General features: G+C 48.2%; 101 protein-coding genes (2 of these 101 cut by a window edge). 55 read left to right on the forward strand and 46 right to left on the reverse strand.

Going from position 1 to position 115,343, the window contains the following annotated elements:
- The 3 genes from gcvPB to gcvH form a co-directional block, all read right to left on the reverse strand.
- On the reverse strand, positions 1-231 hold the 5' end (the start) of the coding sequence (gene gcvPB / locus ACKU35_RS08045) for an aminomethyl-transferring glycine dehydrogenase subunit GcvPB (protein ID WP_319764816.1). It extends 1,215 nt beyond the left edge of the window; 231 of the gene's 1,446 nt are visible here — the first part of the coding sequence; it begins with the start codon at positions 229-231; its stop codon lies beyond the left edge, outside the window.
- The gene (gene gcvPA, locus ACKU35_RS08050) at positions 231-1,562 is read right to left on the reverse strand and encodes an aminomethyl-transferring glycine dehydrogenase subunit GcvPA (RefSeq protein WP_319764818.1); all 1,332 of its coding nucleotides are present in this window, start codon (positions 1,560-1,562) and stop codon (positions 231-233) included. The genes gcvPB and gcvPA overlap by 1 nt, the downstream gene beginning before the upstream one ends.
- A gap of 90 nt (positions 1,563-1,652) precedes the next feature.
- Entirely contained in the window at positions 1,653-2,033 is a 381-nt protein-coding gene (gcvH, locus tag ACKU35_RS08055) for a glycine cleavage system protein GcvH (RefSeq protein ID WP_319764819.1), read from the reverse strand.
- Between the two features lie 342 nt (positions 2,034-2,375).
- Between gcvH and ACKU35_RS08060 the strand changes: the two genes are divergently transcribed.
- The 3 genes from ACKU35_RS08060 to folE2 are packed head-to-tail and all read left to right on the forward strand — an operon-like array spanning position 2,376 to position 4,264.
- Positions 2,376-3,056, forward strand: a complete 681-nt coding sequence (locus ACKU35_RS08060; RefSeq protein WP_319764822.1) for a class I SAM-dependent methyltransferase — start codon at positions 2,376-2,378, stop codon at positions 3,054-3,056.
- 17 nt (positions 3,057-3,073) lie between these two features.
- Positions 3,074-3,493 carry a nickel-responsive transcriptional regulator NikR gene (gene nikR, locus ACKU35_RS08065; protein ID WP_163349724.1) on the forward strand — a complete coding sequence of 140 codons (420 nt, stop codon included), beginning with the start codon at positions 3,074-3,076 and terminating at the stop codon, positions 3,491-3,493.
- On the forward strand, positions 3,494-4,264 hold the full coding sequence (gene folE2 / locus ACKU35_RS08070; protein ID WP_319764826.1) for a GTP cyclohydrolase FolE2: 771 nt from the start codon (positions 3,494-3,496) through the stop codon (positions 4,262-4,264). It abuts the gene before it with no gap.
- A 163-nt stretch (positions 4,265-4,427) separates the two neighbouring features.
- On the opposite strand, the gene ACKU35_RS08075 is transcribed toward folE2, so the two are convergent.
- The 3 genes from ACKU35_RS08075 to ACKU35_RS08085 form a co-directional block, all read right to left on the reverse strand.
- Positions 4,428-4,862 carry a rhodanese-like domain-containing protein gene (locus ACKU35_RS08075; RefSeq protein WP_319764828.1) on the reverse strand — a complete coding sequence of 145 codons (435 nt, stop codon included), beginning with the start codon at positions 4,860-4,862 and terminating at the stop codon, positions 4,428-4,430.
- A 120-nt stretch (positions 4,863-4,982) separates the two neighbouring features.
- Positions 4,983-5,438: a DUF1499 domain-containing protein gene (locus ACKU35_RS08080; RefSeq protein ID WP_319764829.1), complete on the reverse strand. Its 456-nt coding sequence runs from the start codon at positions 5,436-5,438 to the stop codon at positions 4,983-4,985.
- Positions 5,439-5,592: 154 nt separating this feature from the next.
- Positions 5,593-6,024: an Rrf2 family transcriptional regulator gene (locus ACKU35_RS08085; RefSeq protein ID WP_319764831.1), complete on the reverse strand. Its 432-nt coding sequence runs from the start codon at positions 6,022-6,024 to the stop codon at positions 5,593-5,595.
- Between the two features lie 244 nt (positions 6,025-6,268).
- Between ACKU35_RS08085 and ACKU35_RS08090 the strand changes: the two genes are divergently transcribed.
- The 10 genes from ACKU35_RS08090 to bioB all read left to right on the forward strand — a co-directional run bounded on the left by ACKU35_RS08090 (position 6,269) and on the right by bioB (position 20,085).
- Positions 6,269-7,675, forward strand: coding sequence for an FAD-dependent protein (locus ACKU35_RS08090; protein ID WP_319764834.1), 1,407 nt, complete (start codon positions 6,269-6,271; stop codon positions 7,673-7,675).
- 244 nt (positions 7,676-7,919) lie between these two features.
- Complete coding sequence (locus tag ACKU35_RS08095) at positions 7,920-9,332, forward strand: sugar porter family MFS transporter (RefSeq protein ID WP_319764836.1); 1,413 nt, start codon at positions 7,920-7,922, stop codon at positions 9,330-9,332.
- Positions 9,333-9,532: 200 nt separating this feature from the next.
- Positions 9,533-10,549, forward strand: a complete 1,017-nt coding sequence (locus ACKU35_RS08100) for a sigma-54 dependent transcriptional regulator (protein WP_319764838.1) — start codon at positions 9,533-9,535, stop codon at positions 10,547-10,549.
- A 149-nt stretch (positions 10,550-10,698) separates the two neighbouring features.
- Positions 10,699-14,112 carry a tetratricopeptide repeat protein gene (locus tag ACKU35_RS08105; protein ID WP_319764840.1) on the forward strand — a complete coding sequence of 1,138 codons (3,414 nt, stop codon included), beginning with the start codon at positions 10,699-10,701 and terminating at the stop codon, positions 14,110-14,112.
- Positions 14,113-14,130: 18 nt separating this feature from the next.
- Positions 14,131-14,943: an AmmeMemoRadiSam system protein B gene (gene amrB / locus ACKU35_RS08110; RefSeq protein ID WP_319764842.1), complete on the forward strand. Its 813-nt coding sequence runs from the start codon at positions 14,131-14,133 to the stop codon at positions 14,941-14,943.
- A 151-nt stretch (positions 14,944-15,094) separates the two neighbouring features.
- Entirely contained in the window at positions 15,095-16,756 is a 1,662-nt protein-coding gene (locus tag ACKU35_RS08115; protein ID WP_319764843.1) for a hydantoinase/oxoprolinase family protein, read from the forward strand.
- Positions 16,749-17,105 (forward strand): hypothetical protein, encoded by a 357-nt coding sequence (locus ACKU35_RS08120; RefSeq protein WP_319764845.1) that lies wholly within the window; start codon positions 16,749-16,751, stop codon positions 17,103-17,105. Before ACKU35_RS08115 ends, ACKU35_RS08120 begins: the two co-directional genes overlap by 8 nt.
- Position 17,106: 1 nt before the next feature.
- Entirely contained in the window at positions 17,107-17,799 is a 693-nt protein-coding gene (gene bioD / locus ACKU35_RS08125) for a dethiobiotin synthase (RefSeq protein WP_319764847.1), read from the forward strand.
- Between the two features lie 24 nt (positions 17,800-17,823).
- Complete coding sequence (gene bioA / locus ACKU35_RS08130; protein WP_319764849.1) at positions 17,824-19,095, forward strand: adenosylmethionine--8-amino-7-oxononanoate transaminase; 1,272 nt, start codon at positions 17,824-17,826, stop codon at positions 19,093-19,095.
- A gap of 6 nt (positions 19,096-19,101) precedes the next feature.
- Positions 19,102-20,085: a biotin synthase BioB gene (gene bioB, locus ACKU35_RS08135; protein ID WP_319764851.1), complete on the forward strand. Its 984-nt coding sequence runs from the start codon at positions 19,102-19,104 to the stop codon at positions 20,083-20,085.
- Positions 20,086-20,144: 59 nt separating this feature from the next.
- Here bioB and ACKU35_RS08140 read toward each other — a convergent pair whose 3' ends face one another.
- The 7 genes from ACKU35_RS08140 to ACKU35_RS08170 form a co-directional block, all read right to left on the reverse strand.
- Positions 20,145-20,798: a flagellar brake protein gene (locus ACKU35_RS08140; protein ID WP_319764853.1), complete on the reverse strand. Its 654-nt coding sequence runs from the start codon at positions 20,796-20,798 to the stop codon at positions 20,145-20,147.
- Positions 20,795-21,529: a tetratricopeptide repeat protein gene (locus ACKU35_RS08145; RefSeq protein WP_319764855.1), complete on the reverse strand. Its 735-nt coding sequence runs from the start codon at positions 21,527-21,529 to the stop codon at positions 20,795-20,797. The genes ACKU35_RS08140 and ACKU35_RS08145 overlap by 4 nt, the downstream gene beginning before the upstream one ends.
- Positions 21,530-21,862: 333 nt before the next feature.
- The gene (locus tag ACKU35_RS08150) at positions 21,863-22,876 is read right to left on the reverse strand and encodes an oligopeptide/dipeptide ABC transporter ATP-binding protein (RefSeq protein ID WP_319764857.1); all 1,014 of its coding nucleotides are present in this window, start codon (positions 22,874-22,876) and stop codon (positions 21,863-21,865) included.
- Between the two features lie 9 nt (positions 22,877-22,885).
- Positions 22,886-23,854: an ABC transporter ATP-binding protein gene (locus tag ACKU35_RS08155; RefSeq protein ID WP_319764859.1), complete on the reverse strand. Its 969-nt coding sequence runs from the start codon at positions 23,852-23,854 to the stop codon at positions 22,886-22,888.
- A 3-nt stretch (positions 23,855-23,857) separates the two neighbouring features.
- Positions 23,858-24,784 (reverse strand): ABC transporter permease, encoded by a 927-nt coding sequence (locus tag ACKU35_RS08160; RefSeq protein ID WP_319764861.1) that lies wholly within the window; start codon positions 24,782-24,784, stop codon positions 23,858-23,860.
- Entirely contained in the window at positions 24,785-25,759 is a 975-nt protein-coding gene (locus ACKU35_RS08165) for an ABC transporter permease (protein ID WP_319764863.1), read from the reverse strand.
- Positions 25,760-25,941: 182 nt separating this feature from the next.
- The gene (locus ACKU35_RS08170; protein ID WP_319764865.1) at positions 25,942-27,558 is read right to left on the reverse strand and encodes an ABC transporter substrate-binding protein; all 1,617 of its coding nucleotides are present in this window, start codon (positions 27,556-27,558) and stop codon (positions 25,942-25,944) included.
- 305 nt (positions 27,559-27,863) lie between these two features.
- On the opposite strand from ACKU35_RS08170, the gene ACKU35_RS08175 reads away from it, so the two are divergent.
- Positions 27,864-28,265, forward strand: a complete 402-nt coding sequence (locus ACKU35_RS08175; RefSeq protein ID WP_319764867.1) for a hypothetical protein — start codon at positions 27,864-27,866, stop codon at positions 28,263-28,265.
- Between the two features lie 123 nt (positions 28,266-28,388).
- Here the strand turns inward: ACKU35_RS08175 and ACKU35_RS08180 are convergent, their stop codons facing one another.
- The 3 genes from ACKU35_RS08180 to ACKU35_RS08190 form a co-directional block, all read right to left on the reverse strand.
- Positions 28,389-30,902, reverse strand: coding sequence for a TIGR03960 family B12-binding radical SAM protein (locus ACKU35_RS08180; protein WP_319764869.1), 2,514 nt, complete (start codon positions 30,900-30,902; stop codon positions 28,389-28,391).
- A gap of 260 nt (positions 30,903-31,162) precedes the next feature.
- Positions 31,163-31,501, reverse strand: coding sequence for a hypothetical protein (locus ACKU35_RS08185; protein WP_319764871.1), 339 nt, complete (start codon positions 31,499-31,501; stop codon positions 31,163-31,165).
- Between the two features lie 215 nt (positions 31,502-31,716).
- The gene (locus tag ACKU35_RS08190; RefSeq protein ID WP_319764872.1) at positions 31,717-32,292 is read right to left on the reverse strand and encodes a DNA-3-methyladenine glycosylase I; all 576 of its coding nucleotides are present in this window, start codon (positions 32,290-32,292) and stop codon (positions 31,717-31,719) included.
- A gap of 161 nt (positions 32,293-32,453) precedes the next feature.
- Here ACKU35_RS08190 and ACKU35_RS08195 point away from each other — a divergent pair, with 161 nt between their 5' ends.
- Positions 32,454-33,230 carry a helix-turn-helix transcriptional regulator gene (locus ACKU35_RS08195; RefSeq protein WP_319764874.1) on the forward strand — a complete coding sequence of 259 codons (777 nt, stop codon included), beginning with the start codon at positions 32,454-32,456 and terminating at the stop codon, positions 33,228-33,230.
- 124 nt (positions 33,231-33,354) lie between these two features.
- The gene (locus ACKU35_RS08200; RefSeq protein WP_319764876.1) at positions 33,355-34,575 is read left to right on the forward strand and encodes a multidrug effflux MFS transporter; all 1,221 of its coding nucleotides are present in this window, start codon (positions 33,355-33,357) and stop codon (positions 34,573-34,575) included.
- Between the two features lie 92 nt (positions 34,576-34,667).
- Here the strand turns inward: ACKU35_RS08200 and ACKU35_RS08205 are convergent, their stop codons facing one another.
- The 4 genes from ACKU35_RS08205 to acs all read right to left on the reverse strand — a co-directional run bounded on the left by ACKU35_RS08205 (position 34,668) and on the right by acs (position 39,857).
- Positions 34,668-35,945: an OFA family MFS transporter gene (locus tag ACKU35_RS08205; RefSeq protein WP_319764878.1), complete on the reverse strand. Its 1,278-nt coding sequence runs from the start codon at positions 35,943-35,945 to the stop codon at positions 34,668-34,670.
- A 195-nt stretch (positions 35,946-36,140) separates the two neighbouring features.
- The gene (locus ACKU35_RS08210) at positions 36,141-36,767 is read right to left on the reverse strand and encodes a nitroreductase family protein (protein WP_319764879.1); all 627 of its coding nucleotides are present in this window, start codon (positions 36,765-36,767) and stop codon (positions 36,141-36,143) included.
- A 1-nt stretch (position 36,768) separates the two neighbouring features.
- A complete protein-coding gene (locus tag ACKU35_RS08215; RefSeq protein ID WP_319764881.1) occupies positions 36,769-37,626 on the reverse strand; it encodes a pirin family protein in 858 nt (285 codons plus the stop codon).
- Positions 37,627-37,865: 239 nt separating this feature from the next.
- Positions 37,866-39,857 carry an acetate--CoA ligase gene (gene acs / locus ACKU35_RS08220; RefSeq protein WP_319764882.1) on the reverse strand — a complete coding sequence of 664 codons (1,992 nt, stop codon included), beginning with the start codon at positions 39,855-39,857 and terminating at the stop codon, positions 37,866-37,868.
- A gap of 269 nt (positions 39,858-40,126) precedes the next feature.
- Between acs and ACKU35_RS08225 the strand changes: the two genes are divergently transcribed.
- The 3 genes from ACKU35_RS08225 to ACKU35_RS08235 all read left to right on the forward strand — a co-directional run bounded on the left by ACKU35_RS08225 (position 40,127) and on the right by ACKU35_RS08235 (position 42,722).
- Entirely contained in the window at positions 40,127-41,674 is a 1,548-nt protein-coding gene (locus tag ACKU35_RS08225; RefSeq protein WP_319764884.1) for a glycosyltransferase family 9 protein, read from the forward strand.
- An 82-nt stretch (positions 41,675-41,756) separates the two neighbouring features.
- Entirely contained in the window at positions 41,757-42,362 is a 606-nt protein-coding gene (locus ACKU35_RS08230) for a hypothetical protein (protein ID WP_319764886.1), read from the forward strand.
- A 6-nt stretch (positions 42,363-42,368) separates the two neighbouring features.
- On the forward strand, positions 42,369-42,722 hold the full coding sequence (locus ACKU35_RS08235; protein WP_319764888.1) for a hypothetical protein: 354 nt from the start codon (positions 42,369-42,371) through the stop codon (positions 42,720-42,722).
- 122 nt (positions 42,723-42,844) lie between these two features.
- On the opposite strand, the gene ACKU35_RS08240 is transcribed toward ACKU35_RS08235, so the two are convergent.
- Complete coding sequence (locus ACKU35_RS08240; protein WP_319764889.1) at positions 42,845-43,783, reverse strand: PilZ domain-containing protein; 939 nt, start codon at positions 43,781-43,783, stop codon at positions 42,845-42,847.
- Positions 43,784-44,013: 230 nt separating this feature from the next.
- On the opposite strand from ACKU35_RS08240, the gene ACKU35_RS08245 reads away from it, so the two are divergent.
- The 10 genes from ACKU35_RS08245 to recJ all read left to right on the forward strand — a co-directional run bounded on the left by ACKU35_RS08245 (position 44,014) and on the right by recJ (position 54,285).
- The gene (locus tag ACKU35_RS08245) at positions 44,014-44,871 is read left to right on the forward strand and encodes a ribonuclease H-like domain-containing protein (RefSeq protein WP_319764891.1); all 858 of its coding nucleotides are present in this window, start codon (positions 44,014-44,016) and stop codon (positions 44,869-44,871) included.
- Positions 44,872-45,150: 279 nt separating this feature from the next.
- Positions 45,151-46,140, forward strand: coding sequence for a class I SAM-dependent methyltransferase (locus tag ACKU35_RS08250; RefSeq protein ID WP_319764893.1), 990 nt, complete (start codon positions 45,151-45,153; stop codon positions 46,138-46,140).
- Positions 46,141-46,443: 303 nt separating this feature from the next.
- Positions 46,444-47,781: a DEAD/DEAH box helicase gene (locus ACKU35_RS08255; RefSeq protein ID WP_319764895.1), complete on the forward strand. Its 1,338-nt coding sequence runs from the start codon at positions 46,444-46,446 to the stop codon at positions 47,779-47,781.
- Positions 47,782-47,832: 51 nt separating this feature from the next.
- A complete protein-coding gene (gene mtaB / locus ACKU35_RS08260) occupies positions 47,833-49,110 on the forward strand; it encodes a tRNA (N(6)-L-threonylcarbamoyladenosine(37)-C(2))-methylthiotransferase MtaB (protein WP_319764897.1) in 1,278 nt (425 codons plus the stop codon).
- Between the two features lie 111 nt (positions 49,111-49,221).
- Positions 49,222-50,103: a YicC/YloC family endoribonuclease gene (locus ACKU35_RS08265; protein WP_319764899.1), complete on the forward strand. Its 882-nt coding sequence runs from the start codon at positions 49,222-49,224 to the stop codon at positions 50,101-50,103.
- Between the two features lie 9 nt (positions 50,104-50,112).
- Entirely contained in the window at positions 50,113-50,373 is a 261-nt protein-coding gene (locus tag ACKU35_RS08270; RefSeq protein WP_163349682.1) for a DUF370 domain-containing protein, read from the forward strand.
- Positions 50,366-50,998: a guanylate kinase gene (gene gmk, locus ACKU35_RS08275; protein ID WP_319764902.1), complete on the forward strand. Its 633-nt coding sequence runs from the start codon at positions 50,366-50,368 to the stop codon at positions 50,996-50,998. The genes ACKU35_RS08270 and gmk overlap by 8 nt, the downstream gene beginning before the upstream one ends.
- A gap of 1 nt (position 50,999) precedes the next feature.
- Complete coding sequence (gene pyrF, locus ACKU35_RS08280; RefSeq protein ID WP_319764904.1) at positions 51,000-51,692, forward strand: orotidine-5'-phosphate decarboxylase; 693 nt, start codon at positions 51,000-51,002, stop codon at positions 51,690-51,692.
- A gap of 11 nt (positions 51,693-51,703) precedes the next feature.
- Positions 51,704-52,528, forward strand: a complete 825-nt coding sequence (locus ACKU35_RS08285) for a tetratricopeptide repeat protein (protein WP_319764906.1) — start codon at positions 51,704-51,706, stop codon at positions 52,526-52,528.
- 23 nt (positions 52,529-52,551) lie between these two features.
- The gene (recJ, locus tag ACKU35_RS08290; protein ID WP_319764908.1) at positions 52,552-54,285 is read left to right on the forward strand and encodes a single-stranded-DNA-specific exonuclease RecJ; all 1,734 of its coding nucleotides are present in this window, start codon (positions 52,552-52,554) and stop codon (positions 54,283-54,285) included.
- Positions 54,286-54,294: 9 nt separating this feature from the next.
- On the opposite strand, the gene ACKU35_RS08295 is transcribed toward recJ, so the two are convergent.
- The 12 genes from ACKU35_RS08295 to ACKU35_RS08350 all read right to left on the reverse strand — a co-directional run bounded on the left by ACKU35_RS08295 (position 54,295) and on the right by ACKU35_RS08350 (position 66,616).
- A complete protein-coding gene (locus tag ACKU35_RS08295) occupies positions 54,295-55,128 on the reverse strand; it encodes a hypothetical protein (RefSeq protein ID WP_319764910.1) in 834 nt (277 codons plus the stop codon).
- Positions 55,103-56,041, reverse strand: a complete 939-nt coding sequence (locus ACKU35_RS08300; RefSeq protein ID WP_319764912.1) for an alpha-L-glutamate ligase-like protein — start codon at positions 56,039-56,041, stop codon at positions 55,103-55,105. Before ACKU35_RS08300 ends, ACKU35_RS08295 begins: the two co-directional genes overlap by 26 nt.
- A gap of 1 nt (position 56,042) precedes the next feature.
- On the reverse strand, positions 56,043-57,608 hold the full coding sequence (locus ACKU35_RS08305) for an inactive transglutaminase family protein (protein ID WP_319764913.1): 1,566 nt from the start codon (positions 57,606-57,608) through the stop codon (positions 56,043-56,045).
- 38 nt (positions 57,609-57,646) lie between these two features.
- Positions 57,647-58,180, reverse strand: a complete 534-nt coding sequence (locus ACKU35_RS08310) for a RimK/LysX family protein (RefSeq protein ID WP_319764915.1) — start codon at positions 58,178-58,180, stop codon at positions 57,647-57,649.
- Between the two features lie 270 nt (positions 58,181-58,450).
- A complete protein-coding gene (lipA, locus tag ACKU35_RS08315) occupies positions 58,451-59,326 on the reverse strand; it encodes a lipoyl synthase (RefSeq protein ID WP_319764917.1) in 876 nt (291 codons plus the stop codon).
- On the reverse strand, positions 59,268-59,912 hold the full coding sequence (lipB, locus tag ACKU35_RS08320; protein ID WP_319764919.1) for a lipoyl(octanoyl) transferase LipB: 645 nt from the start codon (positions 59,910-59,912) through the stop codon (positions 59,268-59,270). Before lipB ends, lipA begins: the two co-directional genes overlap by 59 nt.
- Before the next feature lie 18 nt (positions 59,913-59,930).
- Entirely contained in the window at positions 59,931-61,115 is a 1,185-nt protein-coding gene (locus ACKU35_RS08325; protein WP_319764921.1) for a small ribosomal subunit Rsm22 family protein, read from the reverse strand.
- Positions 61,105-62,664, reverse strand: a complete 1,560-nt coding sequence (locus tag ACKU35_RS08330) for an ASKHA domain-containing protein (protein WP_319764923.1) — start codon at positions 62,662-62,664, stop codon at positions 61,105-61,107. The genes ACKU35_RS08325 and ACKU35_RS08330 overlap by 11 nt, the downstream gene beginning before the upstream one ends.
- 88 nt (positions 62,665-62,752) lie before the next feature.
- The gene (locus tag ACKU35_RS08335) at positions 62,753-63,550 is read right to left on the reverse strand and encodes a sirohydrochlorin cobaltochelatase (RefSeq protein ID WP_319764925.1); all 798 of its coding nucleotides are present in this window, start codon (positions 63,548-63,550) and stop codon (positions 62,753-62,755) included.
- A gap of 124 nt (positions 63,551-63,674) precedes the next feature.
- Positions 63,675-65,453 (reverse strand): chemotaxis protein CheW, encoded by a 1,779-nt coding sequence (locus ACKU35_RS08340; protein WP_319764926.1) that lies wholly within the window; start codon positions 65,451-65,453, stop codon positions 63,675-63,677.
- Positions 65,454-65,458: 5 nt separating this feature from the next.
- Complete coding sequence (locus ACKU35_RS08345) at positions 65,459-66,196, reverse strand: Hpt domain-containing protein (protein ID WP_319764928.1); 738 nt, start codon at positions 66,194-66,196, stop codon at positions 65,459-65,461.
- 24 nt (positions 66,197-66,220) lie between these two features.
- Complete coding sequence (locus tag ACKU35_RS08350) at positions 66,221-66,616, reverse strand: response regulator (RefSeq protein ID WP_319764931.1); 396 nt, start codon at positions 66,614-66,616, stop codon at positions 66,221-66,223.
- Between the two features lie 155 nt (positions 66,617-66,771).
- On the opposite strand from ACKU35_RS08350, the gene ACKU35_RS08355 reads away from it, so the two are divergent.
- The gene (locus ACKU35_RS08355) at positions 66,772-67,362 is read left to right on the forward strand and encodes an RNA methyltransferase (RefSeq protein ID WP_319764933.1); all 591 of its coding nucleotides are present in this window, start codon (positions 66,772-66,774) and stop codon (positions 67,360-67,362) included.
- Here the strand turns inward: ACKU35_RS08355 and ACKU35_RS08360 are convergent.
- The gene (locus ACKU35_RS08360) at positions 67,355-69,019 is read right to left on the reverse strand and encodes a glycosyltransferase family 2 protein (protein ID WP_319764935.1); all 1,665 of its coding nucleotides are present in this window, start codon (positions 69,017-69,019) and stop codon (positions 67,355-67,357) included. The two genes, ACKU35_RS08355 and ACKU35_RS08360, sit on opposite strands and share 8 nt — an antisense overlap.
- 199 nt (positions 69,020-69,218) lie before the next feature.
- Here ACKU35_RS08360 and ACKU35_RS08365 point away from each other — a divergent pair, with 199 nt between their 5' ends.
- From ACKU35_RS08365 to ACKU35_RS08405, 9 genes are all read left to right on the forward strand, one after another.
- Positions 69,219-69,827 (forward strand): L-threonylcarbamoyladenylate synthase, encoded by a 609-nt coding sequence (locus ACKU35_RS08365; RefSeq protein ID WP_319764938.1) that lies wholly within the window; start codon positions 69,219-69,221, stop codon positions 69,825-69,827.
- A 975-nt stretch (positions 69,828-70,802) separates the two neighbouring features.
- Positions 70,803-71,282, forward strand: coding sequence for an NUDIX hydrolase (locus tag ACKU35_RS08370; RefSeq protein ID WP_319764940.1), 480 nt, complete (start codon positions 70,803-70,805; stop codon positions 71,280-71,282).
- Positions 71,283-71,309: 27 nt separating this feature from the next.
- A complete protein-coding gene (gene glgA, locus ACKU35_RS08375) occupies positions 71,310-72,758 on the forward strand; it encodes a glycogen synthase GlgA (RefSeq protein ID WP_319764942.1) in 1,449 nt (482 codons plus the stop codon).
- An 87-nt stretch (positions 72,759-72,845) separates the two neighbouring features.
- On the forward strand, positions 72,846-74,750 hold the full coding sequence (gene glgB / locus ACKU35_RS08380) for a 1,4-alpha-glucan branching protein GlgB (RefSeq protein ID WP_319764944.1): 1,905 nt from the start codon (positions 72,846-72,848) through the stop codon (positions 74,748-74,750).
- 79 nt (positions 74,751-74,829) lie between these two features.
- Positions 74,830-75,813, forward strand: a complete 984-nt coding sequence (gene pdxA / locus ACKU35_RS08385) for a 4-hydroxythreonine-4-phosphate dehydrogenase PdxA (RefSeq protein WP_319764946.1) — start codon at positions 74,830-74,832, stop codon at positions 75,811-75,813.
- A 210-nt stretch (positions 75,814-76,023) separates the two neighbouring features.
- Positions 76,024-77,895 carry a methyl-accepting chemotaxis protein gene (locus ACKU35_RS08390; RefSeq protein WP_319764948.1) on the forward strand — a complete coding sequence of 624 codons (1,872 nt, stop codon included), beginning with the start codon at positions 76,024-76,026 and terminating at the stop codon, positions 77,893-77,895.
- Between the two features lie 436 nt (positions 77,896-78,331).
- Positions 78,332-79,102 (forward strand): ABC transporter substrate-binding protein, encoded by a 771-nt coding sequence (locus tag ACKU35_RS08395; RefSeq protein WP_319764950.1) that lies wholly within the window; start codon positions 78,332-78,334, stop codon positions 79,100-79,102.
- Between the two features lie 27 nt (positions 79,103-79,129).
- The gene (locus tag ACKU35_RS08400) at positions 79,130-79,753 is read left to right on the forward strand and encodes a hypothetical protein (protein ID WP_319764952.1); all 624 of its coding nucleotides are present in this window, start codon (positions 79,130-79,132) and stop codon (positions 79,751-79,753) included.
- 121 nt (positions 79,754-79,874) lie between these two features.
- The gene (locus ACKU35_RS08405) at positions 79,875-81,029 is read left to right on the forward strand and encodes a GGDEF domain-containing protein (protein ID WP_319764954.1); all 1,155 of its coding nucleotides are present in this window, start codon (positions 79,875-79,877) and stop codon (positions 81,027-81,029) included.
- A 42-nt stretch (positions 81,030-81,071) separates the two neighbouring features.
- Here ACKU35_RS08405 and ettA read toward each other — a convergent pair whose 3' ends face one another.
- Complete coding sequence (gene ettA, locus ACKU35_RS08410) at positions 81,072-82,754, reverse strand: energy-dependent translational throttle protein EttA (protein ID WP_319764956.1); 1,683 nt, start codon at positions 82,752-82,754, stop codon at positions 81,072-81,074.
- Between the two features lie 234 nt (positions 82,755-82,988).
- Here ettA and ACKU35_RS08415 point away from each other — a divergent pair, with 234 nt between their 5' ends.
- From ACKU35_RS08415 to ACKU35_RS08435, 5 genes are all read left to right on the forward strand, one after another.
- A complete protein-coding gene (locus ACKU35_RS08415) occupies positions 82,989-85,310 on the forward strand; it encodes a methyl-accepting chemotaxis protein (RefSeq protein WP_319764958.1) in 2,322 nt (773 codons plus the stop codon).
- 125 nt (positions 85,311-85,435) lie between these two features.
- The gene (locus ACKU35_RS08420) at positions 85,436-85,783 is read left to right on the forward strand and encodes a TraR/DksA C4-type zinc finger protein (protein ID WP_319764960.1); all 348 of its coding nucleotides are present in this window, start codon (positions 85,436-85,438) and stop codon (positions 85,781-85,783) included.
- Between the two features lie 2 nt (positions 85,784-85,785).
- On the forward strand, positions 85,786-87,771 hold the full coding sequence (locus ACKU35_RS08425; RefSeq protein WP_319764961.1) for a cation:proton antiporter: 1,986 nt from the start codon (positions 85,786-85,788) through the stop codon (positions 87,769-87,771).
- A gap of 1 nt (position 87,772) precedes the next feature.
- Positions 87,773-88,570, forward strand: a complete 798-nt coding sequence (locus tag ACKU35_RS08430; protein ID WP_319764962.1) for a hypothetical protein — start codon at positions 87,773-87,775, stop codon at positions 88,568-88,570.
- A 132-nt stretch (positions 88,571-88,702) separates the two neighbouring features.
- Positions 88,703-89,263 carry a flavin reductase family protein gene (locus ACKU35_RS08435; protein WP_319764963.1) on the forward strand — a complete coding sequence of 187 codons (561 nt, stop codon included), beginning with the start codon at positions 88,703-88,705 and terminating at the stop codon, positions 89,261-89,263.
- Between the two features lie 78 nt (positions 89,264-89,341).
- Here the strand turns inward: ACKU35_RS08435 and ACKU35_RS08440 are convergent, their stop codons facing one another.
- Positions 89,342-91,153 carry a hypothetical protein gene (locus tag ACKU35_RS08440; RefSeq protein WP_319764964.1) on the reverse strand — a complete coding sequence of 604 codons (1,812 nt, stop codon included), beginning with the start codon at positions 91,151-91,153 and terminating at the stop codon, positions 89,342-89,344.
- Between the two features lie 238 nt (positions 91,154-91,391).
- Here ACKU35_RS08440 and ACKU35_RS08445 point away from each other — a divergent pair, with 238 nt between their 5' ends.
- The 5 genes from ACKU35_RS08445 (at position 91,392) to polA (ending at position 99,893) form a co-directional block, all read left to right on the forward strand.
- Complete coding sequence (locus ACKU35_RS08445; protein WP_319764965.1) at positions 91,392-94,499, forward strand: UvrD-helicase domain-containing protein; 3,108 nt, start codon at positions 91,392-91,394, stop codon at positions 94,497-94,499.
- Positions 94,500-94,831: 332 nt separating this feature from the next.
- On the forward strand, positions 94,832-95,593 hold the full coding sequence (cbiR, locus tag ACKU35_RS08450) for a cobamide remodeling phosphodiesterase CbiR (protein ID WP_319764966.1): 762 nt from the start codon (positions 94,832-94,834) through the stop codon (positions 95,591-95,593).
- A gap of 82 nt (positions 95,594-95,675) precedes the next feature.
- Positions 95,676-96,200, forward strand: a complete 525-nt coding sequence (locus ACKU35_RS08455) for a bifunctional adenosylcobinamide kinase/adenosylcobinamide-phosphate guanylyltransferase (RefSeq protein ID WP_319764967.1) — start codon at positions 95,676-95,678, stop codon at positions 96,198-96,200.
- A gap of 2 nt (positions 96,201-96,202) precedes the next feature.
- A complete protein-coding gene (locus ACKU35_RS08460; protein ID WP_319764969.1) occupies positions 96,203-97,195 on the forward strand; it encodes a DHH family phosphoesterase in 993 nt (330 codons plus the stop codon).
- A gap of 46 nt (positions 97,196-97,241) precedes the next feature.
- A complete protein-coding gene (gene polA, locus ACKU35_RS08465) occupies positions 97,242-99,893 on the forward strand; it encodes a DNA polymerase I (protein ID WP_319764971.1) in 2,652 nt (883 codons plus the stop codon).
- Between the two features lie 30 nt (positions 99,894-99,923).
- Here the strand turns inward: polA and ACKU35_RS08470 are convergent, their stop codons facing one another.
- A complete protein-coding gene (locus tag ACKU35_RS08470) occupies positions 99,924-100,592 on the reverse strand; it encodes a trimeric intracellular cation channel family protein (RefSeq protein ID WP_319764973.1) in 669 nt (222 codons plus the stop codon).
- 264 nt (positions 100,593-100,856) lie between these two features.
- Between ACKU35_RS08470 and purU the strand changes: the two genes are divergently transcribed.
- Positions 100,857-101,726, forward strand: coding sequence for a formyltetrahydrofolate deformylase (gene purU / locus ACKU35_RS08475; protein WP_319764974.1), 870 nt, complete (start codon positions 100,857-100,859; stop codon positions 101,724-101,726).
- A 126-nt stretch (positions 101,727-101,852) separates the two neighbouring features.
- Here the strand turns inward: purU and ACKU35_RS08480 are convergent, their stop codons facing one another.
- Positions 101,853-103,436: a hypothetical protein gene (locus ACKU35_RS08480; RefSeq protein WP_319764976.1), complete on the reverse strand. Its 1,584-nt coding sequence runs from the start codon at positions 103,434-103,436 to the stop codon at positions 101,853-101,855.
- A 287-nt stretch (positions 103,437-103,723) separates the two neighbouring features.
- On the opposite strand from ACKU35_RS08480, the gene ACKU35_RS08485 reads away from it, so the two are divergent.
- Positions 103,724-104,026 (forward strand): zinc-ribbon domain-containing protein, encoded by a 303-nt coding sequence (locus ACKU35_RS08485; protein WP_319764978.1) that lies wholly within the window; start codon positions 103,724-103,726, stop codon positions 104,024-104,026.
- Here ACKU35_RS08485 and ACKU35_RS08490 read toward each other — a convergent pair.
- On the reverse strand, positions 103,992-104,516 hold the full coding sequence (locus ACKU35_RS08490) for a hypothetical protein (RefSeq protein ID WP_319764981.1): 525 nt from the start codon (positions 104,514-104,516) through the stop codon (positions 103,992-103,994). The two genes, ACKU35_RS08485 and ACKU35_RS08490, sit on opposite strands and share 35 nt — an antisense overlap.
- Before the next feature lie 509 nt (positions 104,517-105,025).
- Here ACKU35_RS08490 and ACKU35_RS08495 point away from each other — a divergent pair.
- From ACKU35_RS08495 to ACKU35_RS08505, 3 genes are all read left to right on the forward strand, one after another.
- Entirely contained in the window at positions 105,026-105,706 is a 681-nt protein-coding gene (locus tag ACKU35_RS08495; protein WP_319764982.1) for an anaerobic ribonucleoside-triphosphate reductase activating protein, read from the forward strand.
- Entirely contained in the window at positions 105,654-107,705 is a 2,052-nt protein-coding gene (locus tag ACKU35_RS08500; RefSeq protein WP_319764984.1) for a ribonucleoside triphosphate reductase, read from the forward strand. The genes ACKU35_RS08495 and ACKU35_RS08500 overlap by 53 nt, the downstream gene beginning before the upstream one ends.
- 204 nt (positions 107,706-107,909) lie before the next feature.
- A complete protein-coding gene (locus ACKU35_RS08505) occupies positions 107,910-108,254 on the forward strand; it encodes a response regulator (RefSeq protein ID WP_319764986.1) in 345 nt (114 codons plus the stop codon).
- A gap of 97 nt (positions 108,255-108,351) precedes the next feature.
- Here the strand turns inward: ACKU35_RS08505 and ACKU35_RS08510 are convergent, their stop codons facing one another.
- From ACKU35_RS08510 to ACKU35_RS08525, 4 genes are all read right to left on the reverse strand, one after another.
- Positions 108,352-109,203, reverse strand: a complete 852-nt coding sequence (locus tag ACKU35_RS08510) for a protein-glutamate O-methyltransferase CheR (RefSeq protein WP_319764988.1) — start codon at positions 109,201-109,203, stop codon at positions 108,352-108,354.
- A gap of 3 nt (positions 109,204-109,206) precedes the next feature.
- Positions 109,207-110,478, reverse strand: a complete 1,272-nt coding sequence (locus ACKU35_RS08515; RefSeq protein ID WP_319764990.1) for an EAL domain-containing protein — start codon at positions 110,476-110,478, stop codon at positions 109,207-109,209.
- Positions 110,479-110,581: 103 nt separating this feature from the next.
- Positions 110,582-111,634 (reverse strand): N-acetyl-gamma-glutamyl-phosphate reductase, encoded by a 1,053-nt coding sequence (gene argC, locus ACKU35_RS08520; RefSeq protein WP_319764991.1) that lies wholly within the window; start codon positions 111,632-111,634, stop codon positions 110,582-110,584.
- Positions 111,635-111,743: 109 nt separating this feature from the next.
- Positions 111,744-112,043, reverse strand: coding sequence for a DUF1844 domain-containing protein (locus ACKU35_RS08525; protein ID WP_319764994.1), 300 nt, complete (start codon positions 112,041-112,043; stop codon positions 111,744-111,746).
- A gap of 127 nt (positions 112,044-112,170) precedes the next feature.
- Between ACKU35_RS08525 and ACKU35_RS08530 the strand changes: the two genes are divergently transcribed.
- On the forward strand, positions 112,171-112,638 hold the full coding sequence (locus ACKU35_RS08530) for a pyridoxamine 5'-phosphate oxidase family protein (RefSeq protein ID WP_319764996.1): 468 nt from the start codon (positions 112,171-112,173) through the stop codon (positions 112,636-112,638).
- A 131-nt stretch (positions 112,639-112,769) separates the two neighbouring features.
- On the opposite strand, the gene ACKU35_RS08535 is transcribed toward ACKU35_RS08530, so the two are convergent.
- The 3 genes in view from ACKU35_RS08535 to ACKU35_RS08545 are tightly spaced (at most 26 nt apart) and all read right to left on the reverse strand, a layout consistent with a single transcriptional unit that may run on beyond the window.
- Positions 112,770-113,504, reverse strand: a complete 735-nt coding sequence (locus tag ACKU35_RS08535; RefSeq protein WP_319764998.1) for an ABC transporter ATP-binding protein — start codon at positions 113,502-113,504, stop codon at positions 112,770-112,772.
- Positions 113,504-114,271: an ABC transporter ATP-binding protein gene (locus ACKU35_RS08540; RefSeq protein ID WP_319765000.1), complete on the reverse strand. Its 768-nt coding sequence runs from the start codon at positions 114,269-114,271 to the stop codon at positions 113,504-113,506. Before ACKU35_RS08540 ends, ACKU35_RS08535 begins: the two co-directional genes overlap by 1 nt.
- 26 nt (positions 114,272-114,297) lie before the next feature.
- Positions 114,298-115,343: the 3' portion of a branched-chain amino acid ABC transporter permease gene (locus tag ACKU35_RS08545; RefSeq protein ID WP_319765002.1), read on the reverse strand. 31 nt of this gene lie beyond the right edge of the window; the window shows 1,046 of its 1,077 coding nt (coding positions 32-1,077); its start codon lies beyond the right edge, outside the window — the gene reads right to left on this strand; its stop codon occupies positions 114,298-114,300.

Below are 115,343 nucleotides of genomic sequence, written 5' to 3' on the forward strand. Positions count from 1 at the left end.
GGGGTTGTATTTCATGGTGCAGGAACCAAGGGGGTAGAAATTGGAATCCACACCGAAGTTTTTCTGGGAAAGCTGGGTGAAGTGGCGGACCACGTCCAGCTCTGAAAGTGAGGGCATTCCAGCCTCTTCGCGGAGCAGTTCGGCGGGGATGAGGTCCTCTATTTTAGCCTTGGGCTCGTCAGGCCAGCAGCCTTCGCGTCCCGGAACGGATTTTTCAAAAACTGTCTTCATTAGATTGCCCCCCGCAGAATTTCGGCGAAGATGCCGATCTGTTCTTCAGTGGTCTTTTCGGTGCAGGCTACCAGCAGCACGTTTTCATACCCTTCGTAGTAACGTCCCACGGGAAAGCCGGGGATGATGCCGCGTTCGGTGAGAGTATCAATTACCTTAAAGGCATTGACCGGCAATGATATTGCGAATTCGTTCCCGTAGGGACCCTTGGTGAACATTTCAACGCCGTTGATGGCGGTGAGTCGTTCAGCCGCGTAGTGGGCGCGTTCCACGGAAAGTGTCGCTGTGCGGCGTAAGCCTTCTTCGCCCAGCAGGCAGAGATGGATAAGGGTCCGCAGTGCGCAGAGAGCCTGATTGGAGCAGATATTCGAGGTCGCTTTCTGGCGGCGGATATGTTGCTCACGAGCCTGAATTGTCAGTACGTAACCGGTCTTGCCGTCTTCATCTTCGGTGCGGCCGGCAATACGTCCGGGCATCTGGCGGACCAGCGCTTTGGAGCAGGTCATTATTCCGAGATAAGGGCCGCCGAAGGAGAGCGGCTGACCGATAGACTGTCCGTCGGCAACTGCGATGTCCGCTCCCATCTGTCCGGGGGTTTTCAGCACGGACTGCATAACCGGGTAGGTTGACATGATAGCCAGTGCCTTGTGCTCGTGCACGGTGGCGAACAGATCGGTGAAATCGTTTACAGAACCGAAAAAGTTGGGGTTCTGAACAATTATAGCTGCTGTGTCTTTATCAACTGCCGCAGCGATGGATTTTACATTGGTACGACCATGGTCGTGAGGCACAGTGACAAGTTCGAGATTCAGGTTGGTGGTGTAGCAATCAAGCATGACCCGGTAGATAGGGTTAAGTGATTCACTTACAATTATTTTTTTACGCCTTGTCTTGCGGACTGCCATGAGGGTTGCTTCGTAAAGAGCGGACCCGCCATCGTAAACAGATGCGTTGGCGTATTTCATGTCCATGAGCCGGGCAATAGCGGTCTGGTATTCAAAAATAGCCTGTAAGGTTCCTTGGGAACATTCCGGCTGGTAGGGGGTATAGGCTGTGTAAAATTCGCTGCGGGAGGAAAGAGCATCCACCGCTGCGGGAATGAAATGGTCGTAGAATCCTGCTCCGAGGAAGCTGGTCAGGTCCGTGGTGTTCTTTGCGGCCATCTTACCCAGCATGTCGAGAACTGCCATTTCGCTTTTGCCTTTGGGCAGGTCAAAGCTTTTAGGGCGCAGTTCAGCCGGGATCTCGGCAAAGAGGTCTTCCACGGAGTTTACGCCGATCACATCAAGCATTTCCCGGATTTCTTCCGGGGAATGGGGTACGTAAGGCATTTTGTCCTCCGGTATAAAAAATTACTTCCCCGCTGACTTAAGCGGTCGGCGGGGAAGTTTGTGTTCATTTATATTAAAGAGCGCTCCGGATTAATGGGCTTCTTCTTCGGTTACTTTTTCATAAGCTGCGGCATCAAGAAGCTGGTCGGTGGGACCGGTAATTTTAACCTTGATAAGCCACCCTTCATTATAAGGATCTTCGTTGACTTTTTCAGGCGCGTCTTCCAGCGCTTCGTTAACAGCGATGACTTCGCAATCAACCGGAACGTACATTTCACTGGCAGCTTTTACGGATTCAATGGAACCGAATTCATCGCCTGCTGCGAAAGTATCTCCTTCCTGCGGCAGTTCAACGAAAGTAAGGTCGCCGAGCTGTTCCTGAGCAAAATGGGTGATACCGATCGTTCCGTTTTCACCTTCAACCTTGAGCCATTCGTGAGATTTGGCATAAAGAAGTTCCTGCGGAATCATGGGGCCTCCTTCTATTCGTACTGAATTTTTATGTTTTACGACTTAGTGTCTACGTGAATAACTCACAACAGATAGCATTCCTGCTTAAGAAATAAAAGACTTCGACAGCCCTAATTTTCAGAAAATTATTCTGAAAAATTATCCATAAATTAAAATTTAATGATTTTATAATTTTGCACTGTAATTATTCGTGTTACGCAGTCTTGTCTTTTGGCGAAAAAAAGCATACGCAGGCGCTTGATCTGACACTAGCCACGGTGTATAAATTAATGCTCGTAAGGCTTAGGGCCCGCAGGATTAATAATATAAGGCTACAGCAGTTTAAGAATTTCTTGTACAGGAGTGCTTTCTTTGAAGGATTACGTTTCCGGTGAGCGGGAATTGATAGAAGTTAAGACCGCAGGAAGGGTCTGGAAGATTGAGCGTACAGCTGATCTTGAAACCCTTTGGGATGAAATAGGCGAAGACGACTTCGGCGATGATGAGCGTTTGCCTTACTGGGCTGAGCTTTGGCCGGCGAGTGTCCTGCTCGGAGAATGGCTTTATCGCAACGCGGATTTAATCAAAGGGCGCAACTGTCTTGATCTCGGCTGCGGTCTTGGGCTTACAGCTGTGATAGGGCAATCCCTGGGCGGAAAGGTTGTCGCTTTTGATTATGAATTGCCGCCGCTTTATTTTGCCCGGGATAACGCTTTATCCAACAGGACATCCCAGCCTCTCTGGTTGCAGATGGACTGGCGGGAACCTTCCCTTGCCGAGAATTCTTTCGATTTTATCTGGGGCGGGGATATCCTTTACGAGAAAAGATTTTTTGATCCGCTGGAAAAGCTTTTTCGGCGGGTGCTTAAACCCGGCGGCATTATCTGGATGGCTGAGCCGGTTCGTGATGTGTCAGTTCCGGTCTGGAAGAAACTTGAAAATCTCGGCTGGAAGACAGCGCTGCCCCTGACTGAGAAGGCAGCCTGTTGCAATGCGGAAATGACAGTTAATATCCGGGAAGTTATGCCCGGTAAATCCATGTGATTTTACGGAGGTTTGAAATGGGTAAGACTATACGTTTCGGGGTTTCTCTTGATTCCGATCTGCTTGAAAAATTTGATCAGCTTTGTGATGAGAAAAGTTACCAGACCCGTTCTGAGGCTATCCGTGACCTGATCCGCAATATGCTGGTCGAGAAAGAATGGGACGAGACTGAAGGACAAATGGCCGGAACTCTTTCACTTGTCTACGATCATCATCATAGCGGTCTTTCACAGCGCCTTACCGAACTGCAGCATGATAGTCATGACCTGATCATGTCTACCCTGCATGTTCATCTTGATCATGATAATTGCCTTGAAGTTATGGTTCTCAAAGGGGATGGCAAGCAGATCAAAGAGCTGGCCCATCGCCTGATCTCCACCAAGGGTGTAAAGCACGGCAAGCTTGGCCTGACTACTACCGGAGAAGAGTTGGTCTAGATGGAAGACGTACAGAACAGTCCCGCTCAAGTTGCCATGTCCATCGACCGGGTAGGTGTGCGGGATTTAACACTACCTCTGGTTGTCCGTGACCGGGAGTCAGGCAGCCAGAGCACCATGGCTAAAGTTGCCTTGTCGGTTGATCTGCCCGCTCATTTCAAGGGCACGCATATGAGTCGCTTTGTGGAAGCGCTTGAAGATTGGTCTGAGGAGCTGGATTATCAGAGCTTCTACAATCTGTTAAGCGACATACTGCGCCGTCTTGAAGCACAGCGCGCGCATGCCGAACTCAGCTTTCCATACTGCCTGCAAAAAATATCCCCCGCCAGCGGGCGTAAAGGGATCATGAGTTATGAATGCACGGTGGAAGGCGAGATGGTCGGTGATAATCTGGAATTCACCCTCGGGGTCAAAGTCCCGGTTATGACGGTCTGTCCCTGCTCCAAGGCTATCAGTGACGAAGGTGCTCACAGCCAGCGGGCGGTGGTGCATATTAAGACTAAATCAAAGGGTTTTGTCTGGATTGAGGATCTGGTGGAAATTGCAGAAAAGTCCGGATCATGCGAAGTCTTCTCTTTGCTTAAGCGCGAGGACGAAAAATACGTGACTGAAAAAAGTTTTTCCAATCCCACATTTGTTGAAGACGTGGTCCGAAATGCCGCTATTGGTCTGGAAAATCATCCAAAAATTTTATGGTACAAAGTGGATGTGGAAAGTTTTGAATCAATTCACAATCATTGTGCCTTCGCAAGTATTGCCAAACCGGAATAAGTACTTACTTTATAGGTAAGGGGACAGGGGGGAAAATTCCCCATCTGGACTCGCCGTCAGCCGCAGTTGCTTACCGCATGGATAGAGCAATTGCGGCGAATCTTTGCACATTAAAAAAGCTCCCGTCGTTTTTCGGCGGGAGCTTTTTATTTTCAGATCAGGTCTATTCTGATTCCACTTCAAAAGGCCAGCCGCCCTGACCGTTGGTGAGTATGAACAGGCGGTAAGGAGCGATTCCTTTTTTAGCCAGATACTGTACAGCTCTTTCAGCTCCACCTTTTCCGCGTGGGCAGATAACTACGATGGGCTGTGCTGTGTCTTTGAGTTTGGAAAATGCCGCATTCAGTTTGTCGGTTTCAGCTGTGCTTTTTACCGGGTAGGCGTTGGTCTCAATAGCTCCCTTAATATGGTGAGCCTTGAATTCGTCTGCCACCTGAATATCAACAATCGCAACATCGGCATTGGTTGCAACTGCGTTGTGTAAAGACGCAGGGCTCATATAGTTATATGTTTCTTTCATTGCGAAAGCGTTACCCGCAAGGCACATGAAAAGTGCAGTTATCCCGATGAGCCTGATAATTTTTTTACTGAAGTTCATTTTTTTCTCCTGATTGTGTTTTGTCTCAATCCTTAAGCGCAGGCAGGAGGGTTCGTCGAATATTTAAAAGTGATGGATCGGCTGAAAAGGCATGAAGTTTTTCTATACTGTTTTAGGAGGTCAAATCTTGTATTCAGCAAAAAGACGGCGCAATTTTTCCACCCGCTTACGGTTGACCCCGAAATCTGAATATCCCAGCCGTGCTGCGGAACGGATATCTATTCTACCCTCCGCTTCGTCGTAAACACATTCCAGATCATCAACAAAACGGAACCATTTACTCCTGAATTCTGCATGCAGGTATGGCCCGTTTACGGTGATAAGATTCCCTCCCATTTTTTTGATGCAGGCTTTCAGATTAGCCATAATCTGCACAGTCGGCCCGTCGGCTTTGAATGGCTGGACCATATGCTTTTCGTCTGATGCCTGTGAAGATACGCAGTTTGGACTATCCGGGCAGGAGGAGAGGTTGCCTCCGTTTATTCCCAGATTTTTGGGGGGAGAAGAAAAGTGGGCTGTGGTGAATAACCCGGCAATACTTACGATAATCAACAGGAAGATTAGTTTGTAAATCATGGTTTGGACACTAATGCATTATTAACTCCGAGAGCAAGGAAAATCGGTGCATTTTGAAACATGGATTATGAACACTTTGTGGAAAAAAATGTTCAAAATAAAGAAAAGAGCTGGTTGGCGGGTGCGTAGCAGATAAAATGGACCTATGAAAAAATTAAAGGGGGTTTGTACGTATGCAGAAGGAGCCTTCCTTGAGCAGGTCGGCTATGGAAATTTCGTCAAGTGCTGCATACATGGCCTTGCTGGCTTTTATCCATACTTCGCGGGTGGGGCAGTTCTCAATTCGCAGGCATAGCTCATCGTTGTCGAGGCATTCCACGAGTCCTGCTTCCCCTTCAAGGCTTCGAACAACATCACCTATGCTTATGTCTTCCGGAGGCATGGCCAGAGTATGACCTCCACCGGGGCCGCGTTTGCTGGAAATAAAACCGGCTTTTTTCAGTTCGCGGATAAGTTTTTCAAGGTATTTGGTTGAAAGTCCCTGACGGCTGGCAATGTCACTGATTCGAACCGGTCCATTTGTGCAATGCATGGCTATATCCAGCATCATTCTGGTTCCATATCTGCTTCGTGTTGTCAGTCTCATGAAATTTCCTTTTTGGTTTAGCTGATTGTTTAGAAAAGTAATTGCATCGGGTCAAGGGCAATGAATCCGATGTTTCGGAATATCTGCTTCGATGTCTGTAACACACTGTTAAAATGTACTTTTTTTATGAATTATGAAAATTAATAAATTCTTGTGCTTTTGATAGTTTGTAGTTAAAAGCGTATATTGGCATGTCTGCGCGGAATGTACAAAGCAGACAAAAAAGACCAATCTGGAGATTATTATGAGCCCGAAAGAAAACGGGAAGAAAGAGTTTGATGTAATTATTGTCGGAGGCGGTCCTGCGGGACTTTTCGCAGCCTACTATCTTGGCGAGAATACCGATCTTGATGTTCTGGTCATTGAAAAGGGAAAAGCGTCCCTCAAAAGACATTGTCCCATTACCGGGGATCAGGAATGCATTAAATGCAAACCCTGCAACATCCTCTCCGGTGTGGGCGGAGCGGGGCTTTTCTCCGACGGCAAGCTCAACTATATCCATAAATTAGGTAAGACAGACCTTACCCAGTTTATGCCGGTTTCCGAGGCCAAGGCCCTCATCAATGAAACCGAAGAAATTTTCAACCGTTTCAATATGGACGGTCAGGTTTATCCTACCAATATGGAGGAAGCCAAAAACATCCGTAAGGATGCCCTGAAACACGGCATCGACCTGTTGCTGATTAAGCAGAAGCATCTCGGCAGTGATAATCTGCCCGGTCACATCGCCGCCATGGCAGACTATTGCATGGAGAAGGGAGTCACCTTCCATACCGGCGAACATGTGGAAGACATTCTTATCGAGAATGGCGAACTGGCCGGCGTAGTCACTAAAAAATGCGAATACAGAGCCAAAAACGTTATCCTCGCTCCGGGCCGTGTCGGTTCTGAATGGATGGGAAATCTTGCCAAGAAGCACGATCTCGCCATTACCCAGCGTGGTATCGAAGTCGGCGTGCGTGTAGAAGTTCACGGAGACATCATGCGTGATCTCTGCTCCGTGATTTATGATCCCACCTTTTTTATCCGCACCAACACCTATGACGATCAGGTGCGTACCTTCTGCACCAATCAGGGTGGATTCGTGGCTCTTGAAAATTATCAGGATTTCGTCTGTGTGAACGGCCACGCATACATGGATAAGAAATCAGAGAACACCAACTTCGCATTCCTTTCCAAGGTTGTGCTTGAAGAACCGGTTACCGATAATCAGGCTTACGGTGAATCCATAGGCAAGCTGGCTACCATAATCGGTGGCGGTAAGCCCATTCTTCAGCGTTTCGGTGATCTCAAACGTGGACGCCGCTCCACATGGAATCGTGTTCGCAACAGCTTTGTAGAGCCGACCATGAAGAACGTAACCTGCGGCGATATCGCCATGGCATTGCCTGAACGTATTGTGCGTAACTTAGTCGAAGGTCTGGAAAAATTAAATGACGTAGTGCCCGGTGTTGCCAATGAGGAAACCCTGCTCTACGCACCGGAAATCAAGTTTTTCTCTACTCAGGTGGAAACCAGCAATCAGCTCGAAACAGCGCTGGAAGGACTTTTTGTGGCCGGTGACGGTCCCGGAGTAGCCGGTAATATTGTTTCCGCGTCTGCTACCGGAATTCTTCCTGCTAAAGAAATTGCCAAGCGGGCTAAGAAATAAATTGCGTTTATTCATATAATGTTCGTCATGGCGGTTGTAATAGGGTTTTAGGCCCAAGCAGCTCCGCCGCAAGATGAATATGTGTATCATGAAGGGAGCTCCCGGCTGTTGTCGGCGGCTCCCTTTTTTTGGACGATATGTTTTCCTTAAGTTGTGATGACATTACGACTGGAAATATGGTAACAGCCTGCATTGTTGCTGCTGTTCTTCCGATTGTAGTGTCTTTAATTTTAAGAAGGTGAGCATGTCCGTAAGTCCCACTTCCAATCCCAGGCATTCTGCCTCAATTATATTTGTTCTTCTTATTTCCGCAGCCGCAGCCCTCGGTGGATTCCTTTTCGGTTTTGATACCGCTGTAATTAATGGCGCGGTCATCGCGCTTGGAGATTATTTCAAGGTAGGGCCGGTGCTGGTGGGAATGTCCGTTTCTCTTGCGCTGATCGGTTCTGCCTTCGGGGCTTTGCTTTCCGGTCCTGTCTCGGACCGTTACGGACGCATTAGGCCGATGCTGCTTGCGGCTTTTTTATTCACTATCAGCGGCGTTGGTTCCGGGCTTCCGGTCACTGTCTGGGATTTTATCTTCTGGCGTTTCTTAGGTGGAGTGGGGATCGGGCTCGCCAGCGCGATAACCCCGGCCTACATCGCCGAGATTTCCCCTGCTAATCTGCGCGGAAGTTTCGGATCATTGCAGCAGCTGGCCATTGTGGTAGGGATTTTCGTAGCCATGCTCAGTAATTACCTGCTGGTCGATCTTGCCGGGGGAACGGCGGATAATGTGCTCTGGTTCGGTTTTGAAACATGGCGTTGGATGTTCTGGGCTGAGGTTCCGCCTGCATTGCTGTATGGCTTTGCTGCGATGATGATTCCTGAGTCGCCGCGTTACCTGATCGGGACAGAGTGCGAGTCAGAGGCCGAGCATGTCCTAGGACGGGTTCTCGGCGAAAACGTGCGGGGAAAGATTGAAGAGATTAAACTTACGCTTCAGACAGAGGGCAAGGCTTCATTTTCAGCGATCAGAGGTAGGTATGGATTAAAGCCGATTGTCTGGATCGGGTTGGGGCTTTCGATTCTGCAGCAGTTTGTAGGAATTAATGTTATTTTTTATTATGGCTCAATGTTGTGGCGCAGTGTCGGGTTTTCCGAAGAAAATTCATTATGGATTACGGTGATTACAGGGGTTGTGAACATCGTGACCACGTTGGTGGCAATCGCCCTGATCGATAGGGTCGGTCGTAAGCCGTTGCTGTTGGCCGGGTCAGCAGGGATGGTGATTACCCTCATAATTCTGGCCTATCTGTTCGGTCAGGCCCCGATCAATGCCGCCGGGCATCCTTCTTTGAGTGGAACAGCCGCAACTGCCGCACTTTATTCAGCTAATATATATGTGTTTTGTTTCGGTTTTTCATGGGGGCCGATAGTCTGGGTACTGCTGGGGGAAATGTTCAATAACCGTATTCGTGCTTCTGCCCTTGCGCTGGGAGCCGGTGCGCAGTGGGTAGCTAACTTTATTGTTTCCGCTTCATTTCCTTCCCTCGTGCAATGGTCCGGGCTGGGATTCACCTATTCAATTTACGCTTTCTTCGCAGCGATATCCTTTTTCTTCGTCATGGTTCTGGTCCGGGAGACAAGGGGGCGCGAGCTGGAGGATATGGAATAATTTTATGGCTGAGTCCAAATTCTGGATAGCAGGTTGTTTTTTAATCGATTTTTGCAAGAAAAAATCACTTGTATATTGACTTTGTGTCATTTCATTGACAGTGAATATGTAGGGTTACCCATTTTTTAAGGTGGAGTAGTCCGTACAAGTCGGAACAGAAAAGAATACAGTTCCCCGACTAGAATAATTCTGGAGGCCGAATGGCTCTAAATTTAAGTGGAATCATTGGAAACAGTCCTGCGCTTAAGGAGGTCTTTGCGATCCTCGCAAAGGTGGCGCCGACTGACAGTACCGTGCTGGTCACCGGGGAGTCCGGCACTGGTAAGGAATTGGTTGTGCGTGCTCTGCACCACAATAGCAAACGCAAAGAAAAACCTTTTGTTCCGGTAAACTGCGGGGCAATTCCCAAGGAATTACTGGAATCGGAACTTTTCGGGCATGAGAAAGGAGCCTTCACCCATGCGGTGCGCTCCCGGCCCGGGCGGTTTGAACTGGCTGACGGCGGAACCATTTTTCTTGACGAAATAGGCGAAATGGATTTGAGCCTTCAGGTCAAGATTCTGAGGGTTTTGCAGGAAAAGGAGATTGAGCGGGTAGGTGGAACCTCCATTAAGAAAGTGGATGTACGCATTGTGGCCGCTACTAACCGTGACCTTGAGACCGAGGTTGCTGCCGGAAGATTTCGGGAGGACCTTTTTTACCGCCTGAATGTGATTCCCATGCATCTTCCTCCCTTACGCGAACGAGGCGGGGATGTTCTACTGCTGGCGAAGCATTTTCTCGGACGTTTTTGCGAAGATAAGGATATGGAGCAGCTTAAGGTTCATCCCGACGCTGCGGATATGCTTGTTTCTTACACATGGCCCGGCAATGTCCGCGAGCTTGAAAACTTCATGGAACGAATGTGTATTCTCTGCGATGAGAATGAGATTGTTCCTGATGACCTGCCGGAAAAAATCTGGAAAGACGTGGGCAAGGAGCCGAAGAAAAAGGTTGCCGAGCTTATGCAGCCGGTCGGTTTTAACTGGCCTACCCTGACTGATATGGAAGAGCAGGGTGCTTCGGGGCTTAAGGATTTTCTTGAAAAAATTGAGGATCGTCTCATGATCGAGGCCCTTGAGAAAGCCGCAGGTGTGAAAAATAAAGCCGCAGAGCTCCTCGGAGTTAAGCGGACTACGTTAATTGAGAAAATTAAGAAGAGGAATCTTGAAGTATAATTTTTTTAAAAAAGTGTGGATTTTGCGAGGGGTAGGCAGGAATATTGCATAAATAGTTGATTGTGACGCTCAGCCGATTTACCGGAGTCTTCCGGACCCTTATTCTGGCAACCTTGTTATGGTTTGCCTGCCCCCATCCAGGTTATGCTTTGGAGTATTTTATTGACACCAAGGCAGACATGGATTCCATTCGTCTTGTCTTTGACCAGAAGAACCTTTCCGGTCAGGTTACCCGAACCGGGCGACAGCAGGTTACTGTTTCCTTCCCCAAAAATTCACTTAAGGGTGAAAAAGCTCCAACCCCGGCCCCCTTATCCTCGCTACGTATTGTCCGTTCTTTAAAAATGGGCCCCAGTTCCATCACCATCGGAACCCGCACCAGCGGATTCGGTTTTATCCGTATGCCGGCGGGTAACGGACAGCTGCAGATTCAATTTTTCCGTGATCCCATCGGGTCCAAATGGCGGTCCCCGAAAGAAAAAGCAAAGCGTGAAGCCGCACGCAAAAAAACGGCCCAAAGAAAAGCTGCTGCTCGTAAAAGAGCTGCCTCTAAAAAACAGGCCGAGCAAAAAGCCAAGGTAGAAGCCGCCCGCAAGGCCGCCGCTGAAAAAGCGAAGCAGGAAGCAGCGCAGCCTCCGGTGATTGACGAGGTCGATCTGCCGCAAGATGAAGAGTCTTCACAGTTGAAGGAGGATCTTGATCAGGCACAGGAAATTGAAAATCCGGTGCAGCAGGTTCCACCTCAACCTACAAAACGTCCTTTTTATTCAGTTCCTTATACTTACCGTGCCCCGGTAGCCGATGTGGGGCCGGGACAGGCCCGCCCTGTTGATACTTCCGTGCCGCCCGCTCGGGCCGGTGGGAGCGCCCTCCGTGTTCCTGTCGGTGAAAGTTCCGCTGGAAATAAGGCAGGAGGAAGAGTCGGTGGAACAGTAGGGGGAACTGCCGGAGGAACAGTAGAAGGAAGTTCCGGTGGACAGGTCGGTGGTCAGGCCGGCGGAGTCATTGAAAAGCCGGCTACAGGGAGTACCGCAGTAGGTGTGGTCGCACCTCCTCCCGTCGACGAAGGTACTGAAGAAGTTTTCGATGAAACAGGCGCGAAATCTTCCGGTACAGACGAAATTGCATATGATAAAGAATTTCCCGAAGGTGAAGCCGCGTCCGGCACAGTTTCTCCGCCGCAGCAATCAGGCGGCAGCGCATCAGGCAGTGTCTCAGGCAGAATTGCTCCCCCGCCCGCTACAGAGAGTCAGGCTTCCGGCAGTGCCGTCGGTCAGGTTACTCCGCCTGATTCCGGTGCATCCGGTCAGGTAGCTCCTCCGCCGCAGGATGAAAATTCTTTTGAAGCCACGGCTTACCCCTCTCTTGAAGAGAAGGGAACTGAACCCGCAGGCGGTGATGATGAATTTAGTGCTGATTCAGGTACTGATTCAGGTGCTGATGTCCGGGATGAGGCTGTAGTCGGTGAGCAGGCTCAGTCTGAGACCGACGCTTATCCTGTTGAAGACATGGAAGAGATTGGCAATGCTGATGCAGCCGCAGGAGAAGAAGGGGCCGAAGGCAAAAAGGAAATGAGCCCCGAAGAGCGCATAAAAATTGCCAAGGGCGTTCTGCTCGCAGCTGAAGGATCTTTGGACGAGGGTGAGATAGAAGCCGCCATTTCCGGTTTTACCGAGGTGGCAGTGATGAAAGGTCTGCCGCAGGATCTTCGTTTAAGAGCCTTGTATGGCAAGGCCGAATCTCTTACTGAACTGCATCGAGAAGCATTGGCCGACAATTTCGGTGAAGTTTCCAGCGCATGGATGGAGGCGATGAATGCTGACACCAAGTCTCCGAATGTGCCCATGGCCCTGCTTAATCTGGGATTGTTAAACCTTAAGGTTGGCAACATGCCGGAGGCCAAGGCTTACTTTAATCTGTTGAAATCTCAATATCCCAACGATCCTAATATCCCTTACATCAGCTACTACTGGGGTGAATATTACCTCGGCATGAAGGAATACGAGAAGGCCGCGGACCAGTTCCAGCATCTGGTGCAGATGTATCCGGACAGTAAGGTGGTTCGTGATGCCGCGCTCGGCCTTGCCAGAGCTCTGGATGCCCTCGGTTACGATGAGCAGGCCTATCAGATTATTGATTATATTGATAAACGCTGGCCCCGCTTCTACATAGAGGATCTGGGATTTCTGCTCATGTCGGCCAATACCCAGAACAGAATGGGCAAGCTTGATGACGCGCGGGATAATTACTGGGCCTATTACAATCTTTCCCCGGAAGCACCGGAAGCCGATATTGTGCTTGCTCGAATTGGAGATATTTATCTCAAGACCGGTGACAAACCCGCTGCCAAAGAAATCTACGAAAAAGCAGCCAAGGACTTTCCCAATAAGGAAGGCGGCCTTGTTGCCATGATGCGTCTTGCCGAGGAAGGAATTTATGATGATCCCAACATGAACCAGATGGATAAGGTCTTTGACCGTCCTTATAATCTGCGTCCCCAGAAAATATATAAACATATTATTGAAAAATTCCCCGACAGTAAGTTGGCTCCGCTGGCTCAGCTCAAACTTGGAATGTGGTATTACTGGAACAAGAAGTACGGGGATTGCCTCGGCGCGGTTCAGGATTTTCTGGATAAGTATCCGCGTAGCGCATTGCGTGACCGGGCCGGCGAACTGGGAACAAGGGTTTTTGATAAAGCCGTGCCGGAACTGGTTAAGGATGAGAACTATGGCAGGGTCGTCAGTTACTGGAATAAATACGCCAAGAAAAATAATGACGGTAACGACGTAAATGACGAAACCCGTCTCGGGGTGGCACTCAGCTTCTGGAAAAAGGGACAGCCACAGAAAGCTCTGGAATTGATTGACCGTTATATACAGGGCGATGAAATTCCCAAGTATTCGGCCATGGCTCTCGATATGGCCCTTGGAATTTATGTGGACGAGCAGGCCTGGAGTCAGGTCACAGATCTGGTCGATCGAGCCAAGAATGGATGGAAACTTGATCCCAAGCAGAAAGTTCATATAGAATACGCACAGGCTATGGCCTATGAGAATCTCGGCGATACCGAGCGCAGTACTCCTCTCTGGGCGGGATTGGCATCTAATCTGCTCCTGCCTGAGTCTTCGCGTGCTTATGCCATGTATTATATGGCCAAGTCGTCCATGAAGAAGAAGGACCTGAAAAGGGTCTTTATTTACGCTCAGGAAGCTTTATCCATGCTTCTTGAGACCGGTGGCGACAGGGAAAAGATCAAGGATTGTATCCTGATGACGATTTTTGCAGCGGAAAGTTCCGGTCGCTATCGTGAAGCTCTCAAGTGGGCCGCGGAGTATGATAAATATATTCCCCTGAGCGATCCGGAATGGGCATCCTCCCGGTTTAGGCTGGCCCAGCTTTATGAAAAGGCCGGAGCCACGTCCGAATGGAAGAAGCTGATGGAAGAAGTCGCCAAGAAAAAACCGGGCGATCTTTACGGACGTCTGGCAACATCCGCGCTGGAAACCCATAAAATTGAGAAGGAAGCGTCTAAGTTTCAACCGGATCCGGCATTTCAATAATTTTTAAGGCAGGTAATTATGAACAGACAGCCAGTAGTCGCCGGGCGTTTTTATCCGGACAGTCCGGCTCAGCTCCGCGAAGAACTTAAGATATTTATGGGCAAACCGGAAGCAGATGCAGACCGGCCGGTTGACCGTTTGGTGATGGTTCCCCACGCTGGATATGTCTTTTCCGGTGAGCCTTGCGGAAAAACCCTCGCGCAGAGTAAGCTGGCTTCCACCGTCCTCCTGATGGGGCCCAATCATACCGGGCTGGGCTCGCCGCTTTCCGTTTGGGATACCGGAAGTTGGGAATTCCCCGGTGGCAGTCTTGATGTAGATGAAAAACTGGCAGCCGAGCTTATTGCAAGCGGGGCCGGTTTTACTTCAAACGAAAAGGCCCATTCACGGGAACATTCACTTGAGGTGGTCGTGCCTTTTCTTCATTATCTTGACCCGGGCACCAAAATTGTTCCTATCTGTGTTTCCGAATCATCGCCTGCGAATCTTCATCAGGCAGGGGAAGTCCTCGCGAAGATTATTTCTGAGTATCCCGAGCCTGTATCCATGGTTGTGAGCTCGGATATGAGCCATTTTATCTCTGCTGATCAAGCCAAAAAGCTCGATTCCATGGCCCTTGAAGCGATTATCCGTATGGATCCGTCCGACTTTTATTCCATAGTTGCCTCCAACCAGATCAGCATGTGCGGAGTTCTGCCTATGACTATGGCTATGTTTGCGGCAAAGATTCTAGGGGCAAATTCAGGAAAGCTTGTTGACTATACAAATTCAGGAAAGGCAACCGGCGATTATGAGAGAGTCGTGGCCTATGCCGGGGTGATCATTTCTTAGAACGCCCTTTTTTTCCGGGCCGTTCCGCCTATGAAATATAATCCAGCCCTTGCCAATCGGTAAAAGCGGCATTATTTGTACTGTCGGGTCTGCTGTTTGGCGGCCTGCCAGTGAACAAAAATGCCTCCTGCGGGCGAAGGATATATTTTTTATGAGCTTTGAGAGCGGTTATGCAATAGGTATTGATACAGGCGGAACCTACACTGACACTGTAGTTGTAAAATGCGAAGACGCGAGTGTTGTGGCCACAGCCAAATCTCCCACCACCCATCATGATTTGAGTCTCGGTCTGGCTTCATCGCTGGATAAGGCCATGAAGCAAAGCGGGGTCAGCCCCGATGAAGTTAATCTCGTTTCAGTTTCCACCACCCTTGCCACCAACGCCGTTGTGGAAAACAAGGGCGCACGGGTCGGGTTATTCATGATCGGCACCACCAAAGCCCTTAAGCTTCCCGTGGTGACTTTGCGTTACGTGACGGGCGGGCATAAGATTACCGGTCTGGAAGAAGATCCGCTGGATATTGAATCCCTCGTGGATGGCATTCAGGACATGGCCGGACACGTGGATGCCTATGCGGTCTGCTCCGCCATGAGCATCAAGAATCCTGCTCACGAACTTATCGCTGAAAAAGCTATTTCTCTGAGTGATCCGAAACCCGTATTCTGTTCCCACACCATAAGTACCCGTGCCGGACAGGCAGAGCGTGCGGCCACTGCGGTGCTTAATGCGCGGCTGATGCCGGTAATGAAGGATTTTCTGGCCGGAGTAGGCAAGGCCCTTGATGCGCGCGGACTCGGTTCTTCCGTTGTAGTTGTTCGCGGTAACGCAACCCCCATGAGCATGGATGATGCAGTACTGCGCGCGGCTGAAACTTTCGCCAGCGGACCTGCTTCAACTGCCTATTACGGATCTATTTATTCCCCGGCAGCAGATGCTCTTATCGTTGACGTTGGGGGTACCACTACCGATGTAACCCTCATTCGCAACTCCCAGCCGACCATTCAGGAGAGCGGTTCTTTTATCGGCGACTGGGAAACCCATGTGGAAGCGGTGGAAATGTTCACCGTGGGTGTTGGCGGAGACAGCTTTGCGCGTATCAACAGATCCGGTAATTTTGAAGTCGGTCCGGGCCGGGTCGTCCCCCTGTGCATGGCTGGAAATATTCCCGCCCCGGAAAAATGGATCGGCAAAGGTCACGAATCCCACCTGCTCAAAACCGGACCGTCAGCCGAAAGCAGCTCTGACGATGATGTCTTGAAATATATTTTTGAAAACGGACCTTCCACCTTCGGTCAGCTGATGGCCGGAACCGGGCTTGGTGAAATAGGCCTCGCCGGTAAGGTGCAGAAGCTCGTGCGCTCCCAATTGCTGGAAGAAGTAGGCTTTACTCCTACAGACGCCCTGCATGTAGAGGGGCAGCTTGAAATAGGTGACCGGTCCGTATCCGAAGCCGCCGCGGCGTTGCTCGGTAAAGAATTTAATCTCGATGCGTCAGGTTTTGCGGCAATGGTTCTTTCCGAAACCAGAACCAAGATCGAGAACGCCATGCTTGAACACATCGTACGTAAGGAAATAGGCGGTAACATGGCCGGATTCATCGCCGGTCGCGCGGCAAGTTCTCTGGTGAGCTTTGACGCTTCACTGAATCTGCCCATCGTGGGAATAGGCGCAGCAGCTCAGAAATTGCTGCCGGAAGTAGCCGAAAAACTGCATACCGAAGCTGTTTTCCCGGATCACCACGAGGTTGGTAACGCGCTGGGAGCAATCAAAATGGCTCTTGATAAAACAAAGGGAGACGACGGCAATGAGTAGGAATCAACCATCCGCATATGAATACTGCCTTGAACCGGCCAGTGAAAATACCGAAACAGAGGTTGTGCACGGCTGGATTTTTAAAGACGATAAGTGGGTTGCCCATGCATGGTGCGAGTTTGCGGACCGGGTGATTGATCTGGGCCAGTCTACCCACTCTACAGATAAATTTAACTACTACTTAACTTACAGGGTAAGCGAAGAACGCTGTCGTCGTTATTCGCGGATAGAATTTTTTACCCTCGTGGGAGACGAGGGCCACTTCGGTCCGTACGATACGGAACTTTTCTTTGCAGAAACAAGTGATATTGACCCGCTGGAAGTAATCAAATCCGGCAGGAGCGAGTAAATTGTCTGCCGGTTTTTTCATTACCGGTACAGGTACGGATGTGGGCAAGACTGTGGTTACCGCGGGACTTGCCCGTTTCTTCATGAAATCCGGGCGAAGCATACTCCCGATCAAGCCTGTTCAATCCGGGGCTGTTGTCCGGGATGATGGAACACTGGATTCTCCTGACGGGGATGTATATCTGGCTGCCGGGGCGGTCTGGGATATTGACAGGCAATGCCCGTATATTTTCGAGCCGCCGACCTCTCCGCATCTGGCTGCAAAAATGGCCGGAGTGGAGCTTGATCCTGCCGTGATCGCCGCGAAGGTGCGCGAAAGGGAGGAAGACGGTTTCCTGCTGGTGGAAGGAGCCGGGGGAATAATGGTTCCCCTTAGCGAGGATGCCTCCATGCTCAATCTTATGAAAGAGCTCGGTTATCCGGTGATCCTCGTTATCGAAAATAAGCTGGGCTGCATTAATGAAGCACTGCTGTCCATCGCAGCCCTGCAGCAGTCCGGGCTGGAAATTTCCGGGCTGGTCATGACGTCTCCGCACATGCCTGCGCCTGAAGAATTCGGCATGGCCGAAGAGAATGTCCGTTTCATCGAAAAGATTTCCGAAGTAAAAGTCATCGCTTCCATTCCGTATATTGAAGATTGGGATTACAAAGATCCAGAATGCTGGAAGCTTATAGACCAAGCCCTTGATTCCTGATTAGGGATGCCTTCGGAGGAAAATATGTCCATCATAAAATTTGACCGGGAGCATATCTGGCACCCGTATACATCCGCTACAAACCCGCTGCCTGTTTTTCCGGTAAAGCGAACCGAGGGCGTTAAAATCATCCTTGAGGATGGTACTGAGCTTATTGACGGTATGGCTTCGTGGTGGTGCGCCATTCATGGCTATAACCACCCGGTGCTGCGTGAGGCGTTGATCGCACAGGCTGAAACCATGCCACATGTGATGTTCGGCGGCCTGACTCATGATCCGGCGGTAGAACTGGCCCGTAAGCTGGTTGAAATTTCTCCTGAACCTTTGCAGCATGTTTTTCTGGCGGATTCCGGTTCAGTGTCAGTGGAAGTTGCGATCAAAATGGCTATCCAGTTCTGGTACGCCATGGGACAGCCTGAAAAAAACAGATTGATGACCATCCGCAACGGCTATCACGGAGATACCATCGGCTGTATGTCGGTCTGTGATCCGGTAAACGGCATGCATTCCATGTTTATCTCGGTGCTGCCGGAACATATCTTTGCCGAGGCGCCGCAATGTGGCTTTGAAGCGGGTTGCACGGATGATGATTTTGCGGATTTCAAAGCGAAAATTGAGGCTAATGCCCATGAGCTTGCCGCGGTGATTCTGGAACCCATTGTGCAGGGTGCCGGGGGGATGCGTTTTTATTCTCCTGAATATTTAAAGCGGGTCCGCGCGGCTTGCGATGAGCATAACGTGCTGCTGATCTGCGATGAAATCGCCACAGGATTCGGACGCGCCGGAACCATGTTCGCCAGTGAAATGGCCGGGATCAGCCCGGATATAATGTGCGTAGGCAAGGCCATTACCGGCGGCACAATGACTCTGGCCGCGACACTTGCCACCGGCAAAGTGGCTCAGGGAATTTCTGCGAAAGGCGGTGTATTCATGCATGGGCCGACTTTTATGGGCAATCCTCTGGCGTGCGCCGTGGCGAATGCTTCCATCGATCTGCTGCTGAAAAGTAATTGGAAAGAACGGATAGCAGAAATTACCGAGCTATTGTGTTCCGGGCTGGCTCCCTGTTCCAGATCCGGAGTGGTCGAGGATGTGCGCTGTCTTGGTGCCATCGGTGTGGTAGAGCTTAAGAAACCTGTTGATATGGAATCCATTCAACGAGAATTTGTAAAGCGCGGTGTCTGGGTCAGACCTTTCGGTAAGCTTGTTTACGTGATGCCGCCGTATGTAATTTCAAATCTTGAACTTGAGGCCCTTACTTCCGCTATCTGCGAAGTGGTCAGCCTGCAGAGGTAATGAAAGTTGGATAGACACGAAAAAGAGGCTTTGTGGCGCGCTGCCCACGGCGGAGGGGCAATTGATGAACATGCTGCCGTATCGGTGCTCGGTGCATCTCACGGAGAGCTGTTGGAGATTCTCCATGCTGCCCACACTGTGACTACGCGCAGATTCGGAAGGGAAGTAAGTCTTTGTTCAATTGCCAACGTACGCAGCGGCAACTGCTCGGAGGATTGCAGCTTTTGCGCTCAGTCCAGCCATTTTACCGGTACACCAGCCCCGGCTTATCCACTCATGTCGGTGGAGGAAATCAGGGATTGTGCTGCAAAGGCCGACGGTTCTCCTCTTGAATTTTTCAGCTACGTCACCAGCGGCAGGGCCCTGAAAGGGAAATCCCTTGATCATGTCTGCGAGGCCGTGGATGGAATGCGCGAAAAGAATTTCAACCATTGCGCTTCCTTGGGTTGTCTTGATTTTGATTCTCTCAAAAAATTGCGCGAATCCGGCGTAGTCCGTTATCACCACAATCTCGAAACCGCTGAAAGCTATTTTGCGAATGTCTGTACCACTCACAGCTATGCAGAGCGTGTCCGCACAGTGCGTGATGCCAAGAAAGCCGGTCTGGAAGTCTGCTGCGGCGGATTGCTGGGGCTTGGCGAAAGCCATAAGCAGCGTGTGGAGCTGGCGCTGACCCTTGCGGAACTGGAAGTGGACTCGATTCCGCTTAATTTCCTGATTCCCATTCCGGGAACTCCACTGGAAGAGATGGCTCCTTTGCAGCCTCTGGAAATTCTGCTGACTATCGCCATGTTCCGGCTGGTTAACCCTCACGCTGAAGTTCGCATGGCAGCAGGTAGAGCAGCCCTGCGTTCATTGCAGTCATTTATTTTTCATGCCGGGTGTAACGGGCTGATGGTCGGTGATTTCCTGACAGTTTCCGGTCAGGGCATCGATCATGATCTGACCATGCTGGAAGATTTGGGACTGACAGTCCGAAACAAAAAATAAACAGTTTCTTACACAGATAAAACAAGGCCCGGTCAGTTGTACTGACCGGGCCTTGTTTTTTAGGAATGATAAAGGATTGTGGCTACATAATCCTGTATTCGTATAAGAATTTCCGGGGAAGGTTTTTCAAAGGTCAAACCCAGCACTGTTTTGCGCGAATCCTCGGTGCAGCGTTGGACTTTACAGGGAATGGATGTGGAACCGTTTTCAGTAAAGTAGGGACAGAAAACTTGCATTTCATCCCCTATTTCCGGTCCTGAAAGTTTTTTATTTTTGATGAAGCTGATACAGCAACCGCTAGTACTCAGGTCTTCCAGCACAGCTACATTTTTATTGCCGTTCAGTTCAATCTCAGCCTCCATGAAGCAGGAAACCCGTTTGTGCCGGCGCAGATTGTAGGATTCTATCCGTTTGGGATATTTTAAAAAAAGGAGTCTGTCCGGAGAGCTTATCATCCTGATTACTTCAGTTTTATAGCCGGAGACTATTCCATCATAAATATATCGGATAGTGGCCTCATTTCCCGGATACATGTATTCGGCCCAAAGTGATCGGTCTTGATTGTGGACCATGGGTTCTTTAACGATCAGGGATTTACTGAAGTCGCCACCGACCACAATAGTTGGGGCTTTATCGCTGAGTCCACCCAGTTCAACAGTGATTTTCAGGCCCGGAGTACAGGCGGACCTGAGTTTCTCCTTCTGTGAAATCATTTGTCTTTTCTCTTGATGATATATTTCTTGAATATAGAGGCTACTTCAAGCGTGGGAGATATTTCAAGGGCTTTTTCCAGATGGTCCAGAGCCTTATCATTTTCACCCGAGTCGAAGTATGCTCTGGCTGTATTAAAATGTAGATTTTCATCTGCTGGATTTATTTCAATAGCCCGTCTGTAAAAGGAGATGGCTTCATCAAAAAGAGATTGTTTGCGTAACGATATGGCAAACATATTAAATTCCTGCCGCTGGCTTTCCATATAAATAGTATCATTATTGAGGAGCCTGTTTATAATGTCTGAAAGCTTGGCAAAGTTCTTTTTGCTGCATTGGACAGATCCCATGCCCAGATTTGCTTTGGGGTGTTCCGGGTCCAGAAAAAGGGCCTTGGCAAAGGATTGTTCAGCTTCATCAAGATTGCCTTCGATAAATTCTTTTTCGCCCCTGTCTATTTTTTCTTTCAGGGTTTTCAGTGCCGGGAGAGTTTTTTTATCATAGTATTTCATTTCCGGGGTGAATTGGGTGATGAATTCCTTTTTAGTAAGAGTCATCACCAACCCGGAAGGAATATTTTGCTCATTTAAAGGCTGTACATGGTATTTATCAACACCTGAACGGATTACATAATAGTATGTCCTGCTTTCGGAACGTTGCATGGTTGTTCCTGCACCGGTATGATCTGTGATGCCTTTAGAAAAAACACCAAGCACTTGCGAAATATCTCCCATCAACCTTTCTCCGAAAAGTAATTCTCCAAAATAAAGGAATTTACTTCTATAATATATTGTCACAATTGTGAAATAAAAACACAAAACTTTATAAGCTGGCTCGTAAAAAAAGTCGATTAGAATTCATGCCTTTTTAATTGAAGTTAGGGCATAGTTTTGAGCTATTGTGCCTTTTCTTGATAGTTATTTCATTTTTCGGTGATATACACCGATATAATGCTTATTATCCATAGTCTACCGGACTCTTTTGTAATGTCCCACAAAATGAAAAGCCCGTTTAATTCTAAACGGGCTTCGCAATTTTTATAAATTAAAATAATTCTATTTCGTGAGTTACAATCTTCCTTCCTCTACGGCATGGCAGGCGCAGAGAGTTCCGTTTTCGAGGGTACGGGCAAGGGGAATCTCTTGCAGGCAGCGGTCATTGGCGAATTTGCAACGGCCGTTAAATACGCATCCCGGAGGCAGGTTGATTGGAGTAGGCACATCGCCGGAAAGGTGGATGTGCTTTTTCTTTTCGCCGCCAAGTTTTGGAATGGCTGAGAGCAGCGCTCTTGTGTAGGGGTGCTGCGGTCTGGCAAATATTTCCTCTGCTGTACCCAGCTCACACAGGCTGCCCAGATACATAACCGCCACTCGGGTGGAGATGTGCTCAACAACGGAAAGGTCGTGGCTGATGAACAGGTAAGTAAGGTTCCGTTCTTTCTGGGCATCCATAAGCAGGTTCAGGATCTGGGCCTGAATGGAAACATCCAGCGCGGCGATCGGTTCATCGGCTACGATGAATTCCGGCTCAACAGCCAGCGCACGGGCTATGCTGATACGTTGACGCTGTCCGCCAGAGAATTCATGCGGGTAGTTATTTGCCCATTCCGGGTCCATTCCCACACTACGCATAACTTCGTGAAGCTTGGTTTTGGCGTCACCTCGTGAGATACCTTTGTTATGAAAATAGATAGGTTCCTCAATGATCTGGCGTACGGTCATACGAGGGTTCAGCGAGGCATACGGGTCCTGAAAAACCATCTGCATTTTTGTGCGGTAGGGCAGCATCTGCGCATGCGGCAACTGGTCGATACGCTCGCCGTTGTAATGTACCTCTCCTGAGTTGGGAGGATAAAGACCCATCACGGTTCTCGCGAGGGTCGATTTACCGCAACCGGATTCGCCAACCACGCTTAAGGTTTCACCTTTTTTGATCTCAAAGCTGACATTATTGACCGCTTTGACGATGGTGTGCTTGCGTGTGATGCGTCCGTTTTCCATATGCAGCTGATCGAGCAGTCCGCCTGAAATATCGAAGTGCTTGACCAGATTTTTTATTTTTACGAGGGAATCGGTTGGCATGACGAATCTCTATACTTTATCGGCATGGTGGCAGGCCACCATGATACCGGATTTATTTTTTATAAGTTCAGGCCGTTCCTGTTTACAGATGTCCGTACAGTGCGAGCATCTGGGATTGAAGGGACACCCTGAGGGCATATTCAGCAGCGAAGGCATGGCTCCGGGAATCTGGATCAGCCGGTCCTTAGTTGCCCCGGATTGCGGCAGTGCGGCGATAAGTCCCTGAGTGTAGGGATGACCCGGAGTTTCGGTAACCTGACGAGTGGAGCCGGTTTCAACAACTCCCCCTGCATACATAACCGCTATACGCTGGGTAACTTCTGATACAACCGCCAGATCGTGGGTGATCAGGATCAATCCCATGTTGTCGGTTTCACAAAGTTCCAGCAGCAGGTCCATGATTTCAGCCTGAATGGTCACATCAAGGGCCGTGGTCGGTTCATCGGCAATGATCAGGGCCGGTTCGGTTAAAAGCGAGATGGCGATAACGATGCGCTGACGCATGCCGCCGGAGAATTCATGCGGGTACTGGGCCAGACGTTTACGCGGGGAAGGGATGTAGACTTTGCGCAGTTTTTCCAGCGCTATTTCTTCCGCTTCCTTGCGGGATACGCTTTTGTGGGCCATTACGGTTTCCACCATCTGGGTTCCCACGGTCAGTACCGGGTTAAGGGTCATCATGGGGTCCTGAAAGATCATGGAAATGCGGTTACCGCGAATGCCGCGCATTTTTTCAAAAGGCAGCTTGGCAAGATTCTGCCCTTCAAACATGATTGAACCGTTGGAGATATATCCCGGCTTGGAAATCAGGTTGATGATTGAGAAACCGGTAACTGACTTACCGGCCCCGGATTCACCTACCAGACCGAGCCGTTCACCCTTGCTTAGGGTAAAGCTTACGTCCCGCACTGCTTTAAGAGGTCCTTGGCGCAATGCGAATTCGACACTCAAATTTTTAACATCCAGAAGCGATTGCACTTATTACCCCTTATACAGTTTCGGGTTAAGGAAGTCGCGCAGCCAGTCCCCGAGCAGGTTAATGACCAGAATGAGCACAACAAGCACGATACCGGGGAACATGGTTATCCACCATGATCCACTGAAAATGTACTCAAAACCAACGTTGATCAGCGACCCCAGCGAAGGCTGGGTCACAGGCATTCCCAGTCCTACAAAGGAAAGGGCGGCCTCACTCATAATGGCGTTGGCAACCTGAATTGTTGAGATAACAAATACGGGCGAAAGGGTGTTCGGCAGAACATGCCGCCACATAATTCTTTTCTGTGAAAGGCCGATGACTTTGGCCGCTTCCACGTATTCCTTTTTCTTTTCTGCCAGCACGGAAGCGCGCACAGTACGGGCGTACTGCGGCCATTCCGCAAAGCCGATGACCAGAATCAGCAGTGGAATCGCGATTTCTTCATATTTCGCGACTCCGAACATCGCCTGAAAGATGGCTGAGATAAAAATAGCAACCATGTAGGTTGAAAATGAAAGCTGCACATCGGCAACACGCATGAGGAAGGATTCCACCCTCTTGCCCATGAATCCGGCTATCAGCCCGACCATGATGCCGAGGAAAGCCTGTAAAGCCACAGCGCCGATACCGATGATTATGGAAACGCGCATGCCGTAAAGCATGGTGGAATATAGGTCGCGTCCCTGTGCATCGGTCCCGAGCAGAAAGTGGGTGTCACCACCGGGAAGCCATGAAGGCGGAATTTCCGAATTCATGATGTTGATATTATTGGCGTCATAGGGATTATAAGGTGCGACAAGTGGCGCCGCAAAGCCCATGAACAGAAGCACGACCAGAATAGCGAAGCTTGTGAGGGCAACCTTGTCGTGTAGAAAGTCGTGCAGAAAATATGATTCCTTGAATCTCTGCCAGCGTGATCTGGTTTTCATTTATTTTTGCCCCGCGATTCTGACCTGCGGGTTGACCAGTCCGTAAATGACGTCAACCACGGTGTTAACAACAACAAATATCAGCCCGACTACCATGAGGTAAGCGACCATGAGTGGAGCATCTCCGCGTTCTACAGCTTCGATGAACATAAAACCCATGCCCTGCCACTGGAACACAGTCTCAGTGAGGATGGTAAAGGCGATCATAGTACCAAGCTGTACACCGCCAACGGTAATAACCGGCAGCAGGGTGTTTTTGAAGGCGTGGACAATCCAGACCCGACTGGGCTTCAAACCCTTGGCCCATGCATATTTTATGTAGTCGTTTTCGAGAACTTCCATCATTTCGGACCGGATGAGCCGAATGAAAAGAGGGAGCATGATGGAAGAAAGGGCAATAGCCGGCATGATCAAATGCAGCCAGCCGTCTGCTGTTAAAAATCCGGTGCGCCATCCTCCGAGGTTAACTGTCTCACCTCGGCCATATGAAGGCAGCCAGTGCAGCTCCACCGAAAATATATAAATCATGAGAATGGCGGTCAGAAATACCGGTATGGAAACTCCGACGATAGATCCGCCCATGATAAAGCGTGAGAACATGGTCTTTGGCCGGATTGCCGAATATATTCCCAGCGGAACGGAAAAAATAACAATGATCAGCGCGGAACAGAGAACCAGTTCCAGTGTTGCCGGGGCCTTATTCAGGATAACTTTGAGAGCTGATTTCTTGTAAAAGAAAGAGCGGCCGATATCACCTTTGACAGCTCCTTTCATAAAGCGGCCGAACTGAACCATGAACGGATCGTTGAGGCCCAAATCATCCCTCAGTCGTTCCCTTTCGGCGGCAGAGACGGATACACCTGTAATCTCCCGGATCGGGTCACCGAAGCTTTGCTTGATGGCAAACCCGATGAAGCTGATAATCAGCATTACAATAATCGCCTGTGCGATCCTGCGGACTATAAAAGCAAACATTTTTTAATTAACTCCAGACGGACAAAAAACAATTTGTGGCGCTGAGCGCTTTGGCGAGTGATTTCGCATCCGGCGATCAAAGGGGGAAAATCGTCGGCGAGGTCGCCGAAGGCATCTAACACGGCAAAGGGAACTCCTTACAGAGTTCCCTTTGCGTAATTAATCTTGATCAGTAATTCCCATTACTTGATGACGAGATCACCGAAGTAGGGGAAGTTCTGCACGTTTACGATTTCTTTAGTATTCATGCCGTCCTTGGATGCCCAGGACAGGTTCTGCCAGTGCAGGGGAACAAATGCGGCTTCATCATAGAGGATCTTTTCCACTTTCTGAAGCATGGCGCTGCGTTTGATGAGGTCGGTCTCAGTCTGAGCCTGCAGAATGAGGGAATCAACTTCCGGATTGCAGTAGTTGCCGCTGTTGTACTGTCCGTAGCCGGTTTCCTTGTTGGGGCACATGAGCAGGAATTCTGTGTAGTTGGAGGAATCTTCGGTGTCAGAATGCCAACCGATCATCTGGATGTCGGCAACCTGTGCGTCGAACTGATCCCAGTACTGTGCTTTAGGCATGGTTTTCAGGTTTACTTTGATGCCGATTTTTCCGAGCATGGAAACAAATGCTTCAGCGATTTTTTCATCGTTAACGTAACGGTTATTGGGTGCGATCATGGTGCACTCGAAACCGTTTTCATAGCCGGCTTCCTTCATGAGCTGCTTGGCTTTTTCGAGGTCATAGCGGGGCTTGAGTTCTGCATTATAACCGGCAAAACCTTTGGGACCCTGCTGAGCGGCTACGGTAGCGAAGCCCTTCATTACTTTTTTAACGATACCTGTGTTGTCGGTAGCGTAAACAATGGCTTCACGTACTTTAGGATTCTGGAAAGCCTTCTGGCGTTTCTGATTCAGCTGGAAGGTGATGATGCGCGAACCGGACATGGTTACAAGCTGCAGTCCTTCTGTTGAATCAATACGTTTGAGATCCTGCGGAGGAACGGGCATGATGAAGTCAACATCGCCGGAAAGCAGGGCAGCCACGCGGGTGGCATCGTTCTTGATCGGAGTCAGTATGATTGTGTCTACGTTACCGGTTTTATCCCAGTATTCAGGGAAAACTTTGAAAACATCACGTACACCCTGCTCGCGTTCAGCTACGATGTATTTACCGGTTCCGGATTCGTGAACGTTGGCAAAGGAGGGGCCGGTCTTGACGATGGCGTCTTTAGGCTGACCGGATTCATCCATGCCGGAGTAGAATTTTTTATCCATGGGGAAGATGTAGGTAGCCATATTCAGAAGCAGGCCGTACGGCTTGTGGGTGATAACATCAACAGTGTAGTCATCAACAACTTTTGCTTCTCCGAAAGGCTCGAAAAGACCTTTAAAATCTGCGCTTTTTTTGAGGCGGTTGATGGTCCAGACAACGTCTTCGGCGGTGAAGGGGTTGCCGGAATGAAACTTAACGCCTTTACGAAGGTGAAAGCGCATGGTTTTATCGTCAACGCGTTCCCAAGATTCAGCAAGGCGAGGCTCGAAGGAGCCGTCTTTTGCCCAGCGAACGAGAGGGTCGAAAACCATGTGAGAGTACTGGAGCATTCCGCCGGAAAGCTGTACATGAGGGTCAAGAGAGACAGGGTCGGCATCCATGGCCAGTTTCAGGGTTTTACCGGCTGCGGCAGCAGGAGCTGCTTCAGTGGTTTCCTTTTTGGCAGGGGCCTTTTCTTCTTTTTTTTCCGCGCTGCACCCGGCAAGACCGAGGCTAAGGATAGCAATAAGCGCAAGAAACAGTAATGAACGTTTCATCCTCACACTCCTTAAAAATGGTAAATACTGTGATAAAAAGCATCAGACGCCATTCTCAGGAACATCCTGAAATCAGCGTATATCGAAATAATTATTATAACTGATAAAACAGTTACACTATACGGCTTCCCCTTGCCGTATGCGCTTAATATTATTACACTTGAATCAGATTTTTCTCAAATATTTAACCAGTTGAAATGTTTTGTAAAAAAATAATTTATTAACCTTGTCGGCATGTTCGGCATATAAAAAATACTGAATTTATGAAAATAAAAAAATATAATTCTAATAAATCGCTGTTAATCATGATTTTGCTGGTTTTTATTCTTGCCGGATGCGCATCAATAAATCCGTTTTCCGATTCCATTTCCGAATATGATCTTGATGGTAAGCATGAAATCAGCCTCGGGCTTATGCCCGGCGAGAGGCTCGCTTTTGAAATGCGTAATCCCGGCTCCGGCGGATACCGGTTTGACGGTGTTTCCTTTGATCCGGCACTGGTCAACCTGGACAAGTTTAAAATTATTAAAGCTGATTCCGGTCTGACGGGTGATTTCGGACGCTGGCGGTTTGAATTTACTACCGTCGGTCTGGGGGCGGCTCCGGTAATCATTAATATTAAAAGGCCTGGTGAAGGAACCCGCGACGCTTATAAAGTGATCAATCTGGATATAACCAAGGACGGCCCTCCGTTCTTTGAATGGTAGAAAATCAGTACTGTTAATAATAAAAAAGGCAGAAACCGGCGTATGTTAATACGATTGGTTCCTGCCTTTTTTCATGCACCTTGCTTCAGGCACATTTAAAGCTGTCTGATGATTTTAATATATTTACTCGAAACGCTGATCCGTTTTGGTCAGATCGTAATCAAGAAGCGTCGTGCCGGGACATATGGCTGCAATCATTTTAACCGGACTCATATACAGGGTGGTCCAGTCAAAGCTCAGTTTCAGGGTCCGCCGATTTATTTCTTCAAATTTAATCAGCATGGGCCGGATGTTTTTATCCTTAACCTTCTTTTTAGTGGTATGGGATACGATGTATTCATCGGACTGAGCATATTCGCGCAGCCTGTTCATCTTTTCTTCTGTTTCTTCATCGGAACAGGTGAATATAAGGGTGAAATCCTCAATTTCAGGATGTTTCTGTTTTTTGGACAGACTCAGAGGATCGGCACCGACAATTTTAATCCCGATAGGCATTTGAGCATTGAGGCGGTCAACCAGATCCTGCGCGCCGATTTTTGTACGCAGCATGATGTTCATCCACTCTTTCATGCTCTCAACACCAACGGGCAGGGCGCGTCCGAAGGACATACGCGGCATGGGGTGGAATCCCTGCGAGAATGTAAGCGGCAGTTCCGCGCGGCGCATGGCCCGTTCTATCACGGGCTGTAGGTCCAGCTGCGAAAGATAGGCCGAGGTTCCGGTCTTGGTGTACCAGAGACGGAAGTGACTCCCTTTGATGCCGAGGTCCGGCTTTTCTTCCTGTACGAAAGGTGGAACATCACCGGTCTGGTCGCGGTTTTCAAAAACCATCTTGGGCCGCAGGTCCATTGTTTCAGCCTGCTTTGTGAGCAGGGATTTGCGGCCGTCGAAGTTGCAGACCCCGCAATTACGACATTCTTCGTAACGGCAGTCCCCGGTTATTTTTTCAGAGATACTGCGTTTTAGTTCGGTAAGCAGGAATTTTTTGCTTACTCCGCTTGAAAGGTGATCCCAAGGCAGGCGGCTGTCATGATCTCTTGCTCCGGTGTACTCTTCAGGTGTAAGCCCTTCTTCTTCCATCGCCTCAAGATAAGGTTCAAGCTTGAGGTGGTCTTTCCAACTGCTGTAAAGAGCACCTTTTTTGTAAGCCTTTTCGATTACCGGGCCTAGTCTGCGGTCACCGCGTGAGAATATTCCTTCGAGAAAAGTCATGCGCGGAATATGGGATTTCATTTTGATGCGTTTTTGTGAAGAAAAGCGTTCACGCATGTAGTCGAGCCGTTCGCTGATTTCATCAAGAGAAATCTGCCGTTCCCACTGAAAAGGGGTGTGCGGTTTGGGCACGAAGGGGGAAACCGCAGCGGTGATATTTAATTTTTTGATATGCTTTCCGGCCACATCGCGAACTTTTGCGCACAGGTCGACGATCGCGTCTAGATCTTCAAATGTTTCGGTTGGCAGGCCAATCATGAAGTAAAGTTTGATGCTCTGCCAGCCGTTTTCATAAAGCATAAGCGCGTGATCAAGCAGGGCCTGTTCGGTGATTCCTTTATTGATCACATCGCGCATGCGCTGGCTTCCGGCTTCGGGAGCGAGTGTGGCCCCTGTGCGGCGGATGGTTGCGATGCGTTCCATGATCGGTTCGGAAAGCGAACCGACACGCAGGGAAGGCAGTGAAATAGATATCTGCTCAGCGGCGCAGTTATCGAAAGATTTAGCGAAAAGCGTATCCAGAGCGGAATAGTCACCGGTACTTAGGGAAAGGAAAGAGGTTTCTTCGTAACCGGTTTCCGCCAGACCTTCCATCAGTGTCTTGGTCAGGGTTTCCGGAGTACGTTCGCGGACCGGACGGTAGATAATTCCTGCCTGACAGAAACGACAGCCGCGGGTGCAGCCGCGGGCGATTTCCATGGTCAGGCGGTCATGGATTACCTGACCGTAGGGCAGGATCTGTTCTTTAGGAAATGCAATGGGTTCAAAGTCTTCCACCACCGCTTTTTCCACAAAGAAATCACCGGGATTCTCAGGATCGAAAAATTCAGGGATGTAAATTCCTGGCAGTTCGGATAGTTTTTCCAAACGGGCCTTGCGTCCTAGTCCCTGCTCGTTGCATTCGACGATGATCTCCATGACTTTAATGATGGATTCTTCGCCGTCGCCGAGCATGATCACATCAAAAAAGTCCGCCATCGGTTCGGCGTTGAAACATGCTCCGCCCCCTCCTATAACCAATGGACAGGAGTCGTCTCGATCCGCTGATTTAAGTGGAATACCGGATAGGTCGAGCATGAAGAGTACATTGGTGTAGCACAACTCGTGAGTGAGGCTGATTCCCAGAGCATCCACGTCCTTGAGCGGGGTGTCGCTTTCAAGTGTGGCGAGGAGTTCACCGTGTTCACGCATGATTTCCGCTGTCTCTTCGCATGGTGTGTATGCACGCTCAGCGTAGAAATCATCATGCTTGTTAACGATTTCGTAGAGAATCTTCTGGCCGAGATAGGACATGCCGATCTCGTAAAGATCCGGGAAACCGATGGCGATATGCGCCTTGACCTTAGCGGGGTCCTTGTGGACAGAGCCCCATTCCGAACCCAGATAACGGGTAGGGCGGGGCAGAAGAGGGAGCAGCTTTTTCAAAAGTTTAACCCTGATATTTGATGATTTATGTTATGTCTCCGGCGGCCGGGGAAGGGGAACTTTTGAGAAAAGTTCCCCTTCCCCGGACCCCATCCCTTCAAAACTTTCCAGTTTGCTTCGCAGCTTTGTTCGTTAAAACTCTTGTAGCACAATCAAAGGCGCTATGCGGAGAAGCCATGATAAAAGTTTTTGGGATTCTTAACCCCTTTTTACAAAAAGGGGTTAAGGTCGGCGGCAGACCCGCCGGAGGCTATTTAAAACTATTTTTTAAGCAGTTCGGAAATGTCGGAAACGTTACCGCCGCCCATGCCGCCGAGACCACTGGTGGAGAGGGTCAGGTTGCTGGAAGCTTCGAGATATTTGGTAGAAACATCTTCGGGGCAGTTTTTGTATGTGTAGAGAATGTGGCGTCCTTCAATTTCTCCTTCGATTTCGTTGTCAAAGGGGTAGCCGAAGGGGAGGATCATCATCTGAACACCCTGCTGGGCGGGAACGGTCTGGAGTACTGCGGGATCTTTGATCAGGTTGCTCTCTTCGTCCCATTTACCGATAACCATGTCGCCGTTGATGAGTTTGAAAAGCTTTACATCGTGAGCCATTGGACTTCTCCTTGTCAGGCCGCCATTTGCTTGGGCGCGCGGCCTGTTTTAATTGCATTGGAAAAAAAAGACCGGACGGGTTTTTATAAATCCGGTTCCGGTTCATTGGTTGCGCGTTTGGGCAACACGTAAGAATTAGTGTTTGAGTGGCGGTGTGTCAAGGCTTGGAGCGCACAGGAATTGTAAATCCAGAGTTGTTTTGTCGGATACTGTTCCTAAGCTTGCAGTTCCAGTATTTTTCTATGCCGAAAGCAGCTAACCAGATGATCATTAACCATTCCGGTTGCCTGCATATATGCGTAACATATTGTCGGACCCACGAAATTGAATCCTCTTTTTTTCAGGTCCCTGCTCATGGCTTCTGCTTCAGCGGTCTTTGCGGGAACTTCCTCTAGGGAGTTCCATCGGTTTTGAATTGCCTTTCCGCCTGTGAATTGCCATATGTAAGCATCAAAGCTGCCAAATTCTTTTTGCACATCAAGAAATGCACGGGCATTGCGGACAGCGGAATTAATCTTGAGCTTATTGCGTATAATTCCTTCTTCTTGACGTAGAAGCTCAATTTTATTTTCATCAAACCGTGCGACAATTTCAGGATCAAAATCCGCAAAAACAGCGCGGTAGTTTTCGCGTTTTTTGAGTACGGTCAACCATGAAAGTCCGGCCTGTGCGCCTTCAAGGATGAGAAATTCAAAATGGAGCCGGTCATCATGTATGGGAATTCCCCATTCGGTATCGTGATAGGCTATTTCAAGATCGTGCTTTGCCCAAGGGCAGCGGGTGTGGTTCATGGGAAGACTCCTTATTTAGATGAAGTGGGATGATATTAGGTTTAGTAAATATGTTCAAGGAAGTCTGGTTCATTGGTGAACTCTTCCTGATCGAAAGCAGAATATTCTAGCTTGCCATGTATGGAGTAGTAAACGGCAGGCATTATTTTAGGAGATATTTTTTGATTAAGAAAAGTACCAACAGAGATGACTATCAGTATGTCAGTAACCCTTTTTCCGCTATGTCCAATGAATTCTCAACCGGGCATATTATTGCCGAACACCGTCATGTCAGAGCGCAACTTGTTTTTGCTGAGTCAGGTGTAATGGAAATATATGCTGACCATAAATGCTGGTTTATCCCTCCCCAACGGGCTTTTTGGCTGCCCTCCAATGTCCCCCATTCTATGCGGGCCCACGGACTTGTCGCATTAAGAACGTTTTATGTTGCACCGGATATGTGTCGTACAGATGCTCCAGATCACCCTCTGGCTGTAAAAGTTTCTCCTTTGCTGCATGAACTTTTGGTCGCGGCAGCCAGTATTCCTGTTGATTATGATCTGAATGGGCGCGATGGATTACTGATGCAGTTGATTAATGAAGAAATCAATTGGGCGGATGGGGAGCTGTTCAACCTGGCATGGCCAGAGGATGAACGTATCAGGCATATTTGTGAGCAGTTAAAAGATTACCCTGCCGACTCCCGGTCCTTGAAAGAATGGGGGGAATTGATTGGGTCCTCACATAGAACCTTGTCCCGTTTATTCAGGAAAGAAACAGGGGTTACTTTCATGGAGTGGAGGCAGCAGGCGCGTATTCTCTACGCTCTCCCCCTGCTGTTGTCAGGAGTGTCGGTATTGGAAACAGCATTGGCTGTGGGATATGAGACACCGAGTTCTTTTTCAGCTTTGTTTCGGCGTTTAGTCGGATTGTCTCCCCGTGAATATTTGAAAAAGTAAATGTGAATTGTCCTGTTTGGCGTTCTTTTTTTCCGTTTAGCGTTCGACGGGACATCGTCTGTACTCCTAGTATGCACCGTCTGTAGATCACTTTGTCTGCAGATTCTGTATCGAAGGAGATTATATGTATAATGTGAGAAAAAGAATGACGCTGGCTTTTATACTTGGGCTGGTCATTCTTTGTCAGGCGGCAATTGACATTTACCTACCATCGCTTCCACAAATGGCTCACCACTTTGGTGCTTCTGTGGATCAGGCTCAGATGACAGTTTCCATTTATTTGTTTGGATTTGGCGGGTCACAGATTTTTTATGGTCCTCTTGCAGATCGTTTCGGCAGAATGCCGGTTTTATTGTTTGGGTTGCCTTTGTTCGTAATATCGAGCTTTGGTATAGTGTGGGCACCAACTATTAATTTTATTTTGTTGTTTCGGTTTTTTCAGGGAGCTGCTGTCGGAGCCGCAAGTGTCTGTGCTCGGGCCATAATGCGTGATGTTTTTACTTCAGAGGAACTTCCTGTTGTTTCGTCATATATGTCAATGGGCTGGGCCTTTGTTCCAATTCTTGCCCCTACGCTCGGCGGTATAATTCAACAGCATTTTGGCTGGAAATATTCTTTTATACTCTTGGGCCTTTTAGGACTGATCTTAACCGGATGGCTTGTAATTTGTGTCGGCGAAACTGGCCGTAACCGTTCTACTGGTCTTTCTCTTACGCGCGTTACCAAAGAGTATTGCGGTCTTTTTAAAGAATCAGAATTTAAAAAGAACCTGCTTCTGCTGGTACTGCTGTACAGCGTCTTCAGCTGTGTCAATGTGGCAGGACCTGTTATATTTCAACAACAGTACAATGTCTCTGCCATACAATATGGGTGGATTATGCTGGTTGTAGCTTCAGGTTATTTTGTAGGATCATTCCTTAATAGCAGGCTTTTGCTCAGGATGTATCCTGTCCGTATTATTGGCATGGGGGCGTTTCTTCTTTTCATCGCTGCGTTAGGAGGTTTGCTTATTGAATTGTCTGGGTGGGCGACTGTCAGCACTTTAATGTGTTCCCTATTTGTTGCATATCTTGCTTTGGGGCTTATTTTTGCCAATGCCATTTCGGCGAGTCTGCGTCCGTTTTCTAAACAGGCTGGTATTGCAAGCTCCATGTACGGGGTTATTCTTTTTTGTTCTGGCGCTGTGGTCAGTGCCGGATATGCATTGTTTTTTGAGTCATGCAGCACCAACCTTGCGTATGCATTGTGTCTGATTAGCGGACTGATGTTATTTAGCTATTGGTTCTTTTTCTCAAAAAAAATAAGGAGAGATAAATGTCGTCATTTTTTATCGAGAAGTGCCTGATCCCAAAATTGAAAAACTCCCCGCCTGGCGCAGGGAGTTTTAGGGTACGGAAGAGTTGATTAGTAAAAATTCCGTAATATTTATCCGCTCAGCTATGAAACTTCCGGGTTTGCATTTAAAATCTCGCGCGGGTTTTTGAGCATTAAGATCGCCGCCGCGCCGATAAAACAGCATGTGCCGCAGATTGTGAAGGCCAGCGGGAAATTGTTTATATCCCCCAGCGTTCCTCCAAGAAGGGGACCGCCTATTCCCCCGGCTCCATATGCGAGGAAAATATATGGGTAGTTCTGCCCCACACTTTTGGTTCCGAAAGTATCGGCTGTAATGGTGGGGAAGAGAGCGAAATTACCTCCGAAATTGAAGCCGATAATTGTAGCCCCCGCATAAAGCAGTAAGGCATTGCCGGCCATAGAAGTGAAAGCAAGCAGGGTTGCGCCCTGAATAGCGGTCATTAACAGGATGGATCTTTTGCGGCCCAATTTGTCACTCATGCTACCCCAGATAATGCGGCCCAGTCCGTTGGCGAGGCTGAAGAATACGGCCATAGCCGTCCCCGCCACGGCACTTGCTTCTTCTGCGCTGTAGCCTGTTCCCTGCAAGGCTTCCATGGGATAAAGCTTCATTAGCCCGATGGACATGAGTCCTGCCGCGGCGCTGAAGGTGAAGGTTACGAAGATGAGATAGAATTGTGGTGTCCTGAGCATCTGAGTGGTGCTGAAGTTTTTCTCTTCAGCATCATTCTTGGCATCGGAATTAGTCTCGGGATGGTATCCTTCCGGCATCCAGCCTTCCGGAGGAAAGCGCATCCAGAACGCTCCAGCCGTAATGATCAGGCAGAAGAGCAGCCCGTAAAGTGAGAAGGTGGCGGAAAGTCCCATAGTTTCTATCATGTTGCCCCACGCACCGGCCAGCTTAACCCAGGCCATGGCCCCAAAACCGAATCCTGCAACAGCCAGTCCGGTGATGAAACCCTTCTTATCAGGAAACCAGCGCATGCCCACGGCAATGGGAACAACATAACCGAGGCCGATTCCGGCTCCGCCGATGACTCCGATGAAAATGCACAGGGCGGTAAAGTTGGTCCCGCCGAAAAGTCCTGCAAGCGCGTAGCCAGCTCCGAGCACTAAGGCACTCATAAATGAAAGTCTCATGGGCCCCCACCGGGTGATTTTTTTTCCGGCCCAGACCATGGAAAGCGCAAAGCTGACCAGCCCAATGGAAAAAACAGCCTGAGTTTGGAATTTGGTCCATCCTGCCTCAATAAGCGAGGGGGTGAATACGGACCATGCGTAGATTGCCCCGAGTGCCAGCTGAATGAGTATTGCCCCCATCACGGCACACCATCTGTTCATTATCTTCGCTTCACTCATTTTGCTTCTCCGGTGTTGACGTTGTTTACCCTTTTTTTTCTCCTTATCCGTGCAGATATATGAGCACGCTTGATTTATCTGTGCATTCTATTTTCGGTAAACGGGGTCCAAAACGGCATTCAGCCAATTGTAAATTCTGTTTTTGCCGTTAGTCTGCCGAATGGCCCCGCTTATGGTTATCTTTATAGATACTGTTTATTCAATAATCATTTCTTCAAATGATTGCCGCCAGCCTTTGGGTTGAATTTCTGTTCCGGGATTGAGGTGGCCGATGGCGATAAGCATGGGAATCCAGTATCTGTCAGGGATGTTGAATTCCTTGCGTACGCCTTCGTGATCAAAACCGTCCATGGGATGTGATTCCAGTCCATTGGCTGTTGCTGCATACATCAGAGACATGGCGAAAAGGCCGGTGTTTTTGTTGGCAAATGCTTGAGAGGACATTTCATCGCTTCCGTATAACCCTTGTGTTACACCGGAAAACCATTCCTTCTGGTCAGCCTGCATCTTACCGGATTTGACGAAATCATTAAAAGTGCTTTCTACGGTGGGGGCATCGATTTTCCAGCCTTCGCGGTCTGCGAGCATAATGAGGACTACCGGAGCTTCGGTAACTTTGGGCTGGTTGAAGGCTAGTTTACGCAGAGCCTCTTTGCGATCCATATCGCGAACAATTTTTATCTTCCAGGGTTGAAGATTGTAGCTTGAAGGAGCATTGCCGGCCTCCTCGATGATTTTTTTCAGTAGATTCTGATCTACATCGCGTGCCGGGTCAAAAAAGTTTACAGCTCTTCTTTTTTTCAGAATTTCAGAAAAGTCCATGTTATACTCCTCTTGGTTTAGAGTGTTTGATAAAAGTTCCATTTTCGTATTCTTTAAAAGCTTTTTCCAGCTCTTCAGCTGTGTGCATTACGATGGGACCGCGCCAGAATATCGGTTCCTTGATCGGTTTTCCGGTCAGCAACAGAAAACTTAGAGGTGTCTCGTCCGTGTTTACAGCCAGTTCCTCGCCATCGTCGAAGAGTACCAGTGAGCGGTTTACAACCTTCTGTCCGTTAATAGTGCCTTCGCCGGCAGTGATATAAATGAAGGCCGTGTAGCCGGTTTTTGTTGGGTGGATGAATTCAAATCCTTGGGGAATGCTCACGTCCAGATATTCAGGGTCGATACCGATGCCTTTCGCCGGTCCCGCGATACCGTCAATTTTTCCGGCTATCACTTTGATGCGGCTGCCGTCATCGCGTTTTACAACGGGAATTTCTTCGGCGGAAATTTCTCTGTATTCAGGGTCCACCATTTTATTCTCAGAACTTAAATTGGCCCAGAGCTGAAAGCCGTGCATGGAACCGTTGCCATCGCCCTTTGGCATTTCCTGATGTATAATCCCGCTTCCCGCTGTCATCCACTGCACGTTACCGGCTTTAGTAATTCCTGAGTTGCCGAGGCTGTCGCCGTGTTCCACATCCCCTTTTAACAGGTAGGTGATGGTTTCGATCCCCCGGTGGGGGTGCCATGGAAAGCCTTTCAGGTAATCCTCGGGATTATCGGAGCGGAAGTCATCGAGCATAAGAAAGGGGTCGAAAAGGGGGGCCTCGAAATAGCCGAAAGCCCGGTGGAGCTTAACCCCGGCGCCTTCGTGGACTTGTTCGCCGGAAAATATGTGTTGAATTTCGCGCCTCATTACTGACTCCTGTCGGTGATTGTGTTGTTATTACCTACAGTATCAGTATGAAGTTTATTTGCAAGAGAGGAAACAAAAAAATAGACCGGAATACACGATGCTTCCATAGCCACCTTCCAAAATAGGTAGAAGCATTTTTCGCGTATTCCGGTCTCATCCGGTACGGTGCGGGCTGCTGAACTATTGCCCGGTTCCTTATAAAAAGAACCGGGCAACTTCCGGGCAACCTTTTGCCATACTTATGGATTCATTATTTCTTCATAACCTTCGATGAGATCGGTCACTACTGAAGGATCAGCCAGTGTCGAAGTGTCGCCGAGATTTGAAGTATCGCCTTCTACAATCTTACGCAGGATCCGGCGCATGATCTTACCGCTGCGGGTTTTCGGCAGAGATGGAGCGAACTGGATAACTTCCGGTGCTGCCAGGGGGCCGATTTCCTTACGGACATGCAGGCGCAGTTCTTTGATCAGCTCGTCATCTTCATTGTACTCAGATTCGGATTTGAGGGTTACGTATGCGTAGATTGACTGCCCTTTTACTTCGTGGGGCATACCTACTACCGCAGCTTCGGATATTGCCGGGTGGGAAACAAGAGCGGATTCGATTTCAGCTGTTCCGAGCCTGTGGCCGGAAACATTGATAACGTCATCAACCCGTCCCATAATCCAGTAGTATCCGTCTGCGTCCTTGCGTGCTCCGTCGCCGGATTCGTATGTGCCGGGGAAACCTTCAAAGTACTGCTGTTTGAAACGTTCCTGATTACCCCATACTCCACGTAACATGCCGGGCCACGGTTTACGGATAACGAGAAAACCACCTTCATTGGGACCGACTTCTTCGCCGTGACGATCCACAATCGCCGCATCAATGCCGGGCAGCGGGAGGGTTGCCGATCCGGGTTTGAGCGGGGTGGCGTAGGGCAGGGGGGAAAGTATATGCCCGCCTGTTTCCGTCTGCCACCAGGTATCGATGATAGGCAGCTTTGAAGCACCGATCTTTTCATGATACCACATCCATGCCTCGGGGTTGATGGGCTCGCCGACTGTTCCGAGAATGCGCAGACTGGAGAGATCATGTTTCTTGGTCCACTGATCACCTTCCCGCATCAGGGCGCGGATTGCGGTGGGCGCGGTGTAGAAAATATTTACCCTGAATTTTTCGCAGATCTGCCAGAATCTTGCCGGGTCCGGGTAGGTAGGCACAGATTCAAACATAATACTGGTGGAGCCGAGAGCCAGCGGGCCGTATACAATGTATGAGTGCCCGGTTACCCAGCCGATGTCGGCGGTACACCAGTGAACGTCATTGTCCTTGAGATCGAATACCCACTGGCAGGTGTGAGCGGCGTAAGTCATATAGCCGCCGGTAGTGTGGAAAACTCCTTTGGGCTTTCCGGTGCTGCCGGAAGTATAGAGGATGAAAAGCGGATCTTCGGAATCCATCAGCTCATAGGGGCAGTTGTCGGTTATTTCCGGGTCTGCCATGAGTTCGGACCAGAGAATGTCGCGGCCTTCAACCATTTCAATCTCATTGTTAGCTCTGGGAACAACGATGCACTGCTCAACGGAAGGACATTCCTTGAGAGCTTCATCGGAATTGGGCTTGAGCGGAATTTTTCTTCCGCCGCGCAGAACTCCGTCACCGGTGATATGAACCTTGGCTCCGCAGTCATTGATGCGGTCGCGCAGGCTGTTGGAGCTGAAACCCGCAAAAATGATGGAGTGCGGTGCGCCGATGCGGGTACAGGCCAGCATGGCGATGGCCAGTTCCGGGATCATGGGCAGATAAATTGATACACGGTCACCCTTTTGCACGCCGAGTTTTTTTAATACATTGGCAAAGCGGCATACTTCGCGATGCAGCATGTCGTATGTGTAAACTTTTACTTCGTGGTCTTCCTCACCCTGCCAGATGAGTGCAGCCTTGTTGCGACGGCCGTTTTCAATGTGACGGTCAAGGCAGTTGGCGGAGGCATTAAGCTTGCCGCCTTCGAACCATTTGATTTCCGGTTTGTCAAAATCATAATCAAGAACATTGTCCCACTTCTTGTCCCACGTGAGCAGTTCTTCAGCGCGTTCAGCCCAGAATCCTTCCATGTCGTTAATGGAACGGTCATAGATTTTTTTGTACTCTTCAAGGCTTTTCACGCATGCGCCGGGAAAATCAGCAGGAGGGTTAAAAAGTCTATTTTCTTTGGAGAGACTTTCAATTTTTTGTTCTTCAGTCATAAGATGGCCTCCTGAGGATGTTTTTAATAATGCATTTGGCAGCAGAAAAAATCGTTGCTTGATGTATAGGTTATATACATTTTTTATAACGTATGCACATGCTTTTCGATAAACGGTGGCTGAAAATCACTTAACGGAAGTAAAAACCGTTTGGCGGAAAGTTCGTGCCGTTTACCCGGAAAAGTTACCGTTTGCTGTTCTTGCCGTAATTAGTAAAGATACGATATATCCTTAAAAAAAATACAAAAGGGCCGCCGGAGGCATTCTTTATGAAAGCGCTAGTCATAAATCTTACCCGTTTCGGGGATCTGCTCCAGACCCAGCCGGTAATCACCGCTCTTGTAGAGCAGGGTTACGAAGTCGGTGTCATGTGTCTGAAGAATTTTGCCGGGGCGACCCAATTATTGTGCAATGTCTCGCATACTTTTGCCCTGCCCGGAGCCCCTCTGCTGGCCGCACTGGACCGTGACTGGCGTGAAGCCATCAATTTTTTTGAAACATATTGTACCGAAATAGAAGATTCATTTGATCCCGAGCTTATCGTTAATCTGACTCCTTCCGTATCAGCCCGGCTGTTAACCCTGCGGCTTGGCCGGGAGCGCGAGGTGCGCGGCTTTGCCATGGATGAATTCGGCTTCAATGCGGATACTTCCCGCTGGGCCGGTTTTTTACAGATGGCATCATCAAACCGCGGTTCCAGTCCTTTCAATGTAGTCGATCTTTTCAGTAAAGTTTCCGGTATTGATAACCCCGTGCCGTTTGAGTTGGCTAAGCCATCCCCGGAAATGAAGGCTGCGGCCCTGAAACTGCTGGAAAATACCGCTCCCGGAGCTGTGGGTTTTGTCGGTTTTCAGCCGGGAGCAAGCGAGGATCGCAGACGTTGGCCGGTAGATCATTTCAGGGAACTCGGCCTTAGACTGTGGAAGGAAAAACGACTGGTTCCGGTTCTGCTGGGCACTGAAAATGAAAAAAAGCTGGGAGAACGCATTTTACAGGGCGCCGGATTTCCGGCTGTCAATCTGATGGGGGCAACCTCTTTGCCGGAGCTGGCCGCAGTATTGCGCCGTCTGAATATGCTGGTGACCAATGATACCGGTACAATGCATCTTGCCGCCGGTTCGGGAACCCCGCTTGCAGCTGTATTTCTGGCTACTGCCCAGCCTTGGGACACCGGACCTGCCGCAGAAAACCTGTGCTGTTTTGAACCGGATCTTGATTGCCATCCCTGTGCTTTCGGGCAGGAGTGCGCCTGTGATAACATCTGCCGCCGGGAAGTAGGCGCGGATGTTGTTTTTGACGCGGTGTCATTTTATATTGATAGCGGGAAATGGCCCCGACTTGAGAATAGGGGAGTGCGGGCTTATGTGACCGGTCGTGATGAACTCGGGCTCATCACTCTGGCATCCCTTTCCGGTCATGAACAAAGTGACCGGCATAAGTGGATTGTGCTTCAGCGTGAATTGTTCCGTCGTTTTCTTGACGGAGAGGTTCTTTCCGCGATTACTCCGGACCGGGTGGATTTTTCCGCCGTGCTGCGGGAAAGATTACTCAGCACCCTTGGCGACTGCCGGGATGTGCTTTTTCTCCTCAATAAACAGGCTGCGATATTGCAGGCAGCCCCGGTCGAAGCCATGAAGGTAAAATTTCTAGCTAACCTGCAAAAAATACAGGATATCCTCTCCTCCTGTCCGGAACTTTCCGTGCTGTCATCTATGTGGATGGTAGAATCCCGTGCCCATGAAAGTATGCAGGGCCTTGTAGGGCAGCTGGATCGCTATATGGCATTGGTTGCAGCCATGTCCGCTTCTCTTGAATGAAGATGGCATGACTCTTGAATGAAAAAGGGCGTACCGGACCAACCGGAAAAAATTACGTACCTAATTCAGGAGGAGAGTCATTATGATCGTTATTGATGGAAACAAAACTGATATCGATATCAGAAGCTTTGAAAATCTCGAGCAGGTTTTCGACAAGGTTATGGAATCAGGTCACCTCGACGACCGCATTGTTACCGATGTAAAAGTCAATTCTGAACCTTTCAGCGAAATTTACCCCAACCAGTCGGAAGATATTGAAACTTCCGAAGTCGAAAGTCTCGAAATAACCAGTTCTTCAACTGTTGAAATGGCTTCCGCAATTACCCTCGAACTCTACAAGGTCGTGCATATCATGGCCGGCGGCGGCAAGCAGGTAGCGGAACTTTTCAGACAGGCAGATGATTCCGAAGCCCTTGAACTGTATCAGGATCTTCTTGATGTTGTCAGGGATTTTATTGGAATGGTAGGTGGCCTGCGCGAGCAGTTCTCCCTTAAGCAGAATGAAGAATTTGAACAGGTTGCGGAAGAATTTTCCGGTCTTTTCACTGAAATGACCGAAGTCCTTGAAAACGAGGACTGGATTTTGCTGGCTGATTTACTTGAATATGAATTTTTGCCTTCCGTTGAAAAATGGAAGAATGTTATCTCCGGTATTCGTGAGGAGCTCCGGGAGGTAGCCAAGAGGTAGACTGTTATGGCCGAAACCTTGGAACTTCTGGATCAGGCTCTTGAACTCGGTTACAATGAACTGAGATTTTTAGCGGCAGGTGAGGTGGACGAAGCCTTTGATGCCGCCGAAAAACGAGGTGAACTTACCACTCAGGCTCTGGAAACGAAAGAGAGTGTGAGTTTGGACCAGATTCTGGAAAAGCTTAGCAAGCTTAAGAGACTGCAGGGACAGCTTACCGCTGAAGCCAGAAAGCTTCACGAAGCGCTGCGGCAGGATATCGGGCGGGCTAAGCAGGAAGGTGCCCGCTTCAAGGGGTACGGCAAAGTCGCTCGCGGCACCCCCTTGATAGCCAACCGCTTTATAAACAAGGTTGGATAAAGCGCGAAAGCGAAATATAAGACTGTCCTTTCGCGTAAAGACGGTACATAAATCCCCCGCTGATAGGTTCTCGGCGGGGGATTTTTGGTTTTTATCCTGTTTGAGGTTCAAAAAATTGTCGGCTATATTTTTGTCCAGTCAATGTGCTGTTCATTTTCATCACGCATTTTACCGCTTCCGGTGAATTCAACACCTACCCGGCAGATCCCGTCCATATTTTCCATGGAGCGCACCTTGCCGGTATACCAGTAGGGTTTGAATATTTTCTGCCTAAAATTGAACATGAAAATGTTAATCAGCACATTGTCATTTATTTGGAATTTTGATTCTACCAGCAGGGGGGATGTTTTGACCCCGATACCGCCATTTGAAATATTGATGACCTGATTGTCCTCATGCCCGGACGCGCGGGGATCATATGAGTTTACGGCGAGGTCCGGGATGCGGTCCACGAATGATGTGTCGCTGGAATCTGCCTCTCCAAGCCAGAGTTTGACCCTGATAAACTGCTGATCGACGACCCTTTTGCGTTTATGTCGGCGGCGCTTGACCAGAGCGAATTTTGCGGGAGGGGTGATGGTTAATCTTCCGCAGCCGTCTTCGTCACATTCAATGGAGTCTATGGTGGAACGGAAGGAGTTGACTTTCCCGGCCATACTCTGCTCGGGAGGAAACATCAGGATTACCTCATTTGATGCACTCAGTTGAGATATTCCGTTTTCTGCAATTAATTCTAGGCGGATGAGGTCCGGTTTTACCTCGGTAAGTACCGCTCTGCCCAGCGTGTCATTGTGCTGCTCGGCAGCGGCAATATCCATGATGGTTCCGTTCTTGTAAAAAAAGTTTACGAAATCGGTGGGGCCCTGCGGCTGTTTGTCCCTTTTGGATTTGGGGCGTAGCAGTTTGTAGGCTAAGATTGCCGCCAACAGGGCGATGAGTACAGCAGCGCCCAGAATCAGGTATAAAGATTCCTGTGGCAGGGTTGTCAAATTTTTTTCAGCAGGATCGATGACCCGTGTCTGAATCTGATCAATTATGTACTGAAAGTCTAATTTTCCCATTGTTAAATTTCCCACAGCTGCTATGATTTAGGGTAAAAATTTTTACCATCCATATATGTATGGTCAGTGGCAGATTAATGTCAATATTAGGTAATTGCTGGACTAAGGGAATCTTTACAGATAATCCTCTCCCTTGCGTAGGGTTATTCGGTCTGCAGACAATGTATTTTCGCTAATGGGACAGCAGATCATTTTTATCAACAACCAACTGAATACAGGGCTTTTCTTAAATGCTCGAAAAAACATTTTGCCATCTCAAAGGAATAGGAAGCACAACTGAAGCTAAAATATGGCAGGCAGGGGTGAACGATTGGGATGATATCCTTAAAGGAGCTTCCACTCCTCTCTCCGCAGCAAAGACGAATGAGCTTGAGAAGGGGTGCGGAAAATCAAAGCAGAAGCTTGAAGAAAAAGATGCCAATTGGTTTGCCGACCGTCTTCCGGCCTCGGACCAGTGGAGAATGTTTTCGCATTTTCGGGATAATGTGGCTTATATTGATATTGAAACGACCGGAACCGATGCCCATAGTTGCGATATCACCACCATCGCCCTTTGGAACGGTAGAGAGATTAAAACCTATGTGCAGGGCAAAAATCTTTATGATTTTGAGGAAGAAATTGCACGCTATCCTTTGATTGTAAGCTTCAACGGTAAATGTTTTGATGTGCCGTTCATTGAAAAATATTTTGGTATTAAAGTTCATGCCGCACATATCGATCTGCGCTTTGTGTTCCGTTCATTGGGAATCACCGGCGGGTTGAAAGGTATTGAGCACTATTTCGGCATGGATCGCGGGGATGCAGAAGGATTGGATGGATATTTCGCGGTCCTGCTCTGGAATGAGTACGAGATGAACGGTGATGACCGGGCCCTTGAAACCCTGCTGGCTTATAACGTTCTCGACAGTGTGAATCTGGAAAACTTGATGATTAAAGGCTACAATCTACATATTGAAAGATTTTCGCAGCATGATCTTGACCCCATAGCCGAGAAGGCTGAACCGTTGAATCCCTTCAGAGCCCATCGTGAGGTTGTGGATGGAATCCGGGCTAAATACTCCGGCGAAGGTTCATTTCGCAGATTCTGATAAACGCTCGTGTCCCGGACGGGATCGATTTTTCATTTTTTCAGTTAATGGAATTTTTTGCCCGTAAAAGGTTGTCTTCTTATTTGAAGATAACCTTTTTTTGTGGTTCTATTGTGTAATAATATTAAATTAAACAAGATGTTTATGTTTTTGTTTAGACTTTTTGTATACGTTTTGACAGCCGTTTTGAGAAATAGGAACAGTCTATGCATTCTATCTTGCGGTGGGTAAAGCATGCCTTCATGTTTTTAATATATGATGTTCGTAAGGAGTATTGAGATGCAGGAACAGAGCACGATTGAAATTGGGGAAATTAATCATGTATTCATGAATCAGGAAGAGATGGTCATTGATCCCTCTCTATATTCAGAAGGGTCCCTGCTGGAAGAAGTGGACCGCATGAGCGATCCTTCAGTAAAGATTTCCAATTCCATGATTATGGGAATGGTTCTCAAATTTTTTTACTGCTATGTTCACAAAGGCGGTTTTGATAAACCTGTACCTCTTGAGGATGTAAGCAGATTATGCGAGATGTTCAGCCGTCATCGCAGCCTTAATGAACCTGATGATGACATTGAGCTGATGAATTATCTTCGCCAGTGGTCTTTTTCTCTGCGTATGCTCGCGGATATCACTAAAACCAGCCATATCATCCGTTCCATCGTTACCCAGAATATCTCTCCCAAACTCCTTGAACAGGAGGAATACGTGGGGCTGGACATCGGTACCGGAACCGGAATACTCCTGCTCGCCCAGCATATCCATGCCCGCCGCAACGGTTTTAAAAAGATCGCTCTTTACGGCATTGAGTATGATAAAATGGTCGGTTTGCAGAGCTATAAAATTTTTAAAGAGCTGGATATTGCTGAAGTAATTCTGGGAGATGCGCGGGATGCTAAAAATTATGCCCCGCTTACTAACAAGGTCGTAACCTTTGTCTCCAATGAAACTGTCGCGGCCATGCATCAGCCCTTACGGCGCGAGCATTTTGTATCTATTTGCAAGACCCTGTTCCGTACACTGGGCAAAAATATCAAAGACGCGGCATTCTTCCCGGAAGGATTGATCGCCTTTTGCAAAGATATGAATGTCTCCGTGCTGCTGGCGAAAAATACCGCCTTTCAGGGGCCAAAAGAATATCACGATATGAATCTGTTTCCGCAAGGTATAATAATTGAAGGAAATATTGTGCCCCTGCATCAACTGGGGGAAGAACTTCTTCCTTACCTTTCCGATTGGGCCCAGCGCAGGCTGCCGCGCCGGTGGTAAAATCACGCTCTTTACTTCACATCATATTTGTATAATGATCCGCGCGCCTCGTAAGGGGCGCGCTTTTTTGTTTTGAATGCCTCCGGCGGCTGGGGAAGGGAAAACTCTTGCAAGAGTTTTCCCTTCCCCAGACCCCATCCCTTTCAGAACCTTTAAATAAGGCTTCGCCGCTTTGTGTTGCAGGTATATCTTCAGTTTAAGTCTGCGTAGTGTAACTAAAAATTTTTGGGATTCTTAACCCCTTTTTTCCAAAAGGGTTTAAGCCGCCGGAGGCAAAGGAAATTTAATTTTATGGAGTCTTGTTTGAGTTTCGACCAGTTTAAATTTGACATGCGTCTTGTGTCTGGAATCCGCAGTGCCGGATATGAGGTTCCTACCCCTGTGCAGCTGAAGACTATTCCTTCCGTGCTTCAGGGGCGCGATGTCATGGGCCTTGCCCAGACTGGGACGGGTAAGACAGCCGCTTTCGTGCTGCCTGTGTTGCAGCGTTTGCTTGATCAAGAAGCACCAAAACGTGGCCCTGTGCGGGTATTGATACTTTCACCCACTCGTGAGCTGGCTATGCAGACTCATGAAACATTCATTGAGCTGGGCCGGCAAACTGGAATCCGCAGTGCTGCTGTCTATGGTGGCGCAGGAATCGGCAAACAGGCCAAGGAAGCCAAGAAAGCTACCATAATCAACGCATGTCCCGGCAGGCTGCTGGATCTGCTGGAGCGTGGTGAAATAGACCTTTCCCATGTGGATACCCTTATCTTAGATGAAGCGGACCATATGCTTGATATGGGATTTATGGATGAGGTGAACAAAATTTTAGCTCAACTGCCGGCCAAGAGGCAGAATCTGATGTTTTCCGCAACTATGCCCGATCAGATCAACACGCTTTCCAAGACTATCCTGAATAATCCGGAAGTGGTCAGGGTTGCGGTTACGGTCAGTGCGGATGGGGTTAAGCATTTTTGTTGTCCTGTTCCTTTGTATTTGAAACAGAGTTTTCTTAAAAATCTGCTCATGGAAATTTTTTATGATCGGGTGCTGGTCTTTGTGCGTACTAAACGCTGGGCCAAAAGGCTTGCTCAGCGACTTATGAAGGAAGGACTGCCTGCTGCGGACTTGCATGGTGATCTTTCCCAGAGCAAGCGTAACCGCGCTCTTGAAGGTTTTAAGAGTGGAGAATTCACCGTGCTGGTTGCCACAGACCTTGCTGCGCGGGGCATCGACTGCTCAAATATCACCCATGTCATAAATTACGATATGCCGGATAATTTGGAAATTTTTGTCCATCGTACCGGCAGGACCGGAAGGGCTGAAGCTAAAGGTATTGCGTATACTTTTGTTGCAAACGAAGAGAAGACTCGGCTTGCTGAAATTGAAGAAGGATTAGGGTTCGGTTTGGATCTTTTTTATCTGGATCAGTTCAATTACAATGCCCCTAAGTCTGATTTTATTTCATCCACCCCGGATACAGAGGGGAGTAGAAAGTATAAATTATCGGATAAAGAAGGGCGTAAGAAGCGTAATCCCTCGAGTAAAGAAGGCCGCAAAAAACGCAACTTCCCGGATAAAGAAGGCCGTAAAAAGCGAACCTCCCCGGATAGAGATGGCCGTAAAAAGCGTAACTCCCGGTCAAAAAAGAAATAGTTTTATATCTTTAGGCTCCATGATAAAAGAGCCGATAATGTGGACAATGCAATGAAAAAATTCTGGATAACCACCTTAGGTTGCAAAATAAATCAGTATGAAAGTGAATCCATACGCGAGCGTTGGCTGCGTATGGGCTACGAACAGGCCGATAATGATGCCGAAGCCCACGAAATAGTCATCAACTCCTGCGCTGTGACTCAGGCGGCTCTTCGCGATCTGCGCCAGACAGTGAGAGGGATCAACCGCCGTAATCCAGAGGGAAAAGTTATTATCGCCGGGTGTGCGGCACAGGTTTTCGCTGAGGAGCTGGCCGAACTTCCCGGAGTAGTGGACGTTATTCCGCAGGAACGTAAATTCGAGCTGTTAAAGCTTGAAGAACGTCCTGAAGCGGGTGAAAGCGAAACAATTTTTCAGCCTTTTGAGATTGATGATTACGAACGCTCAAGGGCGGTGGTTAAGGTTCAGGACGGCTGCTCGCATCGTTGCACCTATTGCATCGTACCCATAACCAGAGGGCCGAGCGTGAGCCGGTCAGCCGATGATGTGCTTAAAGAAATCGCCCGTTTGCTTGAAGCCGGTTTCCGGGAAATGATCATAAGCGGCATCAATTTGAGCCATTACGGGCGCGAGTTTGAAGAGCGTATAGATTTCTGGGACCTCATGGAGCGCATAGAAGATGAGTTCGGCGCTAAGTGGGGCGGGCGTGCAAGGCTGCGCATCAGTTCTCTTGAACCGGGGCAGCTTAAAGAACGGGCGCTGGAAATTTTTGCCAGGTCTGAACTGATCTGCCCGCAATTACATCTTTCCCTGCAAAGCGGCGATAGCTCTGTGCTTAAACGTATGGGCAGAGGCCATTACAAGCCTGATGATGTGCTTGTCTTTCTGGACAAGCTAAAGGAGATATGGCCTGTTTTCGGACTGGGAGCCGATATTCTGACCTGTTTTCCCGGAGAAACTGAGGAAGAATTTAATAATACTCTTGAATTCTGCCGTAAACTTCCCCTATCTTATGCGCACGTTTTTCCGTATTCTATACGTCCGGGAACCGCTGCGGCTTCCATGAAAGGCCAACTTGACGCTCAGACTAAAAAGAAGAGAGGGCGTCTCCTGCGTGAATTAGTGGAAGAAAAGAAGCAGGAATTCCTGCACAAAATTTCAGAAATGGACTCACTGAAAGTCCTTTTCCAAAACAAGAATAAGGGCATTTGTGAATTCTATTCCACCTGTATTCTGGAAGATGGATTTGAAAATGAAGTGCCTCGTGATTTAGTAGAAGTAAAACCCGTAGCTGTTAAAGAAGGCAGTCTGACGGTTAAAACAAAATAAATAAATTTACTCCGGCGAAGCATATTAAAAGTTTTTGAAGAGTCCAGGGAAAATTTTTGAAAAAAGTTTCTCTGTCCCTCGGAGAGCCGCCGGAGGCAAAAGGAGCAATAAATGCCCGTAAGTATGACCGGTTTTGGTCGCGCAGAGACCACCGAAGATAAATGGAGCCATGTTTGGGAAATCCGCAGTGTTAACTCCCGTTTTCTGGATTTGAAATGGCGTCTGCCCAATTCCCTGCGCGGATATGAATCCCGTTGGGAAAAGATTGTCAGAAAATACGGTTCCCGCGGCCGGGTTGATCTTTCTCTCAATCTGGAAGTTTTCAGCACTGAACTGCTTGGAATCAGCCTGAATCAGTTGCAGGCCAAAGCCATGATTGATCAGCTTAAAGATATGGCCTCTGCTGACGGCGTTGAGTTTGCTCCTGATTACAACCGTCTGTTTAATATTTCCGGCCTGTGGCGCGATGCTTCCAGTGAACCTGATCCGCAGATGGCTAAATCCATCAGCGAAGGTCTGGAAAAAGCGCTGGCGAACTGGCGTGAATCCAGAAAAGATGAAGGTAACGACCTCGTGCGCGACCTTGAAGAACGTTTCACCCTGCTCAAAGATTACACTGAAAAGGTCAAGGTCAAAATTCCTGAGATTCTCGAAACCAAGCGCGAAGCCCTGATCGAAAGAGTAAAGGGAAATATGGAAAATCTCGGTGCTGAATACATTGAAGACCGTATGGTGCAGGAAGTTTCCATCCTGACCGATAAGCTGGATGTTTCCGAAGAAATAACCAGACTTGATGCCCATCTTGAACGCATTTTTGAAGTTCTTCGCGGCAACAAAGACGCCGGTAAACGCCTTGACTTCCTGCTGCAGGAAACATTCAGGGAAATCAATACCTGCGGCAACAAGTGTCAGGATTCAGAAGTGAGCAGGATTGTTGTTGAATTCAAGGCTGAACTTGAAAAATGCCGTGAACAGGTTCAAAACATCGAGTAATTCGGTACGATGCAGAAGCAGACTTTATTAAATATAGGATTCGGTAACTATGTGGTTTCAAGCCGCGTGATCACCATCGTCAACCCGTCATCCTCACCTATGCGCAGGCTTCGTGAGGATGCGCGGCAGGAAGGGCGTTTGGTGGATGCCACGCAGGGCCGTAAAACCCGTTCCATCATTGTTACCGATTCCAATCATGTAATTCTTTCGGCGATTCAGGCCGAAACCATCGGACACCGCTACACTTCTGAGGAGGGCGAGAATGAGTGATGTTCTGATCCCGGAGAGAAAAGGACAGGTGCTGGTGCTTTGCGCCCCGTCCGGTACCGGGAAAAGTACTCTGGTAAAAAAGTTGCGCGAGGAATTTCCGCAGATCGGTTTTTCCATTTCCTGCACCACCCGCGAGCCGCGTGAAGGTGAAGTGGACGGCACAGATTATTTTTTCTTAAGTGTTGATGAATTTAATGAAAAGCTGGAAGCCGAGGAGTTCGCCGAATGGGCCGAGGTCCATGGAAATTTCTACGGTACACCGAAAGAACCGGTGGAGCAGATGTTGTACAAGGGCATGGATATCCTGTTCGACATTGATTTTCAGGGCTGCATGCAGCTGATGGAGACCATGCCTGACGGAATTTTCGTTTTCCTGATGCCTCCGTCTTATTCGGAACTGCGGAAGCGTCTTGAAGGGCGCAATACCGATACCGAACATGTCATTAACCGCCGTATGATGAATGCCATGAAGGAAATGGCCTCCGCGCCGAAATTTGAGTACTGGATTGTGAATGAAGATCTGGAAAAAGCTTATTCCGAGCTGAAAGCGATTTACCTTGCCGGAAAAAACCGTCCCTGCAGTAATCCGGGACTTCTTGAAAGTATTTTAAGCACTTGGGAGTAACATGTCTGAGTTAGTCGTAGCCCTTGATTTTAAAGATGCGCAGAGCGCTTTTGATATGGCTGAAAAAGTTCGCGGAGTGGCTCCGTGGGTTAAAGTAGGTCTGGAACTTTTTTGCGCGGAAGGTCCTGAAATAATAACCCGTTTTAAGGAAATGGGGTTCAAGGTTTTTGTTGACCTGAAATTTTTTGATATTCCCAACACGGTTAAAGGCGCAGTGCGCTCGGCTACCCGCGCCGGAGCCGATATGCTCAGTCTGCACGCTCTCGGCGGGGAACGTATGGCCGTTGCCGCCCGTGAAGGACGCGTAGAAGGGGCAAACGGTGCAGAAGGACCGTTGCTTATGGCTATCACTATCCTGACCAGCATGGATGAGGATGATATTCCCTTCCCGGTTCCCGAAGGTTTGGGCTCCGCTGTTCTAGATCTGGCCCTTGCTTCATCGCAGGCAGGTCTTGACGGTGTGGTTTGCTCCGGGCTGGAAGTGGAGGCCATCAAAGAAAAATGCGGTAAGGATTTTCTGGCCCTGACCCCGGGGATCAGACCGGCTTCCGTTTCCGATGATCAGCGCAGAGTGGTTACTCCGTCGCAGGCAGTTGAGCGCGGCTCCAATTTTCTCGTGGTCGGAAGACCTATAACCGGAGCTGATGATCCGGCAGAAGCTGCCCGCCGGATTGTCGCTGAAATGAACTCTTAAAAGGAATATTTATGGCAGCCCCAAGGATTACCGGAGTTTTTTCGTCACAGAGCGAAGCAACCGTTGGAACTGGGACCACTACTCGCCAGACCGAGCAGAAAACTTACTGGTATGCAGTAGAAAAGCCTAACGGTGCTCTGGAAGTTCAGCCATTGAATAGCAACAATGTTCCCTCCGGGCCTAAACTTACCGTTGAGCGTGAGACGTTTCTGGATAACTACCATCCCGAACCGGAATATTTTGTGGAAGTCGTCCGGCCCAGTATGGAGTCTTTGGAAGGCTCCATCAAGCGCGGGGAAAATCACCGTTCTAACGGCGAGGGGTACAGCGCAGAATACGAATTCGGTCATGCCATAGATGTGGATACCGAAAATGTTCGAGCGAATTTCGGTCTGGGCCTGACCTATCTTGAACGCGGTGAAACAGGACGAGCGGAGGATGTTTTCCGTAGGCTGGTTGGTATCGGTGCCATTTATGAACCTGAGCATAAACACTTATTCAATGATTTCGGTATAAATCTTCGTCGTAATGGCATGATTGATCAGGCCATTGAATATTACCTGAAGGCTGAGGAGTTAAGTCGTACTGACGAAAACCTCTGCTTGAACATTGCCCGTGCTTATTATGAAAAGGGCGACTTCAATAATTGCATCAAATACATAAAAAAATCTCTGAAACTGAATCCTAGGCTGGAAGAAGGAATCATGTTCTGGGTCTACCTCAAAGATAACGGTTATATTTCCGAAGAGGAAGATGACTTGAGTATAGATCTTGATATCTTGCAGAAGGAACAGGAAAGTGACGGTCCTATCGCGGACCTTGAGATTGATTTCTAGTCTGAAAATCCACGGAGAATACTTTGCCCAAAATCTGGAAGATGATAAGTGAGGAGGAAATTCCTTCCTCCATATCCTCTATTGCGGCTGAACTAGGCATTACTGAACTTTTGGCTGAGATTCTTTGGAATCGCGGGTTTAAGACTCGCGGCGACATGGACCTTTTTCTTTCTCCCGGATTGCGTAACCTCTGCAAACCTACGGAAGTTCCCGGTCTTGAAAAAGCCGCAGAAGTGCTCGCAGAAGGACTCGCCCAAGGTAAGAAGATGGCTGTCTGGGGCGATTATGATGTGGACGGAGTTACTTCGACCGCCGTGGTGAAAACTTTTCTCGCCGATCGTGGATACGAATGTGATCACTACCTGCCGAACCGTTTGAAAGAAGGCTACGGGCTAAATGTTGACGGTATAAAAAAGCTGCACGAGCAGGGTATTGAACTTCTCCTGACCGTTGATTGCGGCATCACCAACAACGTTGAAATTTCCGCCGCAAACGAGCTGGGTATGACGGTGGTTGTCTCCGACCATCATTTACCGGGCGAAGAACTTCCCCCTGCGGCCGCTATCTGTAATCCACGCCTTACTGAATATGACGGGCAGGTTTTCGAGGATTGCTCCTGCGCAACTCTGGCCGGAGTGGGCGTGGCCTTCATGCTCATGGCCCAGCTGAACCGTTTGCTGCCCGGAGAGCCGGTGGACGTGCGGGCCTATCTGGATTTTGTCGCCCTCGGAACAATTGCCGATGTGGTGGAGCTTCAGGGGCAGAATCGTATTCTGGTCAAGAATGGTTTACTTTTGCTTAAAGAAGCCAAACGTCCCGGATTGGCCGCGCTGAAGGTGGTCAGCGGTTACGATATGTTTGCGGCTATAGGAGCGGGGCAGGTCGGTTTCGGTTTGGCTCCCCGTATCAATGCGTCAGGACGTATGGGTGATCCCGGAAGGGCGCTGCAGCTTCTGATGGCAGAGGATATGGAAACCGCGCGGCCCATCGCCAAGGTTCTGGATGAACTTAATTCCGAGCGCCGTGCCGAGGAAGATCGCATTTTACAGGAAGCCATTGAGCAGGCCGAGGCTCAGGTCAAAAGGCACAAACGGGCCGGATTGGTTCTATATTCCGAGAGCTGGCATCCGGGAATTATAGGGATTGTGGCTTCCCGTGTAGTTGAAAAATTTTACCGCCCCACGGTTATGCTCTGTTCGGAGGATGGGATAGTCAAAGGTTCGGCCCGCTCTATCAAGGAGTTCCATATCCATGAAGGGCTGACTTCCATGTCCGAGCTTTTTTTGAACTTCGGCGGTCACAAACTGGCCGCGGGTATGTCTTTTAAAGCTGATCTGCTGCCGGAATTCCGGGACCGGTTTAATCAGGCTGTTATTGATGAAGTCGGTGCTGAACCGCTTAAAGCGTCACTTAAGGTTGACCGCGAACTGCCGCTGGAAAATATTGATTATGTCCTGCTTAAGGAACTGGAGTTGATGCAGCCGTTCGGCATGGGCAATCCTGAGCCAGTCTTCACCACTCCACCTGTGGAAGTCCTTGAACGCAGGCCCATGGGCAAGGATCACGTCAAACTTACCGTTACCGATAAGGATAAAACCCGCAAGATGCCTGCCAAAGCATGGCGCATGGCCGAAGAGCTGGGTTCTGAACTTATCGGCGCTACGATGCGTTTTGCCTTCTCACCCAAGATCGATAAGTTTAATGGAATTCCAACCATTGAACTTACCATCCGTGATTATACGCGCAGAAGGCGTTGATCCGCTTCCCTAACTCAGCCGTTCAATATCAATAAATTCCGTAGTGGCTGTGTGAACCCTGAAGGTGTGCCCGTTGATCTCTATCAGTGGGGTGCCCAGCGGAATTTCCATGGTCTGACGGCTGACAACTTTGGGACGGCTGCCGCCTTCCAGATGGCGGATTTCAAAAAGGATGGTCATTCCTTTTTTGCCTATAAATCTGATTACGTAATGGTGCTCTGAATCGGGCAGAACAGTGGTTCTGATTACCGGTTTGAATCTGATCTTTTTTGGGCTGATTTCTGCCTGAACTTTTCTGAATACATTTTTCCTGCCTGTTGGAACAAGCATGGTGCTGGAAAGGGTGCCATCCTTTTTCAGTGTACCGTAAAAGGAATCCAGCAGGATTGCACCACCGGGCAGGGAAGAGTCCATAAGTTCGTAGGTCACGTTGGAGTAACCTTTCATGGTCAAGGGCGGATTCTGGTCTCTGGTCAGCAGTATTATCTCGAAATCCTTAGTGGCCTGCATTTTGGGCAGGGTGATGATTTTTTCATCATATTGCAGAAAACGAAGGATATCCGCTCCGGCGGGATATGATATTCGTGTCCCGGCGGGCATGCTCTGGGAACGGACCTTGCGTAGCTTGTCTTGGTCCAGTCGGCAGGTAAGCTTTATATCCAGACGGGTTTCATTTTTATGCAACGGCTCGTTTTCTTTGGCTATTTCAAGCGGAATAGGAGGTGCCGGGGGGATCACCAGTTTCGGCTGTTGCTTGCAGCCGGTTATCAGAAGCATGGCCATGCCGATGATAAAGGCGAGAACCGGCCTCATAATTTTATGATCCGAAATTATCCATTGCATATTGAATCCGTTGGTTTTCTGTGTGCAGATCTTGAAATACACTGTCCACCGCATCCAGCCTGTGCTGCAGGCCGCATTTATTGGCTACCTGAATTGCCAGACCGGGTCTGGCGTTGAGCTCAAGGATCAGCGGTCCCATGTTTTTATCCAATACGATATCTACGCCAAGGTAGCCCAGCCCGGTTACGCTATAGCCCAGCGAGGCCTGCTTGAGCAGTTCCGGCCAATCCGGGATGGCGACTCCGGCAACAGGATGCAGAGTGTCCGGGTGATGTGTGCAGTTGTCGTTTTTCCAGACTGCGCTGGTGGTAACACCACTGTACATATCTATTCCACAGCCCATAGCCCCTTGATGCAGATTGGCCTTTCCGTCCGATTCACGTGTGGGCAACCGGAGCATGGCCATTACCGGGATGCCTTTGTAAACAATAATTCGGATGTCCGGTACCCCCTGATAGGCGATGTCCTTGAAAATAGGGGCGAACTTAACGCAGTATTCAACCATGGCCTTGTCCGGCATACCGCCGAGGCTGTACATGCCGCTGAGGATATTGGAAATATGAAATGAAATAGCTTCCTCGGCAACCAGCGAATCGTCGGGCTTGCGAAACCGAGGTCCCAGCCTGCCGTTGATGACCAGAATGCCGTTTCCCCCGGCTCCTCGCGCAGGTTTAACCACGAATGAATCATGTTTCTGAAGCAGGGCGGGAAGCCTTTTGAGTTCGTGCTGGGCTTGGAAAATTCCATAGAGTTCCGGTACATTCAAACCTGCAGCCTGAGTCAGCTCTTTAGTGGTGATTTTATCATCCACCAGCGGATACAGTTTGCGCGGATTGTTGGGCAGTACATATGCTCCATTACGCGAATTTAAGCCAATAACCCCGCTCTTTTTCAGTTTACCGAACCAGCCCATATCAGCTCTCCTTGAGGAATGTCCGGAAGCGGATCAGATCCAGCAGCCGGTAGCCGGTATAACGCCCGATCATGAGGGTCAGGCCCAGCAGCACGAGAAAAAGTTCCGGGAATACGAAAATGAGGTGTTCAATGAACAGGTTGCTCATGGCGATATAAGCCAGCACGGCCACAGCCATGGACCCGATGCATTGCTGGATGGCTTTACCGGCCCCCAGTTCGTCCCACATAACCGAGATTCGCTCAATGGTCATGCTCAGAATGACCATGGGGAATAGACTGACGGAGACACCGCGTGGAAAACCCAGCTTAAAACTGACGATGCTGATTCCGGCCATCAGCAGTACTACCACGATTAACACGCAGGCCAGCCGGGGGACCAGCAGCAGTTTCAGGTGTTCAAGATATAACCGTACGGCAAGCCCGAGAATGATGACGATGGAAAATAGGCACAGACCCCAGAGGAGCTGTGTCTCCCGAAAGGACAGGGCAATAAGTACCGGCATGAACGTACCGAAAGTGGTAACCCCGATTACATTACGCAGGAAAACCAGCAATAGAACGCCGATAGGGATCAGCAGGATAACCCGGTAAGTTGCCTGTGCCTGTACGGGTAGGGTAAAGAGAGAAAAATCCAATATTGCCGGTGCGGTAATCGTTAGACGGTCCACCACATTTCCCAAAGCGCTGACAGTTGCCGGGACAACGGAAAGGGTTACACTCAGGTTTTTGCCGCCGCTGACTGTAGCCAGAGATCCGTTTCCGCGCCACCATGTTACGAAATTAACCGGGGTACCGAAGCTCCCTTTGGTCACATCAAACATGTGCCATTTCTCGTTATGATAGAGCTCCAGCCAATGCTTAATTTTTGAATTGGTGGACGTGGTAAGAGTTATTCCGTGTACCGACTGAGCCGGGATTCCTGAAAAGTGCAGCAAACGAACCGCCATATTTACAGCGCCTAATGTTTTTTTATTATCACGGAGTAGGTAGGCTGCGTCCGGGTTGGCGTTAGGATGCATCAGCCTTTTCATCAGCTGCGGTACGAAAGTTTCTATGTCTGCGGATTCACTGCCTACCTCGGTGATCAGTGAATTTGCAGCCACCTGTTCCGCTTCGGTGAAGTGCGGATCAGTCAGCTTGGGGATTTCCGTGGGGTGGACCCAGCTTTCTTCTTTGTTTGTATGCTTTGGTCTTAAGCGCGCGGAATAGAAAAGATCCTGTTTATTTTTAGCGGAACGTCTGGACCAGATTGCAACGATATTTTCTGCATTTTTTTTCTGCAGCATGTTTCCATTCGCTGATTGCAATGCATGCAGCAAACCGTAATCGTCCCCGATATAATATTCATCGGTCACTGTGTAATTTGGAAGTCTGTTCAAGGTTTGCAAAGTTGCCTTGACCGGTTTGTTCACGGCTTCAAATGAAACATGGGCTTCCACGTTCCATATTTCGGTTTGTTCTTCGGCAGTAAGGGGAAAACCGAGAATAAAGGCTTTGTAGCTGAATATGCCTAGTCCTACGGCAAAAAGCAGGACGACCAGTATTTTTAGCTGTATGGAATTCATGATGAAGCTCCGGGGATAATTCCGGTTGATGAATTATTTTACTTGCCTTCCGGAAGGCTGAGCAGGTGATGGTGTGCGGAATCGATAAGCAGGCCGTGGCGTAATTCTTTCCTGCCGATGAGCATTTTGTATGAAAAATTGCTTCGGTCGGTAAGGTTTACAAAAGCCTCGAATTTTTTGGGTCCGATCTGGAGTTGTACTGGGATGACCGGCCTGCGCTGATAACCGGAAGGGCGTTTTTTTATGCGGACTATCCGGGCATAGGGGCAGGTTATGCGCTGGGTTTTATCATCCTGATCGGTGAGTGTGAATGAAACCTTTTTTTTATTCTTATGTATTACAATGTCGGTGGCGTGAAGCGATGAGCTATCCGCCCCGGTATCGAGTTTTGCTTTCATTATTACCGGTTTTTCACGGTCCCAGATTTTGATGGATACATTTTCGATGTAACCGGCGACAATATGCTGTTTATCCTGTGCATCCTCACCAGCTTTGGGCTGGGCAGAGGCAACACAAGCAGGACTGAAAATGAGAAAAAAAAGTAGTGATATTAATGGCATATTCAAGGACATGGTAATTCTCCATATTCCAGCAGAATCGCGTTGTCCGGGCGGGATTCAGGTGGATTTATATTTAGTCTCAGCTTTAAACTTCTAGGCAATAAAACTATAAAATCCGACCCTGGCAAAGCTCTGCAACAATATTGCGCAAAGGTCAAGCGTGAGTTTTTTGCTTATTATAAAAGTTCTGGCTTAATTTTTTTTCAAGTTCAGTATCACAAAAAAATTACGGAACTTCCGTAGTGAAAGTTCCGTAATGGGTAGTTGTTTGAAATTTATATATTAAAGCTTATCAAAAGCTTCGGCAGCATTGAAACTGGAGCGTACAAGCGGTGCGCAGAACATATGCGGCACACCCAGTTTTTTGCCGTATTCGGCGTATTCATCAAAAACTGACGGCTCCACATAGCGTTTCACCGCCGGGTGTTCCTTGGACGGGCGCATATACTGACCGATAGTAATGATGTCGCAATTAATGGCCGCGAGGTCGTCGATTACCTGATAGACCTGTTCGTCAGTCTCGCCCAGTCCGACCATGAGTCCCGATTTGGCAGGGATGTCGCTGAGCTGTTTTACCCGCTCAATGAGCTCAAGGCTCTGCTTGTAGTCGGCTTGTGGGCGCACTTCCGAGTAAAGTTCGCGCGGTGTCTCCACATTGTGATTGATCACGTCCGGCTTTGCGGCGATTACTGTTTTCAGCGCTTCGAGATTACCCCTGAAATCGGGAATAAGCACTTCTACCTTGCATTCAGGAAGTTCGGCACGGATGCGCTCGATTGTCTCGGCGAAATGGGCAGCGCCGCCGTCCGGCAGATCATCACGGGTCACTGACGTGATAACCGCATATTTCAGTTCCAGACGTTTTACAGCTTCGGATACGCGGCGCGGTTCGTCCGCATCAAGGGGATCAATCCGGCCGGGGGCGATGTTGCAGAAGGCGCAGTTGCGGGTGCAGTTATTGCCCATGATCAGGAAAGTGGCCACCTTGCGCGAGAAGCAATCCCAGCAGTTGGGGCATTTGGCACTCTGGCAGACCGTATTTAAATTAAGGTCTTCCAGCATTTTGCCGGTCTCGTTGAAAGTCCTTCCGGTGGGGAGCTTAACCCGCAGCCACGACGGAATCCGTAAATACTTTTCCGAATTCTTCTCTGAAGACATTTTTTACTTCCTCTGTAGAAATTTCTTTACCGGCCTCCCGCGAAAGGGAAGTGGGATGCGCACCGTGCAGTCCGCAAAGGGTGATGGCGTCGAAAAGTTTCATGTCACTGGAAACGTTGAATGACAAACCGTGGTAAGTGATCCATTTTTTTACCCCGATTCCGATGGAGCAGAGCTTGCCGGGGCCGACCCAGACTCCGGGCCTTCCTTCGCTTCTTTGCGCCTCCACACCGAAACGGGCGGCCGTGCGGATGGCAGTCTCTTCCATATCATGAAAGAACTTTTTGATGCCGCCCCGTCGTTTTTCGATGTGCATAACCGGGTAAACCACCAACTGACCGGGATAATGGCAGGTGATGTTTCCGCCGCGGGCAGTCTGGACAACTTCGGCCCCCATCTGCCTGAGGGCTTCCTCGCTGACGAGCAGGTTTTCCAGCCCGCCCTGACGCCCGAGTGTGACCACAGGCGGATGTTCAAGGAGGAACAGGGCATCACCGGCCTTGCCGTCCATGACCTGCTGCAATCTTTGCAATTGGACTTTTTCAGCTTCCTGATGGGTAATCAGACCCAGATCTATAAATTCCATGTGAAATTAAACTGTGTTTTATTTTTTGGGATTAACTTTATCTTTGCGTTTGTCGTTTTCGCGTATGGGCAGCGGAACTACCAGCGCGCCGGACTTTTCATCCCGTTTTTCCTCTTCAGGAATGGGCATACCGATAAGTCCTCCGGGATACAAGGTTTTTGCGCCGCCTTGCGCGGAAAGCAGAATCTGTCCCTGAGCCGCGCAACCATACTGCCCGAACCCGCCTTCATCAAGTCTGAAGGATTCCGAGATGGCACGGATGAGCATTTCGCCCTCGCGGGGACTTTCAACTTCTTCTTTGCGCAGGCCGACGTAGAGAAAGCTCAGACTGACGTTATCTTTTTCAAAGCGGCACTGGGCTGAAAGTTTTTGCAGCCATGCAGGAGCATGTTCGGAGTCGAAATTGAAATGACACCATGCCTTGCCGTGCTCTCCGTTCATGGGACATTCTTCTTCGTGGGTGCAGGGGCCGAGTATGGGAAAGCCTGCTTCCACAAATTGCTGACGGATCACGGAAAGTACCCGTCCTGAACGGCGGATGCCCGGTTCGATAATCAGGATGCGTCCTTCCGGGGCCAGCTTATGCACCATGGATAGACAGAATTTTTCCGCCCAGATGGGAAGAGGAATACGCACGCCGGCTGAGGCTTCGTTAACCATATTGGCAGTGACCAGCAGGTGCGCTTTTTCTCTGATTTTGGACGTGGAGCCGCCTTTGACGTTGACCATGCGCCATGGGGAGTTTTCTCCGGCCAGTGCCTGGAAGAGCTTGTTGCCTTCGCGCATCGGTTTAGGGGTGCGGTCAACGTTGATGAAGGTCAGCTTTTTCTCGCGTAGATCAGGTCTTGCGATCCACAGAGCCTGTGCCACGGTCAGCGGTCCTGCCCCGAGATCCACAACGATACCGTTGTCGGGCAGATTGATATCCAGACCCTGAAAGAGCCGGGAAAGGCGATACAGGTTCCAAGGCAGAAAATAGCGCAGATAGGCGTTCAGGCTGCGCGGGTCGCCCATGTAATCATTGGACAGACCGGATCGCTCACCGGTCAGATCGCGGGAAAGGTCGCGGATGGCGTAGGGCAGCTCATCGCTGTGTTTGCTTTTTAGCGGAGCTGTTTTTTGTAAAATTTTTATGTAGCTATCCAATTTCTTGGTTGCTTCCGTAGTCGGCAGGGGGAAAAGTGAACTTACTTTAATAGACATATTTGAAAATCATCCTCTCAAGGTATTTCTGTCCGAAATCGTTGCTTCCGGCCAGTTCCAGAATTGTGGAACGTACGGGCAGTCCTGCGGCGAAATCTCTTGCTTCTTGATTGTGCGTTAAAATTATCGATCCCTTCAGGGACGTATTACCTGCGGCGCGGGTGATCGCAGCGCTTTCCGCAGGGAGAAATCCGGTGGTGACCAGATCATTTATGTTTACGTGCCGGCCCATGGCGCCGCCGAGGATCAGTTCTTTGAGGTCGGAAGGCGCTAACCCGGCTTGATGCAGCAGGGCGGACATGGCGAGGTTGAAGGCTGCTTTTACTTTTAAAATTTCTTCCACATCCGGGGCCGGAAGGGTCAGTCCTTCAAATCCCAGATCAAGGACCGGAGTCCCGTTTATTTCCGTCAGCTTGTCGGCAAGTTTCGCTGCGAAGGGGGTGTTGCCCGGACCGAATCGTCCTTCGCGGGTCAGCACTCCTGATTTCAGCAGCAGGGAACAGAGCGATAGGTAGCCTGTTCCGGTTATTCCCGGTTTGCGGGGCTGCTCCTGATCATCCGTTTTAATGACCGATGGCGATAGGCCCAGTGGATTTAAATTAAATGCTGAAACCGCTCCCGGTCCGGCTGTTCTACCATTGCTCATGCCTACCCCCTCAAGGGCCGGTCCCATAGGAACTGAGCAGACAATGTATTCACCCTCGGAAAGGCAGAGTACAAATTCACCGTTGGTTCCGAGATCGGCAAAGAGGTACGGAGGCTGCGCAGCGTGATCGGAAAAATTCAAGGCCACAATCCCGGCGGATATATCCGCACCGACGAACGGGGCCAGATGTGGCGGGATGTACGCTTCGGGAAGGTTTGCGTCAAGTTTTACCGTTTCGCCTCCATTGCTGGGCAGGGAGTAGGGAGCGCTGCTTAGCCCTTTTATATCGTCCTGTGCGAGAATTGAGGTCATGGACGGGTTGCCGGAGATCACCATTTTGCTGACCGGCGCAGTTTCAGCGATGATAGATTGCAGCCTGTCGGTAACCAGTTGCGAAAGGATCCTGCGTTGATCTGGCTTTGCCGCAAAAGCCAGACGGGACATAACTTCACTTCCCAACCCGATCTGTGGATTAAGTTCCTGTCCGGATTTTAAGATTTTTCCTTCAAAGGTGAAGGCCCAGTGCAATCCTGTGGTGCCGAGATCCACTGCAAGAGCTAATGTGCCGGGAAGCTTTGCAGAAAATCTGTCCGAAACACGGGGAACCACCCGTTCCGGTTCAGGCAGGAAAATAGTTGCCGGGGTGCTCGGATGCAGACATGAAAGCCGCCAGCCGGATTCAATCTCAGAGGCGGATAATTTGTGCAATTCCTCTTTACGCGGCTCAGGGGGATTGGATTCAAAGCGGACTCTGCACAGCCCGCAGCGACCCATTCCGGAACAGAGCGGCACACCTTGGAATGCTCCGTTCAGGAAAAGTATTTGGGCCATGTTCAGCCCTTCCGCGGGAGGGCAAACCATGGTTTTGCCGTCATGGCAGCGCACTGTTAGGGAAGTTTCCATTCTTTCCGGTCCGTTAAAAAATTAACCGCACCAGCATAATATATATGTGGTGCGGAGTACAATCAAGCAGCAAATAGTATTGTTTTATCTATGCATCAAGCTCGTTCATAGCTTTTTCCAGCTTGGCCATCCAGCGGCGGGCAAGGGTATCAAATTCACCAATTCCATGAGCAACAGGAATAGCTTCAATTCCACGCGAAGCGACTATGTTTTTCCATGATCCTTCATGATCTCCGGCCATGTCTTTTTTTACATGATTACCGGCTCCGAAGAGCAGGGGCATGAGATAAGCTTTTTTTATTCCTGATTCAACGATCTTGTCGCTGATTTTTATAATGCTCTCGTCAGAATTAAGTTTTCCCAGATAAGCGTTTTTGTCCTTTGATTCCAGCACTTCCTTGAATTTGTCGTAAAGGGAGTTGCCGCTGTCAGAATATTTTGAGCCGTGCGCAACCAGAATCAGGGCTTCATTTTGCGCAACACGTTCTTCCAGCAGATTGAGGATGATGTCGGAAATCTCATCGATTTCCTGATCATTGGTCAGCAGCGGTTCGCCAACTACAGCCTTTTCAAATTTTATCTCACCTTTTTCGACCCGGCTAAGCAGTCTGCTGATGTTTGTGAATTCGGTGCCGGGGATTACATGCAGGGACTGAACAACCACATGAGTGAAGCCTTTCTCAGAAAGATTTTCAAGATTCTGTTTTACACTGGGAAGTTCCTGTCCCTGTTCGCGGAGTTTTTTAAGTACATGGCCGGAAGTGAAAGCGCTGAAGACAGGAATCTCCGGGTAGGCCTTTTTGGTCATCTTCAACATATTTCCGATAGCCGAACCGGATGCTCTGTTATTTGATCCGTGTGCCGCGAAAAGGATGGCTTTTTTCATCTGGTATTTCCTGCGCTGATAGTTAGATTAATAATGGAAGAAGATGCATATCAGACAAAGTCCGCAGAGAAAAGCTTTTACTATGCGGCTTTATAGGCCGAAATCAGTGGCCACGACCAGTTGTTTAATATTCCGGGTTTTCCATGTGTGAAGCAATAAGAGTTTCCGTATCCACCACTAGGGCATCATGTTCACCCATCATGCCGAACCCGAGAATCGGCAGTTTATAAATGGAGTTTACCGGCAATGTGAATCCGGTAACCACAGCCTTTTGCTGGCGCAGGACCTCGTCAACAAGAATTGCGGCTACTGTCTCGCCAAGTTTTACTAAAATTACCTTCGGAATGACGTCCTCGGTCGGTGCCGGAAGATCGAAAACCTTGTACATGCGGATCAGGGGCCGGACCTTACCGCGCACACATACTGTTTCCCTGCCATCGGGCAGGTCGGTAAATTCGTTTTCAACAGGCTCGTATACTTCAAGTATTTCCCGGCTTGGGAAGATGAAGGTCTCCGGACCGACGGTGGTAACCAGTGCGTCAACGATTCCTTCATTTACCGAACGGCTTAAAGGAATGGCTATGGTAAAGGTGGAGCCCTGTCCCAATTCACTGCTGATGGAAATTTTGCCGTCCAGCGTATTCTGAATGGCGGCAACCACAGCGTCCATACCTACTCCTCGTCCCGAGATATCAGTCACCGCACTGGCAGTGGAGAATCCGGAACGGAGTATAAATTCGTAAATTTCTTCATTGCTATAATTTTTTTCAGGATCGGCAATTCCGCGTTCAAGAGCTTTGCTGAGCAGAATGTCGGCATCAAGCCCCTTGCCGTCGTCGGTGATTTCAACGTAAGCGAATTCGCCCTTGCGGTATGCGTTCAATTGAACATTGCCGATCTCGTCCTTACCGCACATCTGGCGGTCTTCGGTGGATTCAATTCCGTGGTCGAGAGCATTTCGCAGCAGGTGGACCAGCGGTTCGTTCAGACACTCCACAATGGTTTTATCGAGTGCCAGCTCCTCACCGGCGATGGTAAACTTGATGCGCTTGTTAAGTTTTTGGGAGGTGGATTTCACCAACCTGTGCATGGGCATGAAAATCTGTTTCAGCGGAACCAGCCTTATTTCATCCACTTCCGATTGCAGGTTGCGAATTACTTTATCCAGTTCGGAAAGGCTGGAATATATTTTGGAAATATTATCGCTATTGGTCTGGGCGATAACCGCATAGGTAACCATAAGTTTTCCGACCAGTTCAATCAGCGAATCCAATTGCTGGGTGGAAACGCGGATGGAGGAAATGGCTTGCGCGTCTTTTTTCTTCGCCGGGGCGGGTTGGACCTTGGTCTTTTTTTCTTCAGACGGGATATGTTTTGCCGCTGCTGCCGGTTCCGCCTCAGGCGCCGGAGTGTCCTTTATCTCTGCGCTTTGTCCTGCAGTTTCAGCTTTAACGGAAGGATCCTGCGTTGATTCATCGACTTTTTCCCAGCCATCGGTTTCGTCCGGGCTTTCCCCGGTCATGGCCAGCATCTCGGCCATCATTTCCTGTTCATATTTATCCGGTCCGGCAGCGAGCTGTTCACTGGACTGTGCGTCACATGCCGGTTCGGTTTTTTTCCTTGAATCTATCGGAGCTGCTCCGTCGTCCAGCAGGCCGCCGATACAATAGAAAAATTTTTTTTGGGCTTCAGCTATTTCCAGTAGGGAGGTTATCAGATCCGATGTAATTGGAGTGATGCCGTCGGTCAGCATATCCATGAGGGTTATGATTTGTGCAGATCTGAACTGGGCGTTATCAAGGCCGGTGGCTTTCAAAATATCATTAATATCACCGCTGCCGTGTTCAAGGGCGGTGATTGATTCTTGAAGCTGGCCTATGCAGCTGGAAATACTGTCTTTCATTATCCTCAAACTCCGGTTTTGTTCAGGAAAGTTTCCCTGCTTTCAAAGACAGTCAGATGGCGCTGGAAGCCCCAGGAATAAAATGTACTCTTACAATGGTTGCTCATGCCGGTTACGCCTATTTCATAGGTTTCAGCAAATGAAGACAGAAGCTCGAAAAGGGATGATCCTACTGATTCTGCGGTCTCGAAATCAAAGAGAAGTCTTCTGTCCCCGTTTACGGATTGCAGGCTTTCTTCAACTGCCTGCAACTGCTCTGAGCTGTACAGCCGGTGGACCATAATCTTAAATATCTGTGCATCCGGTAGTTGTTCGATTTCAAGGGGATTAATGCCTGATTCGTCTGCCGCTCCATTTGTCTGCCCTCCGCCGGAGAGTCTCGCTTCGATGTCATCCGTAAGGCTCTGATCAAAACGGCCTGATTCGCGCAGCTGTTCGATGAGCATGAAAATTGTGTTCACAGCTTCAATGGCCAATGCGATCTGCATCAGATCCGATTCAACTTCTCCGGCCTGCATTTTTTTAAGAAAATCTTCCACCTTATGAGTAAACGTGGAGGCTGGTTCAAATCCGGACATAAAACCGGTGACGCCTTTGATGGTATGCAGAGGGCGTGAAAGTACTTCGATTCCTTCTCCGATGCGTTGTTCATCGAGCAGGTCGATACCTTCAAGTACCTGCGGATAGTACTTATCGTTTACTTCAGAAAAAAATTCCTCAATAAGAGAATCGTCTTCACTCATCGCATTTGCTCCGTCAACCGGTATCTATTTGTTCATTAATCCGATTTTTTTCAGCTCTTCGTAGAGCTTTTCTCTTTCGACCGGTTTTACAATGAAAGCGGAAGCTTCAACATCATGGAAAGAACGGATTACGGTTTTGGGGTCATCAAGAGCAGTCGTCATGATAACCTTGCAGTGCCCGATTTTTCCTTTTTCTTTTTCATATTCTCTTATCTCCTTCAAGGCGGATAAGCCATCCTGTATGGGCATCATAATATCCATAAGGATCAATCTGTAAGGGTTGCCTTCTTCATATGCAAGTTTGAAGGCATCAACCGCTTCCTGTCCGTTTACCGCTACATCAATCACGAAAAGCGGTGAAAGGAAGGTTGAGAGCAGTTTTCGACCAACAAATTCATCTTCGGCAATGAGTGCTCGCATTAATTCCTCCATAAGAATAAAGATCAAATTTAATGATTACATATCATTTTTTTTTAATCAATGAAATGTCCTTATTTATAAAGGGACATAGCCGGCAAGTGCTGAAGTGAATGATACTCTTGCCAACTTGCCAAAGGTTGAGTACGCAGTACGCCATGGAAAGACAGAGAACACCCCAAAGAGAGTTAAGGGTCAGGGAAGTACTGGCAAAGCGCCAGAAGGATTTCACCCTCATCATTGATAATGTCTGGGACCCGCACAATGTTTCAGCCATTCTCAGGAGCTGTGATGCTTTCGGCATTTATGGTATTCACCTTTACTATACTGTATCACAATGGCCTGAATTGGCGAAGAAGTCTTCTGCATCCGGCAAGAAGTGGGTTGAACGCACCAAGCATAGCGATCCCGTCAAAATGGTCAATGGATTGCGTGAGCAGGGGCATCAGGTTTTGAGAACCGGTTTTTCCGAGACCGCAAAACCGTTGATGGATTTTGACCTCAGCAAACCTTCGGCTGTAATCCTTAGTAATGAGCACAGCGGAACTGCTCCCGAACTGGCAGAGCTGGTGCCCGATGAAGTATACATACCCATGCAGGGCATGATCCAGAGCTTCAACGTTTCCGTTGCCGCCGCGCTGATTCTTTATCACGGATTTTCTCAGCGTTTTGCCAAAGGAATGTACGACAGTCCTTCTTTTTCTCCCGAAGAAATGGAAAAGCTTACTGCGGAATGGCTGGCTAGATAGTTTCAGCCAGTTCTTTCCATTTACGTTCAACATCCTGCCAGAGCATGGTCAGATCCTTCCCGAAGAGGGTATGCAGATCATGCTCGCTGTACTTGCTCTCAAGTTTTATCTTGTTGCCGAAAACCTGAGCCATGGAACGCACGTTGGATGCCTTGGCAAGGCTTGAATGTTGAATGTGCCCGATGCGTAACTGGCCGGCGTAGATATGATCAAAGCCTCCGAGTGAGGCTCTCAGGTCACGCTCAAGGTCATCGAACTGGGTAGGATTGAAGCGTACGTCGAAGTCGCCGCATTCATGGACCGCTTTCATGTTCAGCATGTGGCAGCATCCTGAAACATGTATGGCAGGTCGGGTGTATGAAAATTGTCCGTAGTCAAGCCCGTTGCGGCAGCTGTCAAAAATTTTGATCCATTCGGTCAGTCCTTCTATCTGCGAGACGCCATCTCCGGGCGGAAAAAGATGGTAATCCGCGGACTGCAATGAGCGCGGAGTGGCGGTGGAAGTTATCCGGCAGCCCACGGCGCCGGGATTATTGTATTTTTGCGCCGTAGCCAGCAGCTCTTCCAGCCAGTTTGCTTCCAGCTCCACGTCATCATCAAGAAAAACAGCCCATTTGCCTTTTCGAACTTCCGGTTTTGCGAGCAGCCAGTTTCTTGCCGCCGGGGCGCCTACGTTTACCGGTAGGTGTGTTCCATCATAACAGCCCTGCCTGAAAAGACCTTTCGCCTCATTTATAACTTGTCCCGTGCTGTCGTCAGAACCGTTGTTCAAGGCAAAAATCCGTGCGTTCCCGATATTGGAGTCAGCCACGTTTTTCAGGGTGTTTTTAATGAGTTCCCCGTTATTCCAAGAGTAGAGCAGGATCGCTACCTGATCTGACTCATCAAGTGCTCGTTCGGTGCTGATGGGATTCAGCAGGCTGTGCAGCTTTTGTCCCCAGTTCAGGTTCCAGATATTTTCTTTCCATAATCCGGCCAGTTTTTGCGTTCCTTCTTCGGTCCTGCCGGAACGCAGCAGAAGCTCCGCTTCCATGTAATCCATCCACAGGGACCAGATGTCATAATCAAGTTTGTGAAGCTCGTGCATAGCCTCATCGATGGAGCCGTATAAAAAATTGTACTGGACCTTAAGACGCTGCTGTAACTGGTAAAAATCGTCATCCCAGTTGATCAGGTCCAAAGCTGTGCGCGGTAGCTCCGCATTGCCCATGCGTAGCAGGGTCTCCCAAGAATGAGTCAGCCAGCTTAGCCCGTCCTGTCCCCGCAGCAGGGGGAAAAGGTGACGCACCACGAGTGCCTGATCGCCGGCCTGAAGCAGTTCGTCGAGGTCCTCAAGCGGTATATCCGGTACCGTGCGCGAGGTCAGGCTGTGCAGTATCCGGCTAAGTGCTTCCGGGCATGCGGATGCATTGAGCTGCATGCATTTCTCCGCCGCGCTCCGGTTTAGGGGATTCTGCTGCCAGACCAGCATGGACAGGCCGGCACTGATTTCAGCAAACGGTGCTGTTGCCGATGAAAGCTGCTTAAAAACATTAATTAAACCATTCTGGTGAGAAATTTCTTCTGTTCCCAGCGCCCAGAGAGGGACTGAGTTTTTTACTGCCGAAAGGAAAGAATCAATTTTTTTGATGCTCAGATTATTAGTAGCGGCAATCATCTATTGTCTCCATGTGTTCAGATGCTTATCGTGTTGTTTATTATGCTAAACGAAAGATAAAGTCATGCTGCTTATCCCCGGTGAGATGTAGCTATTCAGCCACTACATTTCGGATATAGCAAAAGATGCTGGACATAAAGTATAAAGCTGGTATTAATAGTCGCTCCGTATGCGGATGTTCGTTTTTGGGAGTTTAATTATGAGTGAGCAGGAAGCTGTAAATATAATCAAGACCGGAGGAGTTCTGGTCTACCCCACGGAAACGCTTTTCGCCATAGGCGCTGACGCCATGGATGAAAAAGCGGCCAACCGTGTCGCGCGCATCAAAGGGCGTCCAATCTTTAAGCCTTTGCCATTGATTGTCGGCAGTATTGAGCAACTTGATCTGGTCACTGACAAAATTTCCCCTGAAATTTTAGAGCTTACCCGTAAATTCTGGCCTGGACCGCTTTCCATTCTGGTCAAGGCCCGTCCTGAACTACCTTCCGCAGTGAAGGACTCCAGAGGCTATACCTCCGTGCGTTGGACTGAACATCCATTAGCCGCGAGTCTGTGTTTAAAAGCCCGCACTCCGCTGATAGCCACCAGTGCCAACATGAGCGGAAAACCGCCAACCGGCCTTGCTTCTGAACTGGATGAAGAACTCACCGTGATGGTAGAGGGTGTTTTTGATGAAAAACCCGGGCCTAGGGGCGGTGAACCATCCACAGTGGTTGAACCGCTTAAAGGAAAACGTATTAAAGTATACCGGGCCGGGGTAATAACTCGTGAAGAGATTGTCCGTGCCGGATTCACTCTCGTGGATTAGCCTTTTTTTGAAAAAGTTTTTCAGACCTGCCTTCATGCGAGGGCAGGTCTTTTTGTTTGGTATAAAAAATTTTACCTCCGATCCCTTAATACGGAGGTCTTTCCAAGGCTGGTAAAATTTTTTGTACTTAATTGCATACAGTCCGGCGAAAATTTCTTTATGATAAGATGTAATTATATTAGTGGTTTATGCGACTATATGTAGTCGTTTGTGTTTTTGGCACAGCCATTGCTAGATAGATATTACCTTCAAACTTTTGCTGATAAAAATGCTGAAACGGGCCTCGTCGGGATCAACCGACGAGGCCTTTTTCATTTTGCGGTTCTTTTCAGTCGGGAATTTTTTCCTGACTAATTCAGAACAATTTTATTTTGTGATCTGCTTACTGGATCGGGAAAAATCTGTCTGTGTCATAGAAGTGATCTGGACAACCGAAAAGTGGTAAAAATTTTTTTACCCTGAATCCCGTGTTAGAGGGTCATTTCCTTAACGGGTAAAATTTATTGTACTGATCTCTGAGGTTGAACAGTAAAACTCTTTTGATATTTTATTCATTTAAATTAGTATGTTGTATGGTAAATCGACCTGCATGTTGAATTTGGCACGGCCATTGCTAGATAGATATTACCTTCAAACTTTTGCTGATAAAAATGCTGAAACGGGCCTCGTCGGGATCAACCGACGAGGCCTTTTTCATTTTGTGCCCCTTAAAGCTGCTCCAAAGGGTGAATGCATGCTGAACAATTTCTGATGAAACCCTTTTTGAATGGCGTTTTCCCTCGTTTTGCCTGCCTCCGGGACTAGTGGTAAAAAAAATTGAACTAGAATGAATTATGTAGATATTGTGGACTTTGAGAAAAAGGTTCGGATTCTCTTGTAATGAAATTTTATTCGAGTTATTTGTAGAAAATAGATGCTAGTTGTTCAGGATGTATAGCTATTAATTTATTGTCTTAATATATAAGGTTGTTTCTTATGCTCGTTTCCAAGCCCTGTCCGCACTGTGGGGGAGATGTGGTTATGTACCGTAATCCTGTCCCTACTGTGGATGTTGTTATTTATGATCCCGCCCTCGGAGTTGTTTTGATTGAGCGCAACAATCCGCCTTTTGGCTGGGCCTTGCCCGGAGGTTTTGTGGATTACGGAGAAACCCTTGAGCATGCCGCTGTGCGGGAAGCAAAAGAAGAGACCGGGCTTGATGTAGTGTTGACCGGACTGGTAGGAGTTTACTCCATGCCGACCCGTGATGACCGCCAGCACACCATAAGCATCACATACAGCGCAGTCGCGCGTGATACCAGTCTCCTGCAGGCCGGTGACGATGCTGGAACGGCTTCTTTTTTTCAATTGCATAGCCTTCCTGATCTGGTTTTTGATCATCGGGATATTCTGGGTGATTTTTCTTCAAAAATACTTCGACTGCATGAACATGCCGCTGTGGGTAGCAGCGGTTAACAAGCGATAAAAAAGGGAGTCCTGCCAGTGCACGACGTTCTTTATGTTACTTCGGAAATGTATCCTTTTTCCAAGACGGGAGGTCTTGGTGATGTGATGGGGGCATTGCCTCCTGCTGTCCACGCCAAAGGAGTGCGGACTGCTGTGATCACACCTTTTTACGGTCGGATGAATCTAGCCGGTCACAAGTTGCGTCTGGTCTATTCCGATTTGCACGTGGGATACCCATGGCCCTCCACAACAGCGGAAATATATCAGACTGATTATGATGGAATTTCCGTATATTTTGTCTCCCGTGGTGAATATTTTGATCGTCGCCACTATTACAATACCCACAACGGCGATTATTTCGATAATTGTGAACGGTTCATCTTTTTTTGCAAGGCAGTGCTCAAGTGGGCCCGCCTGCTGCCATCTGCGCCGACGGTGATTCATTCTCATGACTGGCAGTCCTCGCTTGTGCCGCCATATCTTTATTTTGACCGGGAGCATGATTCCTTCTGGAAAAATACCAGAACAGTCACCACCATCCACAACCTCGCCTTTCAGGGACGTTTTTCGGAAAGATTGTTCCATGAATCCGGGCTGCCCGCCGAGGCGTGGTCCATGCACGGAGCTGAATTTTATGGTGATTTGAATATGCTTAAGGCCAGCATTGCCTACAGCGACGCCGTGACGACAGTCAGTCCCTCATATGCACAAGAGATTCTGGGACCTGAGTTCGGTTGCGGGCTGGAAGGGTTTCTGAACGCTCAGACCCACAAATTGTATGGCATTCTAAACGGCGCTGATTATGCTGTCTGGGATCCTTCTGAAGATAAATTTCTGCCTTGCTGCTACAGCGCTGATAATGTGCAGGGAAAACAGGAATGCAAAAAAAGCATGCTTAGCGATTTTTACATGTCCGAGCAGTTGGTTGATAAACCTGTACTTGGTTTTATAGGCCGTTTGCGGGATCAGAAGGGCATTGACCTGCTCATTGACATCCTGCCGAGGCTGATGGAGAAGGAAGTAGGTGTAATCGTTCTGGGAGAGGGTGACCTCGGCTACGAGGCCCGCTTGCTGGAGTTTATGGAGGAGTATCCCGGTCGTTTTTGTGTTCAGGTGGGCTATACTGAAGATCTGGCCCATGGAATTCAGGCCGGGGCAGATATTTTCCTCATGCCGTCCCGCTACGAGCCGTGCGGGCTGACCCAGATTTACGCGTTGCGGTTCGGCACTCCGCCTGTCGCAACGGCTGTGGGCGGATTGCGTGATACCATCACCCCTTATCCGGATGAAGGTGCCACCGGCTTTACTTTTGCCGAGCCGGACGGGGATTTATTCTATGATGCCGTGATTCAGGCTGTTGACCTGTGGCATGATCGACCGGAATGGGAAAAAATGGTTAAGCGGGCCATGCTTAAAGAATTTACATGGAACCGCTCCGCAGGTGAATATATTAAATTATATCAGTCCCTTGGTGCTAGGGTGTAGTGAAAGCATGAGTCTGACGGAAGTTGTTTTAAATTTACAAGCTGTCGAATGTATGGATGTTCCAGCAAGCAAGAGGATTAAGCCCTGATGCCAGAAACTTTACCTGTTTATATCGCCCCGTTTGACCTTTTCCTCTTCGGCAAGGGTGAGCATTGGGATTTATACCGGATTTTAGGTGCTCATTTTGACCTGCAGGAAGAGCAGGAGGGGTACCGTTTTGCGGTCTGGGCCCCCAATGCCCGTGAAGTTTTTGTAACCGGGGATTTTAACGGCTGGAATAACCGGGCCAATAAACTCATGCCTGTGGGGGTATCCGGTATCTGGGCGGGATTCATTCCCGGTGTGGAAGCCGGGCAGATGTATAAATTTCATGTGGTCCAGAGTGACGGTCATGAGGTCACTAAAACTGATCCCTTCGCTTTCCGTACTGAAATGCGTCCCGGCCATGCAGCTGTTACATGGGGGCTTGATCAATATGAATGGCGGGACAAGGATTGGATGACCGCACGGCGCGATGGAGGTCTGCCGCTTGATAAGCCGATTTCCGTCTACGAAGTCCACCTGGGTTCGTGGCGCAGGGAAGGCTGGGACTACCGGTCCTACCGTGAGCTTGTGGACGAACTGATTCCTTACGCTAAGGATATGGGATTCACTCACATTGAGCTGATGCCGATTGCCGAGCATCCCCTTGATGAATCGTGGGGCTACCAGACCACGCATTATTATTCCCCTACATCCCGCCACGGTAATCCTGACGATCTGCGTTATTTCATCGACATGTGCCATAAAGCCGGGCTCGGGGTTATTCTCGATTGGGTTCCGGGCCATTTCCCAAAAGATGATTGGGGGCTGGGCCGTTTTGACGGAAGCGCACTTTATGAGCACGCTGATGCCCGAAAGGGTGAGCATCCGGATTGGGGAACTTATATTTTTAATTTCGGTCGTCATGAAGTCTGTAACTTCCTGCTTGCCAATGCCCTCTACTGGCTAAAGGAATTTCATATTGACGGACTGCGTATAGATGCCGTGGCTTCCATGCTTTACCTTGATTATTCGCGTCGAGAGGGAGAGTGGATTCCCAACGAGCATGGTGGAAACGAGAATATCGAGGCTATTGAACTGCTTAAAAAATTGAACACCGTGGTTCATGAGCAATTTCCCGGTGCAATAATGATTGCGGAGGAATCCACATCATGGCCCGGTGTCTCCCGTCCGGTCTACGCTGGCGGACTTGGATTCACTTTCAAGTGGAATATGGGCTGGATGAACGACACCCTTGATTATATGGAAAAAAGTCCTATCCACAGGTCGTATCATCATAATAATTTAACTTTTTCCATGATCTACGCCTTTAGCGAGAACTTTTTCCTGCCGATTTCCCACGATGAGGTTGTGCACGGTAAAGGAGCCCTGCTGTCCAAAATGCCCGGAGATATGTGGCAGCAGATGGCGAATCTGCGTTTGCTGTTCAGCTATCAGTGGGCTCATCCGGGCAAAAATCTGCTCTTTATGGGCTGCGAGTTCGGGCAGTGGAATGAATGGAATTGCCGCAAGGAACTGGATTGGACTCTGCTCGGTTTTCCCTCGCATCAGGGGCTGCGTAATACTGTGATCGACCTTAACCGGGTTATGCATGAAAATCCGGCTATGTACCGGCACGATACGGATTGGTCTGGTTTTGAATGGGTAGGGTTTAACGATTACAAATCCTCCACCATAAGTTTTCTGCGCAAGAGCGAAGGGGAGAGACCCGTGCTTTGGGTCTTTAATTTTACCCCGGTTGTCCGCACCAACTACTGCCTCGGTTGCCCGCAGGATGGCTACTGGGAGGAAATTTTCAATTCGGATTCCGAAATGTACGGCGGGTCCAATGTCGGCAACGTTGGCAAGGTCGAGGCCCGTAAGGCTGGGGATCTGGGCGCGTTTCCTTATTATCTGGAATTGACCCTGCCTCCCCTCGGAGCTATTGCACTTCGCCCCGGGCGGGAGTAGAAGAAAGTCTGCTGTTTTAATTTATTAAATATCGGGAGGTCGTGTGTTCGGCCTCCTCTTTTATTTTCAGGAAGTAAATATGAAAAAAAATATTTGTATTACTCTTGGCGATCCTAATGGTCTTGGACCTGAATTGGTCTGTCGTCTGCTGTCTGAGCGCAAAACGGACCGTGCTTATTTGATGATTGGTCCAGAGAATGGTCTGCTCTATCACCTTGATAAGCTGGGGCTGGAAAAATTTTATACCGTGCTTGATGATCCGGAGCAGATTGTTGATGCGGAGCCGGGATACTATCTTTATTCCCCGGCAGTGCTGAATGATTTTGAATTGCAGGTCGGCAAGGCAGAGCCCGAGGGCGGACGCTGTGCCGGTGAAGCCATGGAAACGGCAATGGATCTTCTGAACCGGAAAGTTCTGGCCGGGCTGGTTACCTGTCCTTTGAATAAAGCCATGCTGCAACTGGCTGGATTTGATTTTCCGGGACATACTGAATTTCTGGCGACCCGTTCCGGCGTAGGGCGCGAGAATGTCTGCATGCATCTGGGCGGGCCCAAGCTTAAGGTCAGTCTCGTTACCACCCATCCGAGATTCACTGATATTCCGGGACTGGTTACAGAAGAGCGTATCTTGCGCTGCATTGAGTTGACTGACGGACTGGTAAAATCTCTGGGGCTTGATAAGCCCATTGCTGTTTGCGGACTGAATCCCCATGCCGGTGAGTCCGGACGTATCGGTGATGAGGAGATCAATGTTATTGAACCTGCCATTGCGCAGGCTCGGGCCAAAGGCTTTGATGTCGAAGGCCCTTTTCCGGGTGATACTGTTTTTTATTTTGCGGCTCAGGGCGAATTCAGCGCAGTTCTGGCCATGTATCACGATCAGGGACTGGCTCCCCTAAAGCTGCTCCATTTCAGCGAAGCGGTGAATATCACTCTCGGCCTGCCTTTTCCGCGCACTTCCCCTGATCACGGAACCGGCTACGATATTACCGGAACCGGCAAAGCCTCCCTGAAAAGTTTTAAAGTCGCCATGGATTGCGCCGAAATGATGGTTGATGCATAGCGTAAAATCTAATTAGTTCTTTTTGCCCGTAAGTAATTATGCTTACGGGCTTTTTGTTTTTTGCGAATCATCCGTAAGATTGGCGGCATTGGAAAGTGGAGATCTTTTTTATGTTGGACGTAAATTTTAAGTTGGGTTATCTTTAGGGTAATTATTCTGTGTCTTATAGCGAGTAAGCACTTTTCTTATTTCTACCCGGAGAGCGATTACATGAGTTGGGTATCTAGAAGTTTGTCGCGAGTGATTCTATTGCCGATAATAATATCTATTTTAGTAGGTATAGGGGGACTGGTCATTTACGTTCAGGATTCTTCCTATAAAATTGTTCTTGAGAACTCGATGGAATCAGCTGCGAGCCAGACCTCAATTATTGCTTCGTCCCTCAATCTTTTTATCACTGATACCGTGGCGGTGGTTAAAAGCCTCTCCAGGCTTGATGCAGTAGATGATATTTTTAAAGGAAAAACTGCGTCAGCCAGAAATCTATTTAAAGAAACCATGCTTAATAATGATGTTATCTGGGCAGTTCTGGCTTTCGACCGTAACGGTATGATCTTATCGGGGTTAACGAATCAGGGTACGGATCTGGAGGGGGTGGATATAAGCTCACGTGATTATGTAAAAGCGGTGCTGCAAGGCCAGGATACATACATTACGAAGTCGGTTTTCAGGTCCAAGACTGACAAAAGTCTGCTTTTCGGAGCAAGTGCCGCAGTTAAGGATGAGCGTGGAAACGTATTAGGCGGAGTAGCGGTTTTCGGTGATTGGATGAAATTCGCCAACCTTTTTGTCAAACCTGTTGTTGTCGGGACTGAAGGGTACGGAGTCGTCACGGATTCTTCCGGGGTGGTTCTTTATCATCCGTCAGAAAAATTGATTCTGGAAGATTTAAGTTCTTATAATTTTATGAAAAAAGCGCTTGCCGCAGGTAATGGAAAAGAATTTTACGATTGGCATGGCCGTAATAAAGCTATGATTTTTAAAACTGATCCCAAGACCGGCTGGGTGGTAATGCTTACCGCTTACGAGAGTGATATGGCCTCGGCTGCCGTGATGCAGCGTAATGTCCTGATAGTTGTAGGTCTTCTGATTGTTTTGGTTGTTTTTGGTATTGTTTATTTTTCTGTTCGTAAGCTGGTTGTCGTTCCTGTGGGTGAAGGGATGCGGGTGGCCGGAAAAATGGCAGACGGAGATCTTACTGAATCGGTTGCAAGTAATTCACCTAATGAGATAGGTCGGCTGATGCGTTCATTAGGAAGTATGATCTCCTCCCTGCGTGATGTTGTTGTCGGGGTAAAGTCTGCCGCTGAGCAGGTTGCTGCCGGAAGCGAGGAAGTCTCCGCCTCCGCCCAGCATCTTTCGGCTGGGGCAACTGAACAGGCGGCGTCGGTTGAGCAGGTCGCCGCTTCCATCAATCAGATGACCGGAAATATTTCCAAAAATACCGAGCTCGCCGAAGAAACCCGCGGGATAGCGATTAAAACAGCCCGTGAGGCGGAAGAAGGCGGAGCAGCGGTTTCCCGAACCGTGAATGCCATGCAGGAAATAGCGGAAAAGACTTCCATCATTGAAGAGATCGCGCGCCAGACCAACCTGCTGGCCCTAAATGCAGCGATTGAGGCCGCCAGAGCAGGGGAGCACGGTAAGGGATTTGCCGTAGTCGCTTCCGAAGTGCGTAAACTCGCGGAAAGGAGCGGAGGAGCAGCCGGGGAAATCCGGGAGCTTACCGGATCAAGTCTGGAGGTTGCCGAAAAAGCAAAGCTGGTGCTTGATAAGATGATTCAGGATATCAACCGTAACGAGGAAATGGTAGCTGAAGTGGCGGCGGGTAACCGCGAGCAATATGAAGGCGGGAAACAGATATCAAAGGCCATAACCCAGCTTGATGAAGTGGTACAACGTAATGCCGCCTTTGCGGAAGAACTCTCTTCCACTTCAGAAGAACTCTCCGCTCAGGCCGTTAAATTACAGGATACGATGGATTTTTTCACTGTTCGGGAATACGGTTCCCGGAGAACTGATTCCATTGGTACAGAGTCGGAAAAGATGCCCGCGTTGAAGAGGGGATATGAAAAATTTTAGCTATGCCGAAGCTGACAAATCGTAAATGAGACTTATTTTATAAGTAAGGAACAGCTAACCTGGAGGAGATGTCGAGGGCATCATTTTTTGATGTCCGTATAGCCGCGATCCCGTATTCCTGATTACAGTATGTGGTTGCCCGGTCCGGACAGGATGGCAACTTTTTACGTCAGGTTGTTCAATCTGTTTGAGGTTCACTGGAACATTGAGACAGCTGTGTATAGCCGGAAAATACCGGCAGGAACAGAGGTCGGTTCTGGACTTCTTTCGTGAAGCGCAAGAGCGGTGTGAGATCTCCTCCTGTTTACATAAATCATGGTTTTGTTTGGATTGAAATGCGGAGCAACTTGTTGTTCCGCATTTCTTTTCGGGCTTAAATCTTGCCCTCTGCTATTAATAAGTACATAATACAGAGAACTAAAACCGGAGTTTATGAATGAATCTCAGGAGTTTTAAAATATGCGTAGTGATCTCTTTTTTATTGCTGGGACTCAATGCAGGTAACCTGCACGCAGATAACATTGTCTACCTGACTTCACTTGAATGGCCTCCTTATGTGGGACAACTTCTTCCAGGCAAGGGGACAAGTGCTGTGACCGTCCGTAAAGCTTTTGCCGCCATGGGTTATGATCTTAGGATTTTATTTCTTCCATGGAAAAGAACCATGCACAAGGTTGATACGGATTCTAAGGTAATTGGCTATTTCCCGGAATATTACTCTAGAGATAGGGCTGAAAAGTATATTTTTTCAAACAGTTATGGATGTAGCCCTATCGGCCTGCTGGAGCGGAAGAAAAACCCGGCGGCTTGGGAGACAGTTGACGATCTTGCAGGACTTCGGGTCGGCTTCGTGAGCGGTTATGTCAATACCCGGGAGCTGGATGACGCCATTGCCAACGGAACAATCAAAGCTGATTTTACCTCCACGGATAAGAGCAATATAATGAAGCTCATAAAAGGCAGAATTGATTACGCTGTAGTTGATCCGATGGTTTACAGATATATGGCTGAGACTGATCCCGAAGTAAAAAAATATAATAATCTTGTCCAGATTAAGCCTCGGAATTTCGGGGTGAATGAGCTCTTTGTCGCCTTCAGAAAAGATAGGCAGGGCCGCTTTTATGCTCGTATTTTTAACGAAGGCCTTAAGAAAATCGGCATCGGCAATTCATGCGAAAATGATGATAAAACCATAAGTTCCCAGTAATAGCCCCGTGTTGCAGGAGATAGTTGAATGTCCATTAATGAAATTTCATACTCCAGCTTTGAAAATCCAGCCCTTTACCTGATCTCCCTGCTTCTTAATCCGAAAGAATTATCGCAGGATACACCTATTCCATCCGATTTAGGTCTCCTGTATTTTAATGAAATTGATCTTTTGCAGGAACGGGGGCGCGTTCCGCAACTGATGCTTGATTTTACCCTTGAAAAAGGAGTCTTCCGCGCGGTTTATTTCGGGTATGTCTCTCCTTTCAAGCTGCACTACACGGAATTGAAAATGGATGATTTACCTGCTTCAACGTCTGTTTTTTCTAAAGGAAATGAATTGTTTATACCCATGGAAGCCGCACGCCCCGTGAAAGGTTGCCCGCAGGAACCTGATTGGAACATACTGGCTGGAAGCCTGTCTTTATGGCGCGCCTGTATCGCTCTTCCAACAGTTTGTGATGAATCGCTCGGAAAGTATTTTTCTAAAATGAAATCTGTTTCCCGCTATCAGTGGAGTAATGATAGTTATGAAAAACATGGTGATAGCATTTTTGAAACATGGTCTTCATGTATTCCCTGCGGCGAATCGGCTGATACAGATATTTCAATTTCTCTTGTTAACGGATTGCTCGCCGAGGTGAAAATCTGAATTACTTTCTGTGTTACTCTTCGCTTTTTCTGCAATGTACAGCTACTTGCCGTAATGCTTCAAACTTGACTTAAGTTACCCGGCTGGATAAGTCTTGCCCTCGTTTATTTCTGGGGGGAATGTGGTTAAATTTAATTTTTGGGGAGAATTCTGCGATTCCGATTTAGAGGAATCTTTTCAGAATAAACAGTGGCCTTCTGTCCGCTTCAGGCTCCTTTTTTTATACGTTATTACTATTGCAACCTGTGTGGCAGGGGTATACAGCGATTTTTACGACCTCGGTTTAGGGTCAGGGTTTCATACTGTTTTAGTAGGAAGAGCGTGGGCATGTTTTTTCGGGATGTTCGCTTTTGTCTTTCTTCTGGTGGATAAAGTCAGACCAGGTTTGCAGTATAGCGCTATGGCCCTGTGCATGTTTTCTTTTTTACTTATGGAATCTCTTGAGCTGTTGGTAAAAGCCAGCGCCATAGGTTCTTTAAGTGTACCGAGCACTGTTTTTGTTGTAATGGCTTACTATATCCTGCTTCCTCCGCGTTTGCTCCCCTCCATTACAGCAGCGTTTGCCGGTTCTATTATGTATCTGTATGCGCTTTCCACAGTAGTTCCAATTCAGTCTGGAACATTCATAAATTCAAGTAGTTATTTTTTTATTGTAAATAGTTTCGGGCTGTTTTTCCTGTCTACATTCGGTAGATCCCTGCGCCGGGAGTATGCTGCTATCAAAGATTTGAAACGGTTAGTGGAATTTGACGAACTTACCGGGGTCTACAGCAGACGCAAGGTTCTTGAGGCCGGAGGAGATCTGTTTAAATCCGCCCTTCGTTTTGATCATAAGCTGGCGGTTCTGCTTATGGACATTGATCATTTCAAGAAAGTAAACGATGACCACGGTCACCATGCCGGAGATGCGGTTCTCAAAGAGACAACCAGACGCTGTTCTGAACTTCTGCGGGAAGTGGATTATTTCGGTCGTCTGGGTGGGGAGGAGTTTGTAATTATCCTGCCTCATTCCAGCTTGTTTGATGGAGTCAAAGTAGCCGAACGGTTACGCCGCTGCATCCGGGAGAGGATGTTTCAAGTTGATGAATCATACCTGCCGGCTTCGATCAGTGTCGGAGTGGCGGAGCTTGATGAGCATGAAAATTTTGCCGCTTTATTGCAGGATGCCGACGAACAGTTATACCGGGCAAAGAATAGTGGAAGAAATCAGGTCTGCCCGGCTATGTTGAGGGTAATCAAACCGCCCCTCAAACCAGTCGAAATTTGTGTTGAATAAATGAGAAAGGGAAGAAAGCACAGGCTTTCTTCCCTTTGTTTTTTATCTTGTGAGTTTTCTGTATTTGATGCGATGTGGCTGGTCCGCGTCTTTTCCCAGTCTTTTTTTGCGGTCTTCTTCGTATTCTGAATATGAACCTTCAAACCAGAATACGGAAGAGTCTCCCTCAAATGCAAGAATATGAGTAGCTATGCGGTCAAGGAACCAGCGGTCATGAGATATAACCATTACGCAGCCGCCGAAGTTGTTCAAGCCTTCCTCCAGCGCACGCATGGTGTTGACGTCAAGGTCGTTGGTCGGTTCGTCAAGCAGCAGTACGTTGCCGCCTTCCTGCAGCATGAGTGCAAGGTGAACCCTGTTGCGTTCACCACCGGAAAGGACCTTGCATTTTTTCTGCTGCTCGGAGCCGGTCAGGTTGAACTTGCCGACATAAGCGCGGGCATTGATTTCACGATCACCCAGTTTAACGAATTCGTTTCCGCCGGAAATTACATCGTACACTGATTTTTCGGGATCAAGTGCGTCGCGATGCTGGTCAACGTGAGTCACCTGAACTGTTTCACCGACGATGACTTCACCCTGATCAGGCTGTTCCTGCCCTGCGATCATTTTGAACATGGTGGTCTTACCGGCACCGTTGGGACCGATAATCCCTACAATGGCTCCGGCAGGAATCATGAAGCTGGTATCTTCGAGAAGCAGCTTGTCGCCAGCCTGTTTGTGTACGCCTTTCAGTTCAATAACCTGTTTTCCGAGGCGCGGTCCCGGTGGGATGTAGAGTTCCAGTTCGCGTGAGTATTCATCGGACTGCTGGTTGGCAAGTGATTCGTAGGCGCTGATGCGAGCTTTGCTTTTTGAACGTCTTCCCTTGGGTGACATGCGGATCCACTCCAGCTCGCGGGCAAGAGTTTTCCGGCGTTTTTCATCAGACTTTGCCTCATTGGAGAGGCGTTTTTCCTTCTGTTCAAGCCATGAAGAATAATTACCTTTCCAGGGAATGCCCCGGCCACGGTCCAGCTCCAGAATCCATCCGGCTACATTATCAAGGAAGTAGCGGTCATGAGTAACGGCGATGATGGTACCGGCGTAGTTCTGGAGGTGTCTTTCCAGCCACGAAACAGATTCGGCGTCAAGGTGGTTGGTAGGTTCGTCAAGCAACAGGATATCAGGTTCCTGCAGAAGCAGACGGCAGAGCGCTACACGGCGTTTTTCACCACCGGATATTACTGATACCGGAGTATCCCCGGGAGGGCAGCGCAGTGCGTCCATAGCCATCTCAAGGCGGGAATCGAGATCCCATGCCCCGCAGTTGTCCATTTCTTCCTGCACCTTGGCCTGACGTTCCAGCAGAGCGTCCATCTCATCCGGCTCCATAGGTTCGGCAAACTTGGCGTTGATATCGTTGAACTCATTTACGAGAGCCACAACATCCGCCGCGCCTTCTTCGACCACTTCACGGACTGTGCGTGTTTCATCTACCAGCGGCTCCTGTTCAAGGTACCCGATGGTGAAGCCGGGAGAGATGTGGGTTTCCCCTTCAAAATTCTCATCAACTCCGGCCAGAATTTTGAGAAGCGAACTTTTACCGGAACCGTTCAGGCCCAGTACGCCTATTTTCGCTCCATAGAAATATGAAAGGGAGATATCTTTAAGAATGGGTTTCTTGTCGTAATACTTACTAACCCGGACCATGGAATATATGATCTTATCAGGTTCGTTGCTCATCTTTATTACCTCATTTGGTTGCTATTTAGTTTTTACCACTTGTGGCAGAAAAATCAGTCTCAGGCAATGTTTGAATTTTGCAGCCCAATTTGTGCTAACGTGTCAATTTTATGAGATATGCTGGAAAAGTGATGTTATTTGATTGTTTTATGCAGCAATAATATGCTAGGGGTTGAGATGAACTTTAGAATGAGAGATGATCCATTAATTTAAAAGTAAAAGGGATAAATGCTTATGCGAATCAAGAGTATTAACTCTGTTGTTGCCGTTATTATTTTTGTTTTGATCTCTTTGACTATTTCGATAGGAGTTTGGTGGGTAGCAGACAGTACATACCATGCAATATTTAAAGAGCAGAAAAATGCCATGCAGAGCATGGTTGATCAGTCTGAAAAGGCTCTTGAGCTTTATATGGGACAGACCTCTGATGTTGTAAAACTGATTGCTAAAGGGGATCCTGTTCGTGAGGCCCTTATCCGTGGTAATATAGGGCCTGCAGCGATGCAGTTGAAGGGCTTAATGGAGTCCTCCAGTGATTATTGGGCAGCTTTTGTCTTTGACGATAAAGGAAAAGTTGTCGCCGGTTTCAATGCCAAGGGCAAGGATATGGCCGGGGCGGATCGTTCTTCCCGAGGCTATGTAAAAAAAGTTCTTTCCGGTACAGATTTTTATATTCAGGACGATGTCCTTATTTCTAAGAGTGGCGGCGGCATAATGATCTACGCTATTGCCCACGCTGTGCGCGATGCTTCCGGCAAGATCGTCGGTGGTCTCGGTATTTTTCCCAAGTGGGAAAGATACACCAAAAGCTTTATAGATCCTTTCCATATAGGTAAAGACGGCTACTGTTTCATGGTGGACAGCAAGGGACGCATAATTGCCCATGCCACCAACAAGAAGTTGTATTTAAAAGATGTATCAAAGTATGATTTTGCCAAGACTATTCTTTCCGAGAAAAACGGTGCTGCAGCTTATGAATGGGAAGGGCGCGAAAAGTACATGGTTTTTAAGACCATGCCTGATACCGGGTGGGCCATTGTAGTTTCGGCTTATGAGAATGATCTTACCGCCGCGGCTACCCACCAGCGTAATATCCTGCTCATCGGCGGGGCTGTTGTTGTACTGATTCTGAGCTTAGTGATGGTTATTATGCTTAGAAGGCTTGTGCTGCAGCCGGTGGAGAACATCCTTGAATTTTCAACTGAGATTGCCGAAGGAAACCTCAAGGCTGAATTACAGGGTAACTATCAGTATGAATTTGAAAACCTAGCGAATAAAATTAATACGATGGTTACGGAGCTTAAAGTCAAGCTCGGTTTTTCCGAGGGTGTGCTTAACGGACTGACCATTCCGTGCGGTGTTGTTGATCCGGACGGTAAGATGATCTGGTGTAACCAGCTTGTCTGTGATTTGCTTGAAACCGACCATACTCCTGAAACCGCAGTAGGGCTTCCCGCCGGTGAGTTTTATTACGGTGATTCCCAAAAAGAAAACGCATTCCAAAAAGCGCTGAAGCAAAAGGAAGCCATAGAGCTGGATATGGATTACACCGGCTTTAAGGGCAGTGTTAGGAATATACATATTTCTACAACCCCGTTTTACGATATGGATGGCAACATGCTCGGTTCCCTGTCCGCCTGGGTCGATATGACTGAGATTAAGCAGCAGGCCCGTGCTATCGAAAAACAGAATGAACGTATAACCGTTGCCGCCGCAGAGGCGGAGCATATTTCGCAATCCCTTTCCAGTGCGGCTGATGAGCTTTCCGCCCAGATTGAACAATCCAACCGGGGTGCTCAGGAGCAGCGGGACCGAGTTGCTGAAACTTCCACTGCCATGGAAGAAATGAATGCCACTGTTTTGGAGGTGGCCCAGAATGCCGGAGCAGCGGCTGAAGATGCCAATTCCGCCCGTGACAAGGCTGAAAACGGTTCGCAACTGGCGCAGCAGATGATTGAATCGGCAGACGGTGTGCGTTCTCAAGCTGAAGCGCTTAGAGAATCCATGGAGCAGCTTGGAGTAGAAGCAAGCGCAATAGGTAATGTTCTTAGCGTGATCAGTGACATTGCCGATCAGACCAATCTGTTGGCCCTTAACGCCGCTATTGAGGCCGCACGGGCCGGTGATGCCGGACGCGGTTTCGCGGTTGTTGCCGATGAGGTTCGCAAGCTGGCAGAGAATACCATGTCTGCCACCGGTGAAGTAGGTGAAGCCATAACTAAAATTCAGAATATGACTAAGCAGAATGTTTCTGCCACTGAAGTTGCCGCTGAATCCGCTCAAAACAGCAGTGAACTGGCTCACGAGTCCGGACGTAATCTTTCGGAAATACTGACATTGGTCGGCAATGCATCGGATCAGATTCGGGCGATTGCGACGGCTGCTGAAGAACAGTCCGCCACCAGTGAGGAAATCAATAGGGCGACTGAAGATATCAGTAGAATTTCTCTTGAAACCTCACAGGGTATGAGCGAATCTGCAAATGCCGTTCAGGATGTAGCCGGAATGGCCTCAAAGCTGAATAGTGTAATTGAGGATATCCAGCCGGATAAATAAACAGTTCAAAGTAAGCTTACAGCCCCCTTTGTTCTTTCTGAAGAGCAAAGGGGGTTTTGTTTTTGCGATTCATCTTGCCAGCGCAACTTCCGCCGGGTAATATCTGTAATTTAATGGAGATGGTTATGAATGATAAACAAAAAGAAGAACTTAAAAATAAAATTGCAGTTGAAATTGAAAACCTGACAAAGCAGGTCGAGAACCTTAAGGAAACGGTGAATCCGGTCAAACCGGACGCGGCGATAGGAAGGCTTTCCCGGTTGGATACTATGCTGAATCAGGGCATCAACAAAAGTTCCATAGCCCAGTCCCGCCAGCGAATTCTTAATCTGGAAGATGCCCTGAACCGTCTGGAAAATGATCCTTTTTTCGGGGAATGTGAGGAGTGCGGTGAAGATATTCCCCATGTACGGCTGCTGGCTCTTCCTGAGAGCCGTTTTTGCGTGCACTGTGCAGAGCACTTCAAGGAGTAGTTTTGGGAATTGCATCTGATCTTGTAATACTCATTGTTGCCGGTATGCTGGGCGGTTTTGTGGCCCGGATGCTTAGACAGCCGCTTTTGCTGGGCTATATTGTTGCCGGAGTGCTGGTTGGCCCGCACACTGGGGGAATTACAGTTTCCGGAGTGCATGAGATTGAGCTGCTGGCTGAAATCGGGGTGGCTCTGCTGCTCTTCACTCTTGGCATCGAATTTTCAATAAAAGAACTCAAACCCGTGCGCTATGTGGCCTTGATCGGTACCCCGTTGCAGATTATTCTGACAATGGCTTTCGGCTGGGGAACCGGGCAGCTTATGGGCTGGGATTCGCATCTCTCTATCTGGTTCGGGGCCTTCGTTTCTTTGTCCAGTACCATGGTTGTGCTGAAAACCTTAGAAAGCAAAGGGCTGGTCGGTACTCTCTCCAGTCGGGTCATGCTCGGTATGCTGGTGGTGCAGGATATTGCCATCGTGCCGATGCTGATCATCATGCCTCAGCTTGGTTCGGATTCCTTCGGGCTGGCGCAGTTGGGCATGGCCGGAATCAAAACAGTGCTTTTTCTCTTATCCATGTTTGTTCTGGGGTCACGAGTCATACCGCGATTTATGAGAATCGTAGCCGGATGGAATTCACGGGAGATGTTTATGCTTTCGTGCAGTGCTATCGGATTGGGAATCGGTTATGCCACACATTCCCTCGGCCTTTCATTCGCCTTCGGAGCTTTTGTTGCCGGTATGGTGCTCAGTGAATCCCGCTATGCCTATCAGGCCCTGAGTGATATACTGCCCCTGCGCGATATATTCAGTCTTATCTTCTTCGCTTCGGTCGGTATGCTCATTGATCCGGTTTATGTATGGGAGCACATCTGGTCCATACTGATCCTAGCCTCTGCTATCCTTGTGTTCAAAGGTTTGATCTTCGGCTCTGTGGCCCGTCTTTTCCGCTATCGCAACGTGATACCGCTGGCCTTGGGGCTGGGGATGTTTCAGGTGGGTGAGCTCTCCTTCCTGCTTCTTCAGCAGGGTGCGGAGTCCGGTTCATTCCCTAAAGAGTATTTCCCGCTTTTCATGGGCACAGGGATTGTCACTATGCTGATAACTCCTATCGTGGCTTCCTGTACCGGTCCCTTGTATTCGCGTATACAAAAGCATCGCAAGTCCGATCCCTTTGAAAGTATGAATCTTCCAGAGCACGAATTGGACGGGCACGTGGTGATTTTGGGCTACGGTAGGTTCGGTTCTTATGTTGCCGAATCCCTGCGTGAGATTGATATCCCCCACGTGGTTGTTGAGATTCATGCCGGAAAGGTCGATCAGGCCGTGGAAGACGGGCGTGCTGTTATCTATGGTGACGCAGGGCAGGAAATTGTTCTTGAAGCCGCACGGGTTTCACATGCCCGTATGGTTCTTATGACCATCCCTTCGGTCCGGGGATCAGCAGCCATACTTGAACGGGTGGAATATCTTTCTCCGCAATGTCCGGTTGTTGCTCTTTCCCGCAATCCGGAACATCTGGAAGTCCTTAATGAACTTGGTGTGGATCATATAATCATGCCTGAATTTGAAACCGGTCTGGAGATGATCCGCCAGACATTGTTTAATTTCTGCCTGTCCCCGGTGGAAATTCAAAATGTAATGGATTCCATGCGCCGGCAAAGGTATACACCTGATCTGGAACTTAATTATCCCAAGACAGCCCTGCTCGCCCGCTTGAGCAAAGCCGCAGAGTCCGTCAACCTGAACTGGGTTGAGGTGGAAGAAAATGCAGATATTGTGGGCAGTTCTCTGGCCGGAAGTAAAATTCGGACCGTGACAGGGGTTTCCGTGGCCGGGGTTTTACGTGATGATCGTTTTATACAGAATCCAGACAGTTCCTTCCGCTTTATGATCGGTGATATTGTGGGAGTGCTCGGTGGACGTAAAAATATTGAAAGGTTCAGGTGCCTTGCTACTGTTCCTAAATGTGATCTTAAAGAGGTTTAAGATGTTCAGAAGAATTATTTATACTATTTTTTGGCTTTTGTTTGCAGCTCTGGCCTGCGGATGTGCGAATCCACACATTCCAGACCCTAGGGGATTGGGACCGGCTCCTAAAACTTGTTCAAGGCCGGTGGATATACTCAACTATTTTGAAACAATTCCTTATCGTGATGATGCGGCTGTCAGTAGCGAGGGGGATTTTACTTTTTTCGCAGAGCAGGGTGTTTTTCTTAAAAAACCGGGACTTAATTGCAGTGGCTTTACCGTGTCCGCCTCCCGTTACTACTTTAATCGAAACTTTAATCTCACGGATACGACCATTGACCGTCTTGCGGACAGCGGTCCGGATTCCCCTTACGGTGAAGATTGGGATTTCGGTTATGATCTGATCTTGAACATTACCGAGGGATTACCGCGAAAAGTAGTTCTGCCATACGGCCAGAATGCTGTGATTGAAGACGGTAACGGCATGACTTTGCGCGGCTTTAAACTCAGCGACCGCACAGCGTGGGCGGATGTGGTTAAACAGATGACACCCGGACATGTTTACCTTTTTTCCATGAGTAAAAATATCAACTATAAAAAGTACAGGGTGCTTCATTATCATGTCGGGCTGATTCTTCCTGATGGCAAAGGCCATGTCTGGCTTTGTCATGCTACGCGGAACAGCGGGGTCAACAAGGTGGATATTTCAAATCTGGAAAATCTTGAACCTATCATCAAGGCCAATCCTGATTCAGGTCTGGGACCGCGCGAAATCTTGATTATCGAAGCCCCGCTCCTTTGCGGCAGTGTTTTTTAAGAGATAGTGGGTAATGTTAAGCGATAATGTTTTATTCGCTTTTGGATTAACTGCTTTTTCTATAAATTCAGGTGGCATTTGAATAACATTTGTGGAATTGTTATCCTGCTTATTTTTTACACAGGAGCTAAAATGGCTAAGAAAAATATAGGTATACAGGGGTTTACTCTGCCCATGCCTCAGACGATTCTGGGATCTCGGCACGAGGGAAGAAATAATTTTATGGCGTTGGCCTGGGTTTCACGTGTTAATTACAATCCTGCGCTGCTGATGATTTCTGTTGGCAAGCGGCATTTTTCGAATACGGCAATTCAGGCCAGCGGTGAGTTCTGCGTAAATATTCCTTCCGTAGATATGGTTGAAGTTACGGATTTTGTCGGTCTCGTTTCCGGTAATAAACTGGATAAATCAGAACTGTTCGAGGTCGAGCCGCGAATATTACAGAACGCACCGATTATCAGCAAATGTCCTGTCGCTATCCAGTGTAAGGTATATGATTCCATGGAATTGCCCAACGATACCCTTTTTGTAGGTGAAGTTGTAGCCACATGGTGTGACGAAGATGTGCTTACCGATGACATACCAGACATCAAAAAGGTCAACCCCGTAACCCTGACCATGCCTGACAACCGCTACTGGTCAGTCGGAGATTGTGTCGGGCGGGCTTGGCATGATGGAAAGAAGCTGAAGTAGATTCTACTTGTTATACTAAAAAAGATCGCAATATTTCTAAAAATATTGCGATCTTTTTTTGCGTTAATTTTATGATTCCTATTTCATATAATGCTTGTAACAGGCGATGGCATTCATGGCGAAGAGCGAAGTTGTGACCTCGCTGCCGACGATAATCCTTGTGGGGTGCCTGACCATGGTCCATTCGTAGGCTTTGTAAGGATGTTTGCAAAAACCTTCGCCGAGATGATCATGTAAAACTTTTATGCCCCGTTCGATAAGACCATCCCCTTTGTTGGGGTAGCGCAGCAGGCAGAGGGTAGCTACCGCCAATGAAGCATCAAAGGGGTTGAGAGTCGCGCCGAGCATATCGTACTTGCAGTAATCCATTGCCGCGGCCCGGATCTGTTCCACCTTACCTTCCGGGTCTATTAGTTTCCGTTCGGTTTCAGGAATAGTCAGCCATGTATCGTAAAGACGTCCTGCATAACTGACATATATTTCAGGCAGGTAAAATCGTACCGCACTATCATGTTTAAAATTTCCGCTCATGAATGCGTTATGGTGGAAAGTCAGAAATCGTTGCAGGGTTGCAAGATTTTCCCCCTCAAGTGCTTTCCATTGTTCGCGGTTAGCGAGGATAGCCTCAAAAATATCCATATTATGGCCGGGGCATATCTCATTGCCCAGAGTTTCGCGTATTATGCGTCCGTCTTCATTGTCCTTCTTAAACGGTTTGTCGAACCATAGCGGTACGGAACCGAAATAATCCAGCGGACGGGTCATGGTGATCGTCGGAGGATTGGTCCTGTTGCCCCCGCCTATCTGATATTCGTTGATTATCTCGACCCACGGAAAATCCAGAAACATTTCGGCTGCGCGCAAAAGCTCATGGTTTGTCTTAAGATTTTTTCCCTCAGTAAGGTCCAGCCATTTGCGGGACATCGCAAGGGCGAGAAAAGTGGTGTCCACATCTGGAACATAGTCATCGAAGCCAAGTTCTTTTTTGGCTTTCCAGTCTCGTGGTTTAAGGTTGCATAGCGGCAGACCGTTGCCGTCCTTGGGCAGGCAGGTAATGGCAGGGTGCCTGATGCCTGAACTCGGAGCCTTCAGCCACTCCATGCTGGTCACGATCAGGAAATGGAGAATGGATTCCATCATTTCCTGAAGTTTATTCTGCTCTGCCTGAGGCAGCTCTTCCAATATATAAAGGTTGTATATCTGTTCCCAGAAAATATCGTCATAAAATCCGGTCCGATGTGTTATCCATGAAACGCGCATGGAAAGCGGCTCCGCTATACCTTTCCAAGGACGGCGAAAAATTTTCAGAGCCAACGGATTGGCATGCAGGAAACAACGCATCAGCCCGAAAAGCAGGTTGATATTCTGGAATTCGTATGAACCCAGCCCGGTCATGATGTTCATGAAATTTTCACCGTCGCAGATGGAATCTCCGGGCATTACCACCTGTGCGGAAACCGGGAAATAAGGGTCATCCGGGTTTTTATCCCAAACGCGGATAATATCAGTCAGGACCGCGTTTAAAACTTCATTTACTTCCTTTTCGTGCATGCGTGGAGGTCTGGTGTCAGTTTTTTCGCGGATTCTCCACTCAGGGTCCTTAATTCGGTCGAGCAGTTTCGCCAGCGGAGCGAAGGTCTTTTCGATCCATTCCTTATCCTGCCAGTTATCATAATCGGCCTGCATGGCCGCACTCATCATTTCTTGATACGGCCCGACCTGACTTCTAAAAATAGCAGGATGTGAACACCAGCGAAGGATGAAATGTTTGAAAAGCGGATTACCAAAAAGTTTTTTGTAGAGCTTTTTCAGATTCTTTCCCGGTTCACTCGGATTCTTGCACTCAAGAATAGGTTCATCACAAATGTCATATATCGTAGCGTTTCTCACTTGCACTCCATTTTGCGTTGCCTTTGACAACATTCTTTTTTTTTATGTTAAAACTTGACTATCAAAGTGGGGGGCGCCTTGCAATCCATTCGCCCTGCATGTACTGTCCCGGTTAAGACCTGAAAGGGTTGTGATGATTAGATGATGATGTGATAAAGTTCAAGCATGACAATATGTTGTGCTCCTTTGGTAGATAAGTTGATCAATAAATGATCATGACGGGGAATAACGGTAGACCATGGAAAGATTTATAGCCGACCTGCACATCCATTCCAGATTTTCACGTGCCACCAGTAAAGCCTTGGACCCGCGCCTTCTGGCCGCATGGGCAAGGGTTAAGGGCATTGATATCATCGGTACCGGTGATTTTACCCATCCAGAATGGCTGGCCGAGATTGAAGATCAACTTGTGGAGGATGGTTCCGGGCTGTTTTCCCTGCGGGAACCCAAGGGGCTGGAGGAATCCATCGACTGGGTGGATGGGCCCTTTGCCGGTCAGACCCGCTTCATGCTCCAGACAGAAATCAGTTCCATTTATAAAAAATACGGCAAAACCCGCAAAGTTCACAACCTCGTTTACATGCCCGATATTGAGTCGGTAAAAAAATTCAACGCCAAGCTTGATGCTATCGGCAACCTTAATTCCGACGGCAGACCTATCCTCGGTCTGGACAGCAAAGACCTGCTCGAAATCGTACTTGAAACCAGCGATACCGCCTTTCTCATCCCCGCTCATATCTGGACCCCGTGGTTCTCGCTTTTCGGTGCCAAGTCCGGCTTTGATTCTGTTGAGGAATGTTACGGTGATCTGGCTTCTGAAATCTTTGCCATGGAAACCGGCCTTTCCTCAGACCCGGAAATGAATTCGTACATTTCAGCACTTGATAAATTTCGTATGGTTTCCAATTCTGATGCCCATTCAGGGGAGAATCTTGGACGAGAGGCCAATGTCTTCAGCGGAAATATGTCCTATGAAGGAATTTACCGTGCTTTGCGCGGTGAAGGTCTGGGGCATAAATTCATGGGCACAATCGAATTTTTTCCCGAAGAGGGTAAATATCACATGGACGGGCACCGCAAGTGCGGAATTATGCTCGATCCCCATGAATCTAAAATGCGTGGCGGCATCTGCCCTGTCTGCGGCAAGCCTTTGACCATGGGCGTTTACTCCCGCGTGATGGAACTGGCCGACCGTGAGGAACCGCAGCAGCCCAAGGGGCAGCCCGGATTTGATTCTCTGGTTCCGCTTAAGGAAATTATTTCAGAAGTAGTGGGCACCGGCCCAAAGACCAAAAAAGTTCTCGGTGTCTATGCTCCACTAATCAAGGAATTCGGATCTGAATTTACTATCCTGCAGCAGGTTCCGGTTGAGGACCTTAAACGGCATAATGCGCATCTTGCCGAAGGCATCCGGCGCATGCGTGAGGGACAGGTTATCCGCAATCCCGGTTTTGACGGGCAGTACGGAACCATTTCCGTTTTTTCCGCGCAGGAGCGAGATGAAATTGTCAACGGCGTGAAGCTGGTGGTTGTCCGCAAGCCCAAGGGGGATCTCGATGATGCCAGACCTGAAGCAACGATTCGTAAGTCCAATGAACCGCAGGAAGAAGATAGCGGAGTGGTGCGATTTAACGAGGCTCAGAAAAAAGCGATCGAAGCCGGTCCTGAGCCTGTACTGGTTATAGCCGGTCCGGGAACCGGTAAAACCCAGACCCTGATGGGACGCATTAAATATTTACTTGAACGGGGAACCCGTGCCCGCCGGATTCTTTCTCTGACTTTTACCCGCAAGGCCGCTGAGGAAATGAACGAACGCATGCGTAACATGCTCGGCGAGGAAGAAGTCCTGCCCCGTGCGGATACGCTCCATGCCTTGGCTCTCGAATACTGGGCCTGCGCTTTTGATATTGATCCGATAATCCTGAATGAAGAGACGGCTCGCCGGGTATTCGCACGTGCCAACCCGGACCTTAACGGCGCAAAACTAAGATCTGCATGGGATTCTATCAACCTGTCCCGTGAAACTATGGAACCGTTGAGTGATGGAGCCGCGGAGATTCTGGCTAATTATACCCGGCAGAAAGATCAGTTTAATCTGGTTGATTACACCGACCTGCTTGAATTCTGGCTCTCGGAACTCCGGTCGGACAAATACGTGCGTACCTTCACCAATGTGCTTGTTGATGAGGTGCAGGATCTTTCTCCCCTACAGCTTGCAATTGTGCACCGTTTGGTTGGCGATGACGGGGAAGGGCTTTTTGCTATTGGCGATCCCGATCAGTCCATATATGGATTTCGCGGTGCAGCCGGCGATGTGTCCGATAGATTTCATTCCTTCTGGGAAAATCTGATCTGTATAACATTGGAAGATAATTACCGCTCGGCGCAGGCTATTCTCGATGCCTCGGCGTCGGTGTTTGACGATCCGGTCCGGTTGAAAGCGCATAAAAAATTTGAAGCTGAAATCCAGCTTTTTTCCGCTCCTGACAGCACTCGTGAGGCTTCATGGATCGGAGAGCGCATAAAAAAACTCATCGGGGCCACCAGTCACAGTCTTGTCGATGCGGGAGAGGTCGGTTCTCTCAGCCCTGGAGATATTGCGGTGCTGATCCGTTTCAAGGCTTTGATCGGTCCTATTGAGAGTATGCTCAACCGGCAGGGCATACCGTGCAGCGTGCCGGAGGCGGAGACTTTCTGGCATGATCCACGTGTAGAGGTCCTGTTGGCTGCAGCCCGGCGGATGCTTGGCTTTGCCGAAGACTTTGATGATGAAGCACCGGAAGTTCCGGAAAAGATTATTGCTCAAGGGCCCCTGGGGCTTTCCGCCTATCTTACCGATATGCCTCCGTTTGACCAGCTGTTCTGGGAAAGCAGGCCTTTTCGAGATATGGTCAAAGGCTATAAGGAACACGGAGGCTGGTCCGGACTGCTGAACTGGATTCACATGCAGAATGATCTTGATCAGGTGCGCGGTAAGGCTGAAAAAGTGCGCATCATGTCGATGCACGCTGCCAAGGGTCTGGAATTCGAGGCGGTATTTTTGGCCGGACTCGATGACGGCATTGTGCCTTTTGCCGGGCCGGATATCCTGACCGGAAAGATTTCTAAAGACGGTTTGTCGGTCCGGGAGGATGCGGAAGAGGAGCGCAGGCTCCTTTACGTAGGCATGACCAGAGCCAGAAAAAAACTTTTTATGTCTCATGCGGACAAGCGCCCTCTATACGGGAGGACGCTAATGCTGCCTGTATCACGTTTTTTGAAAAATCTTCCTGATGCGGTTAAAAAGTCTGCGATGGTTGCACGGAAAGTTCAGAAGGAGAAGAAAATCAGCCTGCTGGATATGTAGGTGTATTTTTCGGTCGTATGTATGAAGAAGGGTGGTTAATGTTTTTTGATTACAACATAAAAACCTTGTAGACCACTTTTTCATAAACCATTGACATTCTTCTTGCGACTATAGAACTTAAGCCTACGCCCCTGAGCCTGCAGAAGATGTGCAATGGGTTTAAGTGGTGTTGGAAAAAGTTTCTAACCCGTTTCATTTTATTTCTCCCGACATAGTTGAATATACTTATTTTGAGCAATAATTATGCCGTATATAAAAAGCCCTTGCTCTTTGGCCTGTTGTCTGAATGCGTGCGCATAGATTATAGATTTTATTGATTCAGGGCGGCAAAAATGTCCAATTTTTTGAATAGTATTGATTCCCGTTTTCAAGTGGCCGCGCCCTCGTGGGTGATTCCCGGAACCATTGTTGAAAATTGTCGTTTTCTTGCTGGAAAGGTCGACGAAATAGCGCTTCTTTTCTTTGAGGCAAAATCCTGTCTGGCCTATACGAAAGCTGATCTGCCACAGGAATTGGCAGAAATAGGGCTTTCCTTTCATATCCACCACCCTCTTGATCTTCCGTGGCATGAAGGCGGAGCAGCGGTCGCACAAACCGTCATCGCATTGAATGAAAAGGCCGCCCATTTAAATCCAGCTGCCCATGTAATTCATCCGCCTGCCGCCGGGCGAAGTGCCGCCGGTCTGATTTATGATTTTGCTGAAGTAATTTCCCGCAGTGATATAAAACCCGGAACCGTACTCTTTGAAAATATTAAGGAGAATTCTTTGCTGGGTATTGGCGGGGTTATAGCTGACTGCGATATGAAAATATGCCTTGATCTAGGGCATATACTGGCTTACGCACAGGATGATTTGTTATATGATGAAAGCATTGACGGATTGGTCTCCATGCTGCACCTTAACGCGCCGGGACCTGGAGGTCGTCACCTCGGACTCGATACACTTGATGTTGCCGGGCTTGAAATAATGAGTATTTTGCTTAAAATGGTTGCAAATGACGGCACGCTGACTGTTGAAGTGTTTGAAGAAGGACCTTTTTTTAAATCGCTGCAATTATTGAATGAAAATTGTATAATAAGAAATGGCAAGTAATGCCTTGTGAAATTTTTATTGTGGTTGCAGTCCTTGTCGGAAATAGAGTACGTAAAGATAGCTTTTCCATTTTTTTGTACTCATGTACCCGGGGGAGACCTTGATTACATTTGTGCTGGGGGGCAATAAGTCGGGAAAATCAGATTACGCCCTTGATCTGTTTGCAGAATATTCTGGTCGGAAATGTTTTATAGCAACCGGAAAGGCTCGAGATATGTCTTTTCGGCAGCAGATTATGACTCATCGGAATGAGCGGGACCCATCCATTCCGGTTTTGGAAGCCGGGGCGGACTTGCATCAGGTGCTGCTAAAGGCTAGAGAAGGGTACGACCACCTACTGGTGGACAGTCTGGATTTTTGGTTGTTCTCCTGTTCCGAGGTCTCGGACGGGGAGCATCATATCGGGGAGGTTGTCCGGCTTTTATCTGAGTGGAAAGGGCCGGATGTTGTTTTGGTGTCTTGTGAAGTGGGTCTCGGTCCGCTGGCAATGACACGTGAAGTCCGAAGTTTTGTACGAAGCTTGGGATCACTCAACCGAACAATGGCTGCAATCGCAGATGAAGTTTATCTTGTGGCCGCAGGGTTGTCCCTTACCCTGAAGAAGTAACTATGGCTTATTTTAAACAGCTTGAAGATCAGCTTCAGGATTTGCTCGCTCTTTGCAATAAAGACGAGCGCTGGCTGGTAGTGGTCAACGCCGACCCGGATTCTCTTGGATCGGCAATGGCATTTAAACGCATAATCGGCCGCAGGGTTGCAGAAGTGGGAATTGCCCACATCAATGAGGTCAAGCGCCTCGACAACCTTGCCATGATGCATTACCTGCGCATCCCGGCCCAGCGGATGATACCTACCCTTGTGGCTCAGTACGACAAATTTGCAATTCTTGACTCCCAGCCTCATCACCATCCTGATTTTGAGGATGTGAAATTTTCCGTGATAATCGATCATCATCCGAAGCCGGAGGAACCTTATCCATACGCTGAGTATGTGGATATACGTCCCAGTTATGCGGCCAACAGCACCATGATGACCGAATATCTCTACAACCTGAATATCCGTCCGGCCAAACTGCTGGCCACAGCGCTACTCTACGGCATTAAAACCGATACCCAGAGCTTTGAGCGCCCTTTTATTGATGACGATGTCAAGGCTTTTAGATACTTGACTAAATATGCGGATATGGACCTCATTAAACGTATTACACGCAGTGAGATCCATCCTGACTGGCTGCGCTATTTCTCCCGCGCCTTCTATAATCTGCGTCGCATCGGCCTAGGACTTTTTACTCACATCGGTAAGGTCGAAAACCCTGATACACTGGTCATTCTTGCGGACTTCCTAATGCGTGTTCACGGCGTTTCATGGGATGTTGTTTCCGGGGTTTACGAGGATACTCTTGTTGTTATTTTCCGTGGTGACGGAATGCGCAAGGATATGGGAAAAATGGCGGCCAAGCTTTTTGATGAAATAGGTTCTGCCGGTGGACATAAGGCTGCCGCACGGGCTGAGATTAAGCTTGAAGCCCTTGAAGAAGCCGATCCTGAATCTTTCGTTCTCAAGAAATTGACCAAAGGTAAAAAGACGGTCAAACGTATCTGATCTTACCCAATTACATAATTGCAGGGTTTGAACCCTAAGGCATATCATGGCACTCAGAGATAAATTGAATTTTGACGGCGAGCCTCTCTTCCTGATTGACGGCTCAGCATTTTTCTATCGCGGATTTCACGCTTACCCGGATCTCAAACGTTCGGACGGTGTACCCACTAACGCCTTGTTTTTTGTGTTGCGGGTTCTGCTCAAGATCATCAAAGAAGAAAAACCCAAATATCTGGTTTTCATGCTCGATGGGAAGGGTAAGAATTTCCGTCATGAACTATATGATCAGTACAAAGCCCAGCGTCCCCCCATGCCCGAAGACCTGCGTGCCCAGATAGAGCCGCTTAAGGAAGGATTGGAGGTTTTAGGCGTGCCGCTCATCGTATCCAACGGGGACGAAGCTGATGATTGCATCGCTTCTCTGGCTGCGCGCTATAAATCCGAACGGCCGGTGGTAATCCTCGGCGCGGATAAAGACCTTAAGCAGTGCCTTGATGAAAATGTTTTCATGTGGGATCCGGCCGGGCGTAAAGAAAAAATTACCTCCCTTGATGATTTTCGCGAAGATACTAAAATGGAGCCCGATCAGTGGGCTGATTTTCAGGCGCTTGTGGGTGATTCCGCTGATAATATCCCCGGCGTGCCGGGAGTGGGCAAAGTTACCGCTACCAAAATAATGCTCGAGTATCCTACCCTTGAGGATATCCGCGATAATTTTGACAACTTGAAGCCCGCCATCCAGAAAAAGATGAAGGATGAGCTGGAAAATATTTTTGTCTACCGCGAGCTTACCCGCATGCGACTGGATAGTTGTCCCGATTGTGATCTCAAAAAATGCGAGATCCGTTCCGCTGATCCGGAAAAGGCTGCGCAGTTTATGACCAGCTATGAATTCCGCTCACTGGTGCGCGATGTAAAATCTTTATTTCCCTCAACCACGGCATCCGGAACTGAATCTGTACCGGCCGCTAAATCTTCAAAAAATAAATCCGGGCAGCTTTCATTATTCGGAGAAGATGTGCCCGTTCCCGCAGGACCTGAAAATCGACTTGAACTGAAAAAAGCGGATTCCGCCGCTGAACTTCCCGATCTTTCCGGCAAAGAAGTCGGGCTGGTCCGCGAGGGCAAGGTTTTCTTTCTCGGGCTGGATGGCGACGAGTGGATGTGCAGAGTCTCTGCGGCAGAACTGGTCAAGGAACTATGCTCTGCGAAGACCGTTGTTGTGGCTGATGTGAAATCCTTTTTGCGTTCTGATGAGGTCTGGTCTGAAATTCAGCTTTCCCGCTGGTTTGATTTAGGCCTTGCCGCGTATCTGCTTAACCCTGAAGAACGTAATTATGCCTGGGATCGTTTGCGGGCAATGCTTTTTGCCGGGGATGAGCTTCCTGATGCAGTGGATGAGGTTCATCCTGACGCTCAGGGACTGGCAGCGCTGGCGCTTAAACATGTGCTGGGGCCGCGCATTAAATCCGCCGGACTTGAAGAACTTATAGACAATTTGGAAATTCCCTTGATTCCAGTTCTAGCCGGCATGGAAGAGGCAGGGATCACTATTGATCTCTCCGCTTTCGCTGATTTTCTTTCTGAAGTAAACGAGCGCATCAACGAGCTGACCAGAATCATTCATGATCATGCCGGGGAGCCCTTTAATATCCGCTCCAGTCAGCAGATGAGCACAGTTCTTTTTGATTCCCTCGGCCTTAAACCCGGCGGAAAGACTCCGAAAGGCGCGCTTTCTACCGCCAACTCTGTGCTTGAAAAACTAGTCGGTCAGCATGAGATCATTACCGACATACTTGAGTACCGGAAGATGGAAAAGTTGCGGTCCACCTACCTTGAGCCCATGCCCAAGCTGGTGAATTCGGATGGGCGCATTCATACCAATTTCAATCAGTTGGCTACCGCTACGGGCCGCCTGTCCAGTTCCGGTCCCAATCTGCAGAATATCCCCATCCGCGGGGATCAGGGCAAGCGTATGCGGGCCTGCTTCACTGCCGGAAAGGGATTACGTCTGGCCGCGGCTGATTATTCTCAGGTAGAACTGCGTGTCTTGGCGCATTTTTCCGCTGATCCGGCTCTTGTTTCAGCTTTTGAGCATGATGAGGATATTCACTCCCGCACCGCGGCTTTGCTTTTTGATTGTGCCCCTGACGATGTCAGCTCTGATCAAAGGCGTAATGCCAAGACCATCAACTTCGGTCTGATTTACGGCATGGGACCGCAGAAACTTTCCCGTGAACTGGGCATCAATATTAATGAAGCCAAGGAATTTATCGCCAAGTATTTCGAGAAACTGGATGTGCTCAAGGGGTTTTATGATTCAGTGGTGGAAAAGGGCAGGGATAAGGGATATGTGACAACTCTTTCCGGGCGCCGCAGACTTTTGCCTGAATTGCATTCCAACAGTCCGCAGGTGCTCTCGCAGGCCCGCAGGCAGGCCATCAATACCGTCATTCAGGGCAGCGCCGCGGATATTATCAAGATGGCCATGATCAAAGTTGCGGATAATGCCGAAATCAAGCATCTCGGCGGCAGGTTGATCCTGCAGATTCATGATGAACTTTTAGTCGAAGGTCCTGAAGAAAGTATCGAAGAAATCGGCAGGCTCCTGCAGCAGGATATGCAGACGGTGGCAACCCTGGCAGTGCCGCTTAAGGTCGATTTAGGCTTGGGCCGGAACTGGGCGCAGGCGCATTAATCTTTTCGGTGGCCGGGAAGCTGGAGGTCCTTAACAGGACTTTTTGCTGTCCCGGCTTCCTATACGTACAAATTCACCCGGAGGGCCGAGCCGGATATCAAATATTATGGCTGCTCCGCGTATAATTAAAGTTGCCATAAAACCAGCGGCCATGGCGATTTCAGGTTGCACGTCAAGTTTCATCATGCCCACGTTGACAAATGCTCCGGCCAGTGCGGCAACCGCGTAAAGTTCCCCGCATAAAATCATTGGCCGGTTTCCGGTCAGCACATCACGGATTACCCCGCCTCCAGCTGCGGTCATAACGCCCATGAACACTGCAATGGTCCATGGAACTTCACACTGCAGAGCCACCGTGCTTCCGGTAATCGCGAAAGCGCTCAGGCCGAGAGCATCAAACCATGAGGTGGCCTTGTAGCGGTCCTGAATTTCAAGACGGCAGAAATACGTAAACAGGGTGGCGATAATGCAGAGGTAGAGCTCTACAGGTTCTCGGGTCCACCATACCGGTCGGTCAAGAAGTACATCGCGAAGGGAGCCTCCTCCGAGACCGGTAATGGTTCCGATCAGAACATAGCCGACTATATCCATCCTGCGTTTTCCGGCAGCCAGAGCGCCGCTGACCGAAAAAACTATATCGCCGAAATACATGAATCCGTGGATGGCGGAATGGACCACCTCACCATTCAAGACACTCATATCCACCCCCGATAAAGCGATTCTGGTTTATTGATTTAAATATTTTTGTGTTTGTGTATTCAAAATTTGAGCCTGCAATAATTTTTGTTTGGTTAATTGTAAAGGATGTTTTTTTGATGATTGCGTTTTTTTGGACGATTTTTTTAAGGAATGAGCCTGTTCCCGCCTAGCGCATGCGACTTATGCCGCTTGCCTGCTGTTGATTGAGCTGGTAAAAGGACTCCCCTTTTTGGAAATAATTTTTATTTTTTATCGAGATAAGCAATGACATCATCAAGAGAATCGACTGCATATTTGACAGTAACCTGTAAGGACAGACCCGGAATAGTTTCCGCAGTTTCCGGCTTTCTGTATTCACAAAATGCCAATATTATCCATTCTGACCAGCATTCAAGCGATCCTGTGGGCGGGCGCTTTTTTCTCAGGATGAAATTTCATATGAATGGCCTTGAAAGCGGTCTTGAAAAATTCAGGAAGGAATTTTCTGAAAAAGTTGCCGCTGAATTTGATATGGATTGGAGCATTAATCCGGCATGGATCAAAAAGAAAACAGCCATTCTTGTTTCAAAGTTTGATCATGCCCTCATGGATCTGCTCTGGCGGGCCAAGCGCGATGAACTGCATTCCGAAATCACCATGGTTATAAGCAACCATGATGATCTACGTGAAGCTGTGGAATCTTTCGGGGTTACTTTTCATCACGTTCCGGTAGAAAAAGGCAAGAAAGAGGAATCCGAGGATAAAATTCTGGAACTTCTGGAAGGGCAGGCCGATCTGGTCATCCTTGCCCGTTACATGCAGATTCTGAGTCCCAAACTTATTGATGCCTACCCCAACCGGATTATCAATATTCACCACTCTTTTCTCCCTGCATTTGTAGGGGCGGACCCCTACCGCAGAGCCGGGGAGCGCGGTGTAAAGCTGATCGGAGCTACGGCCCATTATGTGACCGAGGAACTGGATCAGGGGCCGATTATCGAGCAGGATGTTATCCGTGTCTCCCATCGTCATGACTATGAGGAACTCAAGGTACTGGGACGCGACATCGAACGACAGGTACTCAGCCGGGCCGTAAAATGGCACCTCACCGAAAGGGTGCTGGTGGATGGTAATAAGACTGTTGTATTCATCTGATCTTTATTGATTTCAAGTAAAAAACGCTCTCCTGAAAATATTTGGGAGAGCGTTTTTTTTGCAGAACTGAAAAAGATGTAAAAATTCTGGTAATGGAGCGTAAAACCGAATTCGGTTTAAGTTATTCTATCTTCCGGATCCTGATAACTTTTTGGCGATCTGCTCGTCGCTTTGATTGCCTATGCCGAAGCGCATGAAAAGATCGTTAAGCTTGCCGCGGATATCTTTGGTTGCTTTGGCTACGGCTTGCAGGCTGATGAATATCAGAAATTCAACCTTGAAATCACCTTTTTCAAATAATTTCAGTATGGCGGTGGCAAGCTCTTTTTCAAGAACCAGCAACTGCATCTCGCTGATCAGCTCTTTGGCAGTATTTTGCTTGAATATCAGCCAGTTTTCATTGGTGGAATCCTTCAGCCACAATCTTGACATGCGAATCCGGGTCATGCCGATTTCGTGAAGAGCCTGCACCTGCTTTGCCGGAGCACGTCTGCGCTTCAGCACCCGCAACTGCATCTTGCTCTCTTCTCCCTGCATTTTTTGCTTCAGCAGTGAAGAAAATTTTACCTCGGTAAGGTAAATGAATAATTCATCAAGGGCATCCACCCCGAATTTATGAAGATATGTTGAGAGAACTTTTTCATCGCGCTGGGTATACGTTTTCAGTCCGAGAAGAAATTCACGGGCCACAATATCAAGAGTCAAACTGACCCCGATGGCGCAGGCTCCGATCTGGTCTTGCGCGAATTGCATCCGGCGAGCCAATTCCGCTTCTTGTTCCGCGCTTTCGGCTGAATACGCCGTTTCGCGCATGGCCGCCATGGCGTTGTCAAAATCTTCCTTGAATTTGGATGTGGCAGGATCAATGCAGACTATTCGCGCAATTCGCTCAACAATCATATTGTTTATCGGTTCGTCACCATGAATCAGAACTCCGCTTTCATGCAGGGAGTTGTAAGTCATTTTTAAAACTTCAGCAGATTTTTCATCCTCACCGATCTGCTCAAAGGCGGTCTGAATGCGGGTTTTATCAATGGCGGGAATATCTGTTTTGAACCGTTTGCTTACATCATCAAAGGGAAAGCGCAGGATTAAATAGCTTTTGTCACGGGTAAGGGAATAACGCTCGTCGGTAATAATTTCCGTAAGAGAAGACTCCACTTCCTGTGTGATGAACTGATCTATAAGGGCCTGCCAGAAATTTTTGTCCAGTTCGTATTGTTCCAGTAGAGCGTTGTATTTTTTGAGGGCAGACTCTCCATGATGGCGCAGAGTAACTTCTTCAAAATTGTCGGAAATAAGGCAGGAGGCGTATACAACACCCTGTACGGTCTTTATAAGAAGGGTCTCGGCATTGATTATACGGGAACGGATATTGTCCAGTGCATCCTTGTCCTTGCCGTCTTGAAGTTTACTGAAACGGCCGATCATGAGGATGAATTCACTTAAGATTTTCTTGATAAACTCATGGGCCGGCAGGTCGGTGGACCGATGGCACAGCAGGGCGATAATCCCACTCTGCTGTTTTTCCAGCAGGGGAAATTCGTTGATGCGATTATTGTTATACTTGATAAATTCAAAGAAAACCTCGCGCTCAAGGACTTCACGCAGGGTGCTGCGTTCCTTGAGTCGGACCAGAACTTTCAAGTAAAAATCAATTCGCTGGTTTTTGTCAGGACCTTGTGCGCCGTCAGTGGACACTTCACTCATGAATTCTCCATCCATAATTTCTTAATTATTGGCATAAAATGTCTCAATTTAGCAACAATAGTCAAGGGATTATAAAATTATAAGCTGTAATAGAGCCGGTTGATGTCGGGCACGGCTTCCGCAGACCGCAAACTCAGGATATTAATTGCTGAATATATCCAAAATAATGGTACTTTTCTTGCTTGAATCAGATAGCATAATAAAATATTGACACTGTCTGATTTATGGATTTTTACATTAATAGTTTAAGGCTCAACTCCGGACGCCAACAAGGAGCCATTCAATATATGATCACCTGCAACAAATGTGGCCGAAAAAACAACGATGCGGATAAGTTCTGCTCCAAATGCGGATATAAGCTGCAATCCGGTCGTAAAAGATTGAAAAAAGATTCAACCTTACAAGGCCGCCGCGACATGTTTCATTTGAAACTTGAGAAGGAGCAGCGGTTCACAAAAGATGGTGAGGCATGGGTTTACGCCCTGTTTCTGCTTGGGGCTGTTGTCTTTTTTACTTACAATAAAATTTACTGGCCTCTTTATGCCCTTACCCCCGCTATTGCTCTTCTTGCTTGGTTTCGGAAGATTTAGACGTCCTGTTCTGTAATTCCTCAATAGCCTTTTGCTGATCTTCCCGCAGCAGGTCCGGTATTGAGCGCTGCCAGAATTCAGCTTCTTTATCGGCTTCCAATTCCTTTTTCGATTTAGGAAAACAGCATTTTATGACCGAGCGTTTGCTGCATGAAGCCGGATAATCTTCAATAATTCCGCATTCATTTTCATCTATATAATATTTAACGGTTCTCCTGAATTTTTTCTTACGGGAAAGTATGGTTATCTCCCCGTCTTCTATTTTACAGAAGAAATCCGTGTTCTTGGCACCGTAAAAGCCTGTAAAGATGTGAATGTTGCCTCGCTTGGTACCCATGTAGCTGAACTCATGGGGATCTTTGCACTGAGCCCGGGCGAGGGCGTTTCTGGTCAGGCACATGGCTCGTTCTTCCTCCATGCTTCGGGCATGGGCAGGAGAAGGGAGCTGGCAGAGAATAAACAATATGGTGATGATCGCAAACCTTCGCATAAAACCTCACACAGAAGGTGACTTGTAGGATATAAAACTTTTCGGCCGAAAGACCGATCCTCTTTAGCTTGTAAAAGTTCCCGAGTAACTGATGCTCTTTTTGAGCAGGAAATATCTTTCCAAACAGATGACGCTATGCTAAAAGATCAGACTACTTTGTGCAACCGCACGGTCTTTCTCCTATTTTTCCCACATCATGTCAAAAGTCGCTTTTCGGGGCCTGAAACAATTTTTTTTCTAAACTTTGTTTAGAAAAAGTTCTGTTTTTTCGACGTCTTTTAATGTTGTGAACTTGTGGAAAACTTTTTGTTTTTTTGTTTAATTGCTATTAAATGTGTATATTCGTAATATATGGCTATGTTACAAGAATATTTCAATCACCCCCCTGTACAAAACTTATTCCCTGAGTTAATATTCTTTCCGTAGTTGAGGCAGCCCCTTGTTTCTGGGGTTTAAGACGGAATTGAAGAAAAAATTATCTGTATAAATATATAATTCAGCAAAAAATTATGAACGAACTATCTTCTGGATGGAATCATCTTCGCGGTATCGAGCCGCTCAGTCTGTGTGACTGGCCCGGGCGGTCCAGCTGTGTCTTTTTTCTCGGCGGTTGTAATCTCAATTGTCCGACCTGCCATAATTTTGACATGGCGTGGAATATGGAACGCCTGCCGCTTCTGTCCAGAAATGATATGCGATCTTTCCTAAGGAACCGAGCAAAATGGCTTGACGGGGTCACAATTACTGGTGGCGAGCCTACAACGGTACCTAACCTCGGAGAAATTCTATATGAAATCCGGCAAGTTTCTAAACTGCCCATAAAAATGGACAGCAATGGAATGCTTCCTGATGTTTTGGAAGATATTCTCCAGCAGGGTTTGGCGGACATGTTCGCCGTTGACGTTAAAGGACCGTACGAAAAGTATCCTGCCCTGACCGGGCAGGCCGTGACCGCTGAAGCGGCGCAAAAGAATCTTGAAAGGATTTTTGAGCTTGCAGAAGCTAACCCAAAAGCTTTCTATTTTCGTCTGACTAAGGTGCCTATCCTTACAGATGAAGATGTTGAAACCGCCAAAGGATACCTTCCGGATGGTTTTGAATTAACCATCCAGAACTACATTCCTCCAAGGAGAGATCATGCCCACGCAGATAATGAAGCGGGACGGCCGGTTGGAGACCTGGTCGACTGAGCGAATTGCACAGGCCATTTTCAAAGCACTAGGCGCCAGCGGAATTAAAGACCCACTCATGGCCAAACGTATGGCCAGAAAAGTGGAAAATAAGCTCGAAGGAGTCGATATCCCTGAACAGGAACATGTTCAGAATATGGTTGAAGAAGTGCTTATGGATTCCCGTCTGCACTCCGTAGCCAAGAAATTTATCCTCTACCGCGACAGCCGCCGCAGACTTAGAAATCAGAAAGACGCTTATCTGGACATCAAGGAAACTATTGATGAATACCTCGAGAAAAGCGACTGGCGTGTGGCTGAAAATGCCAATATGACTCACTCCTTCCAGGGGTTGATGCTTCATCTCTCCGGAACAATTCAGGCCCGCTACGCTCTTGAAAAATATCCTGAAGAAATCAGACAGGCCCACGAGCACGGCTACTTTCACATTCATGATCTTTCTTATGGACTGGCCGGTTATTGTGCCGGATGGTCCCTGCGGGACCTGCTGCTGGAAGGTTTCAACCTTGATGGCCGGTCCTGCGCCGGCCCGGCCCGGCATTTTGACGCAGCCCTTGGCCAGATGGTCAATTTTCTCGGTACATTGCAAAATGAATGGGCGGGTGCACAGGCTTTTAATAATGTAGATACCTATCTTGCTCCGTTCATCCGTCACGACGGTCTTTCCTATGAAGAAGTGCGTCAGGCCATGCAGAAATTTGTGTTCAATCTGAACACCACCTCCAGATGGGGAGGGCAGAGCCCGTTTACCAATCTTTCATTCGACCTCGTGCCACCCAAGCATATCGCCAAAGAAGCGGTCATCATAGCCGGAGAGCTTCAGGATACTACCTACGGTGAATATGCCGAGGAAATGGAGATGATTAACCGCTCTTTCCTTGAAGTAATGGTCAACGGTGATCAGCATAACCGGATCTTCTCTTTCCCCATCCCAACTTATAATGTTACCGAAGATTTTCCGTGGGATTCCAGAATCGGCAGGATTCTGCTGGATCTTACAGCCAAATACGGTGTTCCCTACTTCCAGAATTTTATCAATTCCGACCTGAATCCTGAAGATGTGCGCTCCATGTGCTGCCGCTTGCAGATGGATCTGCGTGAACTGCGTAATAAGGTAGGCGGCTTGTTCGGAGCAGGGGATTTGACCGGGTCCATAGGTGTAGTCACTCTCAACCTGCCTAAGCTGGCTTATCTGGCACAAGGTGAAGAGGATTTTCTGGATCTTATAGAAGAGTACGCAATACAGGCCAAGAATTCACTTGAATTCAAGCGTAAATTGATCCAGACAAATCTTGATAACGGCATGTTTCCTTGGTCCCGCCGTTACCTTAAGAACGGTTATAAAGGACATTTCTCAACCATCGGTCTGCTGGGTGGACATGAAGCCTGCTTGAATCTGCTCGGCAAAGGAATTGAGACTCCTTCCGGGGTAAGACTCATGACTCGGGTACTCAACCATCTCCGTGATTTGACTTCGCAATTTCAGGAAGAAACAGGCAGTCTGTATAATCTTGAAGCCACCCCTGCGGAAGGCACCAGCTATCGTCTGGCTAAGATTGACAAGTCCCTTTATGCGGATATTCAGACATCCGGAAACGGCACACCTTACTATACCAACTCCACCACGCTTCCTGTGGGCGTTTCCGAAGATGTTATTCTGGCTCTTTCACACCAGAATAAACTGCAGCCCCTGTATACCGGAGGTTCCGTTTTTCACACCTTTCTCGGGGAATCAACAACTGATCTTGATGCGCTGAAAAGTTTTATCATCAAAGCTTTCCGCAACACAAAAATACCGTACCTTTCGATCACCCCGACTTTCTCTATTTGTAAGGAACATGGTTACATCCGCGGTGAACATCACACCTGTCCTGACTGCGGTGCCGACTCTGAGGTCTATACTCGTATTGTCGGGTATTATCGTCCTGTCAAGCAGTGGAATGCCGGTAAAAAGGCTGAATACAAAGATAGATTGGAATATAATACTTTCTGCTCTTAAAATCCTGCAACATAATAAATTAGAAAAGGGAAGTCTTTATCCGGCTTTCCTTTTTTTATTGTAACATCGACTCGTCTTCGCACTCATTTTCATTGCTAATAAAAATGCATTGGATTATACTTGAAAGTACGAATGAGACGAGTTCTAAATTTAAATTTTATTTAGTTCTCATGCTCAAATTAAGCACGATGATATGGAGAATATATGCGAATTCTGGTTGTAGATGATGAGCAGATGGTCAGGGAAAACCTTGTGGACTACCTTGAGGATGAAGGTCTGGATGTAATCTCGGTAGGAAGCGCGGAAGAAGCTTTGACCTTGATGAAAACAGAAAAAGCCGACATCGCTATTGTAGACATGCGTCTTCCTGTCATGCACGGCAACGACCTCATCATTAATCTCAAAGAACTGCATCCTGATATGGACTTTATTATCCATACCGGTTCGGTTGATTACGCAGTTCCGCGGATGTTCGGACTTATGGGATATCATCCGATAATGTGCTTCTTAAGCCCGTTGCCGATATGGATATGTTTTTGCAGAAGATAAGGTCTTTGTTCGGTACAAAGTACGATATTTAGCGCGTAATTCTTAATACAGGGCTGTCATCCTATATACTACTGGAATAATCCGGCTTCTTTTACCATTATTTTTTGTGGTAAAGGAGGACTCCTTTCGTATGCTTTGTTTCGAAAAGATCAGTATTACCGCCTAGCGTTTCTGTGGAACCCAGCATCAGGAAGCTGTTGTCCTCCAGTGTACTGTGGATGCGCTTAATTATATTGGCTTTTGTGGTTTCGTCAAAATAGATAAGGACATTTCGGCACATAATAAAATCGAATTTGCCTAATGGACTAAAAGAGTTGAGTAGGTTAAATTTTTTGAAGGAAACTAGTGATTTAACTGAAGGGCATATGTGCCATTTATTTCCTTGTTTTTGGAAATATTTTTCATATTCGGAGGGTAATCCTCTTGTTTTTTCCAAATTAGTATAAATTCCTTTTTGAGCTTGTTCGATAACGGCTCCGGAAATATCTGTTCCAAGGATTGAAAAATTATCCGGGCTGATTCCTGATCCCATAACGGTCCGGGAACATTCATGAATAAGCATAGAAAGGGAATAGGGTTCCTGTCCGGTGGATGAAGCCGCACACCATATTTTTATTTTTCCCCCAAATTTGCGTTTTTTAAGAATTGCAGGAAGGATTTGGTTCTTGACTGTTGTAAAAGGATGACTGTCCCGAAAAAAACTGGTTTCGTGAGTACTTATGGCCGAGACTGCATCTTCCTTGAATTGATCATCGCCGGAAACCAGCAGTTGGTAAAAATCATGCCATGAGCGGCAGTTCCGGGAGTTATACAGATCTTTGAAACGATGCTGGATTAAATATTCCTTGTTATCGGAGATGGTTAACCCACACATGCGATAAATCTGCTTGCGTAAAAGATCAAAATCCTTTTTATACAGTGCCTTGTATTCACTATTTATAGTGGTCATCTATTAATTCGCAGAGTTGTCAGTGGTCTTGTTCATTAAAAGAATTTCATTAGCCCACTGCATGGCTGCCAGATGGTTTTGGGCGATGGAAAGGGGTAAAAGGCCGGTTTTCGCTATCAAGTTGTTAAGGTTCTTCCAGTCCGCCAGTTCTAATGATTTGACTATTTCAAGGAAAACCGCAGCTTCACTGGTTTTATCAGTCAGGGCCTGCACAAGTTCTTTTTTAACCGGTAATTCGGCCATGAGATCTTCCATGGGTCTGTTCAGAAAGACGTCAAGCAAAGAAAAAAGACCTAGCATGAACATTGATTCCGAGCGCAGCGGGCACTGCTTAAAATCCAGACAAGTCAGTTCCAGGAATTTGGCCCGTTTTATGGACAGAAAGGCGAGTTCATCACCAGCAGGGCCTGCACTGATGTCCGAAAGTAAAATCATCCGCAGCCAGCCGGCTAATTTTTTGTAGCCGATTAGGGCTATGGCCTGCTGGATGGAATTTATCTTGTTGGGCAGACCGAAGGTTGGAGAATTCATGAATTTAAGCAGGCGATAGCTGACAGATACATCAGAGTTGATGGCATTAGTCATATCCTCTACATCAAAATTCTCGCTGCTGATTGAGCCCAGCAAACGCATGCGGTTAAGATTGCTGGTGGATATTTTTTTACCGGGAATGATTTCCGGGCGGCTGAAAAAGAAACCCTGAAAAAGTTCAAATCCCAACTCAAGGCACAGGTTGAACATCTCATTGGTTTCAACCTTTTCAGCAAGCATCTGTACACCGATCTGTTTGAGAACTTTTGCTATATTTTTAAGCTCTTCCAGTTCAAGATCAAGACAGTCCACTTTGACAATGTCTGCCAATTCTACAAAAGGCTCAAAGCCTTCCTGTCCGATGTAATCATCAAGTGCTAAAGTATATCCTCTGTCTTTGAGATCCTGCAAAACCTCTAGAATTTCCGGTTCGGGTTGCACGTTTTCCAGAATTTCGACCACGCATGTTTCGGGCGGAAGAAACTCTGCCGCATTTCCCAGCAGCATATTACGGGGGAAATTGACCAGTAAGCGTTGATTTTCTTCTATGTCCTGCTGAATAAGACCGAAGCCATCAGCGATAACCTGAGAAGTGGCTGCATCTTCATTGCCGATTTCAGCAATATTATCAGCAGTTGAATTACGGAACAAAAGTTCGTATCCCCAAACTCCTTTTCCGGCATCAAAAACCGGTTGTCTGGCTACATAAAAAGAGTCCAGAAATAAATCACTATTACTGCTCATAAAACCCCATACCCAGAATAAATGTCAGATTTAAGTACTCTACATAACAACACATCTTTAGTGAGAAAATAGCATTAAATTAGAGCCAGGGATAAAGTCAGCGCTATGGCATCATCGGTGCGAGGCAAAGGCCTCTGGTTTCTTCTAATCCGAGCATGAGGTTGGCATTGGCCACTGCTTGTCCCGAGGCTCCGCGGCAGAGGTTGTCGATGGCGGCAAGAATGATCAGCCGTCCGGTGCGTTCATCAGGTACAACCGCTACGTCACAGAACATGGTTCCGCGTACCCAACGGGTTTCCGGAAGCTGTCCTTCAGGCAGGAAACGGATCATTTTCTCATTGTCATAAGCTTTGGCATAGGCGGCGCGCACGTCAGCCGCTGTTACGCTCGGTTTCAGCTTGGTGTAGATGGTGGAGAGAATGCCACGGTCAATGGGTAGCAGGTGGGTATTAAAGGAAATGGTCATATCGCTGCCGGATGCGACAGCAAGTTCCTGTTCTATTTCCGGGGTGTGACGGTGGGTTGTTAGGCTGTAGGCCCTGAAAGAATCTGCCACTTCGCAGAAAAGTGATCCTACATTGGCCTTACGTCCAGCTCCGCTGGTTCCAGATTTGGAATCAACCACAATGTCGGAAATTTCGACCAGTCCTTCACGTAAGGCCGGAGTCAGTCCGACGATGACGGAAGTGGGGTAACAGCCGGGATTGGCCACCAGCTTGGCATCTTTTACCTGATCACGATAAAATTCAGGCAGGCCGTAGACCGCTTCAGGCAGAAGGTCCGCACGGGTATGATCAACCTTGTACCATTCTTCATAGGTTTCGCGATCACGGATTCTGAAATCGGCACTCAGGTCGACTACTTTGATATTTCTATCATAGAGTTCTCCGCCGATGTTCATGGCTGTCTTGTGCGGTACGGCGAGGAAAACCAGTTCGCAGGCATCAGCGAGATCTTCAATATCCGGCGTGGTGATTTCCAGTCCGCTCAGTTCCATACCGTTCAGGAAGGGATAGATATCAGCCAGTTTTTTCCCGGCCTCGGCGCGGGAGGTCACCCGGACAAGCTTCATTCCGTCATGATTGCTTAATATACGGGTAAGCTCCATTCCAGTGTATCCGGTTACTCCTACAAGTCCGACAGCTACAGCACTCATAATTATCCGTCCTTAAAAGTAATATTGAATCAGCAGGGGTACGCCAGCACACCTGACAAAATAGTTAAAATGGTTCCCGACCGGGAAAAGAATATTTTGAAAAAGATTTTTATTTGGTTTTCTTCACATACTTCATGCGCAGATTGTATAGCAGGTCGCAAAGGAGCTTTTCTTCTTCTTTAGTCATACCATTTTTAATTTTATCTTCAATCACGGCGAGTACATCGATTGACTGCTTGGCAAGTACCGGTGAAAATTCAACTCTTCCAGTTGAAGGGTCAGGTATTTCACCAAGCTGTACCAGCGCGGAAGAACTCATAGACATGATAAAAGTGGAAAAATTAACCTCGGGGATGGGCATATCCTTGGCATATTCACTGCCGCAACCGCATTTTTTATCATCAGACATAATTAATCTCCTTAAATAATCTGCGTACTCTAAAAATATTAGCCGCAAGATTCAAGTATTTTAAAAAATTGATCAGCCATCATGCTTTTGGTAGGTAAAGATAAGTTGGACAACCTAAGGAGAGATTATGTTTCGAGCTATCCAGAATACCAAGAAAATATTGCCGGAAGGATCTGTAGAGGAAATTCTGCAGAGTGGAGAAGAGGGCGTTCTGTCCACCTGCGGGGCGGATGGATATCCCTACGCAACTCCGCTCAATTACGTATACCATAACGGAGCGATTTATTTTCACAGCGCGTTGACCGGGCATAAATTGGATAATATTGCATTTAATCCCAAAGTTTCTTTTTGTGTATACACCGATACAGAGTTGCTGCCATCAAAATTCAGTATCCTGTTCCGTTCCGTTATTGTATTCGGAAAGGCGGAAGAAGTTACCGGAGCTGAAAAGGAAGAGGCTCTTTTCGCTATCGTAGAACGGCTTTCTCCAGATCATGTCTCCGCCGGAACAAAATATATCAAAAATGATAAGGATAAAACCCGTGTCATCAAAATAAATATTGAACATGCCACGGCAAAAGGGAAAACCAGCTGATTTTTGCCGCAAATAATGACCACAGATGTAAACGGCTGATTTGACATAATGTCAAATCAGCCGTTCTTTATTTCGGAAAGGGCATATCCTTTTGTGTTTAAGATATAACGCCGGTATAAAACATATCTCGATTAACCGCCCAGATATGCCTTCTTGACTTCCGGGTCATCCATCAGTTCTGAGGATGCTCCCTGAGCTACGATTTCCCCGGTATCTAGCACGTATCCGCGATGAGCGAATTTTAATGCCAGATGCGCGTTCTGTTCGATAAGCAGAATAGTAAGCCCCTGTTCGTTCAGTTGCTTAAGGGTTCGGAACATATCATACATGAGCAGTGGTGCGAGTCCCATTGAAGGCTCATCAAGCATGATGAAATTACATTTGGACATAAGCGCGCGTCCAACTGCCAACATCTGCTGCTCACCTCCCGAGAGGGATTCACTGCGCTGTTTGCGGCGTTCTGCCAGACGTGGAAAGAGCGAGAATACGCGATCGTAATCCCCGTGAACATCCTTAATGGAATCCTTACGGGCGTATGTTGCCAGCTTCAAATTTTCTTCCACTGTAAGGTTGCCGAAAATGTGCCTGCCTTCTGGGACAAGTGCCAGATGAAGGTCTGAAATAACCTTATGTGGCGGCATGTCGAGTATAGATTCTCCTTTCCAGCAGATGTCACCTGAGACGACTTTAGGTGCTTCTGGCGGTGGAAGACGGCTGATCGAGAACAGGGTTGTGGTCTTACCGGCTCCGTTCGCTCCGATGAGAGTGACGATTTCGCCCTCGTTAACATTAAACGAAATGCCGTGCAGGGCTTCAATATTACCGTATTTGACGCGGAGATCTTTGATTTCAAGTAGAGTAGTCATCAGATTGAATCATCTCCCAGATAAGCTTTGATAACAGTCTCGCTGGACTGAATATCTTCTGGTGTTCCTTCGGCGATGGTGGCACCGAAATCAATACATTTTATCCATTTGCAGAGAGTCATAACCACTTTCATCTGGTGCTCAATCATGAGGATGGTGATATCGAATTCATCATGAATCCATTTGATGAGCTTAATGAGTCCTTCAACATCAGAGGAATTTAGTCCCGCTGCGGGTTCGTCAAGAAGCAGCAGCTTTGGCTGAATGGACATTGCCCGGGCGATTTCAACACGGCGCTGTAGCCCGTAGGGCAGGTTGGTGGGCAACTCTTTCGCATATTGTTTAAGGTCCATGAATTCAAGCAGCTCTGTGGATATCCGCTCAATTTCTTTTTCCCGTAAATAGTAGTTCTTCGAGCGCATAACAGCATCGAAAAAGCCGTATCCCAGACGGTAGTGCTGGGCGATACGTATGTTGTCCATTACGGTCATATCGTGCCAGAGTCTGATATTCTGGAATGTGCGGGCAACTCCCAGCGCGGTCACCTGATGCGGTTTAAGTCCGCGTGTAGGCGTGTTCGCAAGGGTTATGGACCCTTCTGTCGGCTGATAAAAGCCGGATATAAGGTTGAAGATGGTTGTTTTACCAGCACCGTTTGGTCCGATAAGGCCGGTAAGGGAGCCTTCCTCAAGTTTAATATTGAAATCGGATACGGCCTGAAGGCCACCGAATCTTTGTGTAAGTCCGTCTATGCTTAAAAGTGACATTTTTTCTCCTTTTCTCGCGGTCTCGCCTACTTGAATTTGTAGAATTTTTTAAGCCGCGGGAACAGGTCGGGCAGTTCTTTGTTACCCATAATTCCTTCGGGCCTGAACTGCATGAGCAGAATCAGGGTCAGCGGAATGAGCACCCATTTCCAGACCTGACTTAAATGATAAGTGGCCGGGAGCAGGTTGATGAAGTGCAGTCCGGTATCAATTGCCGGGATAATGAACCTCAGCATTTCAAGCATCAGAGTGAAGAAAATGGCTGAAAGAACAGATCCGCCCAGCGATCCCATGCCGCCGAGATAGACCATTACCAGACATTCCGTTGATTTCATGATGTTGAAGGACTGAGGGTTAACGTAACCAAGCACATGAGCGAAGAGAGCACCACCCACTCCGGCAAGACCGGAAGAGAGCATGAAAGCTGCCATCTTCATTTTGTTGGTGTTAACACTCATTATTTCAGCGGCGACTTCATCCTGACTGATGGACATAATCCCTTTACCGTATGTGGAAGTCACAAAACGGCGGATCATCCAGATTGAGGCATAAGTACCGATAATTACCCAGATCATCATCCACGGAATATCGATTACGTCACTCATGGAGTTCAGTACGCGTTTCATACCCATGAATCCGCGTGGCCCACCGATGATGTCCATGTTCTCGATCGCCGAGATAACCATATAGTTGGCGGCGATAGTGATAATTGCCAGATAGTCGCCTCTTGTTTTGAAAGAAGGGATGGCCACAATGAGTCCGGCTACGGCAGACACCAGGCCTGAGATGATGAGAATTACGGGAAATCCCAGCGGAGCCATCTCCGGGGGAAGGATGGGAGCGCCGAAAATTTTGTCTTGAGCAAAGAACATTACGCTCAATACAGATGATACGTAAGCCCCTATACACATGAATCCGGCATGTCCGCAGGAAAATTCACCCATATATCCGTTAACAACATTCAAGCTGGAAGAGAGAATGATGTTGATCCCCATGAACATGATCACCGACTGGATGTAGAGATCCAGCGCGCCGAACTGGGAGAGGGCCACAACAATGGCGGCCATGGCCC

It is taken from the genome of Maridesulfovibrio sp., from assembly GCF_963676065.1.
Taxonomy (GTDB): Bacteria; Desulfobacterota; Desulfovibrionia; order Desulfovibrionales; family Desulfovibrionaceae; genus Maridesulfovibrio.

What these genes read in the sequence shown, in the direction of transcription:
- ACKU35_RS08200 (WP_319764876.1), top strand. Translation starts at nt 33,355, where the DNA reads ATGTATAATGTGAGAAAAAGAATGACGCTGGCTTTTATACTTGGGCTG.
- ACKU35_RS08325 (WP_319764921.1), bottom strand. Translation starts at nt 61,115, where the DNA reads ATGTCTATTAAAGTAAGTTCACTTTTCCCCCTGCCGACTACGGAAGCA.
- ACKU35_RS08480 (WP_319764976.1), bottom strand. Translation starts at nt 103,436, where the DNA reads ATGAGTGAAGTGTCCACTGACGGCGCACAAGGTCCTGACAAAAACCAG.
- ACKU35_RS08365 (WP_319764938.1), top strand. Translation starts at nt 69,219, where the DNA reads ATGAGTGAGCAGGAAGCTGTAAATATAATCAAGACCGGAGGAGTTCTG.
- bioA (WP_319764849.1), top strand. Translation starts at nt 17,824, where the DNA reads ATGTCCATCATAAAATTTGACCGGGAGCATATCTGGCACCCGTATACA.
- ACKU35_RS08230 (WP_319764886.1), top strand. Translation starts at nt 41,757, where the DNA reads ATGATCGTTATTGATGGAAACAAAACTGATATCGATATCAGAAGCTTT.
- mtaB (WP_319764897.1), top strand. Translation starts at nt 47,833, where the DNA reads ATGAAAAAATTCTGGATAACCACCTTAGGTTGCAAAATAAATCAGTAT.
- gmk (WP_319764902.1), top strand. Translation starts at nt 50,366, where the DNA reads ATGAGTGATGTTCTGATCCCGGAGAGAAAAGGACAGGTGCTGGTGCTT.
- lipA (WP_319764917.1), bottom strand. Translation starts at nt 59,326, where the DNA reads ATGTCTTCAGAGAAGAATTCGGAAAAGTATTTACGGATTCCGTCGTGG.
- ACKU35_RS08460 (WP_319764969.1), top strand. Translation starts at nt 96,203, where the DNA reads ATGGCTTATTTTAAACAGCTTGAAGATCAGCTTCAGGATTTGCTCGCT.
- ACKU35_RS08510 (WP_319764988.1), bottom strand. Translation starts at nt 109,203, where the DNA reads ATGACCACTATAAATAGTGAATACAAGGCACTGTATAAAAAGGATTTT.
- ACKU35_RS08370 (WP_319764940.1), top strand. Translation starts at nt 70,803, where the DNA reads ATGCTCGTTTCCAAGCCCTGTCCGCACTGTGGGGGAGATGTGGTTATG.
- ACKU35_RS08115 (WP_319764843.1), top strand. Translation starts at nt 15,095, where the DNA reads ATGAGCTTTGAGAGCGGTTATGCAATAGGTATTGATACAGGCGGAACC.
- ACKU35_RS08335 (WP_319764925.1), bottom strand. Translation starts at nt 63,550, where the DNA reads ATGAAAAAAGCCATCCTTTTCGCGGCACACGGATCAAATAACAGAGCA.
- pdxA (WP_319764946.1), top strand. Translation starts at nt 74,830, where the DNA reads ATGAAAAAAAATATTTGTATTACTCTTGGCGATCCTAATGGTCTTGGA.
- ACKU35_RS08295 (WP_319764910.1), bottom strand. Translation starts at nt 55,128, where the DNA reads ATGCAATGGATAATTTCGGATCATAAAATTATGAGGCCGGTTCTCGCC.
- ACKU35_RS08395 (WP_319764950.1), top strand. Translation starts at nt 78,332, where the DNA reads ATGAATCTCAGGAGTTTTAAAATATGCGTAGTGATCTCTTTTTTATTG.
- ACKU35_RS08285 (WP_319764906.1), top strand. Translation starts at nt 51,704, where the DNA reads ATGGCAGCCCCAAGGATTACCGGAGTTTTTTCGTCACAGAGCGAAGCA.
- ACKU35_RS08205 (WP_319764878.1), bottom strand. Translation starts at nt 35,945, where the DNA reads ATGAGTGAAGCGAAGATAATGAACAGATGGTGTGCCGTGATGGGGGCA.
- acs (WP_319764882.1), bottom strand. Translation starts at nt 39,857, where the DNA reads ATGACTGAAGAACAAAAAATTGAAAGTCTCTCCAAAGAAAATAGACTT.
- folE2 (WP_319764826.1), top strand. Translation starts at nt 3,494, where the DNA reads ATGGAAGACGTACAGAACAGTCCCGCTCAAGTTGCCATGTCCATCGAC.
- ACKU35_RS08215 (WP_319764881.1), bottom strand. Translation starts at nt 37,626, where the DNA reads ATGAGGCGCGAAATTCAACACATATTTTCCGGCGAACAAGTCCACGAA.
- ACKU35_RS08455 (WP_319764967.1), top strand. Translation starts at nt 95,676, where the DNA reads ATGTACCCGGGGGAGACCTTGATTACATTTGTGCTGGGGGGCAATAAG.
- ACKU35_RS08175 (WP_319764867.1), top strand. Translation starts at nt 27,864, where the DNA reads ATGATTTTGCTGGTTTTTATTCTTGCCGGATGCGCATCAATAAATCCG.
- ACKU35_RS08525 (WP_319764994.1), bottom strand. Translation starts at nt 112,043, where the DNA reads ATGTCTGATGATAAAAAATGCGGTTGCGGCAGTGAATATGCCAAGGAT.
- ACKU35_RS08150 (WP_319764857.1), bottom strand. Translation starts at nt 22,876, where the DNA reads ATGCCAACCGATTCCCTCGTAAAAATAAAAAATCTGGTCAAGCACTTC.
- ACKU35_RS08470 (WP_319764973.1), bottom strand. Translation starts at nt 100,592, where the DNA reads ATGAGTGTCTTGAATGGTGAGGTGGTCCATTCCGCCATCCACGGATTC.
- ACKU35_RS08250 (WP_319764893.1), top strand. Translation starts at nt 45,151, where the DNA reads ATGCAGGAACAGAGCACGATTGAAATTGGGGAAATTAATCATGTATTC.
- lipB (WP_319764919.1), bottom strand. Translation starts at nt 59,912, where the DNA reads ATGGAATTTATAGATCTGGGTCTGATTACCCATCAGGAAGCTGAAAAA.
- gcvPA (WP_319764818.1), bottom strand. Translation starts at nt 1,562, where the DNA reads ATGCCTTACGTACCCCATTCCCCGGAAGAAATCCGGGAAATGCTTGAT.
- ettA (WP_319764956.1), bottom strand. Translation starts at nt 82,754, where the DNA reads ATGAGCAACGAACCTGATAAGATCATATATTCCATGGTCCGGGTTAGT.
- ACKU35_RS08100 (WP_319764838.1), top strand. Translation starts at nt 9,533, where the DNA reads ATGGCTCTAAATTTAAGTGGAATCATTGGAAACAGTCCTGCGCTTAAG.
- argC (WP_319764991.1), bottom strand. Translation starts at nt 111,634, where the DNA reads ATGAGTGCTGTAGCTGTCGGACTTGTAGGAGTAACCGGATACACTGGA.
- ACKU35_RS08495 (WP_319764982.1), top strand. Translation starts at nt 105,026, where the DNA reads ATGAACGAACTATCTTCTGGATGGAATCATCTTCGCGGTATCGAGCCG.
- glgB (WP_319764944.1), top strand. Translation starts at nt 72,846, where the DNA reads ATGCCAGAAACTTTACCTGTTTATATCGCCCCGTTTGACCTTTTCCTC.
- ACKU35_RS08145 (WP_319764855.1), bottom strand. Translation starts at nt 21,529, where the DNA reads ATGGGAGATATTTCGCAAGTGCTTGGTGTTTTTTCTAAAGGCATCACA.
- ACKU35_RS08420 (WP_319764960.1), top strand. Translation starts at nt 85,436, where the DNA reads ATGAATGATAAACAAAAAGAAGAACTTAAAAATAAAATTGCAGTTGAA.
- ACKU35_RS08530 (WP_319764996.1), top strand. Translation starts at nt 112,171, where the DNA reads ATGTTTCGAGCTATCCAGAATACCAAGAAAATATTGCCGGAAGGATCT.
- ACKU35_RS08360 (WP_319764935.1), bottom strand. Translation starts at nt 69,019, where the DNA reads ATGATTGCCGCTACTAATAATCTGAGCATCAAAAAAATTGATTCTTTC.
- ACKU35_RS08540 (WP_319765000.1), bottom strand. Translation starts at nt 114,271, where the DNA reads ATGTCACTTTTAAGCATAGACGGACTTACACAAAGATTCGGTGGCCTT.
- ACKU35_RS08415 (WP_319764958.1), top strand. Translation starts at nt 82,989, where the DNA reads ATGCGAATCAAGAGTATTAACTCTGTTGTTGCCGTTATTATTTTTGTT.
- ACKU35_RS08345 (WP_319764928.1), bottom strand. Translation starts at nt 66,196, where the DNA reads ATGAGTGAAGACGATTCTCTTATTGAGGAATTTTTTTCTGAAGTAAAC.
- ACKU35_RS08350 (WP_319764931.1), bottom strand. Translation starts at nt 66,616, where the DNA reads ATGCGAGCACTCATTGCCGAAGATGAATTTGTTGGTCGAAAACTGCTC.
- ACKU35_RS08185 (WP_319764871.1), bottom strand. Translation starts at nt 31,501, where the DNA reads ATGGCTCACGATGTAAAGCTTTTCAAACTCATCAACGGCGACATGGTT.
- cbiR (WP_319764966.1), top strand. Translation starts at nt 94,832, where the DNA reads ATGTCCAATTTTTTGAATAGTATTGATTCCCGTTTTCAAGTGGCCGCG.
- ACKU35_RS08505 (WP_319764986.1), top strand. Translation starts at nt 107,910, where the DNA reads ATGCGAATTCTGGTTGTAGATGATGAGCAGATGGTCAGGGAAAACCTT.
- amrB (WP_319764842.1), top strand. Translation starts at nt 14,131, where the DNA reads ATGAACAGACAGCCAGTAGTCGCCGGGCGTTTTTATCCGGACAGTCCG.
- ACKU35_RS08490 (WP_319764981.1), bottom strand. Translation starts at nt 104,516, where the DNA reads ATGCGAAGGTTTGCGATCATCACCATATTGTTTATTCTCTGCCAGCTC.
- ACKU35_RS08445 (WP_319764965.1), top strand. Translation starts at nt 91,392, where the DNA reads ATGGAAAGATTTATAGCCGACCTGCACATCCATTCCAGATTTTCACGT.
- ACKU35_RS08140 (WP_319764853.1), bottom strand. Translation starts at nt 20,798, where the DNA reads ATGATTTCACAGAAGGAGAAACTCAGGTCCGCCTGTACTCCGGGCCTG.
- ACKU35_RS08160 (WP_319764861.1), bottom strand. Translation starts at nt 24,784, where the DNA reads ATGAAAACCAGATCACGCTGGCAGAGATTCAAGGAATCATATTTTCTG.
- ACKU35_RS08085 (WP_319764831.1), bottom strand. Translation starts at nt 6,024, where the DNA reads ATGAGACTGACAACACGAAGCAGATATGGAACCAGAATGATGCTGGAT.
- purU (WP_319764974.1), top strand. Translation starts at nt 100,857, where the DNA reads ATGACATCATCAAGAGAATCGACTGCATATTTGACAGTAACCTGTAAG.
- ACKU35_RS08235 (WP_319764888.1), top strand. Translation starts at nt 42,369, where the DNA reads ATGGCCGAAACCTTGGAACTTCTGGATCAGGCTCTTGAACTCGGTTAC.
- ACKU35_RS08430 (WP_319764962.1), top strand. Translation starts at nt 87,773, where the DNA reads ATGTTCAGAAGAATTATTTATACTATTTTTTGGCTTTTGTTTGCAGCT.
- ACKU35_RS08355 (WP_319764933.1), top strand. Translation starts at nt 66,772, where the DNA reads ATGGAAAGACAGAGAACACCCCAAAGAGAGTTAAGGGTCAGGGAAGTA.
- ACKU35_RS08075 (WP_319764828.1), bottom strand. Translation starts at nt 4,862, where the DNA reads ATGAACTTCAGTAAAAAAATTATCAGGCTCATCGGGATAACTGCACTT.
- ACKU35_RS08225 (WP_319764884.1), top strand. Translation starts at nt 40,127, where the DNA reads ATGAAAGCGCTAGTCATAAATCTTACCCGTTTCGGGGATCTGCTCCAG.
- ACKU35_RS08090 (WP_319764834.1), top strand. Translation starts at nt 6,269, where the DNA reads ATGAGCCCGAAAGAAAACGGGAAGAAAGAGTTTGATGTAATTATTGTC.
- ACKU35_RS08245 (WP_319764891.1), top strand. Translation starts at nt 44,014, where the DNA reads ATGCTCGAAAAAACATTTTGCCATCTCAAAGGAATAGGAAGCACAACT.
- gcvH (WP_319764819.1), bottom strand. Translation starts at nt 2,033, where the DNA reads ATGATTCCGCAGGAACTTCTTTATGCCAAATCTCACGAATGGCTCAAG.
- ACKU35_RS08515 (WP_319764990.1), bottom strand. Translation starts at nt 110,478, where the DNA reads ATGAGCAGTAATAGTGATTTATTTCTGGACTCTTTTTATGTAGCCAGA.
- ACKU35_RS08300 (WP_319764912.1), bottom strand. Translation starts at nt 56,041, where the DNA reads ATGGGCTGGTTCGGTAAACTGAAAAAGAGCGGGGTTATTGGCTTAAAT.
- pyrF (WP_319764904.1), top strand. Translation starts at nt 51,000, where the DNA reads ATGTCTGAGTTAGTCGTAGCCCTTGATTTTAAAGATGCGCAGAGCGCT.
- ACKU35_RS08500 (WP_319764984.1), top strand. Translation starts at nt 105,654, where the DNA reads ATGCCCACGCAGATAATGAAGCGGGACGGCCGGTTGGAGACCTGGTCG.
- ACKU35_RS08190 (WP_319764872.1), bottom strand. Translation starts at nt 32,292, where the DNA reads ATGAACCACACCCGCTGCCCTTGGGCAAAGCACGATCTTGAAATAGCC.
- ACKU35_RS08435 (WP_319764963.1), top strand. Translation starts at nt 88,703, where the DNA reads ATGGCTAAGAAAAATATAGGTATACAGGGGTTTACTCTGCCCATGCCT.
- ACKU35_RS08165 (WP_319764863.1), bottom strand. Translation starts at nt 25,759, where the DNA reads ATGTTTGCTTTTATAGTCCGCAGGATCGCACAGGCGATTATTGTAATG.
- ACKU35_RS08390 (WP_319764948.1), top strand. Translation starts at nt 76,024, where the DNA reads ATGAGTTGGGTATCTAGAAGTTTGTCGCGAGTGATTCTATTGCCGATA.
- ACKU35_RS08210 (WP_319764879.1), bottom strand. Translation starts at nt 36,767, where the DNA reads ATGGACTTTTCTGAAATTCTGAAAAAAAGAAGAGCTGTAAACTTTTTT.
- ACKU35_RS08170 (WP_319764865.1), bottom strand. Translation starts at nt 27,558, where the DNA reads ATGAAACGTTCATTACTGTTTCTTGCGCTTATTGCTATCCTTAGCCTC.
- ACKU35_RS08080 (WP_319764829.1), bottom strand. Translation starts at nt 5,438, where the DNA reads ATGATTTACAAACTAATCTTCCTGTTGATTATCGTAAGTATTGCCGGG.
- ACKU35_RS08485 (WP_319764978.1), top strand. Translation starts at nt 103,724, where the DNA reads ATGATCACCTGCAACAAATGTGGCCGAAAAAACAACGATGCGGATAAG.
- ACKU35_RS08330 (WP_319764923.1), bottom strand. Translation starts at nt 62,664, where the DNA reads ATGGAAACTTCCCTAACAGTGCGCTGCCATGACGGCAAAACCATGGTT.
- ACKU35_RS08265 (WP_319764899.1), top strand. Translation starts at nt 49,222, where the DNA reads ATGCCCGTAAGTATGACCGGTTTTGGTCGCGCAGAGACCACCGAAGAT.
- ACKU35_RS08095 (WP_319764836.1), top strand. Translation starts at nt 7,920, where the DNA reads ATGTCCGTAAGTCCCACTTCCAATCCCAGGCATTCTGCCTCAATTATA.
- nikR (WP_163349724.1), top strand. Translation starts at nt 3,074, where the DNA reads ATGGGTAAGACTATACGTTTCGGGGTTTCTCTTGATTCCGATCTGCTT.
- ACKU35_RS08270 (WP_163349682.1), top strand. Translation starts at nt 50,113, where the DNA reads ATGCAGAAGCAGACTTTATTAAATATAGGATTCGGTAACTATGTGGTT.
- polA (WP_319764971.1), top strand. Translation starts at nt 97,242, where the DNA reads ATGGCACTCAGAGATAAATTGAATTTTGACGGCGAGCCTCTCTTCCTG.
- ACKU35_RS08305 (WP_319764913.1), bottom strand. Translation starts at nt 57,608, where the DNA reads ATGAATTCCATACAGCTAAAAATACTGGTCGTCCTGCTTTTTGCCGTA.
- ACKU35_RS08310 (WP_319764915.1), bottom strand. Translation starts at nt 58,180, where the DNA reads ATGTCCTTGAATATGCCATTAATATCACTACTTTTTTTTCTCATTTTC.
- ACKU35_RS08400 (WP_319764952.1), top strand. Translation starts at nt 79,130, where the DNA reads ATGTCCATTAATGAAATTTCATACTCCAGCTTTGAAAATCCAGCCCTT.
- ACKU35_RS08340 (WP_319764926.1), bottom strand. Translation starts at nt 65,453, where the DNA reads ATGAAAGACAGTATTTCCAGCTGCATAGGCCAGCTTCAAGAATCAATC.
- ACKU35_RS08240 (WP_319764889.1), bottom strand. Translation starts at nt 43,783, where the DNA reads ATGGGAAAATTAGACTTTCAGTACATAATTGATCAGATTCAGACACGG.
- ACKU35_RS08120 (WP_319764845.1), top strand. Translation starts at nt 16,749, where the DNA reads ATGAGTAGGAATCAACCATCCGCATATGAATACTGCCTTGAACCGGCC.
- ACKU35_RS08535 (WP_319764998.1), bottom strand. Translation starts at nt 113,504, where the DNA reads ATGACTACTCTACTTGAAATCAAAGATCTCCGCGTCAAATACGGTAAT.